This window comes from uncultured Sphingomonas sp. (assembly GCF_913062585.1).
In the GTDB taxonomy this organism is placed as follows: Bacteria; Pseudomonadota; Alphaproteobacteria; order Sphingomonadales; family Sphingomonadaceae; genus Sphingomonas.
The window spans coordinates 1-115343 of the sequence record NZ_CAJXWX010000005.1 but is presented as its reverse complement, the minus strand read 5'-3'; the positions used below and the strand labels follow the sequence as shown (position 1 = coordinate 115343).

Below are 115343 nucleotides of genomic sequence, written 5' to 3'. Positions count from 1 at the left end.
CGGTCGACACCTGGCTATAGGTCGTCTGGCGGGTGGTGCCCAGATAGTTGAACGAGTTATAGTCGCGGCGGAACACGTCGACGCCCAGCGCGATATTCTTGTCGAACACATAGGGCTCGGTGAAGCCCAGCTCGATCGACTTGGAATAGGCCGAATAGTTCACGCCAGCGCGCAGTTCCTGGCCCTTGCCGCGGAAATTGCGCTGGGTGATGTTCGCCTGGATGATGAAGCGTTCCAGCGACGAATAACCGGCCGACAGCTGCAGCGAGCCGGTCGACTGTTCCTCGACATTGGTTTCCAGGACGATCCGATCGGGTGCGGAGCCGGGGTTCTGCTTGATCTCCAGCTTTTCCTGGAAATAGCCGAGCGAATTGATGCGATCCTGGCTGCGGCGGACCTGGAAGCTGTTGAAGGCGTCGCCCTCGGCCACGCGGATCTCGCGACGGACGACCTTGTCCTGCGTCTGCGTATTGCCGTTGATGTCGATCCGCTCGATGTACGTCCGCTTCGCCTCGGCGATGTTGAACGTGATCGACATGGTCAGCGTGTCCTTGTCACGCTGGAAGTCGGGGTTCACATCGGTGAAGGCATAGCCGAACAGGCCCGCCGTCTGGCTCAGGCTGTCGATCGAGTCCTCGACCAGCTTGGCGTTGTACCAGTCGCCCTTCTTCATCGGCAGCGAGGCGGCGAGCTTCGCATTGTCGAAGTCGCGGATCTGGCTGTCGACCTTCACGTCGCCGAATTTGTAGCGGGGGCCTTCCTCCACCACATAGGTGATGATGAAGTCCTTCTTGTCCGGCGTCAGTTCGGCGACCGCGCTGGTCACGCGGAAATCGGCATAGCCGTTGGTCAGGTAGAACAGGCGCAGCTTCTGCTGGTCGGCGGCCAGGCGATCCTGGTCGTAGCTGGTGGCCGAGGACAGGAAGCGGAACCAGCGCGACTGCTTGGTGTACATCGCACCGCGCAGTTCGTCGTCGGAAAATTTCTCGTTGCCGATGATGTTGATCTGGCGGACCTTGGACTTCGGGCCCTCGTTGATCTCGAACACCACGTCGACGCGGTTCTGGTCGAGATTGACCATCTTGGGCTCGACCACCGCGGCGAAACGGCCCTGGCGACGATACAGCTCGATGATGCGCGCCACGTCCTGGCGAACCGCGGTCCGGGTGAAGATCTGCCGCGGCGCGAGCTTGATCTCCTTCTTGATCTTGTCTTCCTTCAGGCGCTTGTTGCCCTCCAGAATGACCCGGTTGATGATCGGGTTCTCACGCACGCGCAGCACGATGTCGCCGGACTCGACGCCCGAGATCGAGAAGTCGGCGAACAGTTCCGACGCCTGAAGATCCTTCAGCGCCTGGTCTAGCGTCTCGGGCGTATAGGGGATGCCGACGCGCAGCTTGGTGTAGGACAGAACCGTCTCCGGCTCGATGCGCTGCGCACCTTCGACCCGAAGCGTCTTGATCGTCCGCACGGGCGCAGGCGCGACCAGCGGCGTCGGGGCGGCACCCGCCCCGGGAGCGGTCGGCGCGGTCTGTGCCATGACCGGCACACCCGACAGCATCGTGCCCGCCAGCAATATGGCGCCCGCGCGCACAGTCTTCATACCCGTCATTGCTGTCACCAAACCCACCCCAGAAAAGTCGAACCGACCCCTGTCGTCTTCGCGCCCTGCCCCATCGGCGTCACCCGATCAAGCCAGCGATATTTTTCCATAGCCCGAAATTGCCAAGATCGTTGAACGTAACGAACAGCATAAGGGCCAGGATCGCGATCAAACCGCCGCGAAACGCCCATTCCTGGGCCGCCGGCTCCAGGGGGCGTCGCCGCACCGCTTCGATCGCATAGAAAAGAAGATGGCCGCCATCGAGCATCGGCACTGGCAACAGGTTGATGAACCCCAGATTGATGGAGACCAGCGCGATGAAGAAAACAAAGGCGTCGAGGCCCAGCGACATCTGCTCGCCGGACACCTTGGCGATGGACAGCGGACCGCCCAATTCCCGGGCCGAGCGGCGTCCGGATATGACCTGGCCCAGCGTCTCGACCATCATATGGACGATCTCGCCCGTGCGCTGGACGGCGACGACCGGCGCCCGCAACAGGCCGACCGGACGGATATCGACCGTTCCTGCGCCGCGCAGGCCGAGGCGGCCGACGCGATATTCGTTGCCGAACCGGTCGCGCTGGACATCGGTGCCCACCGTCGCGCCGGTGACGAAGGCGGTGCCGCCACGCGTCGCGGTGATCGTCACCTGCTGCCCGGCGCGGATCTGCACATAGCGGGCGATGTCGGCGAAATCCGTCACGGCGCGGCCATCGATCGCCGTCACCCGGTCGCCGGGGCGGAGCGAAGAGGCCGCCGCAGCGCTACCCGGCATCACCTGTCCCACGACCGGCGGCACGACCGCCTCGCCATAAGCATAGGCGAAGCCCGCGAGGATCAGGATCGCCGCCACGAAGTTGATCGCCGGGCCCGCCGCCACGATGATCGCGCGCTGCCACACCGGCTTGGCCTGGAACGTCCGCGCCCGTTCCTCGGGCGGCAGCGCGAGCCAAGCCGCATCGGGCTGGCTGGCCGGATTCATGTCGCCGGCGAACTTCACATAGCCACCCAACGGCAGCCAGCCGATCTTCCAGCGCGTGCCCCGCTTGTCGGTGACACCGGCGATCTCGCGTCCGAAGCCGATGGCGAAGGTATCGGCCTTCACGCCGAACAGCCGCCCGGCGAGATAATGCCCCATCTCATGCACGAACACGAGCGGACCGATGGCCAGGACAAAGCCCAATAAGGTCAATAACAGGCCGGGGGTTTCGATCAAACGATGCAATCCTCAACACGCTGCGCCGCCAGTTCCCGCGCGCGCGCATCGACGGCGATCACCGCGTCGAGCGTTTCCGGCGGGGCCGGGTCGTAGCGATGGAGAACATCCTCGACGATTGCGGCAATTTCGAGGAGGCCGATGCGCTTGGCCAGAAAAGCTGCAACGGCCACCTCGTTCGCGGCATTCAGGATGGCGGGGGCCGCCCCGCCCGCCTCCAGCGCAGCACGAGCCAGGCGCAGCGCGGGGAAGCGCACCGGATCGGGCGCGGCGAAGTCCATTCGGCCGAGCGCCACCAGGTCGAGCGGCGCCATGGGCGTCTGCATCCGGTCCGGCCAGGCCAGGCAATGCGCGATCGGCACGCGCATATCCGACGGTCCCAGTTGGGCCAGCATCGACCCGTCGACATAATCGACCGCCGAGTGAATGATCGACTGCGGATGCAGAACGATCTCGATCCGGTCGGAGGGGACCGGGAACAGCCGGGCGGCCTCGATCAGCTCCAGCCCCTTGTTCATCATCGTCGCCGAATCGACCGAGATCTTTGCCCCCATCGACCAGTTGGGATGCGCCACCGCCTGTTCGGGCGTGACGCGGCGCATCTCCTCGGTGGTCCACTGGCGGAACGGCCCACCGCTGGCGGTCAGGACGATCCGGCGCACCCGCTCCGGCCGGGCAAAGTCGAAGCACTGATAGATCGCGTTATGCTCGCTATCGGCGGGCAGGATCGTCGCGCCCGCCTGGGCCGCTGCCGCCAGCACCACCTCACCCGCCGAGACGAGCGGCTCCTTATTGGCCAGCACGACCGTGCCGCCATTGGCGATCGCGGCCATGGCCGGCTCCAGACCTGCACAGCCGACAATGGCACCCATCGTCCAGTCGGCATGAAGCGCCGCCGCCTCGATCACCGCCGCCCGGCCACCCGCCACACTGGTCTCCGTCCCCGCCAGCGCGTCGCGCAGATCGGGCAGGCAGCGCTCATCCGCGACCACCGCCAGTTCCGCATTGGTGCGCTTCGCCGCCGCCGCCAGCTTGACCACATCGCAATTGGCGGTCAGCGCGCGGACGCGATAACGGTCCGGCTCGCGCTCGATCAGGTCCAGCGTGGAGGTGCCGACCGAACCGGTCGCACCCAAAATGGTAACGCTGCGCATCAGAACAGGTCCGGCAGGAAGATCAACAGCGCGGCGACAGGCGCGACGGGCACGATACCGTCCAGCCGGTCCATCACCCCGCCATGGCCGGGCAGGACATTGCCGCTGTCCTTCACGCCCGCGCGCCGCTTCAGCGCACTTTCGAACAGGTCGCCGCCCTGCGCGAGCACCGCCAGGAACGGCGTCGCGATCACCAGATGCAGCGGCAGGCCGTGCGTCCAGCGCATCGCCACCGCCAGCAGCGTCGCCGCCGTGATCCCGCCGATCAGGCCGGACCAGGTCTTGGCCGGGCTGATCGAGGGCGCGAGCTTGGGACCACCGAACTGCCGCCCGACAAAGAACGCGCCGCTGTCGCAGGCCCAGACGAGCGCCATCGCCCAGAGCGACAGCGCCAACCCATCGTCATGCAACCGGATCGCCAGCAATGAAAAGACCGGCAAGCCGACATACAGCGCCCCTGCGCCATATTCCGGGCGGCGCGACACGATGGTCAGGAAGAAGAAGGCCGCCGCGATCAGGCCCAGCGCGAAGAAGCCCGGCCCCGCCGCCAGCCCCGGCGCCATGATGGCGAGCGGCACCGACAGGGCGAATTGCGCCAGCCGCTTGCGCTGGCGGTCGACCTTCAGCAGGTCCGACCATTCGGCCATCATGAACAGGCCGACCACGACCGCCAGCAGCCAGAAGGCCAGCCCGCCCAGCGCCAGGCACAGGCTGGCCACCGCGATCATCACGATGCTGGCCAGAACCCGCTTGGTCAGATTCGACATGCTCTTGACCGGCGCCGCATCGGGCGTTCCGGTCGGCGGGATTTCAGGATCGGTCACAGGCCGCCGAAACGCCTGTGTCGTCGGCCGAACTCCGCGACCGCATCGGCCAGCGCCGCTTCATCGAAATCGGGCCAGAGTGTCTCGACGAACAGCAACTCGGCATAGGCCGCCTGCCACAGCAGGAAATTGGACAGACGCTGCTCGCCCGAGGTGCGGATGACCAGGTCGAGCGGCGGGAGGCCGTTCGTCTGCAGCTCGCCCTCGATCGCCTGGGGCGTGATCGCCTCGGCGTCCATCTCCCCGTTCGCGACCTTTTGCGCCAGTCGCTTCGTCGCCTCGACCAGCTCGGCCTGCGCACCGTAATTCAGCGCGATGGCCAGGATCGGGCCGGTATTGGCAGCCGTCCGCGCCACCGCATCGTCGATCATCGCGACGAGATCGGCGGGGAAACGGCGATAGTCGCCGATCACCCGCAACCGGACATTGTCCGACACCAGCTCGGCGAGGTCCTTGCGCAGGAAGATGCGCAGCAACCCCATCAGATCGCTGATCTCGGTCTCGGGCCGCCGCCAATTCTCCGAGGAGAAGGCGTAGAGCGTCAGCGCCTCGATACCCTGCGCCCGTGCCGCGCGCGCGATGCGGCGCACGGCATCGACACCGGCCTTGTGACCGGCGAAGCGGGGCAGCAGACGACGTTTGGCCCAGCGGCCATTACCGTCCATGATGATCGCGACGTGACGCGGGACCGCACCCGTATCGGGCACGGCCACCAGCGACCCCAGAGCCGTCTGGGCCGAGGCGGCCGGAGGACTCACTTGCCCAGGATTTCCTTTTCCTTGGCCGCGGCGGCTGCATCCAGCTCGGCGATGGTCGCGTCGGTCAGCTTCTGCACCTCGGTCTCGTGGCGCTTGCGCTCGTCCTCGCCGAAGACGCCCTTCTTCTCGTCGACCTTCAGGCTGTCCATGCCGTCGCGGCGCACGTTGCGCACCGCGATGCGCGCGCCCTCGGCGTACTTGCCGGCCAGCTTGGCGAGTTCCTTGCGGCGCTCCTCGGTCAGGTCGGGAATCGGCAGGCGCAGCGTCTGGCCGTCATTGATCGGGTTCAGGCCCAGACCCGCCGAGCGGATCGCCTTTTCCACCGACGACACGTTCGACCTGTCCCACACCTGCACCGACAACATGCGCGGCTCGGGCGCCGAGACGGTCGCGACCTGGTTCAGCGGCATGTGGCTGCCATAAACCTCGACGGTCACCGGATCGAGCAGCGCGGTCGAGGCGCGGCCCGTGCGCAGGCCGTTCAGGTCGTGCTTCAGCGATTCGACCGCGCCCTGCATACGGCGCTCGAGGTCGGACTTGTCATAGGCTGCCATGATTTAAGCTCCTGTATTCTGGACGATCGTCGACACACCCTGGCCCGACAGCACGGCACCGAAATTGCCATGTTCGCGGATGTTGAAGACGACGATCGGGATATTGTTGTCGCGGCACAGCGCAATGGCCGAGGCGTCCATGACCTTCAGGTCGTCGGAAAGGACCGTGGAATAGCTGACGGTTTCGTAGCGGGTCGCGGTCGGCACCTTCTTCGGGTCGGCATCGTAGACGCCGTCGACACTGGTGCCCTTGAACAGCGCGTCGCACTTCATCTCGGCGGCGCGCAACGCCGCGCCGCTATCGGTGGTGAAGAAAGGAGAGCCGACGCCAGCGGCGAAGATCACCACGCGGCCCTTTTCCAGGTGCCGCTCGGCACGGCGGCGGATGAAGGGCTCGCAGACGCTCGACATCGGAATGGCGGACTGGACGCGGGTGTCTACGCCGATCTGCTCCAGCGCGTTCTGCACCGCCAGCGCGTTCATGACGGTCGCCAGCATGCCCATATAGTCGGCGGTCGCCCGCTCGATACCCTTGGCCGCTGCCGACAGGCCGCGAAAGATATTGCCGCCACCGACCACGACGCACAGCTCATAGCCCTGGGCCCGGACGTCGGCGATCTCCTGCGCCACGCGCGCGGTGATGTCGGGGGAGATGGCCAGACCACCCTCCCCCATAAGGACTTCGCCCGACAATTTCAGAAGGATACGTTTGAAGCGCGGGGTGGTCATCGTTTCTCGTGTCTTGGCCATGAAAGTGGCGCGGACCTTAGGCGGCGTCCGGGCGGCGGGCAACCACAGAGCGGCGGGATGCAGGGATTTTCGTGAGACGGTGCCGCCGTCCGGGCCACACCCCTTCCATGCCACCAACCCCGTTCAGGGTGAGCGAACTCGAAGCCCATGGAACTGCGGCTCGCCCATGCCCTTCGAGTTCGCTCAGGGCGAACCGAGATTGGGATACTGATTCCTCCCTGAGCTTGCTCGGGGAGGGGGACCGCGCCCGCAGGGCGTGGTGGAGGGGCATAGCCGATCCGTCCGCCCCTCCACCATCGCCGACGCGATGGCCCCCCTCCCCAAGCACAGCTTGGGGAGGATTTGAAACGGCCCAAACGCAAAGGGAGCGGCCACCTCGCGGCAGCCACTCCCCTTTACCTCATCGTCCCAGCATGGGACGATTTGGGAATTACGCCTTCTGCGGAACGCCCGACGCGGCGGCCACTTCGGCCGCGAAGTCCGACGCTTCCTTCTCGATGCCTTCGCCCAGCTGGAAGCGGACATAGTCCACCAGCTTGATCTCGGCACCGGCGTCCTTGCCGGCCTTCGCCACGACGTCGCTGATCTTGGTCTTGCCGTCGATCACGAACAGCTGGCTGACCAGCGCGTGCTCCTTGCGGTACTTGGCGATCGAGCCTTCGACCATCTTGGCGATGATGTCGGCGGGCTTGCCCGATTCGGCGGCCTTTTCGGTCGCGATCGCGCGCTCACGCTCGATCTCGGCCTCGTCCAGGTCTTCCTCGTTCAGCGCCTTGGGGAAGGCAGCTGCGATGTGCATCGCCAGCTGACGGCCCAGCGACTGCAGGACGTCGTCGGCCGCTTCCGATTCCAACGCGACCAGCACGCCGATCTTGCCCAGGCCCGGCGCCTGCTGGTTGTGGACATAGGACACGACGGCGCCCTTCGACACTTCCAGGCGCTTGGCGCGACGCAGCGACTGGTTCTCACCAATCGTCGCGACATTGTTGGTCAGCACTTCGGCGACGGTGCCGCCCTGCGGCATCGCTTCGTTCTTCAGCGCCTCGATGTCGTCGCTGGTCTTCAGCGCGATGTCCGTCACGTCCTTCACGAACGCCTGGAACTGGTCGTTCTTGGCGACGAAGTCGGTTTCCGAGTTCACTTCGACGGCAGCACCCACGGTGCCGCTGGTGGCGACGCCGACCAGACCTTCGGCTGCGGTACGGCTCGACTTCTTCTGCGCGGCCGCCAGGCCCTTCGTGCGCAGCCAGTCCAGCGCGGCGTCCATGTCGCCATTCGCTTCGGCCAGCGCCTTCTTGCAGTCCATCATGCCCGCGCCGCTCTTTTCGCGCAGGTCCTTGACCATCGCTGCGGTGATATCGGCCATTGTCTCAATCCTCTGTCTGAAAAGGGGGATGCGGGTAGGGCCGCCCCATCGGAGGCGGCCCTTAGCACGGCTTGCATGTCAAGCCGATGTCACCGACCGGAGGGATGCCCCCCCCCCGGTCGATGATCGCCCCGCCCGCATCGCGGGGCCGTGTCACGCGATTAGGCGTCGAGCTGACGCTCGGCCTCGACCGCCTGCTCGGCGGTTTCGGCGGGAGCGACGGTCAGCGCTTCCTCGACGGGCGGCTCCGCCATAGCGCCAAAGTCCGCGCCGCCACGGCGCTGCTGCTCGTTATTGCCACGGGTCGCGGCAATGGCGACGGCTTCGCAGTACAGGCGGATCGCGCGGCTGGCGTCGTCATTCGCGGGAACCGGGAACGCGATGCCGTCGGGCGAGACGTTCGAATCGAGGATCGCGACGACGGGGATGCCCAGCGTGTTGGCCTCCTTGATCGCCAGCTCTTCCTTGTTGGCGTCGATCACGAACATCACGTCCGGGATGCCGCCCATGTCGCGGATGCCGCCCAGCGACAGCTCGAGCTTGTCGCGCTCGCGGGTCAGGTTCAGCACTTCCTTCTTGGTCAGGCCGTGCGTGTCGCCCGACAGCTGCTCCTCAAGGGTCTTGAGGCGCTTGATCGAGTTCGAGATCGTCTTCCAGTTGGTGAGCATGCCGCCCAGCCAACGATGGTTGACGAAGTGCTGGCCAGCGCGGCGAGCGGCCTCGGCGACCGGCTCCTGCGCCTGGCGCTTGGTGCCGACGAACAGGACCTTGCCACCGCCAGCGACGGTCGAGCTGATGAACTCGAGAGCGCGCGCGAAGAGCGGCACGGTCTGCGACAGGTCGAGGATGTGGACGCCGTTGCGGTCGCCAAAGATGTAGGGCTTCATCTTCGGGTTCCAGCGGTGGGTCTGGTGGCCGAAGTGCGCGCCGGTCTCGACCAGCTGCTGCATGGTGACGACGGGTGCCGCCATAAGATAATTCCTTCCGGTTAGGCCTCTGGGAAGCGGATGACGCGGCGGGCGAAGCCCATGCGCACCGAAATATGATGCTTCCCATGCGGTGTTGAGGGGCGGGCGCTTAGACGATCACGCCCCCCATTGCAAGCGAACAATGACGTTCACTTTTGTTCCAGCTCCCATTGACTCGAGAACATGTTCGGAACATAGAGAGATCACAACAGGGAATGCAGGTTGATCGTCGCAAATCGGCTTCGCAACGTCACGAAAATGGCACGGCTCGACCTGTTGTCGCGGTGACGATGACGGAACCGGACGAAATTCCAAAGGGTTACGGTCCGGTTAATTTGCCGGTCCGTATGGTCAGGCAGGAGGCGGACATCATGATGATCGTGGTGAGTGTTCTGGTTTTCACGGGGGCCCTGGTCGCCGCAATCGCGACGATCGCGATGATGATCGCGCCGCAATGGCGCCGCATCCTGCATCTGGCGACCGGTCATGTCGAACCCGCTTTCACCCCGCTGGCGACGCTGGTCGTTGCCGAGCGCCGTATCGCCGTCAGGCGCTGGGCGGCGGGTTCGCCGGTGCCTTCGCCGCTGGCCCGCCGCCGCGCTGCCGCTTGACTCTGGCATAGGCGAGCATCGTGAACGGGATGCTCGCCAGATAGGCCAGGCATAGCGCAGTCAGGGCGTGCCAAGGGGCGGAGATCAATGCCACACCGACCAGCACGATGATCGCCAGCGCCTCGAACCGCACATTGCGGCGCAGGCGGAAAGAGGTCCAGGACAGGGTTGCGACGCTGGACACCATCAGCAGTGCAATCAGCGCGACCCAGGGCGCAACGATATAGGGCGATGCGAAAATCGGCTCGCCGGTCCAGAACCACAAATAAAGCGGCAACATCGCCAGGCCGGCCCCCGCCGGTGCGGGAACGCCGGTGAAGAAGCCCGCCGTCTTGCGCGGCTGGTCGGTGACATCGAGCTGTGAATTGAACCGCGCCAGCCGCAGGGCGCAGAACACGGCTTGTAGCACCGCGCAGATCCAGCCGATGCGCGGCAGATTCTCGAGCGACCAGAGATAGAGGATCAGCGCGGGCGCGACACCGAAGGAGATGGCGTCCGAGAGCGAATCGAGTTCGGCGCCAAACCGGCTTTCGCCACGCAACAGGCGGGCGATCCGCCCATCCAGTCCATCGAGTATGGCGGCGACCATGATCATCGTCACCGCCGCCTCCCACGATCCGGCGATCGCGAACTTCACGCCCGTCAGCCCCGACACCAGGGCAAGCGCCGTCACCGCATTGGGCGCGATCGCCCGAAGCGGAAGACCACGGGGCGGTGCACCGGCGACACCGCGACGTGCGAAACGGGGGGGCATGACCATGAACGAGGACTTATTGCGCGATGCCGGTCATCGGCTTGCCGCCGACTCGACCCAAGACGGTCTCGCCCGCCACCGAGCGCTGGCCCAGGCAGACCTGCGGCGTGACATCGTCGGGCAGATACACGTCGACACGGCTGCCGAAGCGGATCAGACCGACGCGCTGGCCGGCGGCGACCATATCCCCAGGCTTGACGAAACCGACGATGCGGCGCGCGACCAGACCCGCGATCTGGGTGAAGCCGTATTTGCGACCATCACGCCCCTCGACCACGAAATGCTGGCGCTCATTCTCGTCCGACGCCTTGTCCAGGTCGGCATTCAGGAACTTGCCCGAGATATAGACGACCTGGCGGATAATGCCCGCGACCGGCGTGCGATTGATGTGCACGTCGAACACCGACATGAAGATCGACACGCGGACCAGCGGCGCCTCGCCCAGCTCGCCGACCAGCTCGCGCGGAATGGCCACGCGCTGGATCATGGTGACGAGACCGTCGGCGGGGGCGACGATCAGATCGTCGCCCTGCGGCGTGGTGCGCACCGGATCGCGAAAGAAGGCGGCGATCCAGATGCACAGGCCGACGAATGGCCAGAACAGGATCTTGGTGATCACCGTGGCGATCAGGGTCAGGCCCACCCCGATCAGCACATATTTGCGCCCCTCGGGATGGACGGCGGGAAAGCGCCACTTGACGGTGGTGGTCGCGACGGGAGGCTTTTCAAGCGAAGGCATCGGGCCTGTCTACCTGTCCACCGGCCATCGCACAATCTTTTCGGTTCGCCCCGGCCCTTTCCCATGACGTGCAGGGTGGTTGATCCGCCGCGCCCCCTCCCCTAGACGCTTGCCCAAACCTGCCTAATCTGAAGGATGCGCATATGGCGAAGATCAAGGTAAACACCCCCGTCGTGGAGATCGACGGCGACGAAATGACCCGGATCATCTGGGAATGGATTCGCGAGCGCCTGATCAAGCCGTATCTCGACATCGAGCTGGCCTATTTCGATCTGTCGGTCGAGAACCGCGACGCGACCAGCGACCAGGTGACGATCGACAGCGCCCATGCCACGCAGAAGTACGGCGTCGCGATCAAGTGCGCGACCATCACCCCCGACGAACAGCGCGTCGAGGAATTCGGCCTGAAGAAGATGTGGAAGTCGCCCAACGGCACGATCCGCAACATCCTGGGCGGCGTGGTGTTCCGCGAGCCGATCGTCATCAAGAACGTTCCCCGCCTCGTCCCCGGCTGGACCCATCCGATCGTGGTCGGCCGTCACGCCTTCGGCGACCAGTATAAGGCGACCGACTTCAAGGTGCCCGGCAAGGGCAAGCTGACCCTGAAGTGGGAAGGCGAGAATGGCGAATCGATCGAAGAGGAGGTGTTCAACTTCCCGGCGGCCGGCGTCGCCATGGGCATGTACAATCTCGACGAGTCGATCCGCGACTTCGCGCGCGCCTCGATGAACTATGGCCTGAACCGCGGCTGGCCGGTCTATCTGTCGACCAAGAACACCATCCTGAAGGCCTATGACGGCCGCTTCAAGGACATCTTCCAGGAAGTGTTCGACGCCGAATTCGCCGAGCAGTTCAAGGCGGCAGGCATCGAATATCAGCACCGCCTGATCGACGACATGGTCGCCTCCGCCCTGAAGTGGCACGGCGAGTTCGTCTGGGCCTGCAAGAACTATGACGGCGACGTGCAGTCGGACACCGTCGCGCAGGGTTTCGGCTCGCTGGGCCTGATGACCTCGGTGCTGATGACCCCGGACGGCAAGACGATCGAGGCGGAAGCGGCGCACGGCACCGTCACCCGCCACTATCGCCAGCACCAGCAGGGCAAGGCGACCTCGACCAACCCGATCGCGTCGATCTTCGCCTGGACCGGCGGCCTGAAGTATCGCGGCAAGTTCGACAACACCCCCGACGTCGTCCGCTTCGCCGAGACGCTGGAAAAGGTCTGCGTCCAGACCGTCGAGAATGGCCAGATGACCAAGGACCTCGCCATCCTGATCGGCCCGGACCAGCCCTGGATGACCACCGAGCAGTTCTTCGAGGCGATCCGCGTCAACCTCGAAACCGCGATGGCGAACTGGCAGTAATCCTGCCATCGCTGGTTAAGAAGGGGCTCGGAGGCATTGCTTCCGGGCCCTTTTTTTGGCTCCGCTTCTGCGCCCGTTCAGCCTGAGCGACGTCGAAGACAAGGGAATCCGGCCGCCAGATCGGCCTTGGAGAGGTTCCCGCGTGGCCTTCGACTACGCTCAGGCCGAACGGATGTGGGAAATTGCGGGCGCCCCGTCCCTCACCCCCGTTCACGCTGAGCGAAGTCGAAGCGCACGCCCCGCCTTCCCGGTCCGGCTACTCCCGCCCTTCCCGCTCCAGATACGCAATCACATCCGCCCGCGCGAGCGGATCGGGCAAGCCGGGGAAGGTCATCTTCGTCCCTGGCGCGAAACGCTGCGGAGCGGTCAGCCAACGGTTCATCGTCGCCCGGTCCCAATGGCCGCCGACCTTCATCAGTGCAGCGGTGTAGCCGAACCGATCGCTGGCGCCCGCGACAGGCTTGCCCATGACGCCGTGCAAATTCGGCCCGGCGCGATCCAGTTCACCCTTGCCGATGGTGTGACAGGCGAGGCACTGGCCAAAGGTCCGCGCCCCCGCATCGGCATCGGCGACCCGCATCAGCGCATCCAGCGACGGGTTGGGGCCCGCCGCCTTCAGCCGCTCCGCCCGACCGTCATCGCCGCATGCGGCCAGCATGAGGCAGGACAGGATCACGGCGGCGAACGAGGCGGGGTATCGGATCATCCCCGGGCCCTAACCTTGCGTTCCGTCCGCGCGCATTGGACGAATCGCCCCATCGTCGTTTTGTCGGATTAACGACCTGACAAATGCGGCAAAGCCGGGCTAGTCTGTCGCCATGGCACTTCGGCTGGACAATCAGGGTTTCTCCGACGCCCTCGTCATCCTCGGTTCGGCGGGGATCGTCATCCCGGCCTTTGCGCGTTTCCGGGTGAGCCCGGTGATCGGGTTCATCCTGGTCGGCCTGCTGGTCGGCCCGGCCGGATTGGGGGCGCTCGTACCCCATGCGCCGTGGCTCTATTATCTGACCATCTCCAACCCGGAATCGATCGAGCCCTTTGCCGAGTTCGGCATCATCTTATTGCTTTTTTCCATTGGCTTGGAGCTGTCCTTTCGCAGGCTTTGGGCAATGCGACGGCTGGTGTTCGGCACCGGCGCGGCGGAGTTGATCGGCTCGGCGACGCTGATCGGGATCGCGCTGCACCTGCTCGGCCAGGGCTGGGCCGGGGCAATAGGGCTTGGCCTGGCGCTGACCCTGTCCTCGACCGCGCTGGTGCTGCCGCTGGTCGGGACAACCAGTCCGGTCGGGCGCGGGGCCTTCGCGATGCTGCTGTTCGAGGATCTGGCGCTCGTCCCGATCATCTTTGCACTGGGCGCGATGGCGCCGACCGCCAGCGACGAGGGCTGGGTCGGGATTGCGGGCGTCGCGCTGCGTGGCGGGGTGACCGTCGTCGCCATGTATCTGGGCGGCAAGCTCGTCCTGCCACGCCTCTTCGCCCAGGCGGCGCGCACGAAAAGCCCCGAATTGTTCCTTGCCGCCTCCCTGCTGGTCGTGATCGTCGCCAGCGTCGCGACGACCGCCGCCGGGCTATCGCCGATCGTCGGCGCGCTGCTCGCCGGGCTACTGATCGCGGAAACCGAATATCATTCGGAGGTCGAGGTGATGACCGCCCCCTTCAAGGGGCTGGCGCTCGGCGTGTTCCTGATCACGGTCGGCATGAGCCTGGACCTGCGGCTGATCGTCAAGAACTGGGATTCGCTGTTGCTGGCCGTCGTTGGCGTCGTCGCGGTGAAGGCACTCGTCACCTATCTATTGCTGCGCGTCGCCCATGCCCGGCGCGGCGTCGCGGCGGAAACGGGGCTGCTGATGGGCAGCCCGTCGGAGACCACGCTGATCGTGCTCGGCACGGCCGCGCAGGCGCAGCTGATCCTGCCCTCGACCGCTGCCTTCTGGCAGACGGTGACGGCGATCGGCCTGACCATCACGCCGCTGCTCGCCAAGGCGGGGCGCGTCATCTCGCGCCGAATCGAGGCGCGCAGCACCGACGGCCCGCCTACGCCGGAGCCGGAAGCAAATGGCGCACGCACCGTCATCATCGGCTTTGGCCGTGTCGGCAAGATGATCGCCGATATGCTGACTGTGCACGGCCAGTCCTATGTCGCGGTCGAGGCGGATATCGATTCGGTCGGCGAAGCGCGGCGCGCGGGCTATCCGGTGCTGTTCGGTGACGTGGCGCGGGCCGAACTGGTCGACCGGCTGAACCTGCCCGCCGCCCGCGCGCTGATCCTGACGATGGACGATCCGGTACTGACCGTACGGCTGGCGCGGCGCATTCGAGAGGCTGCCCCCGACCTGCCGATCATCGCGCGCGCGCGTGACATGGCGCACGCGACCGAGCTCTACCGGGCGGGCGTCAGCGAGGCGGTGCCCGAGACGCTCGAAAGCTCGCTGCAATTGTCGGAGGCGGTGCTGGTCGATCTGGGTGTCGCGATGGGGCCGGTGATCGCGTCGATCCACGAAAAGCGCGACGAATTGCGGCAGGTCATCCGGCGTGAGGCGCAGTTGCAGCGCGAGCCGAGGATCCGGCGGCTGAGGCGATTGGGGGAACAGGGGTGAGCCCAATTCTCCCCGAGCTATGCTTGGGGAGGAGGACCATCGCACCAGCGATGGTGGAGGGGCAAGATGGACCGGCCGTGCCCCTCCACCACGCCCTTCGGGCGCGGTCCCCCTCCCCATGCTTCGCATAGGGAGGATTGGGTTTAGCCCAGGCGACCTAGCGCGGCATGGAGCCGCGCGGCTTCGGCCATCTTGTCGGCGTGATCGGCCTTCGCCTTTTCCACCGCTTCGGGCTTGGCGCGTTCGACGAAGCTGGCATTGCCCAGCCGCCTGCCCAGCGCGTCGCGTTCCTTCTCGACCGCCGCGATCGCCTTGGTCAGGCGCTGGCGCTCGGCGTCGAGATCGATGACCCCTTCGAGCGGCAGGACGAAGGTCGCCTCGTCCACCACCACCTGCGCCGCCCCGCCCGAAGCCTCGCCCTCAGCCGCCTCGACACGCGCCAGGCGGGCGAGCGCCGAGGCCTGCCGGACCAGCCGCTCCTGCGTGTCGCCATGCGCGTCACGAACATGCATCGGCAGGCGCGCGCCCGGCGGCACATTGAGTTCGGTCCGCGCCGCCCGAATTTCGCTGACCAGACGGATCAGCCAGTCGATCTCGCGCTCCGCCTCGGGGTCGAGCGCGCGGGCGTCGGCCATCGGCCACTGGGCCACGATCAGGTCGTGATCGCGCGCGCCCATGGCGTGCCACAGCTCTTCGGTGATGAAGGGCATGAACGGATGTAGCAGGACCAGGATCTGGTCGAGCACCCAGCCCGCCACGGCACGGGTTTCATCGCCGCCCGCTTCGCCGCCCTGAAGGACCGGCTTGATGAGTTCGAGATACCAGTCGCAGAAGCGGCTCCAGACGAACTGGTAGATGGCGTTCGCCGCGCCATCGAACCGGTAATCGGCCAGCGCCAGGTCGACTGCCTGCACGGTCTTCACGGTCTCGGCGATGATCCACTTGTTGACCGCGAGGCTCGCGTTCGGGGCCTCCAGCGTCGCCGAGGCGCCGATGCCGTTCGCCTGAGCGAAGCGTGCCGCATTCCACAGCTTGGTCGCGAAGTTGCGATAGCCCTCGACGCGGCGTTCATCCATCTTGATGTCGCGGCCCTGGCTCTCCATCGCCGCCATGAAGAAGCGCAGCGCGTCGGCGCCATATTGGTCGATCAGGCCCAGCGGATCGACCGTGTTGCCCTTCGACTTCGACATTTTCGAGCCATCGGCGGCGCGGACAAGGCCGTGGAGATACAAGGTCTTGAAGGGCACATCTTCGATGAAGTGGAGGCCCTGCATCATCATCCGTGCATCCCAGAAGAACAGGATGTCGAAGCCGGAGATCAGCACGTCGTTCGGGTAACGCCCCGCCAGTGTCTTGTCGCCATCGTCCGGCCAGCCGAGCGTCGCGAAGGGCCAGAGCGCGGAGGAGAACCAGGTGTCGAGCACGTCCGGGTCGCGGGTCAGGGTAACGCCCTCGCCCGCCTCAGCCTGCGCTTCCTCTTCGCTCTCGGCGACGAACACGCGGCCGTCCTCGGCGAACCAGGCCGGAATCTGGTGGCCCCACCAGAGCTGGCGGCTGACGCACCAGGGCTGGATATTCTCCATCCAGTTGAAGAAGGTCTTTTCCCACGCCTGCGGCACGATCTTGATCGCGCCGGAGCGCACCGCCTCGATCGCGGGTTGAGCGAGCGTCTTGGCGTCGACATACCATTGGTCGGTCAGCCAGGGCTCGATCACCACGCCCGAGCGATCGCCGAACGGCGTCTGGATCGTGCGCGGCTCGGCGTCGTGTTCTTCGCCGTCCTTGTCGATATGCAGGATGAGGACGCCCTCGTCCTTCAACCGCGCGACCACGGCCTTGCGCGCCTCGGCGGTCGACAGACCCAGGAAGGCGTCGGGGATCAGACCGTCCGCCGTCTGGACGATGCACGCCTTGGCATCGAGCATGTTGAGCATGTCGCGCGCTTCGAACCCTGCGCGGCGGCCGACCTCGAAATCGTTGAAGTCGTGGCCGGGCGTGATCTTGACCGCACCCGATCCCAGTTCGGGGTCGGCATGTTCGTCGGCGACGATCGGGATCAGGCGGCCGGTGATCGGCAGGCGGACCTGCTTGCCGATCAGTGCGGTATAGCGCGCGTCGTCCGGGTGAACCGCGACCGCCATGTCGGCGAGCATCGTCTCCGGCCGGGTCGTCGCGACCTCGATAAAGCCCGATCCGTCGGCCAGCGGATAGCGAAGGCGCCAGAAGCCGCCCTTCACTTCGCGCGTCTCGACCTCCAGGTCGCTGATCGCGGTGCCGAGGCCGGCGTCCCAGTTGACCAGGCGTTTGTCGCGGTAGAGCAGGCCCTGGGCGTACAGGTCGACAAAAACCTTCAACACCGCCTTGCTGAAGCCCTCGTCCATCGTGAACCGCTCGTTCGCCCAGTCCATCGAGCAGCCCAGGCGGCGCAACTGGCCGGTGATCTGGCCGCCGCTCTCCGCCTTCCACGCCCAGACCTTGTCCAGGAACTGGTCGCGGGTGAAGTCGGTGCGCTTTTCGCCGCGCGCGTTCATCTGACGCTCGACCACCATCTGGGTCGCGATGCCGGCATGGTCGGTACCGACGACCCACAGCGCGTCCTTGCCCTTCAGCCGGGCATGGCGGACGAGAATGTCCTGCAGCGTGTTGTCGAGCGCATGGCCGATATGCAGATTGCCGGTGACGTTGGGCGGCGGGTTGACGATTGTCCAGGGCTCGGCATTCGGGCGGTCGGGGCGGAACAGGCCCTTTTCCTCCCAATGGCCATACCAGCGGGCTTCGATTGCGGCGGGGTCGAACGTCTTGGGCAGCTCAGTCATGCCGCTGCCTTAATGACCAGCGCCGCCGGACGCCAGATGCTATCCGGTAGGGGATGACTGCCGACTCATTCCTCCTCTGCAAGGGGAGGTGGCAGGGCGGCAGCCCTGACGGAGGGGTGTACCGCTATCGAGGGGGTGACACCCCTCCACCAGCTTCGCTGGTCCCCCTCCCCTTGCAGGGGAGGAATGGGGGTTAGATTAAGTCCGCGCGCCCGGACGGTCGAGCACCGCACGGATCCGTTCGTTCAGCTCGGCGCGGCGATAGGGCTTGCGGATCAGCTCATAGGAGCGCGCGCCCTCGTCGATCGCCTCGTCGGCAAAGCCGGTGGTCAGCAGCACCGAGATGCGCGGGAAATCGCGCCGCACCGCCTGTGCCAGCGCCACGCCGTTCATGCCGCCGGGCATCAAGATGTCGGTGAACAGCAGCGAAAAGTCGCTGTCGCCCGCCAGATGGTCCAGCGCCTCGCGCGCGCTGCGGGTCAGGACGACGTCATAGCCCAGATCCTCGAGCATCGACCGACCGAGATCGCCGACATCCTCCTGATCCTCAACCATCAGGACGCGCTCGACCCCGCCGCTGCGCGCGGGCTGGACCGGCGAGGCGCGGCGTTCGGTGACGCCCGCCGCGCGCGGAAAATAGAGCGCGATCGTGGCCCCTTCCCCGTCGGGCTCGACCACGGCGAGCCCGCCCGACTGACGCATGAAGCCATAGACCATGGCCAAGCCCAGCCCGGCGCCCTTCCCCATTTCCTTGGTCGTGAAGAAGGGGTCGAAGATCTTGTCGGCAATCTGCGCGTCGATGCCAGGCCCATTGTCGGCGATACGCACCGCGACATAGTCGCCCGGCTCCAGATTGGCCGGGCCTTCGGGCGCATCGGCCGTCTGGATCATGTTGCGGGTCGTGATGACGATCTCGCCCTGCCGTCCGTTGCGCGCCAGCGCCTCGCGCGCGTTCGTCACGATGTTGAGCAGCGCCATCTCCGCCTGGACCGGGTCGATCCGGCAGTTCCAGAGATTTTCCTCCAGCCGATTGCGCATCACCACGCCCTCGCCCGCGGTGCGGTTCAGGATCGGCCGGAAATCCTCGATCAGCTGGTTGAAGTTGAGCAGCCGGTCGCGCAGCTCCTGCTTGCGGGCAAAGGCGAGCAGCTGCTGGGTCAGCGTCGCGCCGCGCGCCGCCGCCGCGCCGATCGCCTCGACCGCGCGTCGTCCGCTGCGATCGTCCTGATCGACCCGCGCTTCCAATATGTCGGCATAACCGATGATGACCTGGAGCAGATTGTTGAAGTCGTGTGCGATACCGCCGGTCAGCTTGCCGACTGCCTCCATCTTCTGCGCCTCGTGCAGCGCATCCTCGGCCTCGCGACGGCGCGAAATGTCGAGCTGGCTGCTGAAGAAATAGACCAGTTCGCCCGCATCGTCATAGACCGGCGAGACGAACAGCGCGTTCCAGAAGGTCGAGCCGTTCTTGCGGTAATTGAGCAGTTCGACCGCGATTTCGTCACGGCGTTCGACGGCGGCGCGAATTTGCGCCACCACGTCGCGGTCGGTTTCCGGACCCTGGAGAAACCGGCAGTTGGTGCCCAGAATCTCCTGCTCCGAATAGCCGGTCATGAAGCTGAAGGCTTCGTTGCAGAAGACGATGGGGTTGTCGGGTTGCCGGGGATCGGTGACGATCATCGGCATCCGCGTGGTCTTCACCGCCGCGAAGAAGATGTCCGACTGGCCCGAATGCGGCTGTTTCGCGTCGGAGATAGGCGGAGACGACACCGGCGAGCGCGGCGATTTTTCCATATCGGGCGTCTCGTCCTTCGGGGCCATGCACATCGAACCCGGTCAGGTCGCACCGGTTCCGCCCGCGTATCGACACGGGCGGAAATCGACGGATTACATTGGGCTTAGCGCCCTTCGCGGGTGATCCGGGCGATCTCGCGCGCGACCATCGCCTCGACCATCTCGGGCAGATTCGCGTCGAGCCAGTCGCGGAGCATCGGGCGCAGCATCTCGCGCACCAGCCCCTCCAGGGTGCCGTCGCTGGCGGGTTCGGTGGGCTTGACCATCATACGGCTGAGCGCCTCCAGGGAGCCACGGCTGGCCTCGGCCGCGCGCGGGGATACGATCGCTTCCTCGGCATCGGCTTCCTCGACCGGGGCCTGCACGGCGGCGGCGACCGGCGCGGGCGCGGCGGCCTGAACGACCGGCTCGGGTGCCGGGGCCGGTGCGGGCGCAGGTTCGGCGATGGCGCGCATCGCCGATTCGGCGGCGCGGGCGGCGGCGGCCTCGACCTTCATGCGCAGCGGCATGGGATCGCTGAGTTCCAGCACCTCGGGCGAATCGTCATCGGCCACGGGCGACGGCACCGGGCGCGGCTGACGCCGCTGACGCGCGGGCACTTCGCCCTCTTCGGCAATGATCCTTTTGATGGAGGAGAGGATTTCCTCCATCGACGGTTCGGCGCTGACATCACCCATGACCGCAATCCCCATTGAAGCCCCCCAAGGCCCTCGCCCGGCTTTATTGCCGGCTTGGTGCCTCTGCACCTGTGGTTAATGCGGGGCTTCTGTCAACAGGCGCGTTGACGTCGGCGTCGAGCGGACGGGTGACCGCCGCCGTCTGGGCCGGGGTTCCGGCGGTCGTGCTGGCCACCGGCGCGGGCTCGCCATCGTCGGACCAGTCGTTGATCTTGTTGCGGACGCGCTTGTAATTGGTGACCGGGTCATAGAGCGAACCGCCCTCCAGCCCCAGGTCGCGCGCCTCGGCATTGCCCATGGCGGCGATCAGCGCGAAGCCCGCGACATAGGCGTCGCGCCGCGCGGTGACGAGCGTCACCTGGCTGTTCAGCAATTCCTGCTCGGCATTCAGGATGTCCAGCACGGTGCGCGTGCCGACGCTGTTCTCGGCACGCACGCCTTCCAGCGACAGCGAGTTTGCGCGGACCGCCGATTCGGCCGAGGTGATCACCTCCTGCGAGGATTGCCAGACCGCATAGGCCGAGCGGACCTGCGCCACCACCTGCCGCTCGGTCCCCGTGGCGTTCTCCAGCGCCTGGCCGCGCAAAGCTTCGGCCTGGCGGACCTGCGCCGCCGGGCGACCGCCCTGGAACAGTGGCATGGAAAGCTGCGCGCCAACGGTCGCGTTCACACCCGAACCGGGCGCGCCGCTCATGTTCGACAGGCTACCCAGATAGTTGAAGTAATTGCCGCTCGACACTGCCGACACGCGCGGCAGGCGGTTGGCGCGCGCGGATTCGATGTCATAGCGGGTCGCATCGGCGGCACGGCGCGCCGCGATCAGCTGCGGATTCTGTTCGAGCGCGACGGCCACCGCCTGGTTGGGCGACGCCGGAAGCGCGGGCAGCGCCGGCGGCTGCTCCAGCCCGACCGGCGCCACGCCGACCACGGCCACATAATTTTCGCGGCTGGAGATCAGGTTCGCCTGCGCCGACTGAAGCTGCGCGCGCGCCTGGGCCAGCCGGGCCTCCGACTGGGCCACGTCGGTCCGGGTCAGGTCGCCGACCTGGAACCGGTCGCGCGAGGCGCGCAGATTGGTGTCCAGCACGTTGACGTTGCGGGTGTTGAGATTGACGATCGCCTCGTCGCGGATGACGTTCATATATGCCGCGACGACATTGGTGAAGAGGTTCGCCTCCACCCCGCGCAGCTGGGCGCGGCCCGCATCGACCCGCGTCTCGGCGGCACGCACAGCATTCTTGACCGCCCCGCCCTGATAGAGCGGCACCGTCAGCTGCAACGCCCCCGTCGCCACCCGCTCAGGGTTCAGGAAGTTGTTGTTCGCCACGACGATATTGTCGGTGAACTGCCCCGAGGATTGCAGCGAGGGCAGGCCGCTGGCCTTGGCGATCGGCACATTCTCGTCGGTCGCGCGCTGGGCGGCGCGCTGGCCGGTGATCGTCGGGTTGGTCTGGTACGCCCGCACCATGGCTTCCCGTAACGTCTCCGCCGAAGCGCCCTCGGCCAGCAACAGGGCCGAGCCGATAACGACGGCGGAGGTCAGGCAGGAAGACAGGTGCAGGCGCATGGTCCCTCAGAATTGAAAAGCGCGAGGACGGGCAAAGCCCGGCAGGATGGTGCATTCGGCATCGGCGAAGGCGCGCACGCCGTGGCCGCCCTCGGTCCGGCGACCGCTGGCCAGGCGCGTGACGCCGTTTTCGACCAGGCCCGTGATGATGCGACCGCCGACCTTGACCTGCTCGACCAGCGCTGCGGGCAGTTCCTCGACCGCGCCGTCGATGATCAGCACGTCATAGGGCGCACCGGCCGGGTTGCCCGCCGTCAGCGGCGCCTCGACCACCTCGACCTTAGGCTCGTTCGCCAGCGCGGCGCGCGCGGCGGCGACCAGATCGGGCTGCTCCTCGACCGCGACGACGCCCGAGACGATCTCGGCGAGCAGCGCGGCGGTATAGCCGGTCGCGGCACCGATCAGCAGCACGCGGTCGCCCGCCTCCAGATACGCCTCGGTCAGCAAACGGCCGGTCGCCATCGGCAGGTTGATCGCACGGCCCTGACCCAGGTCCAGCGTACCGTCACGATAGGCCACGGGGCGCAGCGCCTCGGGCGTGAAGACTTCCCGCGGAACCCGCGCCATCGCGGCGACGACGCGCTGGTCGTTGACCGCCGTCGTGCGCAACTGGCTCACCACCATCGCATGGCGCATCGCGTCGAAATTCGTGGAGTCATTGCTGGTCGTCATCATGGCCCATCCCTGTCGCACAACCGTTTTAGCTGCGCAATACACTAAATTGGTTCCCGCCGCTTCTATCGCGCGAGAGGATTTCCGCCAAGCGGCGCGCCGCCCGGCTTCGTCTTTTACCCGCGGCCATTATGAGCAGCTTTTTACGCCCGCATTCAACGTGCCTGTTGACGCCGCGCGAAAAACCGCACACATGCCCGCCTCCCACGCATCGAGGCGCGATGGCGGAGTGGTGACGCAGAGGACTGCAAATCCTTGCACCCGGGTTCGATTCCCGGTCGCGCCTCCAGATTTTCCCGACAGGGCAAGGCGCTAAGGCGTATTTTTCGCGTGGATCGGCAGAGAGCGGCTTAGGCTCCCCCTGCGAATCGGCTCCGCGTCCATTCTCTCTAAACCGCCCCTAAGAATAGCGGTGGACCGTGCCCCCGCGCCGTGCCTTAAGTCGCCGCTCAGACTGGCATGAAGGGATCGGGAATGCGGTTTTTGGCGATGACGGCGGCTTTGGCGCTCGCGAGCACGGCAATGCAGCCCGTATCGGCCCGTACCGCGACGGCGTCCCAGGCGCCCGCCGAAACCGCGAAACCGGCGGTCGAGTATGACATCGCCTTCCCCCGCGCCCAGCATCACGAGGCGCAGGTCAGCGTCACCTATCGCAGCCTGCCCGCCGGGCCGATCCGTTTCCAGATGGCGCGCTCCTCGCCGGGCCGCTACGCGCTCCACGAATTCGCCAAGAACGTCTACTCGGTATCGGCCATCGACGGCGCGGGGCGGCCGCTGGCGGTGCAGCGGACCGATCCCTATGGCTGGACCGTTCCCGCGCATGACGGCACCGTGACCGTCCGCTACACGCTGTTCGGCGACCGGGGCCACGGCACCTATGCGCAGATCGACCCGACCCATGCGCGGCTGAACATCCCGGCGACCTTCCTGTGGGCGGTGGGCCAGGACGACCGGCCGGTGCGCGTCCGCTTCCATCCCCAACCCGGCTGGAAGATCGCGACGCAGATGGTGCCGACCCGCGACGCCGACGTCTTCACCGCGCGCAACCTGCAATATTTCATGGACAGTCCGGTCGAGCTGTCGGCCTGGGACGCGCGCAGCTGGACAGTCCCCGGCGGCGCCAAGACCTATAGCATCCGCCTGACCGTGCATCATGACGGCAGCGCCGCCGATCTCGACCGGTTCGCCGCCATGGCGCAAAAGGTGGTCGCGCAGCATATCGCGGTCTTCGGCGCGCCGCCGCCCTTCGACTATGGCACCTACACCTTCCTGGCCGACTATATGCCGCAGATCAGCGGCGATGGCATGGAGCATCGCAACTCCACGGTGATCAGCCAGCCGCGTTCGCTGGCCGCCGCCAATTTCGCGCAGATCCAGACGCTGAGCCATGAGTTCTTCCACGCCTGGAACGTCAAGCGCATCCGCCCAGCCGAGCTGGAACCGTTCGACTTCACCCGCGCCAACCCGACGCCGTCGCTCTGGCTGGCCGAGGGGTTCACGCAATATTACGGGCCGCTGGCGGTGGAGCGCGCCGGGCTGGCGTCGCTCGACGACTATGTCGCGCAGCTGTCGGGCACACTGAACGGCCTGCTCAACACGCCCGCACGGGCCTATGGCGACCCGCAGGAAATGAGCCTGCGCGCGCCCTTCGTGGATGCGGCGCAGTCGATCGACCCGACCAACCCCAATATCTATGTGTCCTATTACCCTTACGGCGCGGTGATCGCGCTGGCGCTGGACCTGGAGCTGCGTCAGCGCTTCCCGCAGCTGTCGCTGGACGATTATATGCGCCAGCTGTGGCGCGATTACGGAAATCCGGAGCGCCCCTATCACCCCGACGATCTGCGCAAATCGCTGGCGACCCTGACCGGGGACCAGGCCTTTGCCGACCGCTTCTTTGCGCGCAGCGTCACCGCCAGCGGCCTGCCAGACTTCGCGCCGCTGCTGGCCCAGGCCGGTCTGACGCTGCGGCCCGCCCGCCCCCGGTCCGCCTGGGCCGGGCCCAGCCTGGTCAAGGGCGATGCCGGCCTGTTGCTGACCAGTCCGACCGCGCCGGGGACGCCCTTTTATGAGGCCGGTCTCGACAAGGGCGACCAGATCGTCAGCGTCGATGGCAAGTCGATGACCACGCCCGAGGACTGGGCGGCGCTGCTGGCGGCCCATGCGCCGGGCGACCGGCTGGCGATCGTCTATCGCCAGCGCGGCGGCGAGCGGAGCGGGACGCTGACCCTCATCGCCGATCCGACGATGGAGATCGTGCCGAACGAGCGGCTCGGCAAGGCGCCGACAGCCGAGCAGAGCCGGTTTCGCCAAGCCTGGCTGGGCGCGAAGCCGACCCCTGCCCCCTCCCCCATCGTCACCGGGCTTCGTTGACACGGCGCGGTCGAACGCCACCCGCTGGAACGAGAGGCCGGGGTGGCGGGTTGACCCATGTGATGATTTCGGGGGCTGCCGGACATCTGGACGCTTGCGGAGGGACTGACGCCATGCGAATGCGCGTCGAGGAGCCAGATATTTCGTGAATAACAATGAGATTCCTGGCCATTTGGCCACTTATCTGGACCAGTCCCCGATCGCCTTGGCCCTGGCCGATGCGCGGGACGACAATCCCTTGATCTTTATCAATCACGGTTTCCGGGAACTGACCGGTTATAACAGTGAGGACGTGATCGGCCAGAATTGCCGAATGCTGCAACGCCACGCCGACAATGTCGAAGCGCGCGAGCGGATCCGGGAATTCCTGGCCAATGAGCGCCAGCTCAACGTGCGGACGATGCTGATCAATTTCCGCAAGGACGGCACGCCCTTCGTCAACCTTCTTTACATGTCGAAACTGCGCCTTTTGGGCGGCGACATGCCCTATATCTTCGCGTCGCAATTCGACGTCAGTCGGTCGCAGCCCGAGCGACTGACCGCCTATGATGCGGAACTGGGCCGCGCGCTGGGCAAGTTGCCCCCGATCCTGGCGGAAAGCGGCATGGTCCTCGAAGGATCGCTGACCGCGATCGCCAACACCGCCGCAACCATCGCGCAGGCCAAGCTGACCCTGTCGGATCTCGATCGCGCGGCCTTTCCGTGAGCGCCGACGTCGAAGCGCCCCAGCCGGTCGTGACACAGGAGCAGGGCACCGCGCCGGTGCCGGTCGTCGGCATCGGTGCCTCGGCCGGGGGGCTGGAGGCGCTGCGCGAAATGCTGACGCCCGCACGCGCGCCGACCGGCATGGCGTTCGTCGTGGTCCAGCATCTCGACCCCAATCACGAGTCCATGCTCGCCCAGCTGCTCGACCGGCACACCAATCTGGAAGTGCGCCAGTGCGAGGGGTCGGAGCCGATCGAGGCCGACCGCGTCTACATCATCCCGCCGGGCCGGGGCCTGGCCATTCGCGGCGGCGTGCTGGAGCTGACCGATTTCGTCCAGCCGCGCGGACTTCGCCGTCCGATAGACGATTTCTTCCTGTCGCTGGCCAGCGACCAGCAGGCCAACGCTGCCTGCGTCATCCTGTCGGGCACCGGCGCCGACGGCACGACCGGCCTGCGCGCGATCAAGGAAAATGGCGGCGTCAGCGTCGTCCAGAAGCCCGAGACGGCGCGGTATGACGGGATGCCGCTGTCGGCGGTCGGCACCGGCCTGGTCGATTTCATCAAGCCGCCCAGCGATATCCTGGACTGTCTCCACGCCTTTTTCGCCCGCCGCTCGGGCGATCCGAAGGCGCACGAGGCCGAAGTCGTCGCCGACCATATCGATGATCTCTGCCAAGTCCTGCGCAATGCGGTCGGCCACGACTTTTCGGGGTATAAGCGCACCACGCTGGTCCGCCGGGTCGAGCGGCGGATGCACGTTCTGGGCATCGGCACCGGCTCGGCCTATCTGGCGCGGGTGAAGAGCGATGCGGACGAGTGCGAGGCGCTGTTCCGCGATCTCCTGATCAACGTCACCCGCTTCTTCCGCGACGCCGAGCTGTTCGAGACGCTGAAGACCAAGGCGATCCAGCCACTGACCCGCGCGCGCGATCCGGACGAGGATATTCGCATCTGGGTGCCCGGCTGTTCCAGCGGCGAGGAAGCGTACAGCATCGCCATGCTGTTCGCCGAAGCGGCGCGCGAAAGCGGCCAGCCGCTGGCGGTGCAGATCTTCGCGACCGACATCGACGAACAGATGCTGCAGATCGCGCGCGAGGGCAGCTACCCGGCGTCTGCATTGGCCGACATCCCGGCGGCGCTTCGCGAACGCTATACCATGCCCCATGCGGAGCGGTTCACCATCGCGACCCCGATCCGCGACATGATCCGCTTTTCCAACCACAGCCTGGTCAAGGATCCGCCCTTTTCCCGGATCGACTTGGTATCGTGCCGCAACCTCCTGATCTATTTCGACGACCGGTTGCAGCAGTCGGTACTGCCGCTGCTCCATTATGCGCTGCGGCCCGGCGGCTATCTGTTCCTGGGCCCGTCGGAAAGCGTCGGGCGGTTCGACCATCTGTTTCCCGCGATCGAGGGCCATGCCCGGCTGTTCGAGCGCTCGCCGGGCTCCCCCACCTATCCCATCGACCTGCCCAGCGGCGGCAGCCGGAGCCTGCCCCGGCGTGGCGAGCGCGGCGGACGTGACGGCGGCGTGACAAGCGGCGACGAGGGGACCGCAATGCGCCGGATCGTCGATCGCTATGCCCCGCCCAGCATGGTCGTCGACCAGGATGGCGGCATAATGGCCGCCTTCGGCAAGCTCAGCCGTTACTTCACCTTCCCCGTGACCCGCGCGGGCGGATCGAGCGCCGTGACGCTGGCCAGGCCGGGCCTGCGCGAGGTGCTGGGGCCGATGCTGCGCCAGGCCCGCGACGCGCGCAAGCGGATCGCCGCGCGCGATGTCGCGGTTACGACCGAATATGGCGTCCAGCAGATCGAGGTGGTCTGCGACCCGCTGACCGACGGCTCGCTCCTCTTCCTGTTCCGCGATTCCGCGCCGTTCAGCCCGGTGGAGGCCAGCGACCTGGCCGATCTGGAACCCGGCGACGATCATATCGAGGCGCTGGAGGACGAACTGCGCCTGACCCGTCATCGCCTTCGCTCGACCGTCGAGGAGTTGGAGACGGCGAATGAGGAGCTGAAAAGCTCCAACGAAGAAATGATGTCGATGAACGAGGAGCTTCAATCGACCAACGAGGAATTGTCGACGGTCAATGACGAGCTGAAGACCAAGGTCGACCAGTTGACCATCGCCAATTCCGACCTGCGCAACTTCTTCGAATCGACCGATCTGGCGGTGGTGGTACTCGACCGGCACCTGCGCATCCGCAGCTATACCGAGGCGGCACGCTCGATCTTCCCGCTCCAGCCCAGCGACCGGGGGCGGTTGCTGGCCGATGTGTCGACCCGGCTGTCGAACACCGATTATCTGGAGGGGGCGGCCCAGGTCGCAGGGGGCGGCCCCGCCACGCAGCAGCGGGTGACGACGCGCGATGGCGGGCGGACGCTGTCGCTGCGCATCCTGCCCTATCGCACCCAGGGCGACGGCATCGACGGCGCGACCCTGGTGCTGACCGACATCACCGACGCGCTGAGCATGGAGCGCGAACTGGCCGCCGAGCGCGAGCGGCTGGACCTGGCGATCAAGGCGGGCGGCATCGGCGTGTGGGAATATCGCAGCGGGACGGGCGAGATCTTCCTGGACGAAACCGGCCGCCATCTCTTCGGCTTCGGGCCGGAGGACGGGGCGGACCGGGTGGCCGAAGTCTTCGACCGGATCGTGCCCGAGGATCGACCGGGCGTGGAACTCGCCCTGGCCGAGGCGATTGCGGGGCGCGGCGATTTCGAGATGACCTTCCGCCTGGACCTGAGCGGCAAGGAGCGGTGGATCAAGGGCTTCGGCCGGGTGGTCAGCGCCGTGGCGCCGCACCGGATGGTCGGCGTGTCGATCGACGTCACCGCCGAATATGCCATCGCCGAGACGCGCGAGCTGATGCTGCGCGAGATGAACCACCGGGTGAAGAACCTGTTCGCGATCATCTCCGGCATCGTCTCCGCCGCCTCGCGCTCGCATCATGACGTGACGGAGCTGGCCGACGACGTGCGCGAGCGTATCGCGACGCTCGGCCGCGCGCATTCGCTCGCCTCGCCCGCCGGCGAGCAGCAGGCGATCGACCTGGGGACGCTCGTGGAGGCGACCATCGCCCCGTACAAGGGACAGTCGACCATCACCCTGGACGGCCCGTCGCTGTTGGTCGACCGCCGTTGCCTGTCGCCGCTGGCACTGATCCTGCACGAATGGGCGACCAATTCGGTGAAATATGGCGCGCTGGCGCAGCCGAGCGGCACCTTGTCGGTCACATGGTTGGTTCAGGACAAACAAGTCCTTCTGAATTGGACAGAAAACGGCGGGACCGTCCCGGAAGAGGACGCGGCCAAAGGTTTCGGTACCTTGCTGGTCCAGACATCCTCGCGACAATTGGGCGCAAAGATGGAGCGGAAAAGCGTCGACGGGCGTTTCCTCCTCAGCCTCGCCCTCCCGGAGACGATTTTGTCGCATGAGTAAGACGATTTTGCTGGTCGAGGACGAGTTCTTCGTGGCGCTGGATCTTCAATCCATCATCGAGGATGGCGGCTATCAGGTCGACGGACCCTATGTCAGCGTCGAGGAGGTTCTGGCGCATCTGGACGGCGACAAGCCCGATCTGGCCTGCGCGATCCTGGACGTTCGTCTGCGCGACGGCGAAGTGTTTCCGGCCGCCGAGCGGCTGCGGGAGGCGGGCGTGCCGCTGATCTTCCATTCGGGCCATGCCGACGAACAGGCGCTGCAATCGCGCTATCCGGGCGCAGCGGTGTGCGGCAAGCCGTGTTCGCCTTCGCTGCTCCGCCGGACGCTGTCCATGGCAGTGTCCGGTCCGGTCGAGGGGAACCGCGCGGCGGGGTAGTATCGGGCGAAGGCTTGGTGAGAGACCCTGCCCCTCAATCAAACGCCCCCCGCCCCATCCGCCCGGTCGCGCGCAGCAGCGCGGCTTGCGCGATCAGCACATCCACCTGCGCACGCGCCACCGCGAGCTGCGCCGAGCGATAGCTCTGGTCCGCGACCAGGATGTCGATCGTCGAGCGCAGCCCAAAGCCATATTCCGCCCGCACGCCCTTCAGCGCCAGGTCCGCCGCCGTCAGCCCTTCCGCACCGGCCTTCAGGCGCCCCTGCGCGGCGGTCAGCGAGGCCCAGGCGGTGTCCGCCCCGCGCACCACCCCGCGCGCGGCGGCATCGACGTCGAACCGTTCGGCACGCGCATTGGCCTCCGCCTGCCGGACCCGCGAGGCGACCAGGCCACCGGTCAGCAGCGGGATGCGTAGCGACAGCCCGGCATTGGCGGCGCTGTCGAACCCGGTCGCATGGCCCCCCGTCCATTGCACCCCGCGTCCATAGGCGCCGGTCAGATCGACTGCCGGGGCACGATCCGCCCGCGCCTGGTCGATCCGGGCGTTCGCCGCGTCCACCCGCCGCTGCTGGGCAAGGAGGATCGGATTGCTCTTTTCCGCCGCATCCCGTGCATCGGCGAGCGTACGGGGCAAGGCGGTGGGCACGCCGATCGTGGCATCGAGCGTCCCCGCATCGCGGCCGACGATCGCGCGATAGGCCGCGGCCGCCGTCGCCACCGCCCCCTCCGCGTCGATCAGGTTGGAGACGACGCTCGCCCGCTGCGCCTCCAGCTGGGCGACGTCGGTCTTGGTCGCCTGCCCCAGACCGAAGCGGGAGCGTGTCTCCGCGACCTGACTGTCGAGCCGCTGGATGCCGACCCGCGCCACCTCCACCGCCTGCTGCGTATAGAGCAGATCGGCATAGGCCCCGACGACGCGTTCCAGCACGTCCGCCTCGACATCGCGAAGCGCCTCGTCCCCGGCCGCCACATCGCCGCTCGCCGCGCGGACCGACGAGGATACCCGCCCGCCCGTCCAGATCGGCAGCGTCGCCGAAACACCCCCCAGCGCCGAGGTCGCCCCGCTTTGCACCCCCGTGCTATCATAGCCGAGCCGGTCGTAACCCGCGCTTCCCGTGGCGCCCGCCGTCAGCCGTCCGGCCGCACGCGCCTGGTTGGGCGTCTCGACCAGCGCCTCCTGCCGTGCCCGCGCGGCGGCGAGTTCGGGATTGCCCTCCAACGCCGCCGCGATCGCCTGGCGAAGCGTCTCCGCCGAGGCCGGGGCGGCGGCGACCATCGCCACCCCCATCAGGAACCCGATCCCCCGCTTAGTCATGACGCAGCGCCCAGGCGGGAGCGGCGCGGCTGGCCTTCAGCGACTGGCCCAGCACCGTCAGCACCGCGATGGTCAGCGCCAGGGCGGTGGCGGCGGCGAAGTAGACGGGCGACAGGCTGATCCGATCCTCGAACCCGGCCAGCCACGTCCGCATCGCGACATAGGCGAGCGGCCAAGCGACCAGATTGGCGATCACGACCGGCCGCAGGAACTGCCCGACCAGCAAGCGGACGATGTCCGTGGCCGAGGCACCCAGCGTCTTGCGGATGCCGATTTCCTTCACTCGCCGCTGGGTGTTGAACGAAGCGAGCCCCCACAGGCCGACGCAGCCGATCAGAACCGCCAGCCCCGCACCGATGCCAAACAGCCGGGTGGCGCGGTCGTCGGCTTCGTAGAACTCCTCCAGCTTCGCATCGGCCATCGTGGCGTCGAAGGGCACATTGGGCACCGTTTGCTGCCACTGGTTGCGCAGCGCCGCCATCATGGCGCGCGGATCGCCACGGAAGCGGACGGAGGCCACCGCACCGTCCATCACATTTTCCGGCTTAGCATCGTACACATAATAGGTCGCGTCGTTGGGCATGCGCGGCGAGAAGAAGCGCATGTCGTCGATCACCCCGATGATCGTGCGGGGCCGATCGCCACCGACCGTCTTGCCGACCGCGTCCTGCGGCGAGCGGAAGCGCAGGGTCGAGAGCGCCCGACGATTGATGATAATCGCCCTCGGCTGACCCTTTACGACCGTCTGGGAGTCGTCGCCGCGATGCGCATCATCGAAGAAGCGCCCAGCGAGCAGACGCGTGCCATAAACCTTGAAGAAGTCCGGCCCGACCTCGATCCAACGAAGCGAAGGCCCGTCCCCCGGCACGCCGGGCAGCGGCACATTGTCCGCATTGTTGTTGCCGCCACCGCCCACGGCGCTGTTCGCCAACCCGACCGCCGACACGTTCGGAAGCCGACGCATGGCCTCTACTACAGCGCGGCGACGCGGGGCATCGACAAGCGAGTCGGATATGGACGTTACGGTCAGCAGCCCTTCGCGACTGAAGCCGAGATCGGTCGAACGAAGATGGCGGGTCTGCGCGACCAGGATCAGCGTCCCGATCATGAAGGCGATGGCGAGGCCGAACTGGAAGATGACCAGCGCCTCACGGATTCGCGTCCCCGCGCGGCCGCCACCCGGTGCCCGTGCCGAGGCAAGCACGCTCGCCGCCGGGAAGCGCGACAGGAGGATCGCCGGATAGGCCCCCGCGAGCATACCGACGATCACGGTCAACAGCGCCAGCGCGGGCACGACCACGACATAGGGGATGCTCAGGTCCAGTCCCCCAGCGGCGTTGATCAGCGGCAGGCCCAGCTCGGCCAGGATCAGGCCGCCCAGCGCAGCGATCGCCACCGTAAGGATCGCCTCGCCCAGGAACTGGGAGATCAGGGCCGACCGGCTCGCGCCCAGGACCTTGCGCATCGCCACCTCACGGGCCCGCAGGCCAGACCGGGCGGTCGCCAGGTTCACATAGTTCACGATGGCGATGATCAGCGTCAGGATGCCGACCAGACCCAGCGTCACCATGGTGAGCTTACGGCTGGCACTGGCCTTGCCCTGGGGCTCAAGATGCATCTTCGTGATCGGCATGACCGTGATGTTCAGGGACTGGTGCGCATCCTTGCCCATGTCCTTGAGCGCGCGGCGGTCGACGAAGGACGGCATCCTGGCGACGAAGTCACGCGCCGCCGCGGGCGTGTCGAACTTCAGGAAGGTCTGAAGCGACGAACTGCCCCAATGATACCAGTAGGTGCTGCTCGATGCGGGCGGCGTGCGGGGCAGCGGCGCGAGGATCGCGATATCGGTGAGTTCCGTATTCTTCGGCAAATCCTTGAAAACGCCCGCTACGCGGTAATTCGCAATATCGTCCATCGCGAGCTTGATCGGCTGTCCGACCGGGTCGGACGAACCGAAATATTTGCGGGCAGTCGTCTCGTTCAGGAGGACATTGGTCGGCGTGTTCAATGCGTCGCCGCTCCCGCTGATCATCGGTAGGTCGATGATCTGGAAGAAGTTCGGATCCACCTGGGCTATATTCTCGCTCGTCGCGATCCGCCCCCTGATGACGCTTCCGCCAGCGCCCCGAATGCGCGCGCCCCGGATACCGGGAAAATCCTCCCGCAATTGATCGAGAAGGCCACCCATCGTCCAGTTGCTCGGCCCGTTGAACGGGCTTTCGGGCATGCTCCAGACCGACTGGGCGACATAGACCTTGTCATAACCCGGCAGCCATTTCTCATAGCTGGTCTCGAACCGGACATAGAGGCCCAGCACCAGGAAGACGGCGATGCCGACCGCCAGCCCGCCGATGTTGAGCGCGGCATAGAGCTTGTGGCGCACAAGCGAGCGATAGAGCGACAGAAGCGCGAAGCGGTTCATGATGTCATGTCCCCCGATGATCCAGGTCTTCAACCGCAGGTGACGCGGGCCAGCCCGCTTTTGGACACCGTGCAGGCCGGATGGCCCGCGACCGTGACGGCGGACATGCCGCTGGCACCGACCGTGACGGCGGATACGGACAAGGCGCGGGCGTCCACGTCGCTGGTCCCGCTGCTGCCGATGGTCAATTGCCCAACCGCGCCCTCTACCCGAAGCGCGCTGGCGCCCGAGGTCTTGAGGCTTGCCCGATCGACCCGGAGGTTGCGGACAGTCACTTTGCTGGCCCCCGACAGGCCGAAACTGGCCGATCCGCCGCGAAGGCCCGGCAGCCGAACCACGCTCGCACCGCTGGCCGCCACGGCAAAGGCCTGGCTGTAGAGCAGGGGCAGGTTCATCTCCGCCGCGCCGCCGACATCTACCGCCTTCAGCGTCGGCAGGGTGATGGCAATCGCCACGCGCCGGTCATGGCCGTTGCAGCTGTCGTTGCGGCGGCGGATGCGCAAGGTGGTGCCCTGCATGTCCATCCGCAAATTGTCGATATTCGCCGCCCGGCCCTGCGCGGTCACGGCATAGCCCGTCCCCAGCGCCACGGTGACGATATCGCATCCGCCTAGGTCGATCCGGTCGAAACCGCGAAGCGCGAAGCTGCGTGACGTCTGGGCATTGTCCTGCGCCGAGGCCCCGGCGGTGGCGAGCGACAGGAGCGCGATGGCCGAAATCTTCTTCATGATCGGTCCTTTCAGATCGCGCGCATGGCGCTGGCGACGATACGGCCGTCGAGCATGTCGATGCGGCGCTTGGCGAGGTCGGCATGGCTGGGCGAGTGCGTCACCATGACGATGGTCGCACCCGCATCGTTCAGGCCGGTCAGGATGTTCATCACCTGCTCGCCATTGGCGGTGTCGAGATTGCCGGTCGGCTCGTCCGCCAGGATCAGCTTGGGATCGCCGACGATGGCGCGGGCGATGGCGGCGCGCTGCTGCTGGCCACCCGACAGCTGATGCGGGAAGTGGCGCGCGCGGTGGGCGATGCCGACCTTGTCCATCGCAGCGGCCACCCGGCCCCGGCGGTCGCCGACGTCGCTGCGATAGGCGAGGCCCAGCGCGACATTCTCCTCAATGGTCAGCTCATCGATCAGGTTGAAGCTCTGGAAGACGAAGCCGAGCGTCTCGGCGCGGAACTTCGCCAGCTCCTTCTCGCCCATCGCCGCCAGATCGCGGTCGCCGAACATGTACCGCCCGCCCGTCGGCCGATCGACCGTGCCCAGCGTGTTGAGCAGCGTCGACTTGCCGCAGCCCGAGGGGCCCATGATGGCCAGGAACTCCCCTTGCGCGACGTGCAGGTCGATATCGTGCAGTGCGGTCGTCTCCACCTCGTCGGAGACGTAGCGGCGCTGAATGCCTTCCAGTCGGATCATGTTGTCGGTCCCCTTATCGGATGTTCAGGATGTCGCCCTTCACGGACGATGTGTTGCTGATGACGATGCGCTCGCCGGGATTGAGGCCGGAGAGGATCTCGACCTGTTCGGGATTGCGGCGGCCGATCTTCACGGTGCGGCGGCGGGCATGGGCGCCATCGGGGTCCAGGACGAAGGCAGACGCGCCGCCCGCCTCAAGCCAGCCACCGACCGGGGCCACCACCGCCCGGCTCGCCGCCCCCAGGGTGATGCGGATGTCGATCGTCTGGCCGCGATTGAGGCCCGTGGGTGCCTTGTCGAAGGTCAGTTCGACCTGGAACCGCCCGTCCTTCACGGCCGGAAGCACTTTCGACACGGTAAGGCCTGCACCGTCCGAGGTCGTCGCCTTCTGCCCCACCGCGACGCGGCCGAGATAATATTCGTCGACCTGCGCGACGAGCTTCCACGAACCCTCGCTGTCGACCTGACCGGCCGGATCGCCGGGCTTCAGCGTCTGGCCGGGCTGGATGACGAAGTTGGTCAGCCGTCCGTTCGCGGGCGCGCGGATCGTCAGCCCCTCCAGCCCGGCGCGCACCGCCGCCATGTTGCCCGCCAGCCGGGTCTGCGTATCGGCCAGCCGCGCGGACTGGGTCGCGGTGATCCGCGCCTCGGTCGCACGACCCGATTTCAGCTGGGCGAGGCGCTTTTCCTGATAGGCCGCCTCTTCCTCGAAACTCTTGACGCCCGCGTCCGACAGGAAGCCCTGGTCGTGCAGCTGGCGACGGATGCCCAGGTCGCGGCGCGCCTTTATCAGGTCGTACTCCGCCTGAGCGACCTGGCTCGCCCGGTCGAGCTTGTTGCGCTCTATACCCAGCCCCTCGCTGGCGACGCCGCCCAACTGGCTGGCGATCTGCGCCTCGCGGGTCAGCACATCGAGCTTGAGCTGCGGATTGGCCAGCGTCGCGAGCGCCTGCCCCTCTGTGACCATCTGGCCGTCCTGGGCCAGCAGCTTTTCGACCTGTCCGCCGGACAGCACGCCGACCAATGTGGTGACGCGCGGGGTGACGGTCGCGCGGACCGGCAGGTAATCGTCGAACGCGGCGCGCGCCACCTCCCCCGTTTCGATATTGGCGGCGGTGATGTCGGTCGATCCGGCGGCAGGTAGGATGCGCCAGATGGCGATGGCGGCGACCGCGACCATCACCGCGATGACGAGGCCGCGACGCCGCCACCAGGGCGTCGCCTTGCGCGCGATCCGGCGGTCCATGGCCGCACCGGGCGGGATGCTTGCGTGTACGGGTTGTTCGGTCATCATGGACATAATCTCACCCAGGATGGCCGAAAAACCTAAAGCCCTATGAACACGCCATTTTCTCCATCAGACGCCGAATCCGACCGTTCGCGTCCGGACGCACCGTCCGGAAATGGACGGCGGACGGACGCGTCAAGCCCGCTGGCGATCCTGCTGGTCGACGACAATCCGCGCATCGCCGAATCGCTCTCCATCGCGATCGACCTGGCGGGGCACCGGCTGGACGTGGCGAGCGGGCCGGAGGAGGGCTTTTCGCGGCTGGCGACGCAAGGCTATGACGCAATCCTGCTCGACCTGAACTATGCCGCCGGGCGGACCGATGGGGCGGAGGGTCTGGCGATGCTGGAGCGGCTGCTGGCCGACGATCCCGGCGCCAACATCATCGTCATCACCGCGCATAGCGGCATCCGGCTGGCCGTCACCGCGATGCAGGCGGGCGCGCGCGACTTCGTGATGAAGCCGTGGCGCAATGCCGAGCTGATCGCCAAGATCGAAATCGCCGCACAGCGCCGCGTTTCTTCCCCCAGCGCGCCCGGCCCCGACGCCGCTGCGGAGCCCGCCCGCCTGCTCGGTGACAGCGAGGCGATCGAGCGGGTGCGCAGCCTGGTCCGCCGGATCGGCCCGACCATGGCGGGCGTCGTCGTGACGGGGCCGTCCGGGGCGGGCCGCAGCCTGATCGCCGCCGCGATCCATGCCGCCTCGACCGGGGCCCATCGGCCGATGATACAGATCGACCTGCGCGATGCCCTGGCCTGGGAGCGGCTGGACCAGGGGACGCCCGGCACGACCTGGCTGCTGCGCCATCCCGACCGGCTGGACGAGGTCGCACAGGGTCGCCTGCTCGACCGGTTGAGGATCGAGGACCGGTTCATCGCGATTGCCGACACACCGAGCGCGATCACGCCCGCGCTCGCCAGGCGGATCGCGACGGTGACGATCACCGCGCCGCCCCTGACCGAACGTCGCGCCGACGTACCGCTGCTCGCACGGCACTTCGCCCGGATCACAGGCGAGCGGTATGGCGTTCCCCTTCCCCGCTTCACGCCCGCCGCCGAAGCGCTGTTCGCCACCGCCGTCTGGCCGGACGAAGCGCGCGGCCTCGCCGCCGCGATCGAGCGAGCGCTGCTATTGGGCGAGGACGGTGTGATCGACGCCATGTTGCTCGCGCCCATGCCCACCCCGATCCCGCACGCGCCGTCACCGTCACGGGCGAGCTTCGACCTGGACGAAAGCGAACGCCGCATGATCGAGGCGGCGCTGATCGAACATCACCACAATGTCACCCAGGCGGCGCAGGCGCTGGGGCTCAGCCGGGGGGCGCTCTATCGTCGGATGGCCCGCCATGGGCTTTGAGTCCTCGCCCCGCCGTGTGCTCGCGGCGGCGCTGTCGGGCATCGCGCTGACCGCGTGCGGCGCGTTGATCGTGCTCGCCTGGCAATGGGGAATGCTCGCCACCATGCTGGGCCTGGCGCTCTGCACGGCCTGGCTGGTGATCGCCGGTTGCTGGGCTGCGGCGCGGAGCGTGGCGGCCCGGCGCTTGAAGGAAGAAAGCAGACCCGCCGACGCGCCCCCGCTGACCGCGCTGATCGACCAGATCCCGCTGCCGCTGCTGCGTGTCGACGGCGGCACCGCACGCGCGCTCAACCGGGCCAGCCGAACGCTGTTCGCGACCGACGACCGGCTGAGCCCGACACCGCCCGCCTTGACCGATACCCGCGAAACCCGGCTACGCCACGAAGGACGGAGTTGGCGGATCGAGCGTGTCGCGGGCCACGACCAGTCGCTGGTGATGCTCGTCGACATCGAGGCGGAGCGCCGTGCCGCCGAGGTTCGTGCCGATAACGAGATGATCGACATTCTGGGCCATGAGTTGCTCAACGGCCTGTCGCCGATCGTCTCGCTGGCCGACAGCGCGCAGGTCGCGGCGGAACGGGGCGATGCGCGACTGCCGGGCATATTGGCGACGCTGACCCGGCGGATCGAGGGGCTGGAGCGCTTCACCCGCGCCTACCGGATGCTCGCCCGCCTGCCCGACCCCGTCCGGACGCCGGTGGCGATGGATCAGCTGGTGGGCGACCTCGCCCGGCTGTTCGAGGAGCGGTTCGACAACCGCGTCACGCTGTCGATCACGATACCCGATCACGTCGTCGCATCGTGCGACCGCGACCAGATGACCCAGGCGCTCTGGGCACTGCTATACAACGCCGCCGAAGCCGCGCTGGCGGGCGAAGGCGCGCCGGTCGTGACCCTGACCATCGCGCAAGAGGCGGACGGTCTGGCCATATCGGTCGCCGATACCGGCCCCGGCGTGCCCGCCCCCGAGCGCGCCCGCATCTTCCGCCCGTTCCACACGACCAAACCCGAAGGCTCGGGCGTCGGCCTGACGCTCGCCCGCCGGATCGCGCGAGCGCATGGCGGCGATGTCTCGCTGCTGCCCATCGCGGTCACGACGTTCCGCATGGCGGTCAGGGACGCGTCATCGTCTCCAGGATCGCCGTGAACGCATCCGGCTCCAGGCTCTGCCGACCGACCAGGAATCCGTCGATCCCGCCGCGCGCGAACAAGCCGCCCCCATTTTCGGGCGTCACCGACCCGCCGTAGAGGACCGGAACAGACTGATCGGACAGGTTGGCCAGCGTCGTACGGATCGTATCGGCCATGGCGGCGACCTCGGCCGGGTCGGGTGTGCGATCGCTGCCGATCGCCCAGACCGGTTCATAGGCAATGGCGATCCCGTTAAGCGCCCGGCCGGTCAAGGCGCCAAGCAGCTGATCGCGGACGACGTCGGCGGATCGTCCGGCGTCACGATCCTGCGCCGTCTCGCCGACGCACAACAGGACGTGCAGGTCCGCCGCCCGCGCCGCCTGCACCTTGGCGGCGATCAGGGCATCGTCCTCGTGATGATCGCGACGCCGCTCGCTATGGCCGAGCAATACCAGCCCCGCCCCCGCCTCGCGCAGCATCGCCGCCGATAGGTCACCGGTATGCGCACCCTCCAGATCGGGATGACAGTCCTGCCCGCCCAGGCCCAGCGACGGCGCCACCGACCGCGCCCGGTCGAGCAGCGTCGCAGGCAGGCAGAGCGTGACCGCAACCCCCGGATGATGCTCGGCAGCCGCCGCGATCCGGGCGATCAGCGGCAGGCAGGAGCCGTCGCCATGCATCTTCCAATTTCCCACCAGCATCGGCCGCATCACGCGTGCGCCGTCCCCGGCTTGGCGAGCGTCCGGGCCACCGCATCACGCCATCCGGCGACCAGCGGCGCGCGCGCCTCCTCCGTCATGGACGGCTCGAAACATTCCTCGCGCGACCAGAGCTTTTCTAGGGCGTCGAGGCCCGACCAGACGCCGGTCGCCAGCCCGGCATGGAAAGCAGCTCCCCGCGCCGTCGTCTCCAGGTCGGCAGGGCGCTCCACGGGCGTGCGGATCATATTGGCCAGGAACCGGCACAGCCAGTCATTGGCCGCCATGCCGCCATCGACACGCAATATTGCGGCTCCCTCACCCGCATCCGCCTTCATCGCCTCGGCCAGGTCCATCGTCTGATAGGCAACCGACTCCAGCGCCGCGCGTGCCAGATGCGCCGCGCTGGCGCCGAGGGTCAGGCCATAAATAGCACCGCGCGCATCCGGCTCCCAATAGGGCGCGCCCATGCCGACGAATGCAGGGACCATATAGACGCCGTGGCTGTCGGGCACCTGCGTCGCCAGATCGTCGGTCTGGCTGGCATGGGTGATGACGCCCAGCCCGTCGCGCAGCCATTTCACCGCCGCCCCCGCGACGAAGATCGAACCCTCCAGCGCATAGGTGGTCACGCCGTTCAGCCGATAGGCGGGCGTGGTCAGCAGCCGGTGCCGCGACGCAATCGCCTTCTCGCCGGTGTTGAGCAGCATGAAACAGCCGGTGCCATAGGTCGACTTGGCCATGCCGTGCCGGAAACAGGCCTGACCGAACAGCGCCGCCTGCTGGTCCCCCGCCATGCCCGCAATGGGGATCGCCGCCCCCAGCAGATCGGGCGCGGTCATGCCGAAGATATGCGCGTTGTCATGCACTTCCGGAAGCAGGGCCAGGGGAATGCGCAGCAACCGGCACAATTCATCGTCCCACACGCCGCGATGGATGTCGAACAACATGGTACGGCTGGCATTGGTGATGTCGGTCGCGTGCACCGCCCCGCCGGTCAGCCGCCAGAGCAGGAAGCTGTCGATCGTCCCGAACGCCAGTTCGCCCCGCTCCGCCCTGCCTCGCGCACCCTCGACATGGTCGAGCAGCCAGGCGAGCTTGGTCGCCGAGAAATAGGGGTCGATCAGCAGGCCGGTCCGTTCGCGCACCAGATCCTCGACGCCGTCCGCCTTCAGCGTCTGGCACAGATCGGTGCCGCGCCGGTCCTGCCACACGATCGCGCGGTGGATCGGCTCGCCCGTCGCCCGGTCCCAGACCACCGCCGTCTCGCGCTGGTTGGTGATGCCGATCGCGGCGATCTCGGTGGGGGCCACGCCGCTTTCGCCGATCGCCTTGCGCGCGGTCGCCAGCGCATCGCGCCAGATATCCTCCGGATCATGCTCGACCCAGCCGAGCGCGGGATAATGCTGCGCGAACTCGGCCTGCGCGATGGCGACCCGGCGCGCCTGCGCATCGAAGACGATGCTGCGCGTCGAGGTCGTCCCCTGATCGATCACCAGAATGTGCGACGCCATCGCTCCACCCTCTCCTTATTTTCGTTTCAAACGGTCACATGGTTTCGAACGAACGTCAATGCTTTCGTTTTATGGAAAGATGGTATAGCAAGGGCCGCCATCGAATACAGGGACAAGTCGAATGACGGACCAGGATATGGAGAGGGTCGACCTGCTGATCGTCGGCGGCGGGATCAATGGCGCGGGCATCGCCCGCGACGCCGCCGGTCGCGGCCTGTCGGTGCTGCTGGTCGAGCAGGACGATCTGGCCAGCCACACCTCCTCGGCCTCGACCAAGCTGATCCATGGCGGCCTGCGCTATCTGGAATATGGCGAATTCCGCTTGGTGCGCGAGGCGCTGATCGAACGCGAGCGGCTGTTGAACATGGCACCGCACATCATCTGGCCCCTGTCCTTCGTCCTGCCGCAGACCCAGTCGCCGCGCCCGGCCTGGATGGTGCGGCTGGGCCTGTTCCTCTACGACCATCTGGGCGGGCGCGAGAAGCTGCCCGGCACGCGCACCGTCGCGCTGGAGCGCTCGCCGCTGGGCGATGGACTTTCGCCGCGAAAGGGCAAGGCTTTCGTATATTCCGACTGCTGGGTCGAGGATAGCCGGCTGGTCGCACTGAACGCGCTGGACGCCAGCGAACGCGGCGCGCGGATCGAGACCCGCACCCGGCTGGTCGATGCACGGCGCGAGGGACAAGGCTGGACAGCAACGGTCGAAGCGGCCGGGCAAAGCCGCACGGTTCATGCCCGCGCGCTGGTCAATGCGGCGGGGCCCTGGGTCGCCGACGTGATCGGTCGGACGCACGGCACGCGCCACGACCGCGGCGTGCGGCTGGTCAAGGGCAGCCATATCGTGGTGCCAAAGCTCTATGAGGGCGATCATGCCTTCATGCTGCAGAATGACGACCGCCGCATCGTCTTCGCCATCCCCTATGAGGGCAAGTTCACCCTGGTCGGCACCACCGACGAATCCTGGACTGGAGCCCCCGCCAAGGCGTCGATCAGCGCGGCCGAGACGCGCTATCTGCTCGACACGGTCAACCGCTATTTCGCGCATAAGGTCGGCGAGGTGGACATCGTCTGGAGCTATGCGGGGATCCGGCCGCTTTATGACGATCATTCGGCCAATGCCTCGGCGGTGACGCGCGATTATGTGCTGGACCTCGATACCGGGCCGGAGGGGGCGGCAGAGGCGCCCGTCCTCAACATCTTCGGTGGCAAGATCACGACCTATCGCAAGCTTGCCGAACATGCGATGCGCGAACTGGCGCGCTTCTTCCCGCAGGCGGGCGGCGCCTGGACGGCGGGTGCGGCGCTGCCCGGCGGCGATATGTCGGACGCCGATTTCGAGCGGTTCCTGCATAGCCTGACCGGCCGCTACGCCGATGTGCCGCCCGCCCTGCTCCGTCGCCTCGCCCGCGCCTATGGCACCCGCGTCTCGGAACTGCTGGAGGCTGGCGGCCTCGGCCCGGATCTGGGCGGCGGGCTGCATACGGCGGAGGTCGACTATCTGGTGAAGGCCGAATGGGCGCGCACGGCCGAGGACATTCTGTTTCGTCGCAGCAAGCTCGGCCTTCATGTGCCGCCCGGCACGCCCGAACGGCTGGCCGCCTATCTGGCCGAGCAAGGCGTCGCGTGAAGGCGCCTGCCCCGGACATCGTCGCCGCGCGTCACGCCGCGATCCTCGACTTCGCGCGCCGGACGGGCAGCGTCAGTGTCGACGTACTCGCCGAGAAGCTGGGCGTCACGCCGCAGACCATCCGCAAGGACCTGAACATCCTGGCGGGCCAGTCGATGCTGGCGCGCGTCCATGGTGGCGCGGTCGTCACTTCGGGCACCGACAATCTGGCCTATGGCGAGCGGCGCATGGTCGCCGCCCCCGCCAAGGCCGCGATCGGGGCCGCCGCCGCCGCGCTGGTGCCCAACGGGGCCAGCCTGTTCATCAATATCGGCTCCACGACCGAGGCGATCGCAAGGGCGCTGGTCGACCACCGCGACCTGATGGTCATCACCAACAATCTGAATGTGGTCGACATATTGGGTGGTCGCCCCTCGATCGAGGTGATCGCGGCGGGCGGCCGGGTGCGCGCCAGCGACCGTGCGGTGGTGGGCGCGCTGGCGATGGACTTCATCCGAGGCTTCAAGGTCGACATGGCGCTGATCGGCGCATCCGCCATCGACCCCGACGGCACCTTCCTGGACTTCGACGTGGACGAGGTGCGCGTGTCGCAGACGATCATCCGTCACGCGCGCCAGGTGCTGCTCGCCATCGACGGATCGAAGCTGGAACGGCCCGCGCCGGTGCGGGTCGGCGATATGGGCGATGTCGATTTCCTGGTCACGGATGCCATCGACCCTCGCCTGGCCAAGGCCTGCCGCGATGCGGACACCAGCATCGTGGAGGCGCCGGGGACGGGGCCGGGCTAACGGCTCGCTCCGATTGGCCTGACACAGGCGCTTGACCAGCATCCCGCCTCGCCCCCTATAAGGGGCGCGATGGACAACAATACGACCCAGGACCGGCTCTACCGGGAACTCGCCCGCACGCTGATCGCCGAGTTGCAGGAAGGCCGCTATCCGATCGGCACGCGGATGCCCGCCGAACGCGAGTTGGCGACCCGGTTCGACGTCAGCCGCCCGGTCATTCGCGAGGCGCTGATCGCCCTGGAAGTCCAGGGTTTTATCGAGGTGCGCATCGGATCGGGCGCGCATGTCGTGGCACTGCCCGGCCAGGGCGAGACGCCCGATTTCGGCGTTTCGGCGATGGAAGTGGCGGAGGCCCGGCTGCTGTTCGAACCCGAGGCGGCGGCGCTGGCAGCGACCCAGATCACCGATGCCGAGCTGGACGAACTGGCGAGCCTGGTCGACGCGATCGAGGAAGAGAATAACACGGTCGGCGGCGCTTTCCGCGCGGACCGGGCCTTTCACACGCTGATCGCCCGGTCGACCCGCAACAGCGCGATCCTGGAGACGATCGACCGTTTGTGGGAACAGCGACTGCGCTCGGCGGAAAGCGTGCTGCTCGACGCCAAGGTCCGCGAGATCGACGTGCGGCCGATCGTGGAGCATCACGCCGCGATCCTGGAGGCCTTGCGGTCGCGCGACGCAGTCGCCGCGCGGGTCGCGATGCAGCGGCACCTGACCGCCGCGCTCGAGGGCCTGCTGATCGCCAGCGAAGCGCGCGCCGTCGCCGAAGTCCGCCAGGCACTGGCCGCCAAGCGCGACCGGACGGCGCATCTGAAGATCTGAGGGCGGCGGAAGCCCTATTCCTCCAGCGCCAGCAGCGCGAAGGTCGCGAGCCAGTGCTCGCCCATATAATCGTCGCCCAGATGCGGCAGGCTGGCGGCGAGATGGGCCGCCGCCGCCGCTTCGGCGCGGGGCCCGACCGGATGGTCCGCACCCAGCTTCGCCGCGATAACCCGCCAGCACCAGGCGCGGCTGAGGTTCAACCCGTCGAGATGGGTGATCTTGCCGTCAGACCGATCCGACACGATGGCGGGCCTGAAGAGCGTGGCGGGCTCACCCCTCGCCACATCGGGCAGGAAGGCGTCGAACCAGCGGCGAAAAGCATCGGCGTCCAGCACCCGGCTCATCAGCAACGCCTCGCACAAGGCGGGTGACAGGAATTCGTCGCCGCCAGGCTCCCAGGCCTGACAGCCGCGATCCCCGGCGAACCAGCGCGATGCCGCCGCCGCGATCCGCTCTCGCAGCGCCGCATCCCGCTCCCCGGCCCAGTCCCATGCCAGCGTCAGCGCGAAGCCTGTGTTGAAATGCGTGCCCACCCGCAACGGATAGGTCAGGCGCGGCAGGAAGTCGGCGAAACGTCGCGCGAACAGCCGAGCCATCGGCGCCAGCGCCTCCGCCCACCCCGCCGCATGACGGCTCGCCTCGTCCTGCAGCGCCAGCAGCCAAGCCCAGCCATAGGGACGCTCGAAGCCGCCCCTGTCGGGCCGTTCCAGATAGGCCATCTCGCCCGCGACCTTGTCGGCCACGAACATCGCATCGGCCCGCGCGCGGATGGCGGGGGCTGCCTCCAGATCCGGATAGAGGCGGATCAGGCGCAAAAGCTGCCACCAGCCATGGACGCAGCTATGCCAGTCGAAACTGCCATAGAAGATCGGATGCAGCTCGGACGGGGTACGGGCATCTTCGGGCCCGTTCAGGACATGGGACAGGCTGTTGGGATATTCGCGCCCGACATGGCCCAGCGTCATCGCGGCGAAGCGTTCGGCGAGCGTGCGGTCCAGCCGGATCATGCGATCATTCCATATAAAAGCAGGATGTTGAAGGCGAGCAGCGGCAGCGCGGTCGGTATCTGCGCGCGGATCACGCCATATTTGTCCTTCAGGCCGAGGAGCGCGGCGGGCAGCAGGTTGAAGTTCGCCGCCATGGGCGTCATCAGTGTCCCGCAAAAGCCCGCCAGCATCCCCACGGCCGCGACCACGGCCGGGTCGCCCCCCATCTGCCGGACCAAGATCGGCACGCCCACCGCCGCCGCCATCACCGGAAAGGCGGCAAAGGCATTGCCCATGACGATGGTGAACATCGCCATGCCCAGCGCATAGGCCAGCACCGCGCCGATGACGCTGCCCGCCGGGATGATCGCGCCGATCAGCCCGCCGACAACGCCCCCCACCCCGGCCAGCGCGAACACCGCACCCAGGCTGGCCAGCATCTGCGGCATCACCACGACCCAGCCGATATCGTCGATCAGGCCACGCCCCGCCGCGAAGGGCTCGACCGCGCGCGCGCGCAGCAGCACCGCGCACAGAACCAGCGCCACGATCGTCCCCAGCGTCAGCGCGACCAACGTCGCCTGTTTCGGATCGACCCAGCCCGGCATCTGCTTGAACACCAACGTGCCGACCAGCGCAACCGCCGGAATGATGAGCGCGGGCACGAAGACCTTGGCCCCATATCGCTCCTCCGCCGGTTCGGCCGGGGTGGCACGCCGCATCCGGCCCGAGGCGGCGATGCCGACCAGCGCCAGCACCAGCACCCCGTTGGCGACATCGCCCACCCGGTCTCCGGCGAAAAAGGACAGGGCGATCAGCGCGAAGAACGCGCCATTGGTCCAGCGCCGGTCCTTGAACGACAGCAGCGCGAAAACGGCGAAGACCAGCCCCGCCACGGCATAGACCAGGTTCAGGCCGATCATCGCCCGGCCCTCCGCGCCGACAGCCGCCGATCGAGCAACCACAGCCGGAAACCATGGATGACGAAGGCCGCAATCGCGGTCGGGATCGCCCAGACCGACAGCTGGAACGGCTCCAGCGCAATACCATAGCCCTCCAGCACGCCCTTCATCAGCAGGATCGAGCCGACCGCCAGGAAGATGTCCTCCCCGAAGAACAGGCCGACCGTATCGGTCGCCGCCGCCATCGCCTTGACCCGCTCCACCTCATCGGAATCGGTCGAGCCCTGGCTTTCGGCAGCCGCCTCCGCCATCGGGGCGAGCAGCGGGCGAACGGTCTGGGCCGGTCCCGCGATCGAGACGAGGCCCAACGCCGCCGTCACCTGCCGGAACAGCAGATAGCCGGTCAGCAACCGCCCGACGGTCGCCCCGCGCAGGCCCGCCACCAACGCGCGGGCGCGAGCCTGCAGCCCCCGCCGCTCCAGCAGGCCGATGACCGGCAGGACCATGTAGATGGCCGTGACATAGCGCGTCTCGTTGAAGGCATGGCCGAAGGTTGCCAGTATCTTCACCGGATCAAGCCCCGCCGCCAGTCCGGTGACGGCGGCCGAGGCGATGATGACCAGCAACGGGTTGAAGCGGAGCAGGAACCCGCCCGCAATGACGACGATTCCCGCCAAGACCCACATCAGCTTCCCCCCGATCCACAGCCGCCGCCGCCCGGCGTTTCGATCACCAGCACGTCGCCCGCCCCCATCTCCACGCCCGCCGTGGAGGCCAGCATCTCTGCCGTGCCGTCCGCCCGCTCGACGCGGTTGCGGCCCGGCTGGCCATCGTCCCCGCCGTCCAGACCGAAGGGCGGGACCACCCGGCGGTTGCTCAGGATGGCGGCGCGCAGCGGCTTCAGGAAGCGTATCCGGCGGTGGGTGCCGTCGCCGCCGCGATGACGGCCCGCACCGCCCGACCCCCGCCGGATCGCGAATTGCTCGACCAACACCGGATAGCGGGTCTCCAGCACCTCCGGATCGGTCAGGCGGCTGTTGGTCATGTGCGTCTGGATCGCGTCGGCGCCGTCATGGTCGGGCCCCGCCCCCGCCCCGCCCGCGATCGTCTCGTAATATTGGTAGCTTTCGTCGCCGAAGGTCAGGTTGTTCATCGTCCCCTGGCTACCCGCCATCGCACGCAGCGCGCCCAGCAGCGCGTCGGTGACGACCTGGCTGACCTCGACATTGCCCGCCACCACCGCCGCCGGGTAGCGCGGGTTGAGGATCGAGCCTTCGGGCACGATCAGCGTGACGGGGCGGAGGAACCCTTCGTTTAGCGGCACCGCCTCGTCGACCAGCAGCCGCAGGACGTAGAGGACGGCGGCGCGCGTTACCGCCAGCGGCGCATTGAAATTGGTCGGCCGCTGTTCGCTGGTGCCGGTAAAGTCGATCGTCGCATGGCCGCGTTCGGCGTCGATCGTCACCCGCACCGCGACGACCGCGCCATCGTCCAGCGCGTAGCGGAAGCTGCCGTCCGACAGGGTGGCGATCATACGGCGGGCCATCGCCTCGGCATGGGCCTGGACATGCGCCATATAGTGGGTGACGACGCCCTGCCCCTGCTGCACCGCCAGTTGGCGAAGACCCTCGGCACCCCGTGCACAGGCGGCGACCTGCGCGGCGAGGTCGGCGATATTCTGGTCGATGTTGCGCGCCGGATAAGGCCCGCCGGTGAGAAGCTCACGCACCACGCCCTCGCGCATCACGCCGTCCTCGACGATCAGGACATCGTCGAATACCACGCCCTCCTCGGCCAGCGTCCGGCTGTCGGGCGGCATGGAGCCCGGCGTGGTGCCGCCGACATCGGCATGATGGCCTCGCGCCGCGACGAAATAGGCGGGCGCGTCACCCCCGGCAAAGACCGGCATGACGACCGTGATGTCGGGCAGGTGCGTACCCCCGCGATAGGGATCGTTCAGCGCATAGACCTGCCCCTCGCGCATCGTGCCGCGCCGTGCGGCGATGACGGTCCGGATGCTCTCGCCCATCGAGCCCAGATGGACCGGGATATGCGGCGCATTGGCGACCAGGCCGCCCTCCGCATCGAACAGCGCGCAGGAGAAATCCAGCCGCTCGCGGATATTGACCGAGGCCGCACTGCGTTGCAGCGCCGCGCCCATCTCCTCGGCGATGCCCATGAACAGCCCGGCGAAAATCTCCAGCCGGACGGGATCGACCGTCTCCCCGGCCGCCTGCTCGCGCCGTGCTGCCACCCGTTCGAGCAGCAACGTGCCCTCCGCCAGCACCCGCGCGCGCCAGCCCGGCTCGACCACCACCGTCGACACCGGGTCGATGATCAGCACCGGACCCGCCAGCATCGCATCGGCGGCCAGATCGCCGCGCCGATAGACCGGCACCTTATGCTTCTCGCTCGCGAGGTACATGGCGACCCGGTCGACGGGCTCGGCCGATCGCGCAGGCAGGGCGGGCGGGGCAAGCGCTTGCGCCGCATCACCCGCGATAGCCTCGACCCGCAGCTGCTCGACGACCAGGGCATCGTCGCCGACGAAGCCGAAACGCTGGCGATGCGCCGCCGCAAAGGCCTGCGCCATCGCCTCCGGCTGGTCCCAGGTCACGCCGATCGTCTGGTCGTTGCGGGCATAGCGAAGCTGCGCCAGCACCGCGAAGCGCACCACCGCCGGGTCCACGCCCTGTTCGGCCAGCCCCGCCAGCGCCTCGTCCCGCAAGCCCGCCAGCGCGGGCTCCAAAGCGGCATCACCCAGCGGCAAGGCCACCGTCGCCTCGCGCACGACGCTGCGATCCGCCAAGCCGATGCCGACCGCCGACAGCACGCCCGCCAGCGGATGGATCAGCACCTGCTCCATGCCCAGCGCATCGGCGACCAGACAGGCGTGTTGCCCACCAGCACCACCGAAACAGGCCAGCGCATAGGACGCCGGGTCCTCGCCGCGCGCGACCGAGACCGCGCGGATCGCGCGCGCCATGTTGGCGACCGCGATCGCGACCAGCCCTTCGGCCGCGGCCATCGGGTCCAGCCGCTCGCCCCCCGCCGCCGCGACCTGGTCGAGCAGCGCGTCCAGCGCCCGCGCCGCCGCCGCGCGGTCGGGCGGCAGGTCGCGGTTCGGCCCGAACAGCGCGGGGAAATGCCCCGGTTGGATCTTGCCCAGGATCATGTTGCAGTCCGTCACGGTCAGCGGTCCGCCGCGCCGGTAACAGGCCGGGCCCGGATCCGCCCCCGCCGAGGCCGGGCCGACCAGCAGCCGCCCGCCATCGAAATGACAGATGGAGCCGCCGCCCGCCGCGACCGTGTCGATCCGCATCATCGGCACCGCGACCCGCACGCCCGCCAGCACCGCATCGGACCGCCGGTCATATTGCCCGGCGTAGAGCGAGACATCGGTGGAGGTGCCGCCCATGTCGAAGCCGATGATCCGGTCGAACCCCGCGCCCGCCGCCGTCCGCGCCATGCCGACGATCCCGCCCGCCGGTCCCGACAACAACGCGTCCTTGCCATGGAAATGATCGCCCGAGACCAACCCGCCGCTCGACTGCATGAACAGCAGTCCACCGTCGGCCGCGCCGCCCAGCCCGGCCTCCAGGCCCCGGACATAACGGCGCAGCACCGGCGACAGATAGGCATCGGCGAGCGTGGTGTCGCCGCGCGCGACCAGCCGGATCAGCGGCGCGGTGCGGTGGCTGACTGAAATCTGGGTGAAGCCCGCTACCTCGGCCAGTTCGGCCAGCGCGATTTCATGCGCCTGATGCTTCCACCCATGCACCAGGACGATCGCGATCGACCGCAGGCCGCGCGCATAGGCGTCGGCGAAGAGCGCCGCCGCGCCGTCCCGGTCGAGCGGGGTCAGCACCGTGCCGTCCTCGGCCACCCGCTCGTCGATCTCGACCACCTCGGCAAAGAGCGGGCCAGGACGACGAATGTCGCGCGCGAAAATATCGGGCCGGTCCTGATAGCCGATGGTCAGGGCGTCGCCGAAGCCCTTCGTGATCGCCAGCAGCACCGGCTCGCCCTGCCGCTCCAGCAGGGCGTTGGTCGCGATGGTCGTGCCGATCCGGATGGCGCAAGGGGGAAGCGTCCCATCGCCCACGCCGGTCAGTTGTCGGATCGCGGCCTCGGCGGCGTCGTAGCGCCGGTCGGGATCCTCGGAGAGCAGCTTGGTCGTGACGACGGCGCCGTCGGGGCGCCGGGCGACCACGTCGGTGAAGGTGCCACCGCGATCGATCCAGAACTGCCACTGTGTCACCACGTCCCGCATGTCATCCCTCCGTCGAAGCGGTTGGTATCATTTGATACGACCTTTGCCACTGACATGCGTCCTGCACAACTGACATGCGTCCTACACAATTGCCGCGTATCGACTGCCGCGGCGGCGACGGGCTTTGGTAACGGCAGGGGCGGCAGAGAGCGAATGATTTCCGGTCCACCAGGGGGGTGGCCATGACGATGCTGGTCGCGCTGGCGTTGACCGCTGTGGCAAGCGATCCCCTGATCTCCGTCGATCTCCCCCCGGCCCCGGTCGCCCTAGGGCTGGACCGTCTGGCGCGGAAGGCCGGCCAGGCGGTCGTCGCGCGTCCGGGCGATCTGGCGGGGCGGAGCGCGCCGGCGTTGCGCGGTCGGATGCGCTTGTCCACCGCGCTGGCCCGCTGGTGTCGGCCCGCCGGACTATCCTGTCGCCGGATCGCAGGCGGCATCGTGGTGCGTGCCGAGAGGCCGATGCCACACCATGCCCCCTCCTCCATAATCCCCCATGCCGCCCCTCCGCCGGACCCGGTCATCGGTCCCGACGTGATCGTGACCGGCCGCCGGGGCACCAGCGTGCAGGGCGAGCTGGAGCGCAGCTATTCCGCCTCGAATCTGGACCCTGTCGCGCTGACCGCACGGCCGCCGGATAGCCTGGCCGAGCTGTTGTCGGGCCTGCCCGGCCTGTGGGTCGACAATTCGGCCGGGGTGGCGGCCAACACTATCCGGGTGCGCGGCATTCCGCTCGACGGCTATCAGGGAATCGCGGTGCAGGAGGACGGCCTGCCGGTACAGCACGACACGCTGCCCTGGACCGATATCGACCAGTTCGTCCGCCCCGATTTGATGATCGAGAGCGCCGATTATGTGCGCGGCGGTCCGTCCGCGATCTTTGCCAGCAATGCACCGGGCGGCGTGCTCAACCTGCGCACCCGCGCGCCGCACGACCGGCCGGGCGGCGCGGTGCGGGCGACCGTGACCGATTACGGCCTGTTGCGCGGGGAAGGCTATGCGACGGGCCGCGTCGCACCCGGATGGCGGGTGATCGCGGGCGGCACGGTCGGTCGCGACCCCAGCGTCCGGCGGATCGCCTCCATGCTGGGCGGGTGGCAGCTTCGCATCCGGGCCGATCACGAGCTGGGCGGCGGGGGGCTGCTGACCCTCGGCCTGCATGCGCTGGACGACGATACGCTCAATATCTCGTCCTTTCCCATGCGCTATACCAACGGGCGGTTCGCGCCGCTGCCGGGCTTCGATCCGCGGCGGGGAAGTTTTTTCGGCCCTGAGTTACGGCATGTCCGCTTTGCCGCACTGGGCGACCGGCCCTTGGGGCGCAACAACCGCAACCGGATGATCGTGCCCTCGCTGGCACTGACCCGGCCCTTGGCGGGGGGTGTGCTGACCCTGCGCGCGCATTACCGGGCGTCGCGCACCGAACGCTATGCCCTGTCTTCCTCGGGCAGTGCGGTCCCGGCGGCGCAGGCGATCGCCGATGCCGCGCCGCGCCTGACCGCCGCCTTTCCCGGCACCGCGCAGGTTACGCTCCGCCACGCGACCGATGGCACCGCCTTCGCCGCGCTGCCCGGCAACGACCGGGTGATCGCGCTCAATCCCGTCGCCGCCGATACCCAGCTGTCGGAGGCGATCGCCGACCTGTCCTATGCCCATGCGCTGGAGGCGGCGGGGCATCACGACCTGACGCTGGGCCTCTACGCGGTCGGCTATCGCTGGGATTTCCAGCGGGCGGTGGCGCGGGTCCTGGTCGAGGCGCGCGAGCAAGGGCGCCCGCTGGATCTGGTCGCCCTGGATGGCAGCGGCCGAACCCTGGGGACGGCCACCGCGAAGGGCTTGCTCAGCACGGGTTCGACCTATGAGGCGCTGGACGGCCGCCAACATATGATCGCGCTCTATGCCGCCGACGAATGGCAGGTCGCCGAGCGCTGGCGGATCGACTGGGGGGCGCGACACGAACGCGCGCGGCTGTCGGCGCTGGTCGAGCGGTCCGCGACGGTCGATGGCGGCGATCCGACGACCCTGGCGGACGACCGCATCGTCATCGGTTCGGGCAATTGGGACCGGCGGCACCAGCGTATCGCCCGCACCGCCGCCACGCTGGCGCTGCACTGGCGCGCGGGGCCGGAGATCGGGGCGTTTGCGCGCCTCACCCGCGCGATGCGGCTGCCCGATCCGGGCGTGTTCCGGGTGGGCAGCGGCGACCCCGCCCGTGCGCTGACCATCGAACAGGCCGAACTGGGCCTGATCTGGCGGCACGGGGCGAGCGGCCTGGACGCGACATTCTTCGCCAGCCGCTTTCCCGACATCGCCCTGCCCGACCTGTCGCTCGATCCGGTGACGGGCGCGGTGCGGGTCGGCGAGCAGCAGGCAGGCGCCCGCACCCTGGGCCTGGAACTGGCGGGCCATGCCAATCCCCTGCCCGGCTTCAGCCTGCGCGGCACCGTGACCTGGCAGGACCCGCGCCTATTCGCCTATCGCGTGACCAGCCTGATCGGCGGCGTGCCCGCGACCACCGACCTCAGCGGCCGAATGCCCCGCCGCGTACCCCGGATCATGGCCAGCCTGTCGGCCAGCGCCGCCCTGGCCGGCACCGGGATCACGCTGGACGGCGATGTCTCGGCGATGGGGCGGCGCTTCGCCGATGACGCCAACAGCCTGGCGCTACCCGGTTTCGCGCTGATGGGCGTCGGCGCGCGCTGGGCAGCGACGGCGGCGCTGACGGTTCAGCTGCGCGCGACCAACCTGTTCAACACGATCGCCGTGATGCAGGGCGACGCGCTGGGCGGAGAGATCCGCGCGACCGACGCGGACGGCATCGTCACCGTCCGCGCACAACAGGGCCGCGTCGTCAGCCTCAGTGCCGATTGGCGCTTTTAGCGCGGTAGCTGGCCAGCTCCTCGGCGGCGGCGGCCATGTCGCGCCGGAACGCCGCATCGCCATGCTCGCGCGCCACGATCGCGCTCGCCGCCATATAGCCGCCCTCGACCGCGCTCTGGCTATGCGAACCGCAGATCCAGCGGCTGTCGCCATAATCGCGCCCGCGCGCCAGCAAGGCGCTCGCCCGGTCCGGCATCAGCTCCGCCATGATGAGCGCAAAGCCCCAGCCATGCGCGGTATGACCCGATGGGTAATCCCCATTGGCGATCAGCCCGGGCGTGCGCGGTTCGCAAATGGGCAGGTCGCTGCCGATAAAGGGGCGCGGCGACTGCCAATGCGCCTTGGCATCGCGGATCGCCACCGAACGATCCGCGTCGAACCGTGCCAGCAGCGCCCGCGTCAGCGGCAGCCTGGTCCAGTCGGGACGAAAGCCCAGCGCATTGGCGAAGCGTGCGCCCAGATCGCTCGACACGTCCGCCGTCGCCTGCTGCCAACGCGCCATGCCGCGCAGCGCCCGGCTGTCGCGAAAGGCCCGCGCATCGGCCAGCGCGCGCGGCGAACCCGGCGTCGGCGGTCCCGGCAGGATGGTCGCCAGATTCACCCCCTGGCCCGCCGCCAGATAGCCCGGCGCATCCTTCGCCGCCGCGCCCGACGACGACAGCGCGGCCAGGCCGATCGCAGCCGCCAGACCCAGACCCCGCTTCACCCCGATCATGTCACCAATCCCCCGTCCAAGAAACGACCGAACACCCCGAAGACCCCATCTGCCCGGTTTCGGGGACATTGTCCCCGCATTATTTGTCGTCGTTACACGGACATTGCAGCACATGTAACAAAAACGCCATAAATGTCTTAAAACTTTTACAAAATTCCCTGTCCCCGTTTGGACCCCGCCCCCGTCTTCCCCGCGATCGTCCGCATGGCCGGGCGAGACCTTTTGGACTTTCGTGGGGGAATTATCGTGATGGGTATGAAGCGGACGCTGTTGCTGGCGTCGAGCGCGCTGTGCGTCGCACAGCCGGTCTGGGCACAGGATCAGGACACCGGGGCCAGCGACGCCGCAGGGGGCGAAGTCGTCGTCACCGGTTATCGCACCAGCCTGGCCCAGGCGCGCAACTCAAAGCGCGACGCGACGATCATCAAGGACTCGATCGCGGCCAGCGACATCGCCGCCTTTCCCGACCTGAACCTGGCCGAAGCGCTGCAGCGCCTGCCGGGCGTCGCGATCAACCGTGAAGCGGGCGAGGGCCGCCGCATCTCCCTGCGCGGCCTGGGCCCCGACTTCACCCGCGTCCAGCTGAACGGCATGGAAGTGCTGGGCAATGTCGACTCGCCGCAGGACAGCCGGGGCCAGACGACGCGCGACCGCGCCTTCGACTTCAACCTGTTCGCGGCCGAACTGTTCAACCATGTCGATGTCGAGAAATCGTACCAGGCACAGCAGACCGAGGGCGGTCTGGCGGGCACGGTCGGCCTCTTCACCGCGCGTCCCTTCGATTACAAGGGCACCAAGATCGCGCTGTCGGCGCAGGGCGGCTCCAACACGCTGACCCGCGATTTCCAGCCGCGCCTGACCGGCCTCATCTCCAAGAACTGGGGCAATTTCGGCATCCTCGTCTCGGGCGCCTATAGCCGCCGCAACACCCGCGAAGAGGGCTTCGACACCTATCGCTGGCGCCGCAACAAGGCGAACGGCAGCGACATCTCGCGCCTGACCACCGCCGAACAGGCCAAGATCAATTCGGGCGACCTGCTGTTCGCGCGCGGCAACCGCCTGTCGGTGTGGGACAGCAAGCAGGAGCGGATCGGCCTGACGACCTCGGTGCAATGGGCGCCGACCGACAAGGTGCATGTCACGCTCGACGGCCTCTACGGCCAGTTCAAGGGCGACCGTTTCGAGACCCATCTCGCCTCGCGCGGCGGCGGCAGCTCGACCTGGCTGGGCGGCGGCGAGACGTTCGCGGGCACCGTCTATCCCAACTCGCGCGTCAACGCGATCCAGTGGAACGACCGCAACGAAGTGACCTATCTCGACGTGTCGGGCGGCAAGGCGTCGACCGAGACCCGCGTCCAGAACACCAAGAACGTCTTCAAGCAGCTGGTGCTCAGCGGCGACGCCGAGCTGGTCGACGGCCTGACCTTCACCTGGCTGGGCGGCGTCGAGCGCTCGCGCTATGACATGCCGGTCAACGACAAGTTCACGCTGGAGGGCTTTGGCGACGTCACCTCCGACTATCGCGGCGGCACCTATTCGCTCGTCAACACCTATAAGTTCAACACCACCGACCCGAATTTCTGGCACGCCAAGCGCCTGTACGTGAACAACACGTACCAGGATTCGGCGTTCGACAACGTCAAGGGCCGCTTCGACTATAAGATCACCCCCGACGACACGATCAGCGTCGGCGGCGAGTGGCGGCGCTTCTCGAACGGCGGCTATTACGCCGAGCAGGACAATATCCTGACCAGCAGCTTCGTATCGGGCAAGGTCAACGCCAATCCCAGCGCCTATGCCCAGACCTATACCGGCTATTCGGGGCAGAATTGGACGATCGTCGACTTCCCCAAGATGCTCCAGACGCTGGGCATCAACCGCTCGCAATATCTGGCCAACAAGATCGGCGTGTACGCGGTCGAGGAGCGGACGGCGGCGGGCTTCGTCCAATATGACTGGAATCACATCCTTGGCGGCATTCCCTTCCGCGGCAATATCGGGGCGCGCTATTACCGCACCACCGTCACCTCGGACGGCACCGCCAATGTCGGCCCCATCACCGTGCGCGGCGAATATGAGGGCGTGCTGCCCGCCGCGAACCTGATCTTCGAGCTGAACCCCGGCCTGATGCTGCGCTTCGCCGCGTCGAAGAACATCAACCGCCCGGCGCTCGGCGCGCTGGCGGTCAACGGCTCGGTGACGAACGACAATGGCAATGTCACCGTGTCGATCGGCAACCCGAACCTGCGCCCCTACAAGTCGAACGACTTCGACATCTCGACCGAATATTATTTCGGGTCGGTCGGCTATGTCGCCGCCGCGCTGTTCTACAAGAATCTCGACGGCTATATCTCGACCCAGACGGTCAACCGCGTACCCTATTCGCAGACCGGGCTGCCCGACAATCTCTATCCCGGCGTGACGGGTGCGACGATCATCGACAGCTTCTCGCGGCCCGTGAACCTGGCCAAGACCGACCTGTTCGGCATCGAGCTGTCCGGCCAGACCGACTTCAAGTTCCTGCCTGCGCCGTTCGACCGGCTGGGGACGGCGGTAAACTTCACCTATGTCGACTCGCGGCTGGATTATTCGAAAATCTATCAGGGCAGCATCCCGACCACGCTGGAGGGACTGAGCAAGTATAATGCCAACGCCACCCTCTATTACCAGGACAAGGCGTTCGACGCCCGCGTCTCGGCCAATTACCGTAGCGGCTATATCTTCAGCGCCTCGCCGGTGCTGACCGCGCTCGGCCCCGACCAGGACGTGACCGGATTCGAAGGCACGGTCTATGTCGACATGTCGGCGCATTATAGCGTCACCAAGAACGTCCAGCTGACGCTGAACGGCATCAACCTGACCAACCAGCGCGAGAAGCAATATTCGAACAGCACCCGGCGGCTGTACGTCGTGACCCGTTCGGGCACGACGCTGCTGGGTGGCGTTCGCGTCACCTTCTGATCCGCCACGCCTGAACGCCCTTGATACACGGCAATCGTCGGGTATCGAGGGAGTCCGCGCCGTCCCGTCGCCGGGGCGGCGCGGATATTTTCGACGAGGATTGTCCCCGGATGCGGTGCGACCGGCTCTTCCCTTGTGGGCCCCGATGAACGCCTGGGCGGCGGAGGGGCGGACGCGTCTGCTGACCTATGTCCGCAAGCGCATCCGTGAGCCCGAACAGGCGGAGGACGTGGTGCAGGAGGCGATCATGCGGGTGATCGAGCAGGAGCGGAAACAGGTGATCGAACAGCCGCTCGCCTATGCCTTTCGCGTGGCGGACTCGGTCATCTTCAATCGCGGCCGCCGCAGCGCCGATGATGGCGGGCCGGTCGATCCGGAGATCGCCTGCGCCCTGCCACTGGCCGACGAGATCCTCGATTATCGCCAGCGTTTCGACCGTTTCCAGGCCGCCCTGTCGCGCCTCCCCGCCCAGCGCCGCGCGGTCTTTGTCGAGCGCCATCTGGAGGGCAAGTCGCGCCAGCAGATCGCCGACGAGATGGGCCTCAGCATCGAGGCGGTGAAGAAGCATCTGGTCCGCGCGATGATCGACCTGGACGGTTGCATCGACGATCGGGTGGCCGGCAGGGGGCTCCGCCATGACTGATCGCGCGACGATGCTGGAGGAAGCCGCCGACTGGGCCGATCGGCTCGATGCCCTGTCGCCCGAAGCGCGGGGCGAGTTGGGCGAATGGCTGCACCGCTCGCCCGAGCATCGTGCGGCGCTCGCGCGGATGGTCCGGCTGCTCGGCGATCCCGCGCTGTCCGCGGTGCTCGACCATATCGAGGCCCTGCCCCCTTCCATAACGGCCCGGCCGAGGTCGCGCCGCTGGTCGCGGGTTGCCGCCGCCATGCCGTCGCGCAGGCTGGCGGTCGGTATGGCAGCCGCGATCGCGGCGGTCGTGGCGGCCCCGCTGCTCTGGCATGTCGCCCGGCCCGGTGACGCGCCGGTCGAGCGCGTCTATGCGACGGCCACCGGGCAGCAGCGTCAGGTCGGGCTACCCGACGGATCGGACATGACGATGGATGCCGCATCGCGCGTCGCCATCGCCTTTTCGGACGATGGCCGTGACTTGCGCCTGGAGAGCGGCGCGGCGCGGTTCGAGGTCCGGCACGACGCCGCCCGCCCCTTCGCGGTTTCCACGCCCGAGGGGCAGATGGTCGCGCTCGGCACCAATTTCAGCGTCGATCGCGGTGCCGGACATAGCGAGTTGCGCGTCTTTCGCGGCCGTGTGCGCCTGACCGTGCCGGGCCAGCCCGCGCTGGTGGTGACGGCCGGACATTGGGCGGAGGCCGGTGCGGGACGCATCGCGCTCCACAGCTTCGACGCTCGAAGCTATCAGGGGTGGCAGGAACGCTGGCTGACCGGAGACCGCATCCGGCTGGGCGACGCCATCGCGCGGCTCGGTCGCTACAGCCCGCGGCCGATCCGACTGTCCGACCCCGCGCTCGCGAACGAGACCTTCAATGGCCGCTTCCGCCTCGACCAGCCGACCGAGAGCCTCCATCTGATCGGCGCGCTGTTCGACCTGTCGGTGCAGGACGACGGCAAGGTCATTCGTGTCGACAGGCCCCGATAAGGCACCAACGCCAGATCGAGCAGGCCAATTGGCCCAACCAATTACGGCAATACCAATTCAGACTCGCGATCGGAAAGCCCGATCGGGATGGCACAAGCGCGCCTGGAGACAGCTCGAAACGCTGCCAAAGCTCAGCATATACGCCAATATGACATTGGCTTCATGATATTAAGCAACTGATAAACAACGACTTATTGTCAACCTCAATTGCGCTGACCAATTTTTGTGCAAAACGCATTTCGATGGCATTGACAGACATGACCATTCCATGTCACCGATAAGACCATAAGATTACAACGTCACGATGCAGGACGAAATTTTCGGTCCGTTCACTCGGTTCGCGATACACGGCCCATAGGCCGGATGACGAGCGGGCGCCGGACATGGGAAAGGCTCCGCGTCCCGGTACAGCACATGGTTCGGCCCGATCCCGATCCGTGAACGGTATCCCCGTTCCGGTCGCCGGCGCCCCCTGCCCCGCACCGGTCACGCCGATCCTTTCCGAAAAATGGCTCGGGGAAAGCCCGGTGCGATGTGCCCGCGCCGGGATCAGAGGGAGGGAAAAGCATGACCAAGTCTTCAATGGGCGGCGCGTCGCGGCTTCAACGCAAACGCCTGCTTCAGACCACGGCGTTCACTGCCACATGGACCATCCTGACGATGGGCGCCGCACCTGCGCTGGCGCAAAGCACTGCAGCCGACCTGTCCGCCGCGCCGACGACTGCCGCCGCCTCGGGCGCGGCCGATGCCGGGCAGGCGACGCCGCAGGCCGATACCGCCAGCGACACCAGCCAGAGCGAAATCACCGTCACCGGCTATCGCCAGAGCATCGCCTCTGCGCTTGCCGCCAAGCGTAACGACATCCGCATCACCGACGGCATCTCGTCGGAGGATATCGGCAAGTTCCCCGCCCAGAACGTGACCGAGGCGATCCAGCGTATCGCGGGCGTCCAGATGTCCAACATCAACGGGCGTGGCTCGACGATCAGCATCCGCGGCCTGGGCCCCCAATATGCCCGCACCACGATCAACGGCCAGACCTTCGCCAGCGCCGACTTCAAGGACGGTTTCCGCTACGACATCATCCAGACCGACCTGGCGAGCGCGATCCAGGTCATCAAGTCGCCGACCGCCGACATGGACACGGGCGGCCTGGCGGGCACCGTCAACATCGATACCGTCAAGCCGCTCGCCTATAAGGGGCCGAGCTTCATCGCCGGGGTAAAGGGCTATTATTCCGACTATCGCGGCGGCGTGACGCCCAAGGTCAATGCGGCCTATATCAAGCGCTTCGCGAACGACACGATCGGCGTCATGCTCGACCTGGGCTACCAGAAGCTCAAGGATCGCGGCGACTATCTGTTCATCAAGAACTGGTATCAGCCGGGCGCGGTCGCGGGCGCGTCCGATGTGCAGGTGCCGGGCAATCTGCGCTATCGCCGCATCGACCGCGACACCGAGCAGCTGATGGGCAGCGGCGCGATCCAGTGGAAGCCGCAGGACAATTTCGAGGTCCTGCTGCAGGGCGAATATTCGCGCGACCATACCCGCTACGACACGCGCCAGATGGTCTTCGGCCGCTGGGCCGCCTCGGCGGTGACGGTCAACAGCAAGGCCAATGGCGTCGCGAACAATATCTCGATCAGCAACTTCAACGTCGACAACAACGACCAGCCCGAACTGCGCAACCTCCAGACCCAGGCCTATACCGGCACGGTCAACTGGAGCCCGACCGACACCACCCATATCCGCGCGATCGGCCATTATACCCAGGGCGACGCCAAGCTGTACGAATGGGCGACGATCGACGAGGTGCGGTTTGCGAATGGCGGCACGCTCGACATCTCCAACCCGTTCAACGTGAAGTGGAACACCGCCAGCCTGACCGACGGGTCGATCTACAATATGGCGAACCGCACCTGGTACGCCTTTGTCGACGGCGCGACGCATATCCAGTCGGCGCGCGACCGCGCGATCCAGACCGACCTGACCCAGGATCTCGACTGGCATGGGATCAAGGCGCTGGTCATCGGCGCCAAATATCACCATGAGAGCTTCGACACGAAGGCGTATCGCCACGACCGCGACGCCGACGTCAGCGATCCCGTGACCTATCCCGAATATGCCTGGATCCCGGACCTGTCGAAGACCGGCGTGCTGGTGAACGACTTCCTGGGCGGATCGATGGGTATCCCCAGCTCGTTCCTGTCGGTCAATGCGCCGCTGTGGCAGCAGATCCTGCGCGACAAGGGCATTGCCGTGCCCGACACGCCCGACTGGCCCAATACCTACAAGGTTGATCGCTATATCCCGGCGGTCTATGCGATGGCCAATATCGACGGCACGCTGTTCAACCTGCCGGTGCGCGGCAATGTCGGCGTCCGTTACGAGCACACCCATCAGAACGTGACCAGCAGCCTGACCAACGGGACCGGCAGCGACGCCACCCTGCTCGGCCAGCAGCATGTCGTGCAGGATTATGGCAACGTCCTGCCCAGCGCCAGCTTCGCGCTGGACGTCACGTCGCACCTGGTCGCCCGCATCGCCGCCGCCAAGGTGCTGGTCCGCCCGCTGCTCAACAGCCAGACGCAGATGGCCGACACCATCACCCGCGTGACCACCAGCCTGCGCCCCAGCGTCTCGGTGGCGCAGGGCGAGAGCCGGTTGAAGCCGCTGACCGCCAACCAGCTGGACGTCAGCCTGGAATATTATCACGGCAAGGGGAATTCGATCACCTTGGCCGGTTTCTACAAGGCGGTGAAGAACGGCACCTTCACGCAATTCTACTGCCCGTCCTCCTATGACGGCGTGGCGCTGAACGGCGTGGTCAGCGACTGCCAATCGGCGGACCTGAAGACCGATTACAGCTTCAGCCGGGTGCTGAACGACGACCGGGTCATCCATATCAAGGGCCTGGAGCTGGGGGCGTCGCAGAATTTCGACGCGATCCTGCCGGTCAAGGGCTTCGGCGCGGTCGGCAACGTCACCGTGGTCGACACCGATGCCAGCGCGATCGGCACCGGCTTCAACCTGCGCGACCTGTCCAAGCTGACCTGGAACCTGACGCCCTATTGGGAAAACGAGATGTTCAGCGTGCGGCTGTCGGTCAACCACCGCAGCTCCTATGTCCAGGACGCGGCGTCGAGCTTCTTCGTCAATGGCGGCCTGACCCATGTCGTCCGTCCGCGTACCCAGATGGACCTGGCGCTGGGCTTCACCCCCGTGAGCTATGTCAGCTTCACGGCCGGCATCATCAACCTGAACAACACCCACGAAGACGCTTATCAGACCAATGCCGACACGTTCCAGCTGGCCAGCCGGACGGGTCGCACCTTCTACCTCTCGGCGTCGACGCGCTTCTGACTTCCCCCCTGAAGGGCGGACCGCCGATGGCCGGTCCGCCCTTCCTTTTTCTGATGAACCGGGGACAATGCCGTCCGTGATGACCTATCCCAAGATGCTCGGCCTGATCGGCACTGTGTTTCTGACCGCCTCCATGGCCCATGCCCAAAGCGACGGCGCGCAGGCGGCACGCGCCGCGCTCCAGCGGCTGGGCGTGCCGGAGCGGCAGGTGTCGGTGGCGATCCGGCCCTCGACCGCGCCCCGCTACCGGGTGCGGGTGGATCATGATCGGCTGAACGTCGAGGCCTCCTCGCCCGTCGCGGCGGTGCGCGGGGCCGTGGCGATGCTGGGTGCGCAAGGGCGACTGGCGGTGAGTTGGGAGGGCAAGCGCGTCGGCCCGATGACCCGACTGGCACCCGGCGACAGCGGCTGGGTATCATCGCCCTTCGCGGTCCGCGCCTATCTCAACACCTGCACCTATGGCTATACCACGCCCTGGTGGAACTGGGCACGCTGGGAACGCGAGATCGACGCGATGGCGGTCCACGGCGTCGACATGCCGCTGGCTATGGAGGGGCAGGATTATGTCTGGCGCCAGCTCTGGCGCGAACAGGGGTTGAGCGAGGCGCAGATCGCGCAGCATTTCTCCGGCCCCGCCTTCCTCCCATGGCAGCGCATGGGCAATATCGAGGGCTATCGCGCGCCGCTGCCCAGCGGGTGGATCGACAAGAAGCACGATCTGCAAAAGCGTATCCTTGGCCGGATGCGGGAGCTGGGCATGACGCCGATCCTGCCCGCCTTTGCCGGTTACGTACCCAAGGCCTTTGCCGAGGCGCACCCCAAGGCGCGCATCTACAAGATGCGATCCTGGGAGGGGTTCGAGGGGACCTATTGGCTGGACCCGTCCGATCCGCTCTTCGCGCCGCTCGCGAAACGCTTCCTGCAACTCTACACCGCCGAATATGGGCCGGGGAAATACTACCTGGCCGATGCCTTCAACGAGATGGTGCCGCCCATCGCCGAGGATGGCAGCGACACCGCGAACGCCGCCTATGGCGATGCGACGGCCAACACTCCCGCGCTGGATGCGGCGACCAAGGCGGCGGCCCTGCCCCGCGCGGTGCGCGACGCGCGGCTGGCGGCCTATGGCCAGCGACTCTACGCCTCGATCGCCGCCGCCGTGCCGGGGGCAACCTGGGTGATGCAGGGCTGGCTGTTCGGGGCGGACAAGAAATTCTGGACGCCCGACGCCATCGCCGCCTTTCTGCACGGCGTGCCGGACGACAAGATGCTGATCCTCGACATCGGCAATGACCGCTATCCCGGCATCTGGAAGGCGACGAACGGGTTCGACGGCAAGAATTGGGTGTACGGCTATGTCCATAATTATGGCGGCAGCAACCCGGTCTATGGCGCGCCCGACTTCTATCGCCGCGATGTGGCAGCGCTGTTCGCCGATCCGGCACGCGGTCAGGTGCGCGGCTTCGGCATGTTCCCCGAGGGGCTGCATAGCAACAGCCTCGTCTATGACTATGCCTATGACGTGGCATGGCCGGGCGGCGACATGGCGATGGCGCCGTGGCTGAGCCGCTACACCGCCGCACGCTATGGCCGGAGCGATCCGGCGATGGTCGCGGCGTGGCAGGACGTGGTCGCGGGCGCCTATGACGTCCGCTACTGGACCCCGCGCTGGTGGAACGAGCGGGCGGGGGCGTATCTGTTCTTCAAGCGCCCCGCCGCCGATGCGCCGACCTATCCGGCCGAACCCGGCGACCGCGCGAAATTGCGCGCCGGGATCGACGCGATGCTGAAGCTCGCGCCCGCCTATGGCGCAAGCCCACTCTATCGCTACGACCTGGTCGACCTGACCCGCCATGCCGCCAGCCTGTCGCTGGACGACAGCGTGAAGGCCGCCGTCGCCGCCTATCAAAAGGGCGACGTTGCGACCGGCGACCGCGAGACGGCGCGGGTCAAGGCGCTGGCGCTGGCCATCGACCATCTAATCGGCGGCCAGCAGGAGAGTCTCGCCAGCTGGATCGCCGACGCGCGCGCCTATGGCGACACGCCCGCCGAGAAGACCGCTTACGAGCAGAATGCCAAGGCGCAGGTGACGATCTGGGGCGGGCGCGGGCATCTGGGCGACTATGCGTCCAAGGCCTGGGCGGGCATGTATGCCGATTATTACCTGCCGCGCTGGACCGCCTACCTGACCGAAGCGCGCGCCGCCGCGCTCGCCAAGCGGCCGGTCGACGATGCCGCCTTCACCGCGAAGCTGCTCGACTGGGAAAAATCCTGGGTCGCCGATCCCCGCCCCTATAAGGCCAGCGCCCCCGCCGACCCGGTGGCCGAGGCCCGCGCGCTGATGACGGAGACGGCCCGATGACGACGATGCCCAAGCCCGAGCGCTTCGCCTCGCTCGACATGTTCCGGGGCGCGACCATCTTCCTGATGATCGTGGTCAACACGGCGGGGGCGGGCGGGGCCTTTACCCAGTTGCAGCATGCGCCCTGGATCGGCTTCACCCTCGCCGACCTGATCTACCCGACCTTCCTCTTCGCGGTCGGCAATGCGATGAGCTTCGCGCTGTCCCGCCCGATGCCGGAGAGCGTCTTCCTGCGCCGCGTGTTCAAGCGGGCCGCGCTGATCTTACTGCTCGGCGTGCTGATGTACTGGTTCCCCTTCGTCACGCATCAGGCGGACGGCAGCTGGGTCGCCAAGCCCTTTGCCGACACCCGGCTGACCGGCGTGCTGCAACGCATCGCGCTCTGCTATTTGCTCGGCGCCCTGTGCGCGCGCTATCTGAAGCCCAGCCATCTGCTGCTGGTCGCGATCGGGCTGGTCGTCGCTCATTGGGCGATCCTGGTCGGGCTGAGCCCTGCCGGAGAGGCGTTCGGGCGCTACAAGAATGCGGGGACCCTGTTCGACCTGTGGCTGATCGGGCCGGAGCATCTCTACAAGAAGGATCATGGCTTCGATCCCGAGGGGCTGCTCGGCACCCTGCCCGCGACGACCAATGTGATCGCGGGCTATCTGACCGGCCTGGCGATCCAGCGCTGGGGCAAGCACGCCGCGACCGTCGGTCGGCTGGCGGCAATCGGTGCAGGGCTCGTCCTCGTCGCGCTGCTGCTTTCGCCCGTGCTGCCGATCGGGAAGAAGCTGTGGACGGGTTCGTTCGTCGCGCTGACGGTCGGGATCGACCTGATCCTGCTCGGCGCGGTGCTCTGGCTGGTCGAGATACGCGGGGTGAAGGCCGGGCGGTCCTTCCTTCAGATGCTGGGGCGCAATCCGCTGGCCATCTATCTTTTCTCGGAACTGCTGGTCGTCGTGCTGGAACTGATACACGTCGATGGCGAGGGACTTTACACCTGGGTCGGCCTCAACACGTTTCAGCCGATCGCGCCGGGGCCGGTCGGCTCGCTGCTCTGCGCGCTGTCCTATACGCTGGTCTGCTGTGGCTTCGGTTGGATGCTGGATCGCAAGGGGATCATTCTGAAGGTCTGACCCGTGCGCTTCGACTTCGCTCAGGCTGAACGGAGTACAGACCTCCGTTCAGCCTGAGCGAAGTCGAAGGCCAGGGGCTTACCCCTCCCGCACCGAAATCGTCCGCCCCAGGCCCGAAGCCTTGCCCGGCTCCGCCTCGACGACCAACACCACCTGCCGCTCGCCCGCCCCGGCCGGGAACGGCACCACCAGCGGCGCGCCTGCAAAGTCCGTCTTCTCGGCCCGCTTCACCCCGTCGACCCACGCTTCCGCGCGCCCGACGACCTCGGCGAAGACCACCGCCCCGCCCTGCTCCGCCACCCGGCGGCGCGGCGTGAAGCTGGTGCGATAGGTCGACCAGACGCCCTCGCCCGGCCCCTCCAGCCGTCCGGGCCGCGCATAGACCAGGCTGTTCATGTCATTGCCGGCATAGCGCCGCAACGGATTGGGCCGGATCGCGGTGAAGTCGCTCCGCTTCCAGTCGGTCAGCATCGCCACCGGCCGCGTATCGGGCAGCGCAGGCAGAGGCGCGGCGGCGATCACCCGCACCGTGGTGCGCGCCGGCTTCAAGCCCGGTGCAGTCGCCTCGACGGTCAGCGTGCCCGCTCCCGCCTCGGCCCGGACCAGCGCCTGCGCCAAGCCATGGAACAGGCGGCGCGCGGGGACGACCTCGGAGTCATGGTCGTTCGGATCGCCATTGCCGACCCCGATCACCGCGCCCTTCGTCACCCGGAACGTCACCGGCGCATCAGCATCCGGCACCACCCGCCCACGCGCATCGACCGCCATCACGGTGAAGGGCTGCACATCGCTCCCCGTCCCCAGCATCCCGCCGCGATCCGCGATCAGCTTCAGCGCGACCGGCTGGCCCGCCGTCTCGATGGCGGTGCGCGATACTTCACGCCCGCCGCGATAACCGACTGCCTCCAGCCGTCCCGGGCTATAGGGCACCTGCCATTCGGGCATGGCCAGCCGGTCGACCGTCTTCGTCCCCAGGCTCCTGCCGTTCAACGTCAATTCGACCGTCTTGGCATTGGTCAGTGCCAGCACCCGGATCGCCTCCCCCTCGCGCCCTGGCCAGGTCCAGTGCGGCGAGATGGCCAGCGCAGGTGCATCATCCACCCATTGCGCACGGCGCAGGTGAAGGGCCATCTTGGCGAAACCGCACAGATCCATGATGCCGAACACGCTGCTGGTCGTCGGCCATTCGAACGGCGTCGGCTCGCCATGATAGTCGAAGCCGGTCCACACGAACGTCCCCGCGACGAAGGGCCGCGTGTCGATCATCCGCCAGCTCTCATGATGGGTCAGGCCCCATTCGGCGGCGTCGGTGTCGTAGGAACTGACTTCATGCCGCGCCATGTCGGTCTTCCAAACCCCGCGCGTCATGAAGGCGCTGGTATCCTCCGAACTGGTCATCGGCTTGGTCGGATGCGCGGCGTGGAACTTGTCATAGCGGCGATGCTGGTAGTTGAAGCCCATGACGTCGACCGCGTCGGAGACGTTGAGTGGGGAGAACATCCCGTCGTTCATCGCCGCCGTGACGGGGCGCGAGGTGTCGAGTTCCTTCACCGCTTCGGCCATGCGGCGAACCATCTCGTAACCCTGTTCGGTGCCCTGCATCGGCTCTTCGTTGAAGACGGACCACAGGAAGACGCTCGGCCGGTTGCGGTCGCGGCGCACCAGCCATTGCAACTGGCGCAGATAGTCCGGGCTGGGGTTGAAGTTGCGGTTCTCGTCCATGACCAGCATCCCCAGCCGGTCGCACGCATCGAGCAATTCGGGTGCGGGCGCATGGTGCGAGCAGCGCAGCGCGTTGCATCCCATCGCCTTCAGCCGCCGGATGCGCCATTCCCACATCGCATCGGGCATGGCGACGCCGACCCCGGCATGATCCTGGTGGACGCACACGCCCTTGATCTTGGTCGCCACGCCGTTGAGGTAGAAGCCTGTGCCCGCATCGAAGCGGATTTCGCGAAAGCCGATCCGGGTGGCGCGGTTGTCCACGGGCTTGCCGTCGCGCAGCAGTCGCGTCTCGACCCGGTAGAGCGTCGGATAATCGACCGACCAGAGCTGCGGCCCCGCGACCGCAATGGTCATCCGCGCCTCGCTGGTCCTGAGCGGATCGACGGTCACGTCCGTCTCCGCCCGTCCGATGGTGCGGCCCGCCGGGTCGATCAACACCGCCTCGGCCCGCACGGTGGCGGGCGTCTTCAGGATGTTGGAAACGGTCAGCGCCACCGGCACGGTCCAGCCCGCCCCATCGCGGCGCGGGTCGGCGTGAAGCCCGTCGGTCACGATGCTCACCGCATCGCGCACCGCCAACCAGTTATGGCGATAGAGCCCTGCGCCCTCATACCACCAGCCCTCCATCGTCTCGGCATCGACGCGGACGGCCAGCGTGTTCAGCTCCTCGCCGAACCGGGCATAGGGGGTGATGTCGATCAGGATCGCGGTGTACCCGCTGAAGCTGTGCGCGACGAGGACGCCGTTGAACCAGACCTTGGCATGGGTCGCCGCCGCGCCCAGCTGCACCTCCAGATAGCGGCCGCGCCACTTGGTCGGCAGCTTCAGCGTCCGGCGATACCAGCCGATCCCGCGCCGTCGGTATCCTTGTGCGACATTAGCCTTGGGGTCGACCACCTCCTCCATCGCCCAGTCGTGGGGCAGTTCGACGCTGCGCCAGTCGCTATCGTCATAGCTGACCGCCGCCGCGCCCTGCGCGATCCCGGCCTTGGCATTCTGGTAGCTTTCCTCATGCCCCAGGATCGGCGGCACGGCGATGTCGCCCTTGTGGAACAGCCAACCGCTGTCGAGCCGAAGCAGGCTCGGGTCTGCGACAAAGGGCGGCTCCGGCATGGCCTCGAAGGGCGCGGGCGCGTCGCCGCTGTCGAGTTCGACTACGCGGTTCGCCGCCAGCGCGGGCGTCCCCAGCGCAGGCGCGGCCAGCCCGCTGACCAGGAGAGTGCGGCGGGTCATGGTCATCGGGCAATCTCCGGCAAAGGCGCATAGAGCGGACGGGCACCATCGAGCACCAGCTCGACACGATCGAGGGTCAGGCCGGGATCGAGCGGCACGATCGCCACCCGGTGATGCCCGGCGGGGAATGTCTTGAGGGGCAGGGTGGCGATAGCGGTATTGGTCAGGACATTCTGCCGCCACTGGTCGCTGCGCCCGGTCGTCGCGAAGTCGACCGTCTGCCACTCGCCATCGTCCAGCTTCACCACCGCGCGCAGGCCATGCGCCGGGTCGCGCGGATGGGTCGGCAAGGCGACGACGCGCAGGCTTGCACCCGCCTCCGTCATGGTGGCGAAGCGCCAGGTGGCGGGCGTGCCCTGTGCGGCGACGGTGCGGGTCGGCAGGGTCAGCTTCGACCGCAGCGCGCCGTGCTGGCTGCCCAGATCGGGGATCGCCTCCCAGTCCGGGCCGAACGTCGCGGCCAGCGCGGGCCTGGTCACACGCCGCTCGTCCTCCAGCCGCTCGCCGGGATCGACCTTTGGCGGCGTCAGGGCGGTCGCATGGACGACCACCGGCTGATCCCCACACCGCAGCGTCACCGGCCCGACCGCGCCCTTGCCGTCATAGCGCAGGGTCAGCCGCTGCTCATACCCGCCTTTCGCGTTGAGTTCGCCCTTCGCTTCCGTCAGCGACAGGCCGTCGGGCAGTTCGCTCACTGACCAGGCGGTCGCCTGCGGCTGGTGCTGGTACAGGGTCACAGACCGCATGGCAGGAACCCCACGAGTGAACGTCAGGACATTCTCGTCGCCGATCCATGCGCCCCATAGCCCGGCGGCGCAGCCCTTCTCGGTGGAGGACTGCCAGCTCGGCCATATCGGCTCGACAAAGACGGGCAGACGGCGCGGCGCCATGTCCATCATCTCGCGCCACTTGCCCTCGGCCAGCGCATTGTAGCGCGCCGTATCCGCGACCAGCGCGCCATGCGCCGCCTTCGCCCGCGCGACATAGGCATTGGCGCTGGCCCGCTGATCGCGCGCGTACAGCTCGGCCAGATCGAGCGACAGGATGCGCGTGTTCAGCCCGGCCGCGCCGCGCACCGGATAGAGGACCAGTTCGTAAAAGGCGTCCTGCCGGTCCTTCGAGATATGCGCGCCGATCGCCTCGGCCTGCGCGGCGAGCGCCTGATAGGCCGCGATCCGCGCCTGTGCCTCCTCGCCGTCCGACTGGACATAGGCGCTCGTCCGGTTAGGCGTAACCCATTCGGTCTGGCCGAACCCCATGAATTCGGGCTTTCGCGGCCAGGCCAGGTCGTAGAAGCGCATCATTACATCGGCGATTGCGCCCGCCTCCGCCTCGCCGAACTGCTCGGCCATGAAGCGGCGCAGATGCTCGCGCGGCGACTGGTCGAGCAGTCGCGCGTCGAAGGCGAGATCGAGGAAATATTGCGAGAGATATTCGATCGGCTTGATGTCACCGACATTGACCACCCAGATACGCCGGGCGTCGGTGTCCCAGGCCCGCCCCATCTCCTCGCGGATCAGTGCGGGGTGGGTCGTGCCCAGCCACAGATAATCGTGCGGCCGTCCCCAATAGGACAGGTGATAATAGACCCCCGCCCCGCCCGGCCGCTTCTGTTCCTCCGGCGTGCTCAGCCGACGCAGATAGCCGTAATTGTCGTCCGTCCACATCAGCGTGACGTCGCCCGGCAGGGTCAGCCCGGCATCATAGGCCTCCTGCAATTCATGATAGGCGACATAGAGCTGCGGCACCTGCGCCGCCTGCTTGCCGAGCGTATCGGCCAGCAGGCCACGCTGCCGCCCGACCACATCCTCCAGGATGCTGCGCCGCGCCGCCGTGGTCGTCACCCCCTGCATCGGCCCGTCATGCAGCCCGCGCAGGCCCACCGTGTAGAAGGCCTCCTGCCCCTTGGTTTCGCCTACCCGCTCGCGCCAATAGTCCAGGATCGCCTGGGGTCGCCGGGTGAAGTCGAACCCGCCCCGCGTGCCCTCGTCCCATTCGCGTAGATTGTTGCGGAGCATCGGCTCGGCGTGCGAGCTGCCGATCACGATGGCATAGCGTTTCGCCAAAGGCGCATTGCCCGGATCGCCGAAAAAGGGCGTAGAGACCGAATGCATGGCGGGCCAGAGCGTATTGGCCTTCAGCCGCCACATCAGCTCGAAGACACGTTCATAGGTCTTCGGCCCGATATTGCCCTTGGCCGGATCGAAGGTCTTGGCGGCCCAGGGCTCGAGCCCCCAATCCTCGTCGTTCAGGAAGATGCCGCGATACTTCACCGAGGGCTCGCGCGAGACGATCGGCGCATCGTCGACGACGATCCGGTCGCGGCGGCGCGGGGTGACGTCGGCCCACCATTCCCAGGGCGACACCCCCAAAGCCCGCGACAGATCGGTCACGCCATAAATGGCCCCCCGCACATCGGAACCGATGATCAGCAGATAGCGACGCCCGGCGACCGTGACCCCGGCGCGGACATAGCGTTCCCAACCGCCCTTCAACGGCGACAGGTCGACCCCGCCGTCACGCGCCAGTGTCTGCACGACCGGCATGTCCGCCGTCCCGATGATGATACAGGTCGCGGCGCAGCTCGCCATGTCGCTGGCGACCGATCCCGGCCGCCCGCCCAGGCTGGAGAGGTCGCGAAGCAACAGATCGGCCGCCAGTTGCCCTGTCCCCTGCGCGTCCGCCGCCGCGAACACGCCCGCATGGGTCAGGTCCATCTCCTTCGCCAGCGCAGGGCCCGCCGACACCATGCTCGCGACCAGCGCGACGGGCAGGATCAGGCCCAGACCACGCCTCGTCCGTGCGGCTCGCCCCCGGCGGTTGTCGTCCATATCCCTCGCCCGCTTTTCCCCAGATCGGAGTTCAGCTTAGCGGGCCCTTTATAGCTGTAAAGCGAATTTGCCTGACCAATTCATGCTCATTCTTAAACCGAAGACAGGCCAATCATACGACCTTGGCCCCCACCGAACGATAATCGCCGCATCGCCACCAAAGCCGCTTGACCGCATGGCTGTGTTGGTCAACCATAACGCCAAGGACCTGGCGACGGGCCGGGCGGGGGAGATAGAAGAGTGCATCGACGCGACTTCATGGCCGCCAGCGGCGCGGGGCTGAGCGCCCTGCTGCTGGGGGCCTTTCCGGGCCGGGCGATCGCCGCCGAGGAATTGCTGTCCACCATGGATGTCGGCTTGAAGAAGCGGCTGTCCGACGTGGCGCTCAACACCGCCAAGAGCGTCGGGTGCAGCTATTGCGACGTGCGCGTCGGCCGCTATCTGCGCCAGTTCGTGGTGACGCGCGAAAAGAATGTCGAGAATGTCGTCAACACGGAGTCGACCGGCGCTGGCATCCGCGTCATTGCGAACGGCGCCTGGGGCTTCGCCGCCACCAACGACCTGACCCCCGACGGCATCGCCGCCGCCGCGCGCCAGGCCGCCGCCATCGCCAAGGCCAATGCCCGCATCCAGTCCGAACCGGTCCAGCTCGCCCCCGTGACGGGCGTCGGCGAGGTGTCGTGGCGCACCCCCATCGTCAAGAACGCGATGGCGGTGCCGATCAAGGACAAGGCCGATCTGCTGCTGGGCGTCAACGCCGCCGCGACGGGCGCGGGCGCGGACTTCGTGAATTCGATCCTGTTCGTCGTGAACGAGCAGAAATATTTCGCCTCGACCGACGGATCGTACATCGACCAGGACGTGCACCGCATCTGGGCGCCGATGACGGTGACCGCGGTCGACAAGACGACCGGCAAGTTCCGCACCCGCGACGGCCTGTCCTCGCCGCGCGGCATGGGCTTCGAATATCTGGACGGCAATGCCGCGGACAAGCGCACCCTGCCGGGCGGCGCGGTCGTCTATGGCAACAGCTATGACATGCGCGAGGACGCGGTCTTCGCCGCCAAACAGGCACGCGCCAAGCTGACCGCGCCCTCGGTCAAGCCGGGCAAATACGATCTGGTGCTCGATCCGTCCAACCTGTGGCTGACCATCCACGAGTCGGTCGGCCACCCGCTCGAACTCGACCGCGTGCTGGGATACGAGGCCAATTATGCGGGGACGAGCTTCGCCACCCCGGACAAGCTGGCCGCGCATTTCCAGTACGGCAGCCCGCAGGTCACGATCGTCGCCGACAAGACGCAACCCGGCAGCCTGGGCGCCGTCGCCTATGACGATGAGGGCGTGAAGACCAAGCAATGGGACCTGATCCGCGACGGCAAGCTGGTCGATTACCAGGCGATCCGCGACCAGGCGCATGTCATGGGCAAGAAGGAGTCGGACGGCTGCTGCTATGCCGATAGCTGGTCCTCGGTGCAGTTCCAGCGCATGGCCAATGTGTCGCTGCAACCCGGCAAGGCCGCGATGACGCCCGAGCAGATGATCGCCGGGGTCGAGAACGGCATCTACATCATCGGCGACGGGTCCTTCTCGATCGACCAGCAGCGCTACAACGCGCAGTTCGGCGGCGAGCTGTTCTACGAGATCAAGAACGGCAAGGTGACCGGGCAGATCGAGGACGTCGCCTATCAGATCCGTACGCCCGAATTCTGGAATTCCTGCGTCGGCGTGTGCGACCGCAGCGATTACCGGCTGGGCGGGTCCTTCTTCGACGGCAAGGGCCAGCCATCGCAGGTGTCGGCGGTCAGCCATGGCTCGTCCACGGCGCGCTTCAACGGCGTCAATGTCATCAACACCGCGCGCGCGCTCGGCTGAGGAATCCATCCATGACCATGTTCACCGAGGAACAGGCCCGCGCGATCTGCGCCAAGGCCGTGGCGATGTCCAAGGCCGACGACTGCACCGCGGAGCTGACGGGGTCGGTCACGGGCAATATCCGCTTCGCGCGCAACGGCGTGTCGACCAGCGGCGTCGTCAGCGGCAACGACCTGGCCGTCCAGGTCGCGTTCGGCAAGCGTTCGGGCATCGCGACGATCAACCAGTTCGACGACGCCTCGCTGGAACGCGTCGTGCGCCGGGCCGAAGAGCTTGCCCGGCTGGCCCCCGAAAACCCCGAATATATGCCCGCCATCGGCAAGCAGAGCTACCGCGCCAGCGACACGTTCAGCCCGGCGACCGCCGCCATCACCCCCGATTACCGGGCGCAGGTCGCCGCCGCCTCGATCACCCCGTGCAAGGCGGGCAAGCTGGTCGCGGCGGGCTATCTGGAGGACGGGCAGAGCTTCGTCGCCTTCGCCAATAACAAGGGCAATTCGGGTTTCCAGCGCTCGACCGGGCTGGATTACACCTGCACCGTGCGGACCGAGGACGGGCGCGGGTCGGGCTGGGTCGGCCATAACGTGCAGGACGCGACCGCCTTCGATGCGGGCACCGACATCCGCACCGCGATGCGCAAGGCCTCGGCCTCGGTCGATGCCAAAGCGATCGAGCCGGGCAAATACACCGTCATCCTGGAACCGGCGGCGGCGGCGGGGCTCATCTCGTTCATGATGAACTTCTTCGGCGCGCGGTCGGCCGATGAGGGGCGCAGCTTCCTGTCCAAGAAGGGCGGCGGCAACAAGATCGGCGAGCAGGTGTTCGGGCCGCAGGTCGATATCTCGACCGACCCCTGGGCGCCCGGCGCGGCGGTGCTGCCCTGGGACAGCGACTATCTGCCGCGTCAGAAGATGCCGCTCATCACCGGCGGCAAGGTCCAGAACCTGCAATATTCGCGCTACTGGGCGCAGAAGCAGGGCAAGCAGCCAGTGGCCGATCCGGGCAATCTGCTGATGGCGGGCGGCACCAAGTCGACCGCCGAGCTGGTCCGCACGACCGAGCGCGGCATCCTGGTCAGCCGGACCTGGTATATCCGCATGGTCGATCCGCAGACCGTGCTGCTGACCGGCCTGACCCGCGACGGCACCTTCTATATCGAGAATGGCGAGATCAAATATCCGATCAAGAATCTGCGCTTCAACGAAAGCCCGGTCATCATGCTCAACAATATCGACGAGCTGGGCAAGCCGGTGCGGGTGGCGGGCGACGAGTCCTCGCTGGTGATGGTCCTGCCGCCGATGCGGTTGCGCGACTTCACCTTCACCTCGCTGTCCGACGCGGTGTGATGATGGTCATCCGGCGCGCGACGTGACTGATCGTGGATTGACCCGCGCCGAATTCCTGATGGGCGCGCTGGCGGCTTCGCTGCCGCCGGCGCGCCTGTCGGCAGCCGCGCCGACCTATGACTTCTGGTTCACCCGGCTGCGCTACGAGAGTGGCGACTGGGATGTCGACCGGCGAATGCCGTCGAACATGATCACTGCGCTGATCGACTATACCAATTTGCGCGTCGATCCGAAGGAGCATGTCGTCGCGCTCGCCGACCCGAAGATGCTGACTGCCCCCTTCTGCTATCTGGCGGGGCACAAGCTGGTCGAGTTCAACCCGGCCGAGAAGCGCAATTTCGCGACTTATGTGCGCAACGGCGGCTTCGTACTGGTCGACGACTGCAACCACGATATCGACGGGCTGTTCGCCAAATCGTTCGAGCGACAGATGGCGGCGATGTTCGGCCCGCGCGCGCTGGCCAAGCTGCCCAATACCCACCCCATTTATCGCCGCTTCTTCAAGTTCACCGGACCGCCGCCGACCGGGCTGGAGCTGAATGGCTGGGGCGACGACTTGGTGCATGATTACCTGCGCGGCATCGCGATCGACGGGCGGCTGGGCGTCCTCTACTCCAACAAGGATTATGGGTGCGAATGGGACTACGACTGGCGCAACAAGCGTTTCCTGGCGGTCGACAATACCCGCTTTGCCGTCAACATCGCGCTCTATGCGCTGAGCGCGTGATCGCATGACCGAGGCCGAGATACAGGATCGCCTGGCACGGCTGACCGCCTTGCGCGACGCGATCGGCCAGGCGATCATCGGCCAAGCCGAGGTGGTCGAACAATTGCTGATCGGCCTGATCGCGGGCGGGCACTGCTTGTTGGAGGGCGTGCCGGGCCTGGGCAAGACATTGCTGGTGCGCAGCCTGGGCCAGGCGCTCGACCTGCCATTCCGGCGCGTCCAGTTCACCCCCGACCTGATGCCCAGCGACATTCTCGGCACCGAATTGCTGGAGGAGGATCACGGCACCGGCAAACGCCATTTCCGCTTCCAGCCGGGGCCGATCTTCACCAGCCTGTTGCTGGCCGACGAACTCAACCGCACGCCCCCCAAGACGCAGGCCGCGCTTCTCGAGGCCATGCAGGAAAAGACGGTCAGCTATGCGGGCGTGACCCACCGCCTGCCCGAGCCGTTCTTCGTGCTGGCGACGCAGAACCCGCTGGAACAGGCGGGCACCTATCCCCTGCCCGAGGCGCAGCTCGACCGTTTCCTGCTGCATGTCCGCGTCGGTTATCCGACCGAGGCGGAGGAAGCCGCGATCCTGGCGCAGACGACCGGGACCGCCTCCCCCGCCGTGCCGCGCGTGATGGACGGGGCAGAGATTGTCGCCGTCCAGCGGCTGGTGCGCGAGGTGCATCTATCCGGCGACCTGCTCGGCTGGATCAACCGGCTGGTCCGCGCGACCCGGCCGGGCGAGGCTGCGCCGGAGGTGATCCGGCAATATGTCCGCTGGGGCGCGGGCCCGCGCGCCGGGCAGTCGCTGGTGCTGGCGGCCAAGGCGCGCGCGCTGATCCACGGGCGGCTGGCTGCGACGCGCGAGGATGTGCAGGCGCTGGCCGCGCCCGTGATGCGCCACCGCCTGCTGCTGTCCTTCGCCGCCGAGGCGGAGGGCAAGAGCGCCGACGATGTGGTCGCGGGCGTGCTGGCCGCGATACCGCTCGACGCCTGACCTTCGTGAGTGCCGACCCGATCCCGCCTGCCGTCCGGCACAGGCTTTCGGGCCTGCGCCTGGTGTCGCGCCGGCTGGCGGGCGGCGATGGCCTGGGCCTCCACGCCAGCCGCAGCCGGGGCGCGGGTCTGGAGTTCGCGCAATACCGCCCCTATGAGCCCGGCGACGAGCCGCGCCAGATCGACTGGAAGCTCTACGCCCGTGCCGACCGCTTCTTCGTGCGCGAGGCGGAGCGGGAGAGCCCCTTGCGGCTCTGGATCATGGTCGACGCCAGCGCCTCCATGGCGCAGGCCGATGCGGACGGTACGACCCGGATCGGCGCGGCGCATGGGCTGGCGGCGTCGCTGGCCGAACTGGCATTGGCGGGCGGCGACCGGTTCGGCTGGATCTGGCTGAGCGAGCGCGGTTTGCACGTCGCCACGCCCGCCAATGGCACGCGCCAGCGCGACCGGTTGCGGCTGGAGCTGGGCACGATTCCGATCGGGGGCGGCTTTCCCGGCGCGGCGACGCTGACCCCGCTATGGGAGCGGATCGCGGCGCGCGACATGGTCGTGCTGCTCAGCGACTTTTTCGACGAGGCGGCGGTGGCGCTGGCGACCCGGCTGGCGGCGGCGGGGCGCGAGGTGCTGACGATCCAGTTGCTGACCGTCGCCGAACGGGATTTTCCCTTCGAAGGCGGCCACCGGTTCCGCGATCCGGAAACCGGCGAGGAACTGCTCGGCGATGGGCCAGCACTCCGCGCCGAATATCTGGAACGGTTCTCGGCAGCGCGGGCGACGCTGATCGCCACGTTTCGCGCCTCGGGCATCCGGCACGCGACCTATTGCCTGGACGAGCCGCTCGATGCGCCGCTGCGCCACCTGTTCGGGCGGGGTGACGGCTGATGCCGACGCTGCTCGTCCCCGCCGCGCTGACGGCACTGGCGGCGCTTGTGCTGCCACTGCTGATCCACCTTGCCCGCCGTACCGAGCAGCGTCCGACCGATTTCGCCGCGCTGCGCTGGCTCCGCGCCAAGCCCCGCCCGCGCCAGCGCCCGCGCTTCGAGGAATGGCCGCTGCTGATCACACGGCTGTTGCTGCTCGCGCTGATCGCCTTCTGGCTGGCACGGCCGGTGACGCCGGCGACGCCGGACCGTCGCGCCCATGTCTATGTCGTGCCGGGCGTAAAGGCACCCACCCTTGCCAAGGATGTCGAGGGCCATTGGCTGGCGCCGGGCTTTCCCGCGCTCGACCGCCCGGCCCCGCGTGGGGCGGTGCCGGTGATGAGCCTGGTCCGCGAACTGGACGCAGCCCTGCCCCCCGACACGCCGGTACGCATTCTGGTCCCCGCCATCATCGAAGGCGCCGACGCCGAGCGGCCCCGCCTGTCGCGCAAGGTGGCGTGGCAGGTGGTGCCGGGTGCGATGACGCCGCCCCGACCGGAGACACCCCGGCTCCTGAAGCTGACCGTCCGCGCCGATCCGGGGGCCGATCCGGGGCGGAGCGCTGCCCGCTATCTCGCGGCGGTCGCCGCCGCCTGGGGTCCGGTCGTCGATCTCGCCCCGCTCGACGCCCCCCTGCCGCCGCGCGACACGGTCGTCGCGTGGCTGGGCACTGGCGCCATGCCCGCCAAACTGATCGCCTGGGTGAAAAGCGGCGGCACTGCGCTCGTGCCACAGGACGTGGCCGCCCCCTCCGCAACGACGGCCACGGCGGCGCGTGACGGCGAAGGGCGCCCCTTTCTGGACGTCATGCCGCTCGGTCGGGGGCATGTATACCGCTTCACCCGCGCGCTGACGCCGCCGACGCTGCCCGCGCTGGTCGAGCCCGATTTTCCCGATCGCCTCCGCGCCGCGATCCGGCCCCCCGCCCTGCCCGTCCGGGCGTTCGCGACGCATATCGCGCCGGAGGCCGGGGCCGCGCCCGCTTTCCGCGCCATGGCCCGCCGGGAATGGCGTGATGCGCTGGCATTGCTCATCGCGGTGCTGTTCGTCCTGGAGCGTTGGCTGGCGACCGCAAAACGCCGATGGCGCGCGCCATGAGCCCGCATCCGCTCGTCCAGGCCTGGAGCCGACCGGTACGGCAGCGTGAGGCCGCGATCACGCTGCTGATGGGCGCACCCGTGCTGCTGGTCGCCGCCGTCATGGCGTGGCGCCTGGCTGGCCAGATGGCGGGGCTGCCCGTCCTGCTGATCGGCCTTGCCTCACTGATACTGATCGCCTGGCGCCGCACCCAGCGTTTCGATGGCGGCTGGCTGATCCGCGCGCTCAACGGCGCACGTGCCGATCTAGAGGATAGCAGCGAGCTGCTCTTCAGCGATCCCGCCGCGCTCGGCCCGCTGCAACGGCTTCAGCAGGCGCGGATACACGCGCGGGTCGATGCGCTGGCGCTACCCGACCTGCGGAAGCCCTGGCCGCACTGGTGGATCGCGCTGCTCTGGATCGCGGGATTGGCGATATGCGCGGCGCTTATCCTGTTGCCGGACCGCCATGGGGCCGACACGCTGGCCCCCAGTACCGAGGCGGCGGCGACGATTCCGGGCGTTCCGCATTTGGTCGGCCAGCGGCTGCGCATCGTGCCCCCGGCCTATACCGGCCTGCCCGCCCGCGATCTCGACCTGCTCGACGCAAAGGCGCCGCAGGGATCGCGTCTGATCTGGACGCTGGCCTTCGCGCCCGAGCCGACAGGAGCGTCGCTGGCGGTGCTGGGCGGACGTCCGCTCGCGCTTCGCCGGAGCGGCGATCGCTGGAGCGCCGTGACCATCCTCGATGCCTCGATGCTCTATCGCATCATGCCCGCCGGCGCGCGCGCGCAGGCCCGCCCGCACCGGATCGAGGCGATCCCGGACCAGCCGCCCGCCGTCTCCGCCCGCACGCCCGCGCGCACCCTGTCGATCGCGGCAACGGGCCAGCGGGCCTGGCCGTTGGTGTTCGAGGCGACCGACGATTACGGCGTCGCCCCTCAGGCCGAACTGACCCTCACGGTCGCCGCCGGAGAGGGTGAGAATGTCAGCTTCCGCGAGCATCGCATGACCTTACGCGGCAGCGGCCCGGCCCGGCAGCGGCGCTTCGCGACCACGCTGGACCTGGCGGCGCTGGGGTTCACCGGCCCCGGCGATCTGGTCGCGCAGCTAACCGTCCGCGACGGCCGCGCCCCCTCGCCGCAGGTCACGCGAAGCCCCAGCCTGATCCTGCGACGCCTGCCCCCCGCCGCGTCGGAGGGCACCGGCATCGACGGCGCGCTGCGCGCCACGCTGCCCGCCTATCTGCGCAGCCAGCGACAGGTCATCATCGACGCCGAAGCGCTGATCCGCCAGCGCCGGAGCCTGTCGGCCGACCAGTTCCGCAAGCGCTCGCTGGCGATCGGCGACGACCAGTCGGCGCTTCGGCTGCGCTATGCCCAGTTCCTGGGCGGCGAGAATGAGGTGCACGGCGCCGAACTGCCCACCAGCGACGCGCCGACCGCGACGGTGGGCAAGGAAGAGGATGTGCTGGGCGATTTCGGCCACAAGCATGACGAGGGCGAGGCCGCGACCCTGTTCGATCCGGAAACCCGGTCGCGGCTGACCCAGGCGGTCGACCAGATGTGGCAGTCCGAGGGCGCGCTGCGCAGCGGCGATCCGGCCCGCGCCCTGCCCTTCGCCAACCGCGCGCTGGTCCTCATCAAGCAGGTGCAGCAGGCGACACGCGTGTTCCTGGCCAAGGTCGGCAGCGACCTCCCACCCATCGACGAAAGCCGCCGCATGACCGGCAAGCGGGATGACATCGCGCCGAGCGATCCAGGGCTGACCGCCCTGCCGACGGACCGCGATGCCGCCGCGGCCTGGGCCGCGATCGACGGCGCGCCGGGCGCGAAACCCGACTTCGCCGCGCTGACCCGCTGGTTCCAGGGCAACCGCCAGCGTCTGGCCGATCCGCTTGCCTGGGCCGATGCGATGGATGGGTTGCGGCGCGATCCGGGCTGTCAGCCCTGCCGTGTCCGCCTGCGCGAATTGCTATGGCCGGCGCTGCGACGCCCGCCGGTCGCCCCCGCGCGTCGGGCGGGTTCGGGGGATAGCGGGGCGCGGTATCTGGACGCGCTGGCGCAGGGGACCGGCCGATGACCCCCCTGCTTTTCCCCGCGCTACTGACGTTGGCCGTGCTTTTGGCGTGGGCACGGCTGATCCTGCGGCAATGGCGGGTGCCCCATGTGGAACGGTCACGCGGATGGCGGATCGCCCTGCTGGTCGTGGCGCAGCCCTTGCTGGCGGGCCTGCTCTATCTGACGCTGGTCCCGCCGCCGATCGGTACGTCGCGCCCCGACAGCCTGACCGTTCTGACGCGCGGCGGCTCGGCGGTGGGCGGTCCTGCGGTGGCACTGCCCGAAGCATCGCCGCGCCCAGGCATCGAGCGCGCGCCCGACCTCGCCACCGCCCTGCGCCGCCATCCCGGCATCCGGCGCTTGCACATCAGCGGCGAAGGACTGGAAGCCCGCGATCGCCCGGCGGCGAAGGGCCTGGCATTGGCCTTCACCGCCGTGCCGCTGCCGCCCGGACTGGTCGAACTGACTCCGCCGGGCCGTGTCGCGCCGGGCGGCATCCTGTCCGTATCGGGCCGGATCGAGGACGGCGGGACCGTCGAATTGCTCGATCCGGCGGGCGCACGGGTCGCCGCGACCGCACCCGATGGCGAGGGCCGTTTCACCCTGGAAGGCGCGGCGCGGCTACCCGGCCTTGCCCTGTTCCATCTGCGGACGCGCGACGCACGGGGCGCGATCGTCTCGAACACGGAAATACCGGTCTGGACGGCCGCCGAACCCGGACTGCACGTCATGCTGCTGGGCGGAGCACCGGGGCCGGAGGTGAAGTTCTGGCGACGCTGGGCGAGCGATGCGGGATTGGTGTCCGCCGTCCGCGTTGCACTCGGGGCCGGGCTGGATCTGGGTGATCCGTCCCCGCCGCTGGCCGGCGCGACGCTGTCCAAGCTCGATCTGCTGATCCTGGACGAGCGGAGCTGGGCTGGCCTGTCGGGAGCCGAGCGCGCGGCGATCGCGGCAGCGGTGCGGGGCGGCATGGGGCTTCTTCTGAAAGTCACCGGCCCGGTGCCTGCGGGCTATGGCGCGGCGGTCGGGCTGCCCGTCTCGGGCGGGGCGGCGACGGCGCCGGTTCGACTGCTGGGCACGGACGGCAAGGCGCTACCCCTGCTGACCCGCCGCCTCGCCCGGTCGAGCGTCGGCGATACGCTGCCCCTGCTCGGCGATGCGAGCGGCGCGACCCTGGCGAACTGGCGCGCGGTCGGGCGCGGGCGGGTCGGCCTGTGGTTGCTGACCGACGCCGCCGGGCTGGTCACGTCCGGTCATGGCGACCGCTATGGCGAGCTATGGGCCCGCACGGTCGCGACCCTCGCCCGCCCGCAAAGGACGCCCCCGCCCCGGCTCGATCCTTTCGCGGCGCGGGGGCAGCGGATGACGCTGTGCGGCCTGGACCGCGGCGACCAGATCGTCCGGCCGGATGGCGGGGTCGACACGCCCCTGCTGGATGCCGGGGCGCCGGGCTGTGCCGGATATTGGCCGCGCGAGAGCGGGTGGCATGGCTTGCGTCACGGCGACGCGACCTGGCCCTTTTATGTCCGGTCGGCCCCGATCGCAGGGATCGCCGCCGCCGAACGCCGCGACGCGACGTTGGCGATGGTCGGGGAGGCTGCGGACCCACCGGCCGCTTCGCCGGGCGCCTCAGGTCCCGGCCCCTCCTGGCCCTGGCTGATCGCCTTTCTGGTCATGGCCGCGCTGCTCTGGTGGCTCGAGCGGGGCAAGGCCGGGCGGGCGCATGGTTCGGCCATCGCTTGATTTGCCGTCCCCGGGGCGACTACGGCGATGGGCATGACGATTTCATTCCGCACGCTGTGCCGCTTCCTGATCCCGATCGCACTACCCGTAATGGCCGCGATCCCCGCACACGCCCAGACGAAGGCCGCCGCGACCAGCCCTGCACCGGGCGGCGGCATCATTCCCCTGCCGCTGAACCCCATCGTTCCGGCGGCCCAGCGGACCTGCGCGGCGCGGACGCCGACGGGACTGGGCTATACCATGCTGCGCCCGGCGGAGGGCGCCAAGCCCGCGGCCGATGCGACCGTGCTCGTCAACTATATCGGCTATCTGAGCGCAACCGGCGCGGTGTTCGACCAGGCGATGCAGACCCCGATGCCCGTCGGCGAGGTCATCCCCGGCTTCTCGCAGGGGCTGCAGATGGTCGGACGCGGCGGCATCATCCGGCTCTGCGTCCCCGCTGCGCTGGGCTATGGTGCGCAGGCGTCCGGGGCGATCCCGGCCAATGCCGACCTGGTCTTCCAGGTCGAGCTGCTGGACTTCAAGACCCCGGCCGAGATCGCCGAGATGCGCAAGGCGGCCGGGATGGACTCCGCCCCCGCCACGCCGCCGCAGCCCTGATCTGGCACGAGCGGGAGTCCCCGGCTATGCTCCTGTCGATACCGGGCCGGACGGCCATGGTCATTACGGCATGGGAACAGCTATGCCATGGCTTCGCCCCAACGGGCACGCCGCGCCATTACGCTTGAGGAAGGGATATCATGACCTCCATCCATCGCATCGCCCTGACGGCCATCGCCATGCTGATCGCCACCCCGGTCCTGGCCCAGGATGTGGACGGTCAGGATCATCCCGGCCTCACGCGCTATCCGGGTGCGGTCATCGATGGTTATCGCGCACCGGCGCTGGACCAGCTGGTCATGCCCACCGGGCCCATCGCGCGGGAGGACGGCACGACCAACCGCCAGGTGCTGGAGGGGCGGATCACCCATATCGACTATCGCGTCAAACCGGCTACTGCGCCCTTGCAGATCGAACGCTATTATCAGGACCTGCTGGGCAAGGCGGGCTTCACGACGGCCTATTCCTGCGTCGGCCCCGCCTGCGGCAACGCGATGGGCGCGCTGATCCTCAATTCGGGTAAGGTCGCACCCGTCGGCCTGGCGGACGGGCTGTTCAACGACCGCATCCGGGTGCTGATCGCGCGCCGCGACCGGACCTGGGTCCTGCTCCACATTGCCGAGGGGCCCGATCGCTCGCAGGTGTTCGAGACGGTCGTCGAGGATGCCGCCCCCGCCAAGTGACGGAGGCGGCTCCACGCGGACCTATCCTCAGAACCGCACGAGCGCGCCCAGATAATAGGCGCGGCCGTTCACCAGTTCCTCGCTCAGCCAGCCAAAGCCGGGGCCGGTGACGCGGGTCGGGCGATTGTCCGACAGGTTCTTGCCCTGCGTGACCAGGGTCAGCCCCCGCGACAGGCGGAGGCGGACCTGCGCATCGAACAGATCGCTCGCCTTGTAGCGGACATCCTGGGTCGGATCGGTGGTCGAGGTGGTGAGGAGCAGCGGCGACAGGTGGTTCCACGCCCCCTGCACCGTCACCGGACCGAGGGTATAGAAAGCGCGGACATTGCCGACGACATTGGCGCTTTCGGTCAGGCTGGACGGTCGGCGCCGGGTGCCGTTCGCCATCGTGACCGAAGGCGGCGTCGGGTCGAGCAGCGTGACGTTGGCGGAAAAGCCCAGCCCGTCCAGCGGATGCGGCAGGAAATTCATGCGGGTGACGACCGCGTTCAGCTCCACGCCCCGGATCACCGTGCCGCTGGCATTGATCGGCTGGATCGTCGTCACTTGGGTCGTCACGCCGTTGAACGGCTGGAGCCCGGTGTTGCTGACCGTCAGTATCTCGTCGCGCACCCGCTTTATGAAACCGGCGGCCGAGAACAGCACGTCGCGATTGAGGTAATATTCCAGGCTGACATCATAATTGTCGCTGCGGCGCGGGCGGAGTTGCGCATTGCCGGTGGTGATCGTGACGAAATTGGTACCCGAATTGATCGCGATCGTCTGGCGCCCGGCCAGGTCGCTGTAATTGGGCCGCGCCAGCGTCCGGCTGAAGGCGGCGCGCAGGCGCAGCGCGTCGGTCGGGCTCCAGTCCAGCTGCGCCGAGGGCAGCCAGTCGTGATAATGCTGCCCCTGCTGGCCATAGGTCAGGCTGGTCGTCTTGCCCGCCGTGGTGATGGCATAGGAGCCGGTCGACAGGTCGGTCGCCTCGTAGCGGACCCCGGCGGTCAGCCTTAGCGTGTCGAGCGCATAGCGGCCCATCAGATAGGCCGCCTTGATATCCTCGGTCAGCCTATAGTCGGATTGCAGGCCGGTCTGCGCGTTGGTCGGATTGGCGGTGAACTTGCCCGGATTGGCGTTGAAGAAGCCCGTGACGGCGGCCGGATCGAAGAAGATCATGCTCTGGCCGTTGCCGTTATAGGGCGTGTAGCGCTGCGGCGCGACGAAGGGCGCCAGCGTCGTCGCGCCGGACGCCGGGGTATAGTCGTTGACGTCGCGGTCGTAGCGGCGGTCGAGGAACCGCGCATAGACGCCGGTCGCAATGCCGAAGCCGCGATCCTCCGCCCCGCTATTGACCAGCAGGTTCGCGCGTGCGGTCAGCGCCTTCTCCTTCTGGTCGTCGGGCACCGACTGATAGTCGTAGAGACTATAGTTCGCCGGATTGAAGACATAGCCAGGGTTGGCGAAAGTGAATTGCGGGAACCGGCCCGGCCCGCTGGTATAGCTATAGGCCAGGTTCGTCCCCGCCAGCGCGCGGAACACGGCGGTCGTCGCATCCTGATGATAGGTGGCGATGGCATAGTTCAGCCTGAAATCGGCCAGCATATGCGCGGTCGGGGCCAACTCGCCGTGGAAATCGGCATATCGGATGCCGCGCTTCTGGAAGAAGCGGGAATCGTCCGCCTGGGCATAATTGCCGCTCGTCACCGTGCCACCATTGGCGGTGACGTTGGTGATGGCGGCATATTTGCCGGTCGCGGCCGTCACGGTCGTGGTCGGCGTGACGCTGTTCGCCTGCCGATCCTCGTCATTGGTGTGATAGAATTGGGCGAAGGTCAGCGCGCCCTTGAACAGGACATGGTCGTCGAACTCCAGCTTGGCGAAGCCGCCATAGCGCTGGCGCAGATTGTCGTAGTGCAGCCAGCGACGGACCGAGGGCACGATGAAGGCATTGCTCGCATCCGTGGTCGCGGGGGTAAGCCGCTGCCCCGTGGCCGGATCGACATAGAGCGGGGCGGTGCTGGCGGAGTCCAGCGAGGCACTCACCCGGCGAAAATAGCTGCCCGCGACGACCACGCCGAACTTGTGGTCGGGCCCAAAGGTGGTCGCGCCGACCAGTTCCGCTTGCCCCGAGGGCATATTGCCTCCGCGCGTCCGCTGGAAATCCCAGCGGCCGATGTCGAACCGCCCGCCCAGGAACGGCTTGCCGCCATTGTCGAAGGCGCTGCGGGTGCGCAGATTGGCGATGCCGCCGATCGCATTGCCGTTCATCGCGGCGGTCATCGACTTGTAGACCTCGACCCGCGCGGCGAGCGACGAGGGGATGACGTCGAGCGAGACGTTGCGGCGGTTGATCTCGTTGGCGGGCAACGGCACGCCGTCGATCTCGACCAGGTTGTAATCGGCGTTCAGGCCCCGGATCGACAGGAATTGCGCCTCGCCCCGGCCGTTATTCTGGATGGTCGAGATACCCGGCACGCGCGTCAGCGCCTCGCCCAGGCCGAAATCGGGCAGCGTCCCGATCTCGTCCGAGCTGATGCTGTCGGAGATGACGTCGATGCTCCGCTTCGCCGCAATGTCCTTGATCGCCTGAAGCCGGGCCCCGGTCACCACGATCTCGCCGCCTGCCGTATCCGGCGTGGTGGCCGATGCATCCGCCGATTTTGCGATCTGGGCATAAGCCGGCGCGGCCAGAGCCGATGACAGCAACAACAGGGTCCGTCCCGCGAACGACGCCTTCATTCCAATTCCCCTCTTTCCCCAAACAGGTCGAACGCCTATTATTCACTATAGGTGACATATCTATGACGAAGCCTGTCGACGCGCAATCGTCATCAATAGGGGGCAGGAAGATGCGGATGGTTTCGATGATGACGGCGCTGGTCGCGCTGCTGGCGAGTGGCAGCGCGACCGCCGCCGAGCGGCTCTATGCCTGTGGCGACGATCAGGTGCGCGAATATGCTTTGGCGGGCGATCAGGCGCGCGAGACATGGCATTGGACCGCGGCGGATGCAGCGGACCTGCCCGCCGCCTATCGCACGACGCTGCTGGCGCATATCGACGACTGCAAGCCGGTGGACGGCGGCAAGGCGATCCTGGTGACTGCGTCAACGGGCGGCGTCGTCCTGATCGACCGGGCGAGCGGTAAGGTCCGCTTCCGCGCGACCGCGCCGATGGCGCATTCGGCGGACCTGCTGCCCGGCGGCTATGCGGCGGTCGCCCTGTCGATCCACAAGGACGGCGACCGGCTGCAACTCTATAAATTGTCGCAGAGCGAAACGCCGCTCGCCAGCCTTCCCCTACCCTCGGGCCACGGCGCGGTGTGGGACGGCAAGCGAAAGCGGCTGTTCGCCATGTCGCATGACATCATCCAGGCCTTCTCCTTCGCCCCCGCATCGTCCGAGCCGGCGGTGACCGAAACGGCGCGGTGGACCCTGCCGGGACGACGCGACGGCCACGACCTGTCGCTTGCGCCCGAAGGCAGCTTCATCGTCACGACCGATGACGGGGTCTGGTCGTTCGATCCCGACAGCGGCCGCTTCACGCCTATCCCCCCGCTCAACCCCAAGCTGCGGGTCAAGGCGGTCAGCGTCACGCACGGCGCGATGGCCTGGGTACAGGCGGAGGAAAGCTGGTGGGCGCATGGCTTCACCGTCACCCGCCGCGACGCCAGCGACCCGCACCGGATCGAAACAGCGGGCATGCATCTCTACAAGGTCCGCTGGATCCCATGAGCGGACGGTGGCGCGGTCCCCGGCGACGGTTGACAGGATGACGGTCTCAGGGCTTGCAGGTCCGATGAGCGCGATCACCGCAGGCCCGTTTCCATCCCGGTTCCTCCGCGACGACGGGCGGCGCACGGCCACCGCCAATGAGCGGGTGGTCATGGACCTGCTGTCGCGCATCGGCCCCGCCAGCCGTGCCGACCTGGCGCGGCTCACCGGTCTTGCCCCCCATTCAATCACCCGGCTGGTCGAGCCGTTGATCGCACGCGACCTGTTGACCGAGGCACAGCCCGTCGCCGCCGGACGCGGCAAGCCCGCCGCCAAGCTGGCGCTCAACGGATCGGCGGCCTTTGCCATCGGCCTGTCGGTGATGACCGATGCGGTCTCGCTCGTGCTGCTCGACCTGGCGGGCCATATCCATGCCGTGCGCAGCGAGCCGCTGGCCGACATCGCCATTGCGGCGGCCTGTCGCCAGATCGACCGCATGATCGCGGACGCGCTGGCGCAGGCCGGGCGGGATCGCGCGCGACTGGTGGGGATCGGCGTCGGCGTCACTGGCTATTTCATCGGCGACGGCGCGCGGCTCAATCCGCCCCGGCTGCTCGACCCTTGGGCGCTGGTGCCGCTCGACACCATCCTGGCCGAGGCGCTGGAGGCGAAGGTCTGGATCGACAATGACGGCAATGTCGCCGCGATCGGCGAAGGGATGCTGGGCCATGGTCGCACGGTGCGCGACTTCGCCTATCTCTATTTCTCGGCCGGGTTCGGCGGCGGCGTGATGTCGCAGGGCGCGCCGCTGCGGGGCCATCGCGGCAATGCGGGCGAGTTCGCATCGATCCTGCCGCTCGACTGGCCGCAGCCCAATCTGGAGGTGCTGCGCCTGGTCTTTCGGGATCATGGGGTGGATTATCCCGATCTTCACGCCATGCTGAGCGCGTTCGACGCGGACCATCCCGCCGTGGAAACCTGGCTGGAGCGGTGCCTGCCTTCGCTCAATCTTGTCGCGTCGGCGATCTCGGCCACGGTCGACCCCGCGATGATCGTCCTAGGCGGCCGCCTTCCCCCGGCACTGGCCGCGCGGATCGCCGAGCGGATCCGCTTCATCAATCCCGAGCGGCGCGGCTTCCACCGTCCCGCCCCGATCGTCGCTCCCTCGTCCATCACGGGCGACGCCGCCGCCATCGGCGCCGCCACCCTGCCCCTGCGCGCCGCCTTCCTGGACGCCGACGAGAGCGCGGGGCCGGTGGCGGAATGACGATCAGCCCCGCTCCGCCTCCTCCTCGATGACCGCCCGAAAGGCATGCGCGGTCGGGGACAGCTCGGCGCGGTGGATCATCAGCAGGCGGCTGGTGACGGGGGCGTCCAGCTTGCGATAGACTAGTGTGTCGATGTGCAGCCGCTCCAGCGAGCGCGCCAGGATCGTCGCGCCGAAACCCGCCGAGACCAGCCCCAGCAGCGTGGCGAAACTGCTCGCCTGATGCGCGATACGCGGCTGGAACCCCGCCCGGTCGCACAGCGCGAAGAAATGCTCGTTGAACCCCGCGCCGATCGCGGGCGCGTAGAGGACGAGCGGAACGTCGGCCAGGTCCTCGATGGTCGGATCGGCCGCCCGCTCGGCGAGCGGATGATCGGCGCGCACGGCTAGCAACATGTCCTCCTTGATCAGGCATCGCGACACCAGATCCGGGGGCAGGCAGGGCATGGTCGACCCACGGATCAGCCCGATGTCCAGTTCCCCCTCCTCGACGCGCGCGATCTGTTCGTCCCGCCCCCGCTCCTGCAGGGACAGTTCGACCTCGGGATGGGCATCGCGGAACCGGGACAGTGCGTTGCCGACGATCTGGACGAACGGGCCGGACGGCGTGAAGCCCAGCGCCAGATGCCCGATCTGGCCGCGCTGCGCCCGCCGGGCCGTCTGGGCGGCGTGGTCCGCCTGCGCCAGCGTCTGGCGCGCCTCCGGTGCGAACAGCATCCCCGCCTCGGTCAGTTTGACGCGGCGACTCGTACGGTCGAACAGCCGCACGCCGAGTTCCTCCTCCAGCGCGCGGATCTGCTGGCTGAGCGGCGGCTGCGAAATGCCCAGCCGCCGGGCCGCGCGGCCGAAATGCATCTCCTCGGCAACGCACAGGAAATAGCGCAAGTGCCGCAGGTCCATGGATCGATATCCCCAAGCTATCAATCGAGCCATATTATATATTGGACCCGAAACGACCAAGAGGGCATCGCGCCATCACCGCGATCGCGGATGCGATGGTGCGCGAAAGGGAAGATGCGCGCGCCGACAGTCGCACTGCGTCGTCGCGTCACGGGAGAGACAGGATTTTCGACGGCGCGTCGTCCGACGGCCGGATGAGGGGACGTGAATGATCGGTATCGTCAAGGTCGCGCTGCACAGGCCGCTGACCTTCATCGTCATGGCGATACTGATCGCGATCGTCGGTCTGATGGCGGCGGTGCGTACGCCAGTCGACATCTTTCCCAATATCCGCATCCCGGTGATCGCGGTCGCCTGGACCTATTCCGGCCTGCCGCCCAAGGACATGTCGGACCGCATCGTCACCCCCTATGAGCGGGTGCTGACGACCACCGTCAACGATATCGAGCATGTCGAGAGCCAGTCGCTGCAGGGCGTCGGCGTGGTGAAGATCTATTTCCAGCCGGGCGCCGACATCCGCACCGCCACCGCGCAGGTGACGTCGGTGTCGCAGACCATCCTGCGCCAGCTGCCGCCGGGCACGACGCCGCCGCTGATCCTCAACTATTCCGCCTCGACCGTGCCGATCCTGCAGCTCGCGCTGTCGGGCAAGGGGCTGTCCGAACAGCAATTGTTCGACCTGGGACAGAACCAGATCCGCCCGCCCCTGGTCACGGTGCCGGGCCTTGCCATGCCCTATCCGTCCGGCGGCAAGCAGCGGCAGGTGCAGATCGACATCGACCCGCTGGCGCTCCAGTCCAAGGGGCTGTCGGCGCAGGATGTCGGCAACGCCATCGCCGCGCAGAACCAGATCAACCCGGCGGGCTTCGTCAAGATCGGGCCGACCCAGTATAGCGTCCGCCTGAACAACGCGCCCGACACGATCGACGCGCTCAACGACCTGCCGGTCAAGGTAGTCAACGGCGCGACCATCTATATGCGCGACGTCGCCCATGTCCGCGACGGCAGCGGGCCGCAGCAGAATGTGGTGCATGTCGAGGGCAACCGCTCGGTGCTGTTGACCGTGCTGAAGAACGGCGCGACCTCGACATTGGCGATCGTCCAGGGGGTGAAGGACAAGCTGCCCTCCATCGCCGCCACCCTGCCCGACACGCTGAAGGTGCTGCCCATCGGCGACCAGTCGCTGTTCGTGAAGGGCGCGGTGGTCGGCGTGGTGCAGGAAGGCGCGATCGCCGCCGCACTGACCAGCCTGATGATCCTGCTGTTCCTGGGATCGTGGCGGTCGACGGTCATCATCGCCCTGTCGATCCCGCTGGCGGTGCTCGCCGCCGTCGCGGCGCTCGCCGCCTTCGGCCAGACGCTGAACGTGATGACGCTGGGCGGCCTGGCGCTGGCGGTCGGCATCCTGGTCGACGATGCGACGGTGACGATCGAGAATATCAACTGGCACCTCGAACAGGGCAAGGGCGTGATGGAGGCGATCCTGGACGGCGCGGCGCAGATCGTCACGCCCGCCTTCGTCTCGCTGCTGTGCATCTGCATCGTGTTCGTGCCGATGTTCTTCCTGCCCGGCGTCGCCGGGTTCCTGTTCGTGCCGATGGCGCTGTCGGTCGTGTTCGCGATGATCGCGTCCTTCGTCCTGTCGCGCACGCTGGTGCCGACGCTCGCCATGTATCTGCTCAAGCCCCACGCGCCGGGCGAGGACGAGCATCTGGCGGGCTCGCCCACATCGCGCAATCCGCTGGTCCGCTTCCAGCGCGGCTTCGAAATGCGGTTCGAGCGGGTCCGCATGGCCTATGCCGGGCTGCTCCAGCGGGCGCTGGGCGCGCGCAAGCCTTTCCTGCTGGGCTTCCTGGCGGTCGTGCTGCTGTCCTTCGCGCTGATACCGATGCTCGGCCGCAACTTCTTTCCCAATGTCGATTCGGGGCAGATCGCGATGCATGTCCGCGTACCGGTCGGCGCCCGGATCGAGGACAGCGCCGCGCGCTTCCAGGATATTACCCGCGCCGTGCGCCAGATGGCACCGGCCGGGCAGATCGCCTCGGTCGCCGACAATATCGGCCTGCCGGTCAGCTCGATCAACACGGTCTACAACAATAGCGGCACGATCGGTCCGCAGGACGGCGACATCCTGATCACGCTGACCGAGACGCATCGCCCGACCGACGAGATCGTGGCGACGCTGCGCCGCGAGCTGCCGCGTCGCTTCCCCGGCACCAGCTTCGCCTTCCTGCCCGCCGACATCACCAGCCAGATCCTGAACTTCGGTGCGCCCGCGCCCATCGACATCCAGATCAGCGGCAAGGACATGGACGCGAACCGCGCCTATGCGCAGAAGCTGCTCGCCAAGGTCGCGACCATCCCCGGCCTGGCGGATGCGCGCATCCAGCAGCCGGGTCGCTCGCCCCAGCTCGACGTCGATGTCGATCGCTCGCGCATCGGCCAGTACGGGCTGACCGAGCACGACGTGACGACCAGCCTGTCCAGCTCGCTGGCGGGCACGTCGCAGTCCGCGCCGGTGTTCTTCGTCGATCCGAAGTCGGGTGTGTCCTATCCGGTCGTCGCGCAGGCGCCCGAATATCTGGTAGGATCCATGAGCGACCTGGCCAATGTCCCCGTCTCCGGCGCGAGCGCGGGTACGCCGCAGCCGCTGGGCGGCGTCGCGGCGATCCATCGCTCGAGCACGCTGCCCGTCGTCTCGCATTACAACATCCAGCCGGTGCTCGACATCTATGCAGCGACGCAGGGACGCGACCTGGGTGCGGTGACGGGGGACGTGCAGCGGGCCATCGCCTCGCTCTCGGGACAGCTGCCCAAGGGCGCCAGCGTCACGATCCGCGGCCAATATGCCACGATGAACACCGCCTTTGCCGGGCTCGGCTTCGGCCTGCTCGGGGCGATCGTGCTGATATATCTGCTGATCGTCGTCAATTTCCAGAGCTGGGTCGACCCGTTCGTCATCATCACCGCCCTGCCCGCCGCCCTTGCCGGGATCGTGTGGATGCTGTTCACCACCGGCACGACCCTGTCCGTGCCCGCCCTGACCGGCGCGATCATGTGCATGGGGGTCGCGACGGCCAATTCGATCCTGGTGGTCAGCTTCGCGCGCGAACAGCTCGCCGCGCTGGGCGATGCGACGCAAGCGGCGCTGCAGGCCGGGATGGTCCGGTTCCGCCCCGTGCTGATGACCGCGCTTGCCATGATCATCGGCATGGCGCCGATGGCGCTGGGCCTGGGCGATGGCGGCGAGCAGAATGCGCCGCTCGGCCGCGCGGTGATCGGCGGCCTGGTCTGTGCCACCATCGCCACCCTGTTCTTCGTCCCGACCATCTTCGCCTTCGTCCACCGCAAGCGCGCCGTGGCCCCTTCCCCTTCCGTGGAAATCCAGCCCAGCCATGTCTGACCAGACCGATATCAAGTCGCTCTCCGCCGAGGCAGAGGCGGCCGCCCCAAGCCCCGGCACCATGAAGAAGGTCGGCATCGGCGCCGCCGTGCTCGCGATCGCCGTCGTCGGGTTCGGCACCGCGAACCGGATGAACGCGAACCGCGTGCTCGACAGCACGGCGGCCGAAACCGCCCTGCCCAGCGTCGCGGTGGTCCGGCCCAAAGCCGGCGGCGACAGCAATGCGCTGGTACTGCCCGGCAATATCCAGGCGCTGAACAGCGCGGCCATCTATGCGCGCACCAATGGCTATGTCCGCCGCTGGCTGGCCGATATCGGCGACCATGTGCAGACCGGCCAGACGCTCGCCATCCTCGACGCGCCGGAGGTGGACCAGCAGCTTGCCCAGGCGCAGGCCGATTATCAGACCGCGCTCGCCAACCGCAATCTCGCCGCCTCGACCGCGACGCGGTGGAACACCATGCTCGCCAAGGACGCGGTGTCGCGGCAGGAGGCGGACGAGAAATCGGGCGACCTCGCCGCCAAATCGGCGCTGGCCAAGGCCTCGCTCGCCAATGTCCGCCGGTTGCAGGCGTTGCAGGACTTCACCCGGCTGCGCGCGCCCTTCGCCGGCGTCGTCACCAGCCGCGCCGCGCAGATCGGCCAGCTGGTCGTCGCCGGAAACGCCGCCGCTCAGCCGCTCTTCACCATTTCCGACGTGCGCCGGATGCGCATCTATGTCCGCGTGCCGCAGGGCTATTCGGCGCAGGTGCATCCCGGCATGGCGGCGACCCTGTCCGTGCCCGAATATCCGCAAGCCAGCTTCCCCGCGACGCTGGTGCGCAGCGCGCAAGCCGTCGATGCGCAGTCGGGTGCCGTCCTGGTCGAGCTGCAGGCCGCCAATCCCGACGGTGCACTGAAACCCGGCGCCTATGCCCAGGTCGCCTTTCATGTCGGGGCGGGCGGCGGCAACGGCCTGATCCTGCCCGGCAGTGCGATCCTCTATGGCAATGATGGGCCGAGCGTCGCGGTGGTCGATCGCGGCGGGCGCGTGACGGTGAAGCCGGTGACGATCGCCAGCGACCAGGGCAAGACCGTCGTCATTTCCAAGGGGCTGGCTGCGGGAGACGCCGTGGTCGACTCGCCGCCCGATGCGATCCGCAGCGGCGACCGGGTCCGCATTCAGTCCGCCACCGCGCCGGGCGGGAAGAGCGACCATGCGGGCTGAACCGCTCGCCGCCCCGATCGTGCTGGCACTGGCGCTGGCGGGGTGCTCGTTGGCGCCCGCCTATCACCCGCCAGTAAGCACCGTACCGCCCGCCTTCAAGGAAACGGCGACACCGCCAGGATGGACCGCCGCCACCCCGCTCGACGGCCAGCCGCGCGGGCCCTGGTGGATCGCGTTCGGCGACCCGGTGCTGAACGACTTAGAAGATCGTGCCGAACGCGCCAGCCCGACGCTGGCCGATGCGCTCGCCCGCTATGATGCCGCACAGGCAGAGGCGCGGATCGACCAGTCGGGCCTGTTCCCGCAGGTCGGCGTCAACGGACAGGCAGGGCGCCAGCGCGTGTCGGCCGATCGACCGCTCAGCCAGGGCAGTGCCGTCACCTATGACAATGTCGTGCTCGGCGGCTCGCTCAGTTACGAGGTCGATCTCTGGGGCCGCATCCGCGACGGCGTGAAGGCGTCGCGCGCGGAAGTCGTGGCCAGCGGCGCGGACCTCGCCTCCGCCCGGCTCAGCCTTCAGGCGGCGGTGGCGGACGCCTATGCCCGCCTGCGAGGCCTGGATGCGCAGGCCGACCTGCTGCAGCGCTCGGCCGAGGCGTTCGGTCGCGCCTATGACCTGACGGTGACGCGCCATGACGGCGGCATCGTCTCCGGCATCGACGTCAACCGCGCGCGTACCGTGCTGGCCAATGCGCGGGCGCAGATCTCTGCCATCGCCAATGCGCGCGCCGCGACCGAGCATGAGATCGCGGCGCTGACCGGGGCGACCGCGTCCGACTTCACGATCGCGCCCCGGGTCCAGCCGCCGCTGGCGCCCCCCGTTCCCGCCGGTACGCCGTCCGAACTACTACAGCGCCGCCCCGATATCGCGGCGGCGGAGCGGCGGCTCTATGCCGCGAATGCGCGGATCGGGGTGGCGCGCGCCGCCTTCTTCCCCTCGCTGACGCTCGGCCTGTCGGGCGGGTGGCAGAGCACCAACGGATCGCTGCTGTCCGCACCGAACAGTTTCTGGGGCCTGGGCCCGGTCACCAGCCTGTTGACGCTGTTCGACGGTGGGCGCCGTCACGCCCAGGTCCGCCTGTCGCGCGCGCAATATGACGAGCTGGCCGCCGCCTATCGCACGACCGTCCTCACCGCCTTCCGCCAGGCCGAGGATGCGCTGGCCGCCAACCGCTATCTGGCGGCCCAGGCGGTCGACCAACGCGATGCGGCGCAGGCGGCGGCACGGACCAGCGACCTGGCCCTGACCCGCTATCGCGACGGCGCGTCCGACTATCTGGAGGTCGTCACCGCACAGACCGCCGCGCTCGATGCGCAGCGCACGCTGATCGGCGTCGAGACCGACCGGGCGCGCGCCAGCATCGCGCTGGTGAAGGCACTGGGGGGCGCCCCGTCCCAGGACCGCTAGGCATCCGGCGCTGCCATTGCCCTGTCCTGTCGACGCTGGCCATCGGGTGCCGGTCGTCCTAAAGCGCGTCGGCTTGCAAGGGAGACGGGGATGGGCATCGAGCCGTTCACAGCAGAAGAGACCTTCACCGGGTCGGACGCCCTTATCATCGTCGATCCGCAGAATGATTTCTGCCCCGGCGGCGCATTGGCCGTGGCGGGAGGGGACGAGATCATGGCGGGGATCGGCGCGCTGGCCCTGCGCTTCCGGCATGTCGTCGTCACGCAGGACTGGCACCCCGCAGGGCACCTGTCTTTCGCTAGCAGCCATCCCGACCGGCAACCCTTCGACCGGGTGACGATGCCTTATGGCGAGCAGGTCCTGTGGCCCGATCACTGCATCCAGGGGACGGCGGGCGCCGCATTTCATCCCCTCGTGCAGGCCGCGATCGACCGCGCCGACCTCATCATCCGGAAAGGCTATAACCCGGCGGTGGATTCCTATTCCGCCTTTTTCGAGAATGACCGGACGACGCGGACGGGCCTGGCGGGCTATCTGCGCGACAAGCAGGTTCGGCGCTGCGTCTTCGTCGGACTGGCCTATGACTTTTGCGTCGCGTGGTCGGCCCTCGATGCCCGGCGCGAAGGTTTCGAGGCGGTGATCCTGAAGGAACACGCGCGGGCGATCGGCATGCCAATACAGGGCGGGACGACGATCGACGAAGCGGAGGCGCTGTTCCGCGAGGCGGATGTCCGGGTGGTCTAAGGGCGGATTTCACACGGCAGGAGCATCGCGCCGCCAGTCCCGATAGCCGATGACCGCAAGCCCGATCATCACCGCGTACAGCGCTGCGGTCGGCATCAGGCCCTTGAAGATGAACATGCCCACATAGACGATGTCGACCGCGATCCAGAGCAGCCAGTTCTCCCGGTGCCGCCGCGCGGTCCAATATTGCGCGACGAGGCTGAAGCTGCTGAGCGTCGCGTCCAGCCAGGGCAGCGTCGCATCGGTATGGCGGCTGGTGAACCACCCGATGGCCAGCGCCCCCAGCGCGCCCGTCATCAGTCCCGCCACGGCCTTGGTGCGGGACAAGGGCTTCACGACGACCGCGCCGGTGTCGGCCCTGCTGCGGCGCCAGACGATCCAGCCATAGGCGATGCCGAGGGCGAAGACCGCCTGCAACGCCATGTCGGCATAAAGCCGCACGTCCAGGAACAGCTTGAAGTAAAGCGCGCAGGCGACGAGGTTCAGTGGCCAGCACAGCATGTTGCGCCGCGCCGTCAGCCAGATCGCCAGAAAGCTGATGGCGACCGCCGCGATCTCCAGCGGCGTCATGACAGGCCCAGCCCCTCGCGCAGGCGAGCGAGGAAATCGCGCCCGGCCATGGACTGAAACCATGCCGCATGGCCCAGAAGATACCCGTCCCATGCCAGCAAGGCCGCGTCGGGATCGTCGACGACCCCCGCGAAATAGTCGATCTCGGACAAGGCGAATTCGATATGGACCAAGGGCAGGAGCCGGACGACCGCCACCTTCGTCACGGCATCGAGCGGGCTGATCCGCTCATAGCCCGCGATCAGGGCCAGGGCGGCGGCGGGGTCGGCGATGGCATCGTCCCGACCTTCCCCCAGCGCCAGCCAGGCAAAGGCGGTCCGCTCGATCGCGGTGGCCAGATCGTGGACCGCACAGGTCCGGTCGGCGAGCCCGAAATCGAATATGGTCGCGACCCCGCCGTCCGCCGTCCAGAGCAGGTTGGAGGGATGCCAGTCATTATGGGTCCACAAGGGCGTTTGATGGGCGAGGCGCGGCGCCAGTCCTTCGCCCCATGCGGCGAAGAGCGACGCCAATGGCCGCCGCCATGGTCGTTTCGCCAGAAACGCCGCCAGTGCGGGGCGTGCGTCGACATAGGCTTCGACCGCCGCCAGCGGATCGGTGGCCGACAGAATGGAGAAACTCGCGACCAGCGGCTGCACGGCGCGCGCGGGGGCGTCAAAGCCATGCGCGGCCCGGTGCAGCCGGGCCAGTGCGGCCCCGGCCGCGACGGCATGGTCGTGGGATCGAAACGGCGTCCAGGACGGCTGGTCCCGATACAGGTCTTCCCCCGGCGCCTGACGGTGCAGCTCATAGGTCCCTTCGCCCAACGCGACCGCACTCGCCCCCTCTCCGGTGCGCAGCAGTTCGGGCACCGGCATTCCGGCCGCCGCGAGATGGGCGATGAAGCGATGCTCCTCGGCCAGTCCCGCAACGCTGCGCACCCGGCGGTCATGCCGTTTCAGCAACAGCACGCCATCGCTCGTCCGGATCAGCGTCGCGGCGGAAAAGGGGCGCGGCGAATGCCAGTGCAGCGCCTCGATCGCGGCATGGCCCGGAAAACGGGCCAGCACTGCCGCCGCTTCGTCGCGCGTGATCGCCGGCCAGGTGGGGGCCTCCATGGCCAGCCCCATGCCATGGACCCGGTGTTCCCCGGCCGGATCGCCCGCGCCGCTCATGCTCAGAAAGCGCGCGACACGGTGGCGACGACCGCCGCACCGCCGCCGATATAATAGGTCGGCGCATTGCCCGCGATGACCGTGCCACCTCGCCCGACCGTGTCCCGGGCGTTGGTCGTCAGCGACTGCACCCCCGCCAGGACATGGGGGTTGGTGACGTTGATCGCATTCAGGCGCAGGTCGGTCCGCTTGCCGTCGAGCCAGTTCGCCAGATGCACACCGACCGAAAGGTCCAGCGTGGCATAGCCCGCTATGCTCTCGTCATTCATGAAGGTCGCATATTGGCGGCCGACATATTTGCCCGCGATGCTGCCGAACAACAGCCCGTCGTCATAGGTACCGCCGCCGCCGACCTGGAAGGTCGGGCTCGACACCGCGCGCTTGCCCCGCGTCGGCAGATAATCCGCGCCCACCGGCAGGTCGTCGTCGATCCGCGCGCGCAGATATTCGCCCGAGACATAGACGCTGACGCCCTTGGCCGGGCGATAGTCGATCTCGCCATCGACGCCGTAGGAGGTCTGCCCCCCGGCATTCAGCGTCGAATTGACCAGCGCGCCGCCACTGTCGACCACGGTCGCAAGCTGACGATTGCGGAATTTATAGTGGAAGCCGGTGACGGACGCCGACAGGCTGGGGCCGATATAGCGATAGCCCAGTTCCTGCGAGAGCGAATATTCGTTCTTGAGCGCGTTGGTACCGCGGGTCGAGACGACTCCGCCATAATAGCTGTCGTACAGCGTGAATTCGTTGGGCGCGCGAAAATTGGTGGTGATGTTGGCGAACAGCTGCTGCCGGTCGTCGATGGCGTAATGAACGGCCGCGCGCGGCAGGGCGACGAAACTGTCGCGGCGAACTTGGCTCTGCGGGCCCGGCAGATAGTTGCGGCCATTGCGCAGCAGATCGACGCCCTTGAACCCGATATCGACCGTCAGGCGCGGGGTCAGCGCGATGCTGTCGGCCAGGAAGACGCTCTTCGTCACGGTGACGGTGCGCTGGTTCTCATAGGCGAGCAGGCGGCCATCGGCGGTGCGGATCGCACGGGCACGATAGCCCCAGCGGTCGGCGGGACGGCCATCGGCATCGACCGCGGTATAGGTCTGCGTCACCCGGTCGGCGCCGTAATCGAACCACAGCCCCGCCGTCAGCCGGTGGATACCGGCCTGCAAGGTCAGGCTCGCGACCTGTCCCAGACGCATCTGGTCGCCGGTATAGTTGCCCAGCACCGTCGCCACCCCGTCCACCGCGCCGGGCAAGGCGATCGGCTGGGCCAGTTCCTCGGCGCCCAGGAAATTGTTGGTCGTCGTCAGCTGGGTGCCATAGGGCGAGTTGCCATAGCCGAACTGGAGATAGCTGGTGCCGTCGAAGGTCAGCCGGTCGTTCAGCACCAGATGGACCGGCGCCGAAGCATAGAGGTTGCGGAACGGCGCGCGGTACAATTCCCAGTAACTGGTATCGCCCGGCGTATAACGCGTATCGTAATTGAACCCGCGCCCCTGGGCCTGCCACTCCGCCAGCGTCGGGCTTGGGTAAGCCGAGGAATTGGCGTCGTTATACGACAGGGCCAGGCTGGCGCGGTTGCCATTCCCCCATTCGCGCAGCAGCTTGGCATCGACATGCTGGCGCGTATCGAAGCCCGCGCCGCGCCAATTGTCCGCGCGCGTATTGGAATAGGAGACGAACGCCTTCAGGCCGCTATTCCCGATCTCACCCGTATCGACCCGGACAAAGACGCGGCGCAGATCATAGAAACCGAGCGCCAGGTCGGCGAGCAGCTGCCGCGCCGGTTTGGGGGCGTCGAGCGTCAGCGACAACAGGCCCCCCGCCCCCACGACGGTCGGCGCGGCGATATCCACCGATCCCGGCGCCATCGCGATCCGGCGCAGATTCTCGGTATCCGCGAATTGCGACGGATAGGCATAATAATAGCCGATATCGTTCTGCGGCGCGCCCTCCATCAGCACGCCGATCTCGTCCTGGCCCAGGCCGCGCAACGTCAGGCTGGAACTGGTCGAGAGGCCGTAAGGATCGCTGGAGGCGATGTTCGCGCCGGGCAACAGGTTCACGAGCTGAAAGGCGTTCTGGGTCGGCGCCTGCTTGACGATGAAGTCGGTCGCCACCTCGCTCACCGCCTTGGGCTCGGTCTGGTCGGGCAGCAGGCCCTCGGGATCGCGGTGGCCGATCACGCGGATGTCGGCCGAGGCATTGGAGGCCTGCTGCGCCGATACCGCCATGGGCAGAACAGCCCAGGCGGCAGACAGCATCAGGATGGCATGGCGGACCTTGGTATGATCGCGCGAAATCTCAACCGGCATCGTCTCTTCGTCCACTTCACACGGAGGGACGACGAAGAAGCCGCGGACCCTCCCTACGCCGGTATCATCCGGATCAGGTTCAGCGGGTCATGGGCTGCTGCCCATCTCTCAACCGCGCATCAGCGGCTCCCCGGGGATGGCGCCGTCTAAGCGGTTATGCGCCGGGTGCAAATGATTATCGTCGCATGACCCTTGATGGCACAGCACGTCCCCGACCATGACGCGGCATAGCCGTTGTCGGCGCCCGTCAGCGCGCTGATCCGAACGGCTCCGTCAGGAACCGGTATTCTGCTGACGGCTGACCGATATCGGCGCGCGGCCATCGGACAAGGGGTGCGCTCGGCGGCCCCTAGTGATGAACGGGAAGGCGGTATCGTGCCTTCCCGTTCCTCCGAGCGTCACCGCGAAGTTTGAAAGGGTACCGCATCGCGGCTCATGCGGAGCGTTGCGACCGGACGCATAACGCACCGCCCTGACGACCAAAGGCCTTGGCCACCTTTTAAAGCGCCAGGCTTCCGATCGTTCGTTCACTATCCCAAAGCACACCGATACCGGCTGCGCAGCGCCGGATCAGACCATGCGAGCCGTCACGGAATGGCCGCAACCCTTGGCTAGTGCGCCGAATATTGCGCTGGGCTAATGTGCGTTTCGGGGGGCCGCACGTCTAATGGCTATGGGAACGGGCCAAACACAACCGCATGCCATGCCCAGCAACCTGCTGGAGCTGTCCAACCGGCTTCGTCCGGCGCTGATGGCGTTCTTCCAGCGGCGCCTGCGCGACGCGTCCCTTGCCGAGGATCTGACCCAGGACCTGTTCTGTCGCCTCGCCTCGGGACCGCAGCATGTCGTGGATAATCCCGAAGCCTATATCTTTCGTATCGCGGCCAATCTGGTCAAAGACCATTATCGTCGCGAAAGCGTCCGCACCCGGTATCAGCATGGCGAGATGCTGTCGGACGGCGATATCGACCGGCTGGATGCGGCGCGGACGCTGGAGGCGCGGGAAAGCGTCGTCCAGGTCGCGCGGATCCTGAACGGCCTGCCAGAACGGACACGTCACATCTTCATACTCTACCGCCTGGAAGGCATGCAGCGCAAAGCGATCGCCGATGCCTTCGGCATATCGGTCAGCGCCGTCGAAAAACATATCGCGACCGCCATGCGAACGCTGCTCCGCGACCTGGGAGGCGTGCAATGACGCGGGATCGGACGGAAAAGATCGACGATGACGCGATCGCCTGGTGCCTGCGGCTTCACGAAGCGCCGCTGAGCCCCGAGGATCAACAGGCCTTCTCGGCCTGGCTGGCCGCCGATCCCGTGCATTCGGAGCGGTTCGAGCGCGCGCGCGGCATGTGGAGCGGCTTGGACGATCTTGCCCTTGCCCCCGAATTGCTGGCGTTGCGCAGGCAGGCGTTGGGCGCGGTGCAACTGGCTGGCGCGCGGCGCTGGAGCGTCCGGCATGTCCCCATGATCGGATGGATGGCCGCCGCCGCGGTCGTGCTGCTGGTCGTCGGCCTGGCCGTGATGCTGCATGCGCCGTCCCGCTATTACGAAACCGGCATCGGCGAGCGGCGGACCGTCATCCTGGCCGACGGATCGACGATGATGCTCGACGCCGATACCGGAGTCCGCGTCCGCTTTACGGAAGACCGGCGCGAACTGACGCTCGATCACGGCCGCGCCAGCTTCAAGGTCGCCAAGAACCCGCTGCGCCCCTTTGCCGTGACCAGCGGCAAGAGCATGGTGGTGGCGGTCGGCACCGCCTTCTCGATCGAGCGCCTGTCCGATCAGGTCCGCGTGGCGCTGTATGAGGGGCGTGTCGCGGTCCTGCGCAATGCCGCCGAAGGACCGGCGCCGCAATTCGCCACGGTGCGCGGCACGCGGGAAACCGCCGAACAGGCGTTGACCCCGGGCCAGGAACTGATCGTGTCGACGGACACGCCGCTGGCGACCCTGCGGAACGCGGCGGTCAGCGATCGGCTGGAGGGCGGACAATTGTCCTTTGCCGACGAACCGCTGCTGATCGCGGTGCAACGGGTCAATCGCTACAATATCGGCAAGCCGATCGTCGTCACGCCCGAAGCCTCCGACATCCGCATCAGCGGCGTATTCAACGCCGGGGATATCGACGCCTTCCTGCAAGGTGTCGTCGCAGCCTTCCCGGTCCGCGCGGTCCCGTCGCGGGGGTCGATCCTTCTCGCACCGCGCGGCGGGACGGATATTACCAATTTCGAGCCGCGGAATCTCGTCCCCGCGACATGATCGAATTTTTTTGGGGGGTATCCTGAGTATTTCCGATCCGTGAACGTCATATCCTTGTAACCAAAAATGGGGGGCGATATGTCGAACTGGAGTGGGTTTGGTACCATTGCGTCACGCGTCAGTGCGATGGCCTTGGCGACCGCGACGATGACGGCCGGGCTGATGGCGGCACCGGCGGCGGCACAGCAGAACGTCGTCAAGGTGGATGTCCGGCCCCAGCCGCTGGGCCAGGCGCTGCGGACGCTGGCGCATCAGGCGCGGATCCAGATCGTGTTCGACGAGCCCCGGCTCGCCGACCGCCGCTCGCCCGCCGTGTCGGGCACCATGCCCGCCACCACCGCGCTTGACCGGCTGCTGCGGGATAGCGGCTTCAGCGCGTCGCGGACGCAGCAGGGCGTCTATGTCGTGGCGGCCCGCGCCGCCGGGCTGAGCCCCGCCGGGCTCAACACCGTCGGCCAGACCGGCGCGGGCGAGCAGCAGCGCGAGGCGGTGATTGCCGGCGAAGTCCCGGCGCCCCAGGCCTCGGGCGGCGGCGATGTCGTCGTCACCGGCACCCGCATCGTCCGCCCCAACCTGAAGTCGGCCAGCCCGATCACCTCGATCACCGCGTCCGAGATCAAGGCGCAGGGGGCGGTCAATCTGGAAGAGGTGACCAACCGCCTGGGCCAAGTCCAGCCGGACGCGCAGCAGAATTACCAGCAGAGCAACGGCCGGCAGCGCGGCGTCAAGCTGCGCGGTCTCGACTTCAACCGTACCTTGTCACTGATCAACGGACAGCGCATCGCCGGTACGGAATCGGTCGACATCAACCTGATCCCCGTGTCGCTGGTCGAGCGTATCGACCTGCTGACCGGTGGTGCGTCGTCGGTCTATGGTTCGGACGCGATTGCGGGCGTGGTGAACTATGTCATCAAGCGCGATTTCACCGGGCTGCAACTGTCGGCCAACTACAGTTTCTACAATCACCTCAATCGCGACAATGTCTCCACACCCGTCGCGCAGCGTTACGGCATCACCACGCCGCGCGGCCTGACGAATGGCGGCGGCCGCGCCGATTTGAGCGTGACCTATGGCCATAATTTCCTCGACGACCGGCTGAACATCTCAGTCTATGGGACCTATCGCACGGCCGATGGAATCCTGTTCCGCGACCGCGACGCGTCGGGATGCCAGCTTCGCCGCGACACCGGCAATCCGCTGCGCGTCAACAACCTGATCTGTGGCGTCACCGCAGCCTCACCCAACGGAACGCTGACCGCGAACGGCGCCAGCTATTCCAACGTCACCGGCAGCCCGGGCGTCTTCGCGCCCGCCTCGACCATTCCGGGCTATGCCAATCAGGGCGATCGACTGGCCGCACGCGGCTATGAGCGGTATAATGCCGGTGGGTTCATCAACTACAAGGCGTCGCCTGCTGCCGAGATTTCGATCGGCGTGATGCACCTGCGTGACAAGTCGGCCAACCTGCTCTACGGCCCCTATGTCCAGGGCAGCTATCAGGTCAATTGCGACAACCCCTTCCTCTCGGCGTCGCAGGCGCAGACCATCTGCGGCACGCGAGCGGGGACGGCGGTCTATGCGCCGCTGGGCGTCCAATATGGCTTCCCCGGCCTGGCGGGCGACCGCGACAAGGAGACCTTCACCAACACCGAGACGCGGATCAACGCCTCGATCCGGGGCGAGATCGCGGAAGGCTGGCACTACGATGTCGGCGGTGTCTATGACGAGAGCCGCCAGCTCTGGCAGCCCGGCGGCAATCCGGTCACGGCCAAGGTCAATCGCGCACTCGACGTCGTGAACGTGAACGGCGTGCCCACCTGTCGGTCGGTGGTCAACGGCACCGATCCGTCCTGCGTGCCGCTCAACGTGTTCGTCGCCAACAATCCCGGCAGCGCGGCGCTCAGCAACTATCTGTTCAACGAAGGCCTGGGCGTCAGCGATCTGCGCGCGAAATTCTATGACGTCACCGCCAATCTGACGACGGACCTGACCCGTTACGGCATCCGCTCGCCCTTGGCCGAACAGGGCCTCGCGCTGGCGTTCGGCGCGGAATATCGCAAGCAGGAGGAGCGCGGGCTTCAGAATGCCCGGTTCATCGAGGTCTATGGCGGCGTTCCCGACCGTTTCCCGAAACAGGACGTCGTCGAAGGCAATGTCGAGGCCCAGCTTCCGCTGGTGCAGAATGTCACGCTGATCAAGCTGTTGCAGGTCAATGGCGGCTATCGCCTGTCGAAGTACAGCACCAGTCCCGAGACGTTCAACACCTGGAAGGTCGAGGCGGTCTATTCGCCGAGCGAGGACATCACCTTCCGCTTCGGCCGCAACCGCGCCGCCCGCGCCCCCGGCCTGCGCGAGGCGAACCAGACGGTGGGCTTCCAGAATGCGACGATCGTCGATCCCTGCGCCAGCATCAACGGGGTCGCCCCACGTGCCAGCCGCGAGGCATGCCGACTGACCGGCCTGCCCGACAATCTTTACGGCAATGGCATCGCCGCCGGCATCCCCGGAAGCATCCGCTGCATCGACGATGTCTGTCGCCAGCGGAACAACGGCGTGCCGATCAGCCCCGAGGATGCACGGACCACGACCTTCGGCTTCGTGTTCACCCCGCGCTTCATCCCGCGCCTCAGCCTGTCGGTCGATCGCTACAAGATCCAGGTCAACAACGTCATCAGCTATCTGGGCGCCAGCTTCGCGGTGGATGGCTGCGCGATCACCGGCGATCCCTATTATTGCAGCCGCCTCGTGCGCGACCCGACGACCTATCAGCTGACGAGCACCAGCAGCACGGCGGGCTATATTCAGGGCGGCAACCTGAACGCCTATCGCCTGTTCGCCAGCGGTTATGACTTCCAGGCGCAATATTCGGTCCCGCTGGGCGAGGCGGCTGGCAAGGTCGACCTGCTGATGAACGGCACGCTGGCCACCGATCAGGGCGGACAGACCGCCGTCAATCAGCCGCGGACCAATTGCGTCGGCTATTTCGGCGGTTCCTGTTCGCAGCCTGCACCGCGCTGGGTCCATAACGTCCGGGCGACCTATTCCTCGGCAGGACAGCGCTTCTCCGCCTCGCTCGCCTGGCGGTATATCGACGGGACGACGGCGGGGCAGAATGGCGGTCCGAACTCGAAGCCGTCGACCGCGGTGTCGGATTTCACCCGCATTCCGCCTTATAATTACTTCGACCTCGCGCTGGCCTTCAACATCGCCAAGCGGCTGACCCTGACGGCGGCGGTCAACAACATCTTCGATCGTCAGCAGCCGATCATGACCAACACCTATGACTATGCCCTGTCGCGCGGCAACACGATCCCGCAGCGTTACGACACGCTGGGGCGGCAGATCTCGATCGCCGCGACGACGCGCTTCTGATGACCGGCCCGTCGCCCGAGCGTCCGCAAGGGCGACGGAAGCGGTCGCGCTCGGCCGGGCGCCGGGCGACGCGAGGCCTGCTCGCGCTGGCGGCGATGGTGCTGACCGCCGCCGGCCCGGTGGCGTCGCTCCTGCCCCGCCCGGCCCATCTGACAATGGGTACCGGCCGCTTCCGGATCGCGGCGGACGCCCGCATCGTCGTGCCCATGGGCGATGCCGGCGCGATGAACGCCGCGCGCCAGATGGCGGCGATCGTTGCCCGCACGCGCGGTCTTTCCCTGACCGTGGTGGAGGGCGGTGACGGCCCGATCCGCTTCGTGCGATCCGGGCAGGCCCCGGCCGGCGACGAACGATACCGGCTCGACGTCGGGGCGGCAGGCATCCGGATCGCGGCGGCGAGCGATGCCGGACTGCTCTATGGCGCGATGACCCTCGCTCAGCTGCTCACGCCAGATGCGCGCTTCCGCACGGCGGTCTCCGTCGAGGCGATGACGATCGCGGATTCCCCCCGCTTCGTCTGGCGCGGCGTCATGCTCGACGTGGCGCGCCACATGCAGCCGATCCCGTCGATCAAGCGCGTCATCGACATGATGGCGCAGGCCAAGCTCAATCGGCTGCAACTGCACCTGACCGACGACCAGGGCTGGCGGATCGAGATCAAGCGCTATCCCGAACTCACCCGGATCGGGGCATGGCGCGGCGCCGCTACCGACCGCTATGGCGGCTTCTATACGCAGGACGAGCTTCGCGAACTCGTCGCCTATGCCGCCGCGCGGGCGGTGACGATCGTGCCGGAGATCGACCTGCCCGGCCATGCCCAGGCCGCGATCGCGGCCTATCCCGAAGTCGGCGTGCTGGGCGATCGTCCGCCCGTGTCGGGCGATTGGGGGATCAATCCCTATCTGTTCGATGTCAGCGACCAGAGCCTGGACTTCGTCCGGAACGTCCTGGACGAGGTGATGGCGATCTTCCCCTCCCCCTATATCCATATCGGGGGCGACGAGGCGCTGAAGGATCAGTGGCGGGCATCGCCCGCCGTACAGGCGAAGATGCGAGCCCTGGGGATCGCCGATGAACAGCGGTTGCAGAGCTGGTTCGTCGAGCAGCTCGGCCAGCATCTCGCCCGCCATGGCCGTCGCCTGATCGGCTGGGACGAGATATTGGAGGGCGGCCTGCCCGCATCGGCCTCGGTCATGTCGTGGCGGGGGGAAAAGGGCGCGATCGAGGCGGCCAATATGGACCATGACGTGGTCCTCTCGCCCGGCCCGGTCCTCTATCTCGACAATCTGCAAAGCGCGCGCAGTGACGAACCGCCCGGCCGGATGAAGGTCCAGACGCTGGCCGATGTCTACGCCTATGACCCGCTGCCCAAGGCGATCGCGGCGTCGAAGGTTCATCATGTGCTGGGGGCGCAGGCCAATCTCTGGGCCGAATATATGGTGACGCCCGAACAGCGCGAACATGCGCTGTTTCCGCGTCTGGCCGCACTGGCGGAGATGAGCTGGTCCCCCGCCGATGCACGCGACTGGCCGGACTTCCTGGCGCGGCTCGATCCGCAGATGAACCGTTATGCCCGGCAGGGGATCGCCGCCGCGGACAGCGCCTTCGCGGTCGATTTCGCGGTGGTCGGCGGGGTCGGGGCGGCGTGGCGCGGACCGAGGGTGTCGGTCGCCATGACGCGCCAGGCCCCCTATGGCACGATCCGCTACACGACCGACGGGACCGCGCCGACCGCCCGTTCTCGCGCCTATACCACGCCGGTGACGGTCATGCCGGGCACGGTCCTGCGCGCCACCGACTTCGCCCCGGACGGCCGCCCGCTCGCCGCGGTCCGGACCTTCGACACCGCCTCGGCCGCATTGCTCCAGCGGTCGAGCGCGGAACTGATCCCCTGCCCCGGTCCCGGCATCCTGCTGCGCCTGCCGCTGACCCGCGATGCGACCGGCAATGGCCCCGCCCACAGCATGAACATCTTCAACCCCTGCTGGACGTACAAGGCCGCGCCGCTCGACCGGGTCGACGGGATCGCGGTGACGATCGGCCGCCTGCCCCGCAATTTCGCGCTGCGCCAGGAGCAGCGCGAACAGGTCGTGTGGCGCTACACGCCCAGCCAGTTCGGCACGCTGATGGTGCATGGTCAGGGCTGCGACGGTCCCGTCCTGGCATCGATGCCGCTGCCGGATCCGGGCCGGAGCGCGAACCGCTTCACCCTGTCCGCCCCACTTCCACGCCACCAGCCCGAAAGCGACCTGTGCCTGACGATCGCCCCGCCGATCGGCGGCCCGCTCTACGGCATCGACACGGTGCGACTGACCATGAAGGACCCTGCGTGACAGCTTCCCCCCGCCCCTCGCGCCGCGATGCCATCGCCCTGGCGGCCGCCACCCTCACACTGCCGGGACGGGCACTGGCCGAACCGGCCGCGCGCGCCCTGAAGCCCTATGGCGCGACGCCCTCCGCGCGGCAGCTGGCCTGGCACCGGATGGAGCAGAACGCCTTCGTCCACTTCACGATCAACACCTTCACCGATCGCGAATGGGGCTATGGCGACGAGGACCCCGCGATCTTCAACCCCAGGGATTTCGACGCCGACCAGATCGTGAGCGCCGCCCGGGCGGCCAATCTGCGCGGCCTGATCATCACCGCCAAGCATCATGACGGCTTCTGCCTCTGGCCCAGCGCCTTTACCGAGCACAGCGTCAAGAACAGCCCCTATAAGAACGGCAAGGGCGATATCGTCGGCGAGCTGGCCGAGGCCTGTCGTCGCCAGGGCCTGAAATTCGGCATCTATCTGTCGCCCTGGGATCGCAACCATCCGGACTATGGACGCCCGGCCTATATCACCTTCTTCCGCAACCAGTTGCGCGAGCTCCTGACGCGGTACGGGCCGATCTACGAGGTGTTCTTCGACGGCGCGAATGGCGGTGACGGCTATTATGGCGGCGCGCGCGAAATGCGGAAGATCGACGCGGTCCCCTATTATGACTGGCCGTCGATCATCGACTTCGTCCACCAACTCCAGCCCATGGCCTGCACCTTCGATCCTGTCGGCGCCGACCTGCGATGGGTCGGCAACGAGGAGGGCGAAGCGGGCGATCCATGCTGGGCGACGATGGACGACAAGGGCTTCACCCCGGAAAAGGGCAATGCGGGCGTGCGTGGCGGCTCGGTCTGGTGGCCTGCCGAGGCCGATGTCTCGACCCGTTATGGCTGGTTCTGGCACGCCTATGAAGATGGCCAGAGCCGCAGCCCGGCCAATCTGATGAAGATCTATTTCGATACGGTGGGGCGCAGCGCCGGGCTGCTCCTGAACCTGGCGCCCGATACGCGCGGGCGGATTACGGACGAGGATGTCGGCAACCTCGCCACGTTCGGCAAGGCGGTGCGCGACATGTACGCCACCGACCTCGCACGCGGGGCCGCCGCCTCGGCCAGCAGCGCGCGACCGGGTCATCCGGCCGCTCATGTGCTGGACGGAAAACCGGACAGCTTCTGGACCAGCGCCGATGGGACCATGACGCCAATGCTGACGCTGGACCTGGGTGCGGCGAAGACGTTCGACGTGGTCCGTCTGGCCGAACATCTGCCACTGGGCCTGCGGGTCGACCGGTTCGCGGTCGATATCACCCAGGCCGGGGGCTGGCGCGAAGTGGTGGCCAAGCAGGGGATCGGATCGCAACGCGTCGTCCGGCTCGACGCCCCCGTCTCGGCCCGCCACGTCCGCCTGCGGATCGTCGCCGCCACCGCCGAGCCCGCGATCACCGAGTTCGGCGTCTATCTCGCCCCCGTCCTCCTCGAACCGCCGCACATCACGCGCGACCGGGAGGGGCTGGTGACGCTGACCAGCGATGCGCCGGGTCAGGCCATCGCCTATACGATCGACGGCAGCACACCCAGCGCCGCGTCGGCCCGGTACACGGCCCCCTTCCCGCTGCCCGATGGCGGGACGGTCCAGGCGATCGGCATCCATCTGGCGAGCGGGGCGGTCAGCACCGTCGGGCGGCGCGACTTCGACATCCGCAAGAGCGACTGGCGGATCGTTCGCGCCAGCGCACCCCAGGCCGAAAGGCTGATCGACGAGCTGAACCGGACCGACTGGGTCGCGCCGCTGGTCGACATGGACGGCAAGCCCTGCTCGGTGACGATAGACCTGGGCCGCAGCGTGACCATGCGCGGCTTCGTCCTGAAGCCCGGCTGGCACGCCCCCCAGGGGGCGGGCGATCCGGCGGCCTGGACGGTGCGGATCGGCGACGACCCGGTCCTGGCCGGGCCGGTGCAGGAGGCGGGGGAATTCTCCAACATCGCCGCCAACCAGGCGCCGCAGCGCCTGATCTTCAGTCGCCCGCATCGCGGTCGCTATATCGAGATCGCCTTCCCCCGGACCGCGAATGGCGAGACGCGGCTCGCCATCGCGGAGATCGGCCTGCTGACCCGGTAGGTCGGACTTCAGAAGAAGGTCTCGATGACGTCCACCACGCGGTGATCGTCGTCGGCGACCAGGATATGGCGCCATTTGTCAAAGGTCAGGCAGGGATGCGAAATATCGAAGGCCAGCACGTCACCCACCGCCAGATCGTCGCCCGGGGCGATGGCGAGATAGGCATGCTGGTCCATCAGACCGGTCACTTCCCAATGCCCGGGCGCCTCGCCGGGGCGGGTGTCGCGTCCGGGCCGGAACAGGGTGGCGGGACGCGGCAGTCCGGCGTCGAACGCCACGTCGCGCTTGCCCATCGCCACCACCGCGCGCGCCGGATCGGGAATGGACTGCACCGCCGCCCAGATGCGCAGTGCCGGCAGCAGCGGCTCGCCCAGTCCCGGCGCGACCGGATTGCGGCGCAATATCCCCTCCTGCGCGACCCGGTACAGGCCGTCGTCATGGCTGATATAGCAGCCGGGGCGCAGCAGCACTTGGACGACGCCGTCGCGCACCACCCCCGCGCTTTCCTCGGCCACGACATCATACCAAGCCGAACCCGCGCCGGTCAGGATGGCGGGCACCCGCTCCACCCGCCCCTCGGCCACCAGCCGTGCCGCCACGGCCACGGCGCGGCGGACGAAACGCCGCACCTCCGCCTCATCGGGCAGCACGCCCTCGTAGAATTCGACGCCGGCCAGCCGCAGCGCGCCCTGCCACTGGTCCAGCGCGTCGATCACCGCCGTCAGGTCGGCCTCGGTCCGCACACCGGTGCGCAGGCCGGGCTGGTCCGGCTCGGGCGCCAGTTCGACCAGCACGTCGAGCGTGGCCCCGCTTGCGCGACAGGCCCGACCCAGCAGATCGACGCCCGCCACGCTGTCGACCAGGCACATGATATCCAGATCGGGCCGTGCCGCCATCTCCGCCAGCATCGCGACATTCGCCGCGCCGACCACCTGGTTGGCGATCAGGATATGCGCCACGCCATGCGCCGCGGCGACCCGCGCCTGCTGAACGGTTGCGACCGTGACGCCCCAGGCGCCCGCATCCAGCTGACGGCGGAACAGCGCAGGTGCCATGGTGGTCTTGCCATGCGGTGCCAGCGCCAGGCCATAGGCTTGGATGAAGTCGCGCATCCACCCCAGGTTATGCGCAATGCGCGACTCGCTAAGCACGGCGGCCGGCCAGGGCACGTCGCCGGCCAGCAGGTTCCAGGGCCGGTCCACGATGCCCACGCCCTTGTTCAGTTCCATGCCCTGCGCGCTCACTCTCATTCTCCCGATACGCATCCGCTCACCGATCCGGGCGGCCTATCCATCATGACGTTCGAGCCCGGGAAAGGCGCATCATGACACGAACACGCATCGTCGGCGCGACGATCTATGACGGCACTGGCAGCCCCGGTCATCCCGGCGACGTGACGATCCTGGACGGCCGTATCGCCTCGGTCGATCCAGCGTCCGACCTGGTACCCGACGGTGCGATCGACGGGCGTGGCCTGGCGCTGGCGCCGGGCTTCATCGACGCGCACACCCATGACGATCTGGTCGCGATCACCGCCCCGGCCATGCTGCCGAAGATCACCCAGGGCATCACCACGGTCGTCGTGGGCAATTGCGGGATCAGCGCCGGGACGGGCCGGGCCACCGGCCCCGCGCTGCCCGATCCGATGATCCTGCTCGGGACATCCGAGGCCTTTCGGTATGAGAATTTCGCGGCCTATGCAGAGGCGGTCGATGCGGCCCGACCTGCCACCAATATCGTCGCACTGGTCGGTCACACGGCGCTGCGCGCGCGGCATCTGGACCGGCTGGACCGCGAGGCGACCGAGGACGAGTGCCGGGCCATGCGCGCGGACCTGGCTGAGGCGCTCGCCGCAGGGGCCTTCGGCCTGTCGACCGGGCTTGCTTATGCCAATGCCGGGCACGCGTCGACGCAGGAGGTCATGGCGGTCGCCGGGGCGCTGCGCGATACCGGCGGGCTCTATGCCACCCATCTGCGCAGCGAAGGTGCGGCCATCCTGGACGCGATCGACGAAGCGGTCGCGATCGCACGCGACGCCGCGGCGCCACTGATCGTCTCGCACCTGAAATGCGCGGGCGCCCCTCAATATGGACGCAGCGAAGAGATTCTCGACCGGCTGGAGCAGGCGGCGAAGGCTCATCCGGTCGGGTGCGACTGTTATCCCTATACCGCCAGTTCCTCGACGCTCGATCCGCGACAAGTGGTCCCGGAAACGCCGATCATGATCAGCTGGTCCGATCCGGAACCGGGACAGGCCGGTCGGATGCTAAGCGACATCGCCGAGGAATGGGGCGTCGACCCGGTCGAGGCGGCGGGACGGCTGCAACCCGCCGGGGCGGTCTATCACTGCATGGCCGAGCGCGATGTCGACCGCATCCTGGCCCATCGGCTGACCATGGTCGGCTCGGACGGCCTGCCCTGCGATCCGCGCCCCCATCCCCGGCTCTGGGGCAGCTTCCCGCGCGTGATCGCTCATTACGTCCGGGCGCGCGGGCTGCTGACCTTGCCGGTCGCGATCCGCAAGATGACGGGGCTTGCCGCCGACCGCGTGGGGCTGGCCGATCGCGGCTATATCCGTCCCGGCCTGGCCGCCGACCTGGTCCTGTTCGACCCTGAACGGATCGCCGATCGCGCCAGCTATGACGATCCCCGGCAACCGGCGGAGGGCGTGCTGGGCGTCTGGGTCAACGGCGTCGCGACGATGGAGCAAGGGCGCGTCACGGGCGCGCGCGGCGGGCGAATGCTTCGCCGCCCAGGCACTAAGCAAGATTTCAACGGAAAGGACATATCGTGATGACGGACGGCATCAAGCGCTTCGGCGTCGAGGGCGGCAGCGGCACCGGCGGACAGCATCTGCCCTTCGCGCGCGCCGTACAGGCCGATGGCTGGCTATTCGTTTCGGGTCAGGTGCCGATGGTCGACGGCGAGGTGATCGACGGCGGCATCGTCCCCCAGACCCATCAGGCGATCCGCAACGTCCTGAAGATCCTGGAGGAAGCCGGATATGGGCCGGAACATGTCGTGCGCTGCGGCGTGTGGCTGGACGATGCACGCGACTTCATGTCGTTCAACCGCATCTTCAAGGAATATTTCGGGGCCCATCCCCCGGCACGGGCCTGTGTCGTCTCGCAGATGGTCGTCGACTGCAAGGTCGAGGTGGATTGCGTCGCCTGGAAGCAGCCCTAAGTGAGCCCTGGCGCCCTGCTGCTGGTCGAGGCGGCCGCGGCCGTCGCGATCCTGATCCTGCTGATCGTTCGGGTGCGGTTGAGCCCGTTCATCGCGCTGATCCTCGTGTCGCTCGGCCTTGCGCTCGCGACCGGCATTCCGGCGGGGACGATCGTCAAGGGGTTCGAGGCCGGGGTCGGCGGGGCGCTCGGTCATATCGCGCTGGTCGTCGGGCTGGGCACGATCCTGGGCAAGATGATGATCGAATCCGGCGGCGCGGGCCGGATCGCCGATACCGTCATCCGAACCTTTGGCCAGCGCCGGGCGGACTGGGCCGCCATGACGATCGCGCTGATCGTCGGGCTGCCGGTATTCTTCGAGGTCGGGTTCGTCCTCCTCGTGCCCATCATCCTGGTCGTGGCGCAGCGGCTGGGCCAGCATCCGCTGCGCCTGGGGCTGCCGATGGCCGCCGGGCTCTCGGTCGTCCACGCCATGGTCCCCCCGCATCCGGCGGCCATGCTGGCGACCCAGGCCTATCACGCCGATATCGGCCTGACCGTGCTCCTGGCGGCGGTGATCGGCATTCCCACCGCCGCGATTGCGGGGCCGCTCTATGCGCGGCTGATCGTTCCCCAACTGGGTCCGACGACGAGGCCCGCCCCCGCGCGCGATGGAGAACCGGCGGCATCGCTGCCACCGTTCGGGATCACGGTCGCGACGCTGCTGCTCCCCGTACTTCTGATGCTGATCGGCAGCCTGGGAACATCCGGACCGATCGCGACGTCAGCGATCGCGCCCATCCTCCAGTTCATCGGCTCGCCGGTCGTAGCGCTGCTGGCGGCAGTGCTGGTAAGCTATTGGACGCTGGGCCTAGCGCGCGGGCTGAGCCTGGATACGATCCAGCACTTCACCAACGAATGCCTGGGGCCTACGGCGATGATCACCCTCGTGGTGGGCGTGGGCGCGGGCTTCGGTCGGGTCCTGACCGATAGCGGTGCGTCCGCGGCGATCGTCGCATTCGCCGGGCAGTGGCATGTGCCGGTCCTGGTGCTAGCCTGGCTCATCGCCGCGGTGATCCGCATCGCCACCGGCTCCGCCACGGTCGCCATGGCAACCGCCGCAGGGATCGTCGCCCCCATCGCCGTCACGTCGACCGTTCGTCCGGAGTTGCTCGTCATCGCCACGGGAGCGGGTTCGGTGGTGTTCAGCCATGTCAACGATGGCGGCTTCTGGCTGGTGAAGGAATATTTCGGCATGAGCGTGCTGGATACGGTCCGCACCTGGACCGTGTGCGAGACGCTCATATCGCTCACCGCGCTGGCCATGGTGCTGGCGTTGTCGCTTGTCCTGTGATCGCAGCAGGCGGGTTTGCTGAGACATGACCGTGTTGACGATCGTTGCGTCTGGGATTCAGGTCTGATCGTCCGCAGAACGCTGGGACCATCTCCTCGAAGGTCATCCGACGCCTTGGGCTTGCTGCCGCCCTCGACCAGCGAGATCGCGGACGTCGAGCTCCTTGAGGGCCATGGGGGTATCTCCTGCCGAGGCGGGCATGATAGCCACGAAAATATTTCCAAAGGCAAACCGCCGTCCTGGCATCCACCGGATGGCGACGAGGCGCTTTAGCGGCCGCGACTCGGAGCCAAGCTGCCGCGAAAAGCGCACGAAAAAAGCCGTCTCGGGGTATCCTGAGACGGTTTTGATGTTGTGATGGTTGCGGGGGCAGGATTTGACCGCTGTAGAACCCGCTTTCCAATTTGCGATGTCTGGCAGATCAAGGCACGCAGCAAGCGTGACGGGGCGCGGAATCCCAGCTATCATGTGGCCTCGTTAAACCCGGACATTACCCGAAATACAGGTCTTTCCCACAGGCGACGCAGTAGGGCGATCCGCCACGTCACCTTGGACCCAGGCCCGGCTCGACCAGATTACGGACGTGGTCGGATGCGTCCGATATGGCCCGCCACTTGGTTGCGAAGGCGTACGCGCACATGATCAACCAATTGTGGCAGGTTGTGGGTCGTAAGTGGAAACGGCCGCTGCTGCGCTGGCAGCGCAAGCTTGACGGTCAGAACACGCTTTTTGCGTTCGGGATTGCCCGCTTCCCTGCCCAGCCGTTCGACCCACTTGATCCGACATTCCGGTGACACCGACCTGAGGTCGCCGATGATGACGGGGGGGCCGTCCACAAACACCCTCATGGTCCAGATCAGCTCGTCGCATTCCGTGTGCCAGTGACAGGAATCCTGATCGGCACGGTGAAGATACTGGAGCCTAGGGTCAGGACTCATTGATCATAGCCAGAAGATGACGGTGGCGGCGAGGGCGATGGCCGAGAAGAAGGCGGTGGGGCAGCGGTCGTAGCGGGTGGCGACGCGGCGCCAGTCTTTGAGGCGGCCGAA

Annotated in this window: 81 protein-coding genes, 1 tRNA gene, 1 pseudogene and 1 riboswitch (1 of these 84 running past the window's edge); of the genes and pseudogenes, 45 read left to right on the top strand and 38 right to left on the bottom strand. The window is 67.6% G+C overall.

The features are described 5' to 3' along the window. The 9 genes from bamA to rpsB all read right to left on the bottom strand — a co-directional run. Positions 1-1603 carry the 5' portion of an outer membrane protein assembly factor BamA gene (gene bamA / locus QZ546_RS05760; protein WP_294235632.1) on the bottom strand. Its footprint begins 1118 nt before the window's first position, so 1603 of the gene's 2721 nt are visible here — the first part of the coding sequence; the start codon lies at positions 1601-1603; its stop codon lies off the left edge, out of view. 79 nt (positions 1604-1682) lie between these two features. After that, the gene (locus QZ546_RS05755) at positions 1683-2819 is read right to left on the bottom strand and encodes an RIP metalloprotease (RefSeq protein ID WP_294235631.1); all 1137 of its coding nucleotides are present in this window, start codon (positions 2817-2819) and stop codon (positions 1683-1685) included. Then, on the bottom strand, positions 2816-3973 hold the full coding sequence (dxr, locus tag QZ546_RS05750) for a 1-deoxy-D-xylulose-5-phosphate reductoisomerase (RefSeq protein WP_294235630.1): 1158 nt from the start codon (positions 3971-3973) through the stop codon (positions 2816-2818). Before dxr ends, QZ546_RS05755 begins: the two co-directional genes overlap by 4 nt. Continuing rightward, positions 3973-4740, bottom strand: a complete 768-nt coding sequence (locus tag QZ546_RS05745) for a phosphatidate cytidylyltransferase (protein ID WP_294235682.1) — start codon at positions 4738-4740, stop codon at positions 3973-3975. The genes dxr and QZ546_RS05745 overlap by 1 nt, the downstream gene beginning before the upstream one ends. A 53-nt stretch (positions 4741-4793) precedes the next feature. After that, entirely contained in the window at positions 4794-5510 is a 717-nt protein-coding gene (locus QZ546_RS05740) for an isoprenyl transferase (protein WP_294235681.1), read from the bottom strand. A 41-nt stretch (positions 5511-5551) separates the two neighbouring features. Beyond that, positions 5552-6109 (bottom strand): ribosome recycling factor, encoded by a 558-nt coding sequence (gene frr, locus QZ546_RS05735; RefSeq protein WP_183951868.1) that lies wholly within the window; start codon positions 6107-6109, stop codon positions 5552-5554. Between the two features lie 3 nt (positions 6110-6112). Continuing rightward, complete coding sequence (gene pyrH / locus QZ546_RS05730; RefSeq protein WP_294235629.1) at positions 6113-6838, bottom strand: UMP kinase; 726 nt, start codon at positions 6836-6838, stop codon at positions 6113-6115. Between the two features lie 451 nt (positions 6839-7289). Further along, positions 7290-8225 carry a translation elongation factor Ts gene (tsf, locus tag QZ546_RS05725; protein WP_294235628.1) on the bottom strand — a complete coding sequence of 312 codons (936 nt, stop codon included), beginning with the start codon at positions 8223-8225 and terminating at the stop codon, positions 7290-7292. A gap of 161 nt (positions 8226-8386) precedes the next feature. After that, on the bottom strand, positions 8387-9196 hold the full coding sequence (gene rpsB / locus QZ546_RS05720) for a 30S ribosomal protein S2 (RefSeq protein ID WP_219019528.1): 810 nt from the start codon (positions 9194-9196) through the stop codon (positions 8387-8389). Positions 9197-9408: 212 nt separating this feature from the next. On the opposite strand from rpsB, the gene QZ546_RS05715 reads away from it, so the two are divergent. After that, positions 9409-9804 carry a hypothetical protein gene (locus QZ546_RS05715; protein ID WP_294235627.1) on the top strand — a complete coding sequence of 132 codons (396 nt, stop codon included), beginning with the start codon at positions 9409-9411 and terminating at the stop codon, positions 9802-9804. Here the strand turns inward: QZ546_RS05715 and pssA are convergent. Both pssA and QZ546_RS05705 read right to left on the bottom strand, forming a co-directional pair. After that, positions 9740-10564, bottom strand: coding sequence for a CDP-diacylglycerol--serine O-phosphatidyltransferase (pssA, locus tag QZ546_RS05710; protein WP_294235626.1), 825 nt, complete (start codon positions 10562-10564; stop codon positions 9740-9742). The two genes, QZ546_RS05715 and pssA, sit on opposite strands and share 65 nt — an antisense overlap. Before the next feature lie 10 nt (positions 10565-10574). Continuing rightward, positions 10575-11297, bottom strand: coding sequence for a phosphatidylserine decarboxylase (locus QZ546_RS05705; RefSeq protein WP_294235625.1), 723 nt, complete (start codon positions 11295-11297; stop codon positions 10575-10577). A 143-nt stretch (positions 11298-11440) separates the two neighbouring features. Between QZ546_RS05705 and QZ546_RS05700 the strand changes: the two genes are divergently transcribed. Next, complete coding sequence (locus QZ546_RS05700) at positions 11441-12661, top strand: NADP-dependent isocitrate dehydrogenase (protein ID WP_294235624.1); 1221 nt, start codon at positions 11441-11443, stop codon at positions 12659-12661. Between the two features lie 256 nt (positions 12662-12917). Here QZ546_RS05700 and QZ546_RS05695 read toward each other — a convergent pair whose 3' ends face one another. After that, the gene (locus QZ546_RS05695; RefSeq protein ID WP_294235623.1) at positions 12918-13367 is read right to left on the bottom strand and encodes a cytochrome C; all 450 of its coding nucleotides are present in this window, start codon (positions 13365-13367) and stop codon (positions 12918-12920) included. Between the two features lie 112 nt (positions 13368-13479). Here QZ546_RS05695 and QZ546_RS05690 point away from each other — a divergent pair, with 112 nt between their 5' ends. Then, positions 13480-15258 (top strand): cation:proton antiporter, encoded by a 1779-nt coding sequence (locus QZ546_RS05690; protein ID WP_294235622.1) that lies wholly within the window; start codon positions 13480-13482, stop codon positions 15256-15258. Between the two features lie 143 nt (positions 15259-15401). Here the strand turns inward: QZ546_RS05690 and QZ546_RS05685 are convergent, their stop codons facing one another. The 5 genes from QZ546_RS05685 to QZ546_RS05665 form a co-directional block, all read right to left on the bottom strand. Then, positions 15402-18074: a valine--tRNA ligase gene (locus QZ546_RS05685; protein WP_294235621.1), complete on the bottom strand. Its 2673-nt coding sequence runs from the start codon at positions 18072-18074 to the stop codon at positions 15402-15404. A gap of 198 nt (positions 18075-18272) precedes the next feature. After that, complete coding sequence (locus QZ546_RS05680) at positions 18273-19895, bottom strand: histidine kinase famiy protein (RefSeq protein WP_294235620.1); 1623 nt, start codon at positions 19893-19895, stop codon at positions 18273-18275. A 77-nt stretch (positions 19896-19972) separates the two neighbouring features. Next, on the bottom strand, positions 19973-20545 hold the full coding sequence (locus tag QZ546_RS05675) for a DUF2497 domain-containing protein (RefSeq protein WP_294235619.1): 573 nt from the start codon (positions 20543-20545) through the stop codon (positions 19973-19975). A 43-nt stretch (positions 20546-20588) separates the two neighbouring features. Beyond that, positions 20589-22112: a TolC family outer membrane protein gene (locus QZ546_RS05670; protein WP_294235618.1), complete on the bottom strand. Its 1524-nt coding sequence runs from the start codon at positions 22110-22112 to the stop codon at positions 20589-20591. Between the two features lie 6 nt (positions 22113-22118). Then, positions 22119-22787, bottom strand: a complete 669-nt coding sequence (locus QZ546_RS05665) for an rRNA adenine N-6-methyltransferase family protein (protein WP_294235617.1) — start codon at positions 22785-22787, stop codon at positions 22119-22121. 212 nt (positions 22788-22999) lie between these two features. Between QZ546_RS05665 and QZ546_RS05660 the strand changes: the two genes are divergently transcribed. The 5 genes from QZ546_RS05660 to QZ546_RS05640 all read left to right on the top strand — a co-directional run bounded on the left by QZ546_RS05660 (position 23000) and on the right by QZ546_RS05640 (position 29688). Then, positions 23000-23073 (top strand) — tRNA-Cys (locus tag QZ546_RS05660). Positions 23074-23258: 185 nt separating this feature from the next. Then, complete coding sequence (locus tag QZ546_RS05655) at positions 23259-25157, top strand: M61 family metallopeptidase (protein WP_294235616.1); 1899 nt, start codon at positions 23259-23261, stop codon at positions 25155-25157. A 172-nt stretch (positions 25158-25329) separates the two neighbouring features. Further along, a complete protein-coding gene (locus tag QZ546_RS05650; RefSeq protein ID WP_294235615.1) occupies positions 25330-25863 on the top strand; it encodes a PAS domain-containing protein in 534 nt (177 codons plus the stop codon). After that, positions 25860-29309 (top strand): CheR family methyltransferase, encoded by a 3450-nt coding sequence (locus QZ546_RS05645; RefSeq protein WP_294235614.1) that lies wholly within the window; start codon positions 25860-25862, stop codon positions 29307-29309. The genes QZ546_RS05650 and QZ546_RS05645 overlap by 4 nt, the downstream gene beginning before the upstream one ends. Further along, on the top strand, positions 29302-29688 hold the full coding sequence (locus QZ546_RS05640; protein WP_294235613.1) for a response regulator: 387 nt from the start codon (positions 29302-29304) through the stop codon (positions 29686-29688). The genes QZ546_RS05645 and QZ546_RS05640 overlap by 8 nt, the downstream gene beginning before the upstream one ends. A gap of 34 nt (positions 29689-29722) precedes the next feature. Here the strand turns inward: QZ546_RS05640 and QZ546_RS05635 are convergent, their stop codons facing one another. Genes QZ546_RS05635 through QZ546_RS05615 form a run of 5 tightly spaced genes read right to left on the bottom strand, consistent with a single transcriptional unit; the run spans position 29723 to position 36136 of the window. Next, a complete protein-coding gene (locus tag QZ546_RS05635) occupies positions 29723-31003 on the bottom strand; it encodes a TolC family outer membrane protein (protein WP_294235612.1) in 1281 nt (426 codons plus the stop codon). Further along, positions 30996-33425, bottom strand: a complete 2430-nt coding sequence (locus QZ546_RS05630) for an ABC transporter permease (RefSeq protein WP_294235611.1) — start codon at positions 33423-33425, stop codon at positions 30996-30998. Before QZ546_RS05630 ends, QZ546_RS05635 begins: the two co-directional genes overlap by 8 nt. A 29-nt stretch (positions 33426-33454) precedes the next feature. Continuing rightward, positions 33455-34153, bottom strand: a complete 699-nt coding sequence (locus QZ546_RS05625) for a DUF2807 domain-containing protein (RefSeq protein ID WP_294235610.1) — start codon at positions 34151-34153, stop codon at positions 33455-33457. A gap of 11 nt (positions 34154-34164) precedes the next feature. Continuing rightward, positions 34165-34842 carry an ABC transporter ATP-binding protein gene (locus QZ546_RS05620; RefSeq protein WP_294235609.1) on the bottom strand — a complete coding sequence of 226 codons (678 nt, stop codon included), beginning with the start codon at positions 34840-34842 and terminating at the stop codon, positions 34165-34167. A 13-nt stretch (positions 34843-34855) separates the two neighbouring features. After that, positions 34856-36136 (bottom strand): HlyD family efflux transporter periplasmic adaptor subunit, encoded by a 1281-nt coding sequence (locus tag QZ546_RS05615; RefSeq protein WP_294235608.1) that lies wholly within the window; start codon positions 36134-36136, stop codon positions 34856-34858. 42 nt (positions 36137-36178) lie between these two features. Here QZ546_RS05615 and QZ546_RS05610 point away from each other — a divergent pair, with 42 nt between their 5' ends. Beyond that, positions 36179-37486, top strand: a complete 1308-nt coding sequence (locus QZ546_RS05610) for a response regulator (RefSeq protein ID WP_294235607.1) — start codon at positions 36179-36181, stop codon at positions 37484-37486. Beyond that, the gene (locus tag QZ546_RS05605; RefSeq protein WP_294235606.1) at positions 37476-38633 is read left to right on the top strand and encodes a HAMP domain-containing sensor histidine kinase; all 1158 of its coding nucleotides are present in this window, start codon (positions 37476-37478) and stop codon (positions 38631-38633) included. Before QZ546_RS05610 ends, QZ546_RS05605 begins: the two co-directional genes overlap by 11 nt. On the opposite strand, the gene tpiA is transcribed toward QZ546_RS05605, so the two are convergent. Both tpiA and glpK read right to left on the bottom strand, forming a co-directional pair. After that, positions 38599-39318, bottom strand: a complete 720-nt coding sequence (gene tpiA, locus QZ546_RS05600) for a triose-phosphate isomerase (RefSeq protein WP_294235605.1) — start codon at positions 39316-39318, stop codon at positions 38599-38601. The two genes, QZ546_RS05605 and tpiA, sit on opposite strands and share 35 nt — an antisense overlap. An 8-nt stretch (positions 39319-39326) precedes the next feature. Next, on the bottom strand, positions 39327-40829 hold the full coding sequence (glpK, locus tag QZ546_RS05595) for a glycerol kinase GlpK (RefSeq protein WP_294235604.1): 1503 nt from the start codon (positions 40827-40829) through the stop codon (positions 39327-39329). Between the two features lie 121 nt (positions 40830-40950). On the opposite strand from glpK, the gene QZ546_RS05590 reads away from it, so the two are divergent. From QZ546_RS05590 to QZ546_RS05580, 3 genes are all read left to right on the top strand, one after another. Then, the gene (locus QZ546_RS05590) at positions 40951-42456 is read left to right on the top strand and encodes a glycerol-3-phosphate dehydrogenase (protein ID WP_294235603.1); all 1506 of its coding nucleotides are present in this window, start codon (positions 40951-40953) and stop codon (positions 42454-42456) included. Continuing rightward, positions 42453-43244: a DeoR/GlpR family DNA-binding transcription regulator gene (locus QZ546_RS05585; RefSeq protein WP_294235602.1), complete on the top strand. Its 792-nt coding sequence runs from the start codon at positions 42453-42455 to the stop codon at positions 43242-43244. Before QZ546_RS05590 ends, QZ546_RS05585 begins: the two co-directional genes overlap by 4 nt. Positions 43245-43313: 69 nt before the next feature. Continuing rightward, positions 43314-44066 carry a FadR/GntR family transcriptional regulator gene (locus tag QZ546_RS05580; RefSeq protein WP_294235601.1) on the top strand — a complete coding sequence of 251 codons (753 nt, stop codon included), beginning with the start codon at positions 43314-43316 and terminating at the stop codon, positions 44064-44066. Positions 44067-44080: 14 nt separating this feature from the next. On the opposite strand, the gene QZ546_RS05575 is transcribed toward QZ546_RS05580, so the two are convergent. From QZ546_RS05575 to QZ546_RS05560, 4 genes are read right to left on the bottom strand one after another with little or no spacing between them, the layout of a single operon-like run. Continuing rightward, a complete protein-coding gene (locus QZ546_RS05575; RefSeq protein WP_294235600.1) occupies positions 44081-45073 on the bottom strand; it encodes a DUF2891 domain-containing protein in 993 nt (330 codons plus the stop codon). Continuing rightward, positions 45070-45975, bottom strand: coding sequence for a DUF979 domain-containing protein (locus tag QZ546_RS05570; RefSeq protein WP_294235599.1), 906 nt, complete (start codon positions 45973-45975; stop codon positions 45070-45072). The genes QZ546_RS05575 and QZ546_RS05570 overlap by 4 nt, the downstream gene beginning before the upstream one ends. After that, positions 45972-46640 carry a DUF969 domain-containing protein gene (locus tag QZ546_RS05565; protein WP_294235598.1) on the bottom strand — a complete coding sequence of 223 codons (669 nt, stop codon included), beginning with the start codon at positions 46638-46640 and terminating at the stop codon, positions 45972-45974. Before QZ546_RS05565 ends, QZ546_RS05570 begins: the two co-directional genes overlap by 4 nt. Beyond that, positions 46640-50227: a hydantoinase B/oxoprolinase family protein gene (locus QZ546_RS05560; RefSeq protein WP_294235597.1), complete on the bottom strand. Its 3588-nt coding sequence runs from the start codon at positions 50225-50227 to the stop codon at positions 46640-46642. The genes QZ546_RS05565 and QZ546_RS05560 overlap by 1 nt, the downstream gene beginning before the upstream one ends. Before the next feature lie 182 nt (positions 50228-50409). On the opposite strand from QZ546_RS05560, the gene QZ546_RS05555 reads away from it, so the two are divergent. Then, entirely contained in the window at positions 50410-53103 is a 2694-nt protein-coding gene (locus QZ546_RS05555; RefSeq protein ID WP_294235596.1) for a TonB-dependent receptor, read from the top strand. On the opposite strand, the gene QZ546_RS05550 is transcribed toward QZ546_RS05555, so the two are convergent. After that, complete coding sequence (locus QZ546_RS05550; RefSeq protein WP_294235595.1) at positions 53081-53818, bottom strand: phosphatase PAP2 family protein; 738 nt, start codon at positions 53816-53818, stop codon at positions 53081-53083. The two genes, QZ546_RS05555 and QZ546_RS05550, sit on opposite strands and share 23 nt — an antisense overlap. Positions 53819-54067: 249 nt before the next feature. Here QZ546_RS05550 and QZ546_RS05545 point away from each other — a divergent pair, with 249 nt between their 5' ends. From QZ546_RS05545 to QZ546_RS05520, 6 genes are all read left to right on the top strand, one after another. Further along, positions 54068-56779 carry a TonB-dependent receptor gene (locus tag QZ546_RS05545; RefSeq protein WP_294235680.1) on the top strand — a complete coding sequence of 904 codons (2712 nt, stop codon included), beginning with the start codon at positions 54068-54070 and terminating at the stop codon, positions 56777-56779. Between the two features lie 145 nt (positions 56780-56924). Beyond that, the gene (locus tag QZ546_RS05540; protein WP_294235594.1) at positions 56925-57422 is read left to right on the top strand and encodes a sigma-70 family RNA polymerase sigma factor; all 498 of its coding nucleotides are present in this window, start codon (positions 56925-56927) and stop codon (positions 57420-57422) included. Further along, positions 57415-58395, top strand: a complete 981-nt coding sequence (locus QZ546_RS05535; RefSeq protein ID WP_294235593.1) for a FecR domain-containing protein — start codon at positions 57415-57417, stop codon at positions 58393-58395. The genes QZ546_RS05540 and QZ546_RS05535 overlap by 8 nt, the downstream gene beginning before the upstream one ends. A 567-nt stretch (positions 58396-58962) precedes the next feature. Continuing rightward, on the top strand, positions 58963-61758 hold the full coding sequence (locus QZ546_RS05530; RefSeq protein WP_294235592.1) for a TonB-dependent receptor: 2796 nt from the start codon (positions 58963-58965) through the stop codon (positions 61756-61758). A 79-nt stretch (positions 61759-61837) separates the two neighbouring features. After that, positions 61838-64120 carry an alpha-N-acetylglucosaminidase gene (locus QZ546_RS05525; RefSeq protein ID WP_294235679.1) on the top strand — a complete coding sequence of 761 codons (2283 nt, stop codon included), beginning with the start codon at positions 61838-61840 and terminating at the stop codon, positions 64118-64120. After that, positions 64117-65238, top strand: coding sequence for a heparan-alpha-glucosaminide N-acetyltransferase domain-containing protein (locus tag QZ546_RS05520; protein WP_294235591.1), 1122 nt, complete (start codon positions 64117-64119; stop codon positions 65236-65238). Before QZ546_RS05525 ends, QZ546_RS05520 begins: the two co-directional genes overlap by 4 nt. 78 nt (positions 65239-65316) lie before the next feature. Here QZ546_RS05520 and galA read toward each other — a convergent pair whose 3' ends face one another. Together galA and QZ546_RS05510 are read right to left on the bottom strand one after the other, a co-directional pair. After that, positions 65317-68202, bottom strand: a complete 2886-nt coding sequence (gene galA, locus QZ546_RS05515; protein WP_294235590.1) for a beta-galactosidase GalA — start codon at positions 68200-68202, stop codon at positions 65317-65319. Beyond that, positions 68199-71027, bottom strand: coding sequence for a glycosyl hydrolase 115 family protein (locus QZ546_RS05510; protein WP_294235589.1), 2829 nt, complete (start codon positions 71025-71027; stop codon positions 68199-68201). Before QZ546_RS05510 ends, galA begins: the two co-directional genes overlap by 4 nt. Before the next feature lie 240 nt (positions 71028-71267). Here QZ546_RS05510 and QZ546_RS05505 point away from each other — a divergent pair, with 240 nt between their 5' ends. The 10 genes from QZ546_RS05505 (at position 71268) to QZ546_RS05460 (ending at position 83047) form a co-directional block, all read left to right on the top strand. Then, positions 71268-72902 carry a TldD/PmbA family protein gene (locus QZ546_RS05505; RefSeq protein ID WP_294235588.1) on the top strand — a complete coding sequence of 545 codons (1635 nt, stop codon included), beginning with the start codon at positions 71268-71270 and terminating at the stop codon, positions 72900-72902. 11 nt (positions 72903-72913) lie between these two features. Further along, on the top strand, positions 72914-74248 hold the full coding sequence (locus QZ546_RS05500; RefSeq protein WP_294235587.1) for a TldD/PmbA family protein: 1335 nt from the start codon (positions 72914-72916) through the stop codon (positions 74246-74248). 37 nt (positions 74249-74285) lie between these two features. Beyond that, entirely contained in the window at positions 74286-74975 is a 690-nt protein-coding gene (locus QZ546_RS05495) for a DUF4159 domain-containing protein (protein WP_294235586.1), read from the top strand. Between the two features lie 4 nt (positions 74976-74979). Next, positions 74980-75963: a MoxR family ATPase gene (locus QZ546_RS05490; protein WP_294235585.1), complete on the top strand. Its 984-nt coding sequence runs from the start codon at positions 74980-74982 to the stop codon at positions 75961-75963. 5 nt (positions 75964-75968) lie between these two features. Further along, positions 75969-76847, top strand: coding sequence for a DUF58 domain-containing protein (locus QZ546_RS05485; RefSeq protein WP_294235584.1), 879 nt, complete (start codon positions 75969-75971; stop codon positions 76845-76847). Continuing rightward, positions 76847-77983: a BatA domain-containing protein gene (locus QZ546_RS05480; RefSeq protein WP_294235583.1), complete on the top strand. Its 1137-nt coding sequence runs from the start codon at positions 76847-76849 to the stop codon at positions 77981-77983. Before QZ546_RS05485 ends, QZ546_RS05480 begins: the two co-directional genes overlap by 1 nt. Beyond that, the gene (locus QZ546_RS05475) at positions 77980-80043 is read left to right on the top strand and encodes a DUF4175 family protein (RefSeq protein ID WP_294235582.1); all 2064 of its coding nucleotides are present in this window, start codon (positions 77980-77982) and stop codon (positions 80041-80043) included. Before QZ546_RS05480 ends, QZ546_RS05475 begins: the two co-directional genes overlap by 4 nt. Next, entirely contained in the window at positions 80040-81764 is a 1725-nt protein-coding gene (locus QZ546_RS05470; RefSeq protein WP_294235581.1) for a carboxypeptidase regulatory-like domain-containing protein, read from the top strand. The genes QZ546_RS05475 and QZ546_RS05470 overlap by 4 nt, the downstream gene beginning before the upstream one ends. A 33-nt stretch (positions 81765-81797) precedes the next feature. Beyond that, the gene (locus QZ546_RS05465) at positions 81798-82364 is read left to right on the top strand and encodes an FKBP-type peptidyl-prolyl cis-trans isomerase (RefSeq protein WP_294235580.1); all 567 of its coding nucleotides are present in this window, start codon (positions 81798-81800) and stop codon (positions 82362-82364) included. Between the two features lie 140 nt (positions 82365-82504). Further along, positions 82505-83047, top strand: a complete 543-nt coding sequence (locus QZ546_RS05460) for a hypothetical protein (RefSeq protein ID WP_294235579.1) — start codon at positions 82505-82507, stop codon at positions 83045-83047. A gap of 27 nt (positions 83048-83074) precedes the next feature. Here the strand turns inward: QZ546_RS05460 and QZ546_RS05455 are convergent, their stop codons facing one another. After that, positions 83075-85768, bottom strand: a complete 2694-nt coding sequence (locus QZ546_RS05455) for a TonB-dependent receptor (RefSeq protein ID WP_294235578.1) — start codon at positions 85766-85768, stop codon at positions 83075-83077. Positions 85769-85884: 116 nt separating this feature from the next. Between QZ546_RS05455 and QZ546_RS05450 the strand changes: the two genes are divergently transcribed. Both QZ546_RS05450 and QZ546_RS05445 read left to right on the top strand, forming a co-directional pair. Then, positions 85885-86760, top strand: coding sequence for a DUF6528 family protein (locus QZ546_RS05450; protein ID WP_294235577.1), 876 nt, complete (start codon positions 85885-85887; stop codon positions 86758-86760). A gap of 64 nt (positions 86761-86824) precedes the next feature. Continuing rightward, complete coding sequence (locus QZ546_RS05445; RefSeq protein ID WP_294235576.1) at positions 86825-88006, top strand: ROK family transcriptional regulator; 1182 nt, start codon at positions 86825-86827, stop codon at positions 88004-88006. A gap of 3 nt (positions 88007-88009) precedes the next feature. Here the strand turns inward: QZ546_RS05445 and QZ546_RS05440 are convergent, their stop codons facing one another. Continuing rightward, positions 88010-88906: a LysR substrate-binding domain-containing protein gene (locus QZ546_RS05440; protein WP_294235575.1), complete on the bottom strand. Its 897-nt coding sequence runs from the start codon at positions 88904-88906 to the stop codon at positions 88010-88012. A gap of 208 nt (positions 88907-89114) precedes the next feature. On the opposite strand from QZ546_RS05440, the gene QZ546_RS05435 reads away from it, so the two are divergent. The 4 genes from QZ546_RS05435 to pncA all read left to right on the top strand — a co-directional run bounded on the left by QZ546_RS05435 (position 89115) and on the right by pncA (position 95668). Further along, positions 89115-92309 carry an efflux RND transporter permease subunit gene (locus QZ546_RS05435; RefSeq protein ID WP_294235574.1) on the top strand — a complete coding sequence of 1065 codons (3195 nt, stop codon included), beginning with the start codon at positions 89115-89117 and terminating at the stop codon, positions 92307-92309. Beyond that, positions 92302-93516, top strand: coding sequence for an efflux RND transporter periplasmic adaptor subunit (locus QZ546_RS05430; protein WP_294235573.1), 1215 nt, complete (start codon positions 92302-92304; stop codon positions 93514-93516). The genes QZ546_RS05435 and QZ546_RS05430 overlap by 8 nt, the downstream gene beginning before the upstream one ends. After that, a complete protein-coding gene (locus tag QZ546_RS05425) occupies positions 93506-94924 on the top strand; it encodes an efflux transporter outer membrane subunit (protein ID WP_294235572.1) in 1419 nt (472 codons plus the stop codon). Before QZ546_RS05430 ends, QZ546_RS05425 begins: the two co-directional genes overlap by 11 nt. 90 nt (positions 94925-95014) lie before the next feature. Next, positions 95015-95668 carry a bifunctional nicotinamidase/pyrazinamidase gene (gene pncA, locus QZ546_RS05420; protein ID WP_294235571.1) on the top strand — a complete coding sequence of 218 codons (654 nt, stop codon included), beginning with the start codon at positions 95015-95017 and terminating at the stop codon, positions 95666-95668. 9 nt (positions 95669-95677) lie between these two features. Here pncA and pnuC read toward each other — a convergent pair whose 3' ends face one another. The 3 genes from pnuC to QZ546_RS05405 are packed head-to-tail and all read right to left on the bottom strand — an operon-like array spanning position 95678 to position 99653. Further along, entirely contained in the window at positions 95678-96238 is a 561-nt protein-coding gene (pnuC, locus tag QZ546_RS05415; RefSeq protein WP_294235570.1) for a nicotinamide riboside transporter PnuC, read from the bottom strand. Then, the gene (locus tag QZ546_RS05410; RefSeq protein WP_294235569.1) at positions 96235-97392 is read right to left on the bottom strand and encodes a phosphotransferase; all 1158 of its coding nucleotides are present in this window, start codon (positions 97390-97392) and stop codon (positions 96235-96237) included. The genes pnuC and QZ546_RS05410 overlap by 4 nt, the downstream gene beginning before the upstream one ends. A 2-nt stretch (positions 97393-97394) precedes the next feature. After that, positions 97395-99653: a TonB-dependent receptor gene (locus QZ546_RS05405; protein ID WP_294235678.1), complete on the bottom strand. Its 2259-nt coding sequence runs from the start codon at positions 99651-99653 to the stop codon at positions 97395-97397. Positions 99654-99737: 84 nt separating this feature from the next. Continuing rightward, positions 99738-99847: riboswitch (TPP riboswitch) on the bottom strand. Positions 99848-100407: 560 nt separating this feature from the next. Here QZ546_RS05405 and QZ546_RS05400 point away from each other — a divergent pair. The 5 genes from QZ546_RS05400 to QZ546_RS05380 all read left to right on the top strand — a co-directional run bounded on the left by QZ546_RS05400 (position 100408) and on the right by QZ546_RS05380 (position 109776). Then, positions 100408-100902 (top strand): sigma-70 family RNA polymerase sigma factor, encoded by a 495-nt coding sequence (locus QZ546_RS05400; protein ID WP_294235568.1) that lies wholly within the window; start codon positions 100408-100410, stop codon positions 100900-100902. Beyond that, entirely contained in the window at positions 100899-101966 is a 1068-nt protein-coding gene (locus QZ546_RS05395; RefSeq protein WP_294235567.1) for a FecR domain-containing protein, read from the top strand. Before QZ546_RS05400 ends, QZ546_RS05395 begins: the two co-directional genes overlap by 4 nt. Before the next feature lie 126 nt (positions 101967-102092). Then, on the top strand, positions 102093-105338 hold the full coding sequence (locus QZ546_RS05390) for a TonB-dependent receptor (protein WP_294235566.1): 3246 nt from the start codon (positions 102093-102095) through the stop codon (positions 105336-105338). Continuing rightward, positions 105338-107671, top strand: coding sequence for a family 20 glycosylhydrolase (locus QZ546_RS05385; protein WP_294235565.1), 2334 nt, complete (start codon positions 105338-105340; stop codon positions 107669-107671). Before QZ546_RS05390 ends, QZ546_RS05385 begins: the two co-directional genes overlap by 1 nt. Then, positions 107668-109776 carry an alpha-L-fucosidase gene (locus QZ546_RS05380; protein WP_294235564.1) on the top strand — a complete coding sequence of 703 codons (2109 nt, stop codon included), beginning with the start codon at positions 107668-107670 and terminating at the stop codon, positions 109774-109776. Before QZ546_RS05385 ends, QZ546_RS05380 begins: the two co-directional genes overlap by 4 nt. 8 nt (positions 109777-109784) lie before the next feature. Here the strand turns inward: QZ546_RS05380 and QZ546_RS05375 are convergent, their stop codons facing one another. Next, on the bottom strand, positions 109785-111020 hold the full coding sequence (locus tag QZ546_RS05375; protein WP_294235563.1) for an amino acid deaminase: 1236 nt from the start codon (positions 111018-111020) through the stop codon (positions 109785-109787). An 80-nt stretch (positions 111021-111100) separates the two neighbouring features. On the opposite strand from QZ546_RS05375, the gene QZ546_RS05370 reads away from it, so the two are divergent. From QZ546_RS05370 to QZ546_RS05355, 4 genes are all read left to right on the top strand, one after another. After that, the gene (locus tag QZ546_RS05370; protein WP_294235562.1) at positions 111101-112570 is read left to right on the top strand and encodes an amidohydrolase family protein; all 1470 of its coding nucleotides are present in this window, start codon (positions 111101-111103) and stop codon (positions 112568-112570) included. After that, positions 112570-112962 carry a RidA family protein gene (locus QZ546_RS05365; RefSeq protein ID WP_294235677.1) on the top strand — a complete coding sequence of 131 codons (393 nt, stop codon included), beginning with the start codon at positions 112570-112572 and terminating at the stop codon, positions 112960-112962. The genes QZ546_RS05370 and QZ546_RS05365 overlap by 1 nt, the downstream gene beginning before the upstream one ends. Further along, positions 112963-114294, top strand: coding sequence for a gluconate:H+ symporter (locus tag QZ546_RS05360; protein ID WP_294235561.1), 1332 nt, complete (start codon positions 112963-112965; stop codon positions 114292-114294). Between the two features lie 638 nt (positions 114295-114932). After that, positions 114933-115088 carry a hypothetical protein gene (locus QZ546_RS05355; RefSeq protein ID WP_294235560.1) on the top strand — a complete coding sequence of 52 codons (156 nt, stop codon included), beginning with the start codon at positions 114933-114935 and terminating at the stop codon, positions 115086-115088. Between the two features lie 147 nt (positions 115089-115235). On the opposite strand, the pseudogene QZ546_RS05350 reads toward QZ546_RS05355, so the two are convergent. Beyond that, positions 115236-115343: pseudogene (locus QZ546_RS05350) on the bottom strand (IS5/IS1182 family transposase); the annotation flags it as partial.

Excerpts from the sequence above, each read along its gene's own strand:
- frr (WP_183951868.1), bottom strand. The coding sequence starts at position 6,109 with ATGGCAGCCTATGACAAGTCCGACCTCGAGCGCCGTATGCAGGGCGCG.
- QZ546_RS05700 (WP_294235624.1), top strand. The coding sequence starts at position 11,441 with ATGGCGAAGATCAAGGTAAACACCCCCGTCGTGGAGATCGACGGCGAC.
- QZ546_RS05685 (WP_294235621.1), bottom strand. The coding sequence starts at position 18,074 with ATGACTGAGCTGCCCAAGACGTTCGACCCCGCCGCAATCGAAGCCCGC.
- QZ546_RS05610 (WP_294235607.1), top strand. The coding sequence starts at position 36,179 with ATGAACACGCCATTTTCTCCATCAGACGCCGAATCCGACCGTTCGCGT.
- QZ546_RS05440 (WP_294235575.1), bottom strand. The coding sequence starts at position 88,906 with ATGGACCTGCGGCACTTGCGCTATTTCCTGTGCGTTGCCGAGGAGATG.
- pncA (WP_294235571.1), top strand. The coding sequence starts at position 95,015 with ATGGGCATCGAGCCGTTCACAGCAGAAGAGACCTTCACCGGGTCGGAC.
- QZ546_RS05520 (WP_294235591.1), top strand. The coding sequence starts at position 64,117 with ATGACGACGATGCCCAAGCCCGAGCGCTTCGCCTCGCTCGACATGTTC.
- QZ546_RS05400 (WP_294235568.1), top strand. The coding sequence starts at position 100,408 with ATGCCCAGCAACCTGCTGGAGCTGTCCAACCGGCTTCGTCCGGCGCTG.
- QZ546_RS05500 (WP_294235587.1), top strand. The coding sequence starts at position 72,914 with ATGACCATGTTCACCGAGGAACAGGCCCGCGCGATCTGCGCCAAGGCC.
- QZ546_RS05490 (WP_294235585.1), top strand. The coding sequence starts at position 74,980 with ATGACCGAGGCCGAGATACAGGATCGCCTGGCACGGCTGACCGCCTTG.
- QZ546_RS05385 (WP_294235565.1), top strand. The coding sequence starts at position 105,338 with ATGACCGGCCCGTCGCCCGAGCGTCCGCAAGGGCGACGGAAGCGGTCG.
- QZ546_RS05550 (WP_294235595.1), bottom strand. The coding sequence starts at position 53,818 with ATGATCGGGGTGAAGCGGGGTCTGGGTCTGGCGGCTGCGATCGGCCTG.
- QZ546_RS05370 (WP_294235562.1), top strand. The coding sequence starts at position 111,101 with ATGACACGAACACGCATCGTCGGCGCGACGATCTATGACGGCACTGGC.
- pnuC (WP_294235570.1), bottom strand. The coding sequence starts at position 96,238 with ATGACGCCGCTGGAGATCGCGGCGGTCGCCATCAGCTTTCTGGCGATC.
- QZ546_RS05410 (WP_294235569.1), bottom strand. The coding sequence starts at position 97,392 with ATGAGCGGCGCGGGCGATCCGGCCGGGGAACACCGGGTCCATGGCATG.
- QZ546_RS05680 (WP_294235620.1), bottom strand. The coding sequence starts at position 19,895 with ATGGCCCCGAAGGACGAGACGCCCGATATGGAAAAATCGCCGCGCTCG.
- QZ546_RS05390 (WP_294235566.1), top strand. The coding sequence starts at position 102,093 with ATGGCCTTGGCGACCGCGACGATGACGGCCGGGCTGATGGCGGCACCG.
- QZ546_RS05525 (WP_294235679.1), top strand. The coding sequence starts at position 61,838 with ATGACCTATCCCAAGATGCTCGGCCTGATCGGCACTGTGTTTCTGACC.
- QZ546_RS05705 (WP_294235625.1), bottom strand. The coding sequence starts at position 11,297 with ATGCCTTCGCTTGAAAAGCCTCCCGTCGCGACCACCACCGTCAAGTGG.
- QZ546_RS05355 (WP_294235560.1), top strand. The coding sequence starts at position 114,933 with ATGATCAACCAATTGTGGCAGGTTGTGGGTCGTAAGTGGAAACGGCCG.
- QZ546_RS05470 (WP_294235581.1), top strand. The coding sequence starts at position 80,040 with ATGACCCCCCTGCTTTTCCCCGCGCTACTGACGTTGGCCGTGCTTTTG.
- QZ546_RS05395 (WP_294235567.1), top strand. The coding sequence starts at position 100,899 with ATGACGCGGGATCGGACGGAAAAGATCGACGATGACGCGATCGCCTGG.
- QZ546_RS05745 (WP_294235682.1), bottom strand. The coding sequence starts at position 4,740 with ATGTCGAATCTGACCAAGCGGGTTCTGGCCAGCATCGTGATGATCGCG.
- QZ546_RS05695 (WP_294235623.1), bottom strand. The coding sequence starts at position 13,367 with ATGATCCGATACCCCGCCTCGTTCGCCGCCGTGATCCTGTCCTGCCTC.
- QZ546_RS05510 (WP_294235589.1), bottom strand. The coding sequence starts at position 71,027 with ATGGACGACAACCGCCGGGGGCGAGCCGCACGGACGAGGCGTGGTCTG.
- pssA (WP_294235626.1), bottom strand. The coding sequence starts at position 10,564 with ATGGTCATGCCCCCCCGTTTCGCACGTCGCGGTGTCGCCGGTGCACCG.
- QZ546_RS05655 (WP_294235616.1), top strand. The coding sequence starts at position 23,259 with ATGCGGTTTTTGGCGATGACGGCGGCTTTGGCGCTCGCGAGCACGGCA.
- QZ546_RS05690 (WP_294235622.1), top strand. The coding sequence starts at position 13,480 with ATGGCACTTCGGCTGGACAATCAGGGTTTCTCCGACGCCCTCGTCATC.
- QZ546_RS05425 (WP_294235572.1), top strand. The coding sequence starts at position 93,506 with ATGCGGGCTGAACCGCTCGCCGCCCCGATCGTGCTGGCACTGGCGCTG.
- QZ546_RS05675 (WP_294235619.1), bottom strand. The coding sequence starts at position 20,545 with ATGGGTGATGTCAGCGCCGAACCGTCGATGGAGGAAATCCTCTCCTCC.
- QZ546_RS05590 (WP_294235603.1), top strand. The coding sequence starts at position 40,951 with ATGACGGACCAGGATATGGAGAGGGTCGACCTGCTGATCGTCGGCGGC.
- QZ546_RS05465 (WP_294235580.1), top strand. The coding sequence starts at position 81,798 with ATGACGATTTCATTCCGCACGCTGTGCCGCTTCCTGATCCCGATCGCA.
- QZ546_RS05460 (WP_294235579.1), top strand. The coding sequence starts at position 82,505 with ATGACCTCCATCCATCGCATCGCCCTGACGGCCATCGCCATGCTGATC.
- QZ546_RS05560 (WP_294235597.1), bottom strand. The coding sequence starts at position 50,227 with ATGCGGGACGTGGTGACACAGTGGCAGTTCTGGATCGATCGCGGTGGC.
- rpsB (WP_219019528.1), bottom strand. The coding sequence starts at position 9,196 with ATGGCGGCACCCGTCGTCACCATGCAGCAGCTGGTCGAGACCGGCGCG.
- QZ546_RS05625 (WP_294235610.1), bottom strand. The coding sequence starts at position 34,153 with ATGAAGAAGATTTCGGCCATCGCGCTCCTGTCGCTCGCCACCGCCGGG.
- pyrH (WP_294235629.1), bottom strand. The coding sequence starts at position 6,838 with ATGACCACCCCGCGCTTCAAACGTATCCTTCTGAAATTGTCGGGCGAA.
- tsf (WP_294235628.1), bottom strand. The coding sequence starts at position 8,225 with ATGGCCGATATCACCGCAGCGATGGTCAAGGACCTGCGCGAAAAGAGC.
- QZ546_RS05430 (WP_294235573.1), top strand. The coding sequence starts at position 92,302 with ATGTCTGACCAGACCGATATCAAGTCGCTCTCCGCCGAGGCAGAGGCG.
- QZ546_RS05445 (WP_294235576.1), top strand. The coding sequence starts at position 86,825 with ATGAGCGCGATCACCGCAGGCCCGTTTCCATCCCGGTTCCTCCGCGAC.
- QZ546_RS05435 (WP_294235574.1), top strand. The coding sequence starts at position 89,115 with ATGATCGGTATCGTCAAGGTCGCGCTGCACAGGCCGCTGACCTTCATC.
- QZ546_RS05535 (WP_294235593.1), top strand. The coding sequence starts at position 57,415 with ATGACTGATCGCGCGACGATGCTGGAGGAAGCCGCCGACTGGGCCGAT.
- QZ546_RS05615 (WP_294235608.1), bottom strand. The coding sequence starts at position 36,136 with ATGATGACCGAACAACCCGTACACGCAAGCATCCCGCCCGGTGCGGCC.
- QZ546_RS05565 (WP_294235598.1), bottom strand. The coding sequence starts at position 46,640 with ATGTGGGTCTTGGCGGGAATCGTCGTCATTGCGGGCGGGTTCCTGCTC.
- QZ546_RS05620 (WP_294235609.1), bottom strand. The coding sequence starts at position 34,842 with ATGATCCGACTGGAAGGCATTCAGCGCCGCTACGTCTCCGACGAGGTG.
- QZ546_RS05635 (WP_294235612.1), bottom strand. The coding sequence starts at position 31,003 with ATGACTAAGCGGGGGATCGGGTTCCTGATGGGGGTGGCGATGGTCGCC.
- QZ546_RS05530 (WP_294235592.1), top strand. The coding sequence starts at position 58,963 with ATGACCAAGTCTTCAATGGGCGGCGCGTCGCGGCTTCAACGCAAACGC.
- QZ546_RS05715 (WP_294235627.1), top strand. The coding sequence starts at position 9,409 with ATGCAGGTTGATCGTCGCAAATCGGCTTCGCAACGTCACGAAAATGGC.
- QZ546_RS05555 (WP_294235596.1), top strand. The coding sequence starts at position 50,410 with ATGACGATGCTGGTCGCGCTGGCGTTGACCGCTGTGGCAAGCGATCCC.
- QZ546_RS05480 (WP_294235583.1), top strand. The coding sequence starts at position 76,847 with ATGCCGACGCTGCTCGTCCCCGCCGCGCTGACGGCACTGGCGGCGCTT.
- galA (WP_294235590.1), bottom strand. The coding sequence starts at position 68,202 with ATGACCATGACCCGCCGCACTCTCCTGGTCAGCGGGCTGGCCGCGCCT.
- QZ546_RS05575 (WP_294235600.1), bottom strand. The coding sequence starts at position 45,073 with ATGATCCGGCTGGACCGCACGCTCGCCGAACGCTTCGCCGCGATGACG.
- QZ546_RS05455 (WP_294235578.1), bottom strand. The coding sequence starts at position 85,768 with ATGAAGGCGTCGTTCGCGGGACGGACCCTGTTGTTGCTGTCATCGGCT.
- dxr (WP_294235630.1), bottom strand. The coding sequence starts at position 3,973 with ATGCGCAGCGTTACCATTTTGGGTGCGACCGGTTCGGTCGGCACCTCC.
- QZ546_RS05450 (WP_294235577.1), top strand. The coding sequence starts at position 85,885 with ATGGTTTCGATGATGACGGCGCTGGTCGCGCTGCTGGCGAGTGGCAGC.
- QZ546_RS05405 (WP_294235678.1), bottom strand. The coding sequence starts at position 99,653 with ATGCTGTCTGCCGCCTGGGCTGTTCTGCCCATGGCGGTATCGGCGCAG.
- QZ546_RS05640 (WP_294235613.1), top strand. The coding sequence starts at position 29,302 with ATGAGTAAGACGATTTTGCTGGTCGAGGACGAGTTCTTCGTGGCGCTG.
- QZ546_RS05605 (WP_294235606.1), top strand. The coding sequence starts at position 37,476 with ATGGGCTTTGAGTCCTCGCCCCGCCGTGTGCTCGCGGCGGCGCTGTCG.
- QZ546_RS05665 (WP_294235617.1), bottom strand. The coding sequence starts at position 22,787 with ATGATGACGACCAGCAATGACTCCACGAATTTCGACGCGATGCGCCAT.
- QZ546_RS05540 (WP_294235594.1), top strand. The coding sequence starts at position 56,925 with ATGAACGCCTGGGCGGCGGAGGGGCGGACGCGTCTGCTGACCTATGTC.
- QZ546_RS05570 (WP_294235599.1), bottom strand. The coding sequence starts at position 45,975 with ATGATCGGCCTGAACCTGGTCTATGCCGTGGCGGGGCTGGTCTTCGCC.
- QZ546_RS05580 (WP_294235601.1), top strand. The coding sequence starts at position 43,314 with ATGGACAACAATACGACCCAGGACCGGCTCTACCGGGAACTCGCCCGC.
- tpiA (WP_294235605.1), bottom strand. The coding sequence starts at position 39,318 with ATGCTGGTGGGAAATTGGAAGATGCATGGCGACGGCTCCTGCCTGCCG.
- QZ546_RS05545 (WP_294235680.1), top strand. The coding sequence starts at position 54,068 with ATGGGTATGAAGCGGACGCTGTTGCTGGCGTCGAGCGCGCTGTGCGTC.
- glpK (WP_294235604.1), bottom strand. The coding sequence starts at position 40,829 with ATGGCGTCGCACATTCTGGTGATCGATCAGGGGACGACCTCGACGCGC.
- QZ546_RS05630 (WP_294235611.1), bottom strand. The coding sequence starts at position 33,425 with ATGAACCGCTTCGCGCTTCTGTCGCTCTATCGCTCGCTTGTGCGCCAC.
- QZ546_RS05670 (WP_294235618.1), bottom strand. The coding sequence starts at position 22,112 with ATGCGCCTGCACCTGTCTTCCTGCCTGACCTCCGCCGTCGTTATCGGC.
- QZ546_RS05365 (WP_294235677.1), top strand. The coding sequence starts at position 112,570 with ATGACGGACGGCATCAAGCGCTTCGGCGTCGAGGGCGGCAGCGGCACC.
- QZ546_RS05475 (WP_294235582.1), top strand. The coding sequence starts at position 77,980 with ATGAGCCCGCATCCGCTCGTCCAGGCCTGGAGCCGACCGGTACGGCAG.